The following is a 115,343-nucleotide window of genomic DNA, read 5'->3' on the forward strand; positions in this document are numbered from 1 at the left end:
GACCACGCCCGCCTTGGAGGCGCCGTAAGCCGCTTGGCCGATCTGGCCGTCATAGGCGGCGACCGAAGCCGTATTGATCAGCACACCACGTTCGCCCGATGCTTCAGGCGTGTTGTTGCTCATGGCAGCGGCGGCCAGACGACACATATTGAAGGTGCCGACCAGGTTGATCATGACGGTTTTTTGAAATAGGTCCAGCGTGTGTGGGCCGTTGCGTCCCACGGTGCGCGAGGCAGGCGCCACACCGGCACAGTTGATCAATCCGAACAGAGGGCGGGCGCTGTCCTGGCACGCCAGATCCACGACGGCCTGGGCATCGTGCTCGGAAGTCACATCGCAGCGCTGATAGTGTTGGCCCAGCTCTTTGGCCAAAGCCTGGCCGGCCTCGTCCTGAATGTCGGCAATCACCACGCGGGCGCCGTTTTGAACCAGCATACGTACGGTGCCTGCGCCCAGACCCGATGCGCCGCCGGTGACAATAAAAGTCTTGTTATTGATTTGCATGAGCTTGTCTCCCTTGAATAATAAACAACCGGCCCTTTTGGGGCCGGCTGAATTTTGATTTGCTTAGCTTGCCAGGGCGTCCACAATGCGCTGGCGGATTTCATCGACGCTGCCCACGCCGGAAATCTTGCGATAGGCCGGAGCTTGCGGGTCGCCGGTGGCTGACCATTGCGAGTAGTAATCGACCAGAGGGCGGGTCTGCTCGCGATAGACAGACAAGCGGTGGCGGACGGTTTCCTCGCGGTCATCGTCGCGCTGGAGCAAGGGTTCGCCAGTTACATCGTCCACACCGGGGGTTTGGGGTGGGTTGAACGTGACGTGGTAGCTGCGACCGCTGGCAGCGTGAATACGGCGGCCGCTCATGCGTTCGATAATGCTTTCTTCCGGTACGTCGATTTCGATCACGAAGTCCAGTTTGACCTGAGCATCCTTCAAGGCGTCGGCCTGGGGAATCGTGCGCGGGAAACCGTCGAACAGGTAGCCGGGCTCACAGTCTGCTTCTTTCAGACGGTCGCGAACCAGACCGATGATGATGTCATCGGAGACCAGGCCACCGGCGTCCATGATTTTTTTGGCTTCTACACCCAACGGGGACTGGGCTTTGACAGCGGCACGCAACATATCGCCCGTGGAAATTTGTGGAATACCAAATTTCTCGGTGATGAAAGCAGCCTGAGTGCCTTTGCCGGCACCAGGGGGCCCGAGCAGTATAAGTCGCATGAATTCCTCCAGGAAATGCGTCGATCCGATTCTCGCTTCAGTATGATGCGTTGCAGCATAATGAGCGCATTTTTTATTCGGATGGAGCAGAAAAAAGATCTTTTATAACCGATTTGCGAAGTGAGCGCGTACTCTTTCCAGGTCTTGTTCGGTGTCTACCCCCGCTGCAGGAATCTCCTGGAGGCGGTGAACCATAATCTGGAAGCCGTTTTCCATGGCTCGCAACTGCTCCAGAGACTCAAAGTGCTCCAGCGGCCCACGTGGTAGCTGGGCGTACTGCTGCAGGAAGCGATTTCGGTACGCATAAAGGCCAATATGGTGCAATGCGGGAAGTCCGTCGGCCAGTACCCGCTCTCCCTGGGCCAGTGCGTCGCGGGCCCAGGGCATGGGCGCGCGCGAAAAGTACAGGGCGCGGCCTTGCAGGTCGCAGACCACTTTCACAGCATTGGGATTGAACAGGGTCTCGACACTCTTGATGGGCGCGGCCAGCGTGGCGATATCGGCCTGCTCGCTGCGAGCTAGCAGTTCGGCGGCGGCATGGATGTGTTCGGGCTGAATCAGGGGTTCGTCACCCTGCACATTGACCACGATCTCGTCCTCGGACAGCTGCAGCAGACGGGCGGCCTGTGCTAGACGGTCGGTGCCGGTCGGATGTTCGGCATCGGTCAGCAAGGCCCTGAAACCGTGCGCCTGCACGGCTTCGAGCACGCGGGTCGAGTCCGTCGCCACCCAAACCTGACGCGCTCCACTGAGCGCCGCTTGCTGGGCGCAGCGCACGATCATGGGTTGGCCAGCGATGTCGGCCAGCGGCTTGTTGGGTAGACGAGTGGAACCCAGGCGTGCGGGGATGATGACGGAAAAAGTCATATCAGTTGCTGGCGGGGTCCTGCGCGTTCAGTTGGCGCGCTTCGTTGACCAGCATGGTGGGGATGCCGTCCACAATAGGGAAGGCCAGTTTGTCGGCCTTGCAGACCAGTTCTTCTTGTTCGCGGTCGTGGCGCAGAGGGCCCTTGCACAGGGGGCAGACCAGTACGTCGAGTAGGCGAGTTTCCATTATTGAACTCCGGGTAAAGAGGGGGAGGTTAAGCGCCGCTTGCGCAACAGGCCATCCAGTTCAGCAATCCAGTCCGGACGTGAAAACATGGGCTGGACATCCACAACCCACAGACGTGGGTCGTTAAGGTGCTGGCATTTTACGGCGTCTTTACGGGTAATGAGTACCAACCCATCATGCAGGGCCTGAAAGTCCTGGGCTTGCAAGGCAGCATGGTCGGGCAGGGGGAAAGTTTGGTTCAGATGCAGACCACAAGTGCGCAGCATCGAAAAAAAACGGTCGGGCTGGCCAATGGCGGCCAGAGCTTGCAGTTCTTGTTGACCGTATTCCTGCTGCCAGTCTGACCAGTTCAGGCGGCGGCCCGAGCTCAAGTGCTCCAGCTGATGCGGGCGCAGGTTCATGGTCAGGGTGCGGCCAGGTTCGGCGGGTTGAGGGGTGGATGGAGCCGTTTGATCGGCCACCACTTGACTGATCAGCCAGTCCACGCTGCGCAGGCGTTCGGGGCCTTCACGCAATGGGCCGGCTGGCAGCAGCAAGCCGTTGCCCACGCCACGGGCATCTTGAACTACGACTTCCATATCGCGTTGCAGGGCCAGGTGCTGAAGGCCGTCATCTGAAATAATCAGGTCGACTGCTGGAAAGTTAGTGAGCAAAGCCTGGGCAGCCAGCGCACGGCGGGGGTGGACGGCAATGGGGGCCTGGGTTTGGGCGGCAATGAGTGCGGGTTCGTCGCCAAACTGTTCAGCGGCTAGCTGACCTTGACCTACGCGAGGGCTGGGGCCGATTTTTACGCCATACCCACGGCTGATAATGCCGGGAGTCCACCCCAACGCGCGCAATTGCTCGGTCAGCGCCAGGACGATGGGGGTCTTGCCTGCGCCACCCACAATAATATTTCCCACCACAATGACCGGCACCGGGCTGCGGTAGGACGCGCTGGGATCTTGCTCGTAGCGTCGTTGTTTGCGCTGTACGAAAAGCGCAGCCAGCGTTGAAAGAGGGCGCATCAAGAGACTGAACCAGCCTTTTTTCTGCCACTGTTGGTGAAGCCAATCAGTCAGGCGGACACGCACACTCATGGGGCCTGGGTCGCAAAGTGAACGCGGTGGATGCCTACCTGACGGGCGGCTTCCATAGCCTGAACGACGGCAAAGTGAGGGGCTTGGGCATCGGCCAGAATCAGCAGGCTAATGTTCTCGTCGGTTTTCTCAGTCGACAAGGCTTGACTAAGGGGGGAGGCGCTACTGGCGTCCAGCCACATGCCGTTCAAGGCATAGCGCCCATCCTGGCTGATGGCCAATAACAGTTCAGCCGCTTGGGCAGCTTGGGCCTGAGCCTGGGGCAAGGACACATCCAGCTGGCGATAGCGCACGAAGGTGCTACTGGCAGCCAGAAAAATCAGCACGACCAGCAAGACATCAATCAAGGGCACCAGGTTCAGTTCCAGCGTGTCTGGGTCTTGGGCTCGGCGAAAGCGCATCAGGCAGCCCTCTGAGCCAGCAGACGATCCAGGGCACCGGCTTCTGTTTCCAGGCAGTGCAGCAGATAGTCGGCACGGCTGCGAAAGTAACGGTGAAAGATCATGGCCGGGACGGCAATCAGAATCCCCAGGGCGGTGTTGTAAAGGGCAACGGAAATGCCACGGGCAATCAGGCTGGGGTCACCCCCAGCGGGGTCGTAGGCGGCAAAAATGTCGATCATGCCAATGACTGTACCGAACAGGCCCAGCAAGGGGGCGATCACGGCAATGGTGCCCAGTGCCGGAATATATTTGTTCAATTGGTAGCTGATGTCTTTGCCTTCTGCTTCCACAGCAGCCTCACGCAAGGCGGGGGACAGGTGGCGGTTCTTCAGTACAGTGGCTAACACTCGACCCAAGGGGGAGTTGTCGTACAGGCGAGGCAGGGAGTCGTCCTGAACACGGTTCTGGCTTGTCAGTTCGCTGATCTGGCGTGCCAGTCCAGCCGGTAAGATCCGTTTACTGCGCAGGGCCAGAAGGCGCTCCAGGATCAAACCCAGGGCAAGAATGGAGCAGGCCAGCAGAAACCAGACAGGCCAGCCAGCGGCATGGATCAAAGTAAGCACGAGTCGATTATCCGGTCAGGAAATAAATCAGCACTTATTGTAGAGCCCCTGTCTGCATTGCGGGAATGTTCCGGCGCTGGCGCGGTACACTTTAACGTCTTTTCCACGCAAAATGACGCCAAACCCCTGATGTATTTGAAGTAATAAGTGTAGTGCTAAAACTATCCACAAAAACTGTGGATAATTCTGTGCATAAAACATCCCATAGTGGCTCGGGTGGTGGTTTAGAGGTTCTCTGGCTAATTTTCGACCATTTTTGTGTTTTATTAAATATCGTGTAATTTCAAATACTTAATGAATTTATGTGATGTGAACTATCAGGTGTTGGGCGGAAACCATTGTCTTGGCGTCTATTTGACAAAAGCATGACAGTTGTGGATACGGAGCGGTGGAAAACTAGCTCGTGGCGAGTCAAAAACAAAGAATATGATGCATTATCAAGAATCTAGAGCACCCGCAGTATGGACCGTGGCGCAGTTGAACCGCCGTGTCAGCCAATTGCTGGACGAGCACATGCCGGTAGTTTGGGTCAGCGGCGAAGTATCCAACTTTACCCAGGCCGCTTCCGGGCATTGGTACTTTTCCATCAAGGACGACAAGGCGGCGGTGCGTGCCGTGATGTTCCGGGGGCGCGCCCAAACCGTGGGCTTTGTGCCGCGTGCAGGCGAGCGCTTCGAGTTTCGCTGCTCGGTGACCTTGTACGAGGCACGTGGGGATTTTCAAGTTCAGGTTGAGGGCATGCGCCGCGCGGGCCTGGGGGATTTGCATGAAGCATTTTTGCGACTGAAAAGTCAGTTGCAAAGCGAAGGACTGTTCGAGCCGGAACGCAAACGCCCCATTGCCACCTTGCCGCGTAGCATAGGCATCATCACCTCCTTGGCTGCTGCGGCCTTGCGAGATGTGCTGACGGCGATGGAGCGTCGCGCTCCGCATGTGCGCATTATTGTTTACCCCGCCCCGGTCCAGGGTGCTGAAGCGCCACCGCGATTGCGACAAGCGCTGGAAACCGCGATTGAGCGAGCCGAGGTTGATACGCTCTTGCTGGTACGCGGGGGCGGCAGCTTGGAAGATCTCTGGGCGTTTAACGATGAGGGGCTGGCGCGCCTGATCGCCTCCAGTCCTATTCCTATTATTAGTGGGGTGGGGCATGAGACGGATTTCACCATTGCCGATTTCGTGGCCGACTTGCGTGCACCTACACCCACGGCAGCAGCCGAACTGGCTTGCCTGGGACGTGATCAATTGCTGGAGCAGGTCTTTGCACGTATAGGGGCTTTGAGCCACGGCGTGCAGCGCCATGTGGACCGGGCCTCTTTGCGTCTGGATCGAGCGGTGGCCAAACTGGTTTCCCCACATCAACGCCTGGCCCAGCAGCAGCAAGGCCTGGATCATCTGACCCAAAGACTGCAACGCGTGGCCCGCAGCGTGCCCGATGCTGCCGCTTTGCGCTTGGCCACATTGCAGGCACGTTTGGAGCGCAACATTCCGCAGCTGACGTCAAGACAGCAAAATCTGAATATGCTTTTCCAGCGGCTGGAAAAAGGTCTGGACCATGCGCTGGTTTTGCGCCGTCAACGCCTGGCTGCGGCTCAGCAAACACTGCAAGCCCTGTCCCCGCGCCTTATCATCAATCGTGGATATGCCATAGTCAGGGATAGCGAGGGGAAAGTTGTAAAAAATGCGTTAGACTTAAAGATTGGTGAACGACTCGATGTCGAGTTGAGTCGCGGTCATGTGACGGTGGATGTGGTGCGCACGCACGATCTGCTTTAGGCTGCGTCGTCCTTGTTGGATACCAAACCCGGTTTTTTTTTAGAAGGAATTGAAATGGCATTCACTCTTCCAGCTCTTCCATACGAACTCAACGCCCTTGAGCCACACATCTCCAAAGAGACTTTGGAGTTTCACTACGGTAAGCACCATCAGGCTTACGTCACCAACCTGAACAACCTGGTTGCTGGCACCGAATTTGAAAATGCTTCCCTGGAAGATGTGGTCAAGAAATCCTCCGGTGGCGTGTTCAATAACGCTGCTCAGGTTTGGAACCACACTTTCTACTGGAACAGCCTGTCCCCTAACGGTGGCGGCGCTCCTACTGGCAAACTGGCCGATGCCATCAATGCCAAATGGGGCAGCTTTGATGCCTTCAAAGAAGCCTTCACCAAGTCTGCTGTTGGCAACTTTGGTTCGGGCTGGACCTGGTTGGTCAAAAAGGCCGACGGTTCCCTGGATATCGTCAACACCAGCAACGCTGGCACGACCTTGACTTCCGATGACGTTGCCCTGATCACCTGTGATGTGTGGGAACACGCCTACTACATCGACTACCGCAATGCCCGTCCCAAGTACCTGGAAATTTTCTGGAACCTGGTGAACTGGGATTTTGCCGCCAAAAACCTGGGTTAATCGCTCAGGTCGTGGGTAGCGCTCATTGGAGTGCTGCCCGGCAAGAAAAAACCGCCATGCGCATGCTGGCGGTTTTTTTTATGGCTTCAATGAAAACAAGGCATAGGGCAGAGGCCGCCATACCTTGTTGTCGAAAGCGTTACATTTGGGATTGCTGGTAATTTTCCAGACCCACTTTCTCGATCAGACCTAATTGTTTTTCCAACCAGTAGGTATGGTCTTCTTCCGTATCGCGCAACTGGGCCAGAATAATGTCGCGGGTGACAAAGTCGCTGGCGGATTCGGCCAGTTCAATGCCCTTTTGCAAAGCAGCGCGAACCTCATATTCCAGCTCCAGGTCCTTGCGCAACATGCCGACTACGTCTTTGCCGGGCTCAAACGCATTGGGGCGCATGTCGGGAATACCGTCGAGCATCAGGATGCGACGGATCAGGGCGTCAGCGTGCTGGGTTTCTTCTTCCATTTCGTGGTTCATGCGCTCGTAAAGCTGCGTGAAACCCAGATGCTCATAAAAGCGGGAATGAATAAAGTACTGGTCACGCGCTGCGAGTTCGCCGCGCAGCAATTGATTCAGATAGTCGAGGACTTCGGGATTACCTTGCATGATGATGAGCCTGTAGAGAATGCCAACGGTGAAAGTATGCCATGGGGCTACGCGTCATGGGGTTTACACTGGGACGATGAGAGGGGGGCGAGGTTGAGGTTCGAGAGAGCTGCCGGATAGTTGGACGGCAAACGGTGGATTTCGTCTATCCGTATTTTCTTTCGAGCTGGCTGTTGGGGGGCTGAGAAATTGACCGCGCAGCGGACGGCCTCCGTAACGATAAAAATCCTGCCAGCTCTCAAGCGCTACTATCAAAACAGTAGATTTCGAGCGCTCTCTATAGCGCTCTCGCGTGATTTTATTCAAGTTATCAGGGTGATTTTCATGAGTCAGGACGCCTTTATTTGTGACGCAATTCGTACGCCTTTCGGACGTTATGGCGGTTCGCTGTCCGCTGTGAGGGCGGATGACTTGGGTGCAGTGCCTATCGCCGCGTTGATCAAGCGCAATCCGCAAGTCGATTGGTCCAAGTTGGACGATGTAATGTACGGTTGCGCCAACCAGGCGGGTGAGGACAACCGTAACGTGGCACGCATGTCCGCGCTGCTGGCCGGTCTGCCCGTGGACGTACCTGGTGTGACTTTGAACCGGTTGTGCGGCTCCGGCCTGGACGCGATTGGTTCGGCTGCTCGCGCGATTCGCGCTGGCGATGCCTCCTTCATCCTGGCTGGTGGTGTGGAAAGCATGAGCCGCGCTCCCTTCGTGATGGGCAAGGCTGAATCGGCGTTCTCCCGTAGCGCCAACATTTATGACACCACGATTGGCTGGCGTTTCATCAACAAAGCCATGAAAGAGCAGTACGGTGTGGATTCCATGCCTGAAACGGCTGAAAACGTCGCCCAGCAGTTCAATGTGTCCCGTGCAGACCAGGACGTCTTTGCCCTGAACAGCCAACTGCGTGCGGCTGCGGCCCAGGAAGCGGGCATTCTGGCTGAAGAAATCACCCCCGTGATCATTGCCCAGCGCAAGGGCGATCCCATTGTGGTGGACAAGGACGAGCATCCACGTGCCACGACCTTGGAGTCCCTGACTCGTCTGAAGCCTGTCGTGCGTACCGATGGCACCGTGACGGCCGGTAATGCCTCGGGTGTGAACGACGGCGCTTGCGCGCTGCTGGTCGCCGACAAGGCAACGGTTCAAGCTCAGGGTCTGACTCCACGCGCTCGTGTGGTGGCCATGGCCTTTGCGGGTGTCGAGCCTCGTATCATGGGTATTGGGCCAGCACCGGCCAGCCAGAAAGTCCTGGCCTTGGCCGGCCTGACACTGGATCAAATGGATGTGATCGAGCTGAACGAAGCCTTTGCCGCTCAAGGCTTGGCGGTAACTCGTATGTTGGGTCTGGCTGATAACGATCCGCGTGTGAACCCGAACGGGGGCGCAATTGCTCTGGGTCATCCTTTGGGTGCCAGTGGTGCGCGTCTGGCAATTGCAGCCATCAACCAATTGCACCGCACAGGCGGTCGCTACGCCCTGTGCACCATGTGTATTGGCGTCGGACAGGGCGTGGCTTTGATTCTTGAGCGCGTCTAACTACGGTTTCAGAGCAGGCAGGCCGGTGATTTTCTCACCGGCCTTTTTATCTGCTTGCTTGAACCAGCCTTGTTCCATTTCCAAGGCGTAGCGCACAGGTCGCACCGGGCAGTGGGATTGAAGATCAAAGGGTTGCATGGCTTCGATATTGGTAATCGTGCCTTCATCGGTAATAAAGGCAATATCCAGCGGCAAGGGCGTATTCTTCATCCAGAAGCAAGGCATTCCGGTTTGCTCGAATACAAATAACATGCCGTGATTGGGGGCCAGGCTTTCTCGATGCATCAAACCTTGAGCACGAGTCTCGTCGCGATCGGCCACTTCAGCCTGAATTTGTTTGGAACCCAGGCTCAGGGTCAGGGTGGGAAGAGTCTCTTTGGCCTGGGCCGGGGCGCTGATACAAAACGCGGCCAGAAGACAGGCAAAAAAAACAGGGCGCGCAGGCCCCGTAGTCGTCGTGCGATACTGCATGTGTGTTGCGAACCTGCTTTTGTTAGAATCGAGAGCGCAAGAGATCTTAAGGCGAAGTAATATTAAGTGCCTGCTTGCCTTTAGGGCCTTGGGCAACTTCATACAGAACTTTCTGGCCTTCTTTCAAAGTCTTGAACCCGTTCATCTGAATGGATGAAAAATGAGCGAAGAGATCTTCGCCGCCGTTATCGGGTGTAATAAACCCAAAGCCTTTGGCATCATTGAACCACTTAACGGTCCCGGATAGTTTTTGATTGTCTCCAGTGCCTGCGGTGGTGGTAGTTTCCGACATGCTTGCTGCCTCTCAACTTAGTGTATGGTTGATACTTTTTTCGGCCCCTCCCTGGGCCTGTGATCGCGGCACACCACTTTTTATTGTGAAGTTGACACGATCAGTCGGATGATGCTGAATTTTGTTCCCCCCAGTCAACCTATGGAAAGCACCTAGTTCTGTATTATGGCCATTGAGATCGATAAGCAAGGCGCCACAACGGTAGAGCGCCAATCCGCGCGGCTTGCCCCACCACCCATGTATCAGGTCATCTTGCTCAATGATGACTACACGCCCATGGAATTTGTGGTGAATATACTGGAGCGGGTATTTGCCAAGACCCCGGAGCAGGCCGAACAGCTTATGCTTAAAGTACATTACGAGGGTCGGGCTGTCTGTGGTGTGTATCCGCGCGATATCGCGGCCACCAAGGTGGAAATTGTGCGACAACTGGCGCAGTCGCGACAGCATCCTTTGCAGTGTGTGATGGAGCCGGTGCCTGATGCTTGACCATTTAGTGGTTTACCGTATTGTTCAGATCAGGCAAATTAGTCATAGAATAGCTTTAACCCCTAGTTTTACTCTTGCCGTGTAGGAGGAAGCATGATCTCCGAAGAACTTGAAGTCAGTCTACACATGGCCTTTGTCGAGGCTCGTGCCGCGCGCCATGAATTCATCACGGTAGAGCATCTGCTGTTGTCCCTGCTCGATAACGCCTCCACGCTGGAAGTGTTGAAAGCATGTGCTGCCGATATTGATGCACTGCGCCAGAATCTGCGTAAATTCATTAGCGAAAATACGCCCACTTTCCCTGGTGAAGGCGAGGTTGACACCCAACCCACGCTGGGATTTCAGCGAGTGATACAACGTGCCATCATGCACGTATCGTCCAGCAACTCCGGTAAAAACGTGGTTTCCGGCGCGAATGTGCTGGTGGCGATGTACGGGGAAAAAGACTCTCATGCGGTGTATTACCTGCAGCAACAAGGTGTCTCGCGCCTGGATGTCGTCAATTTTCTCTCGCACGGCATCACCAAGGCCAATCCGGAGCCCGCCGCTCCCGAGCCTCCCAAGGCCGCTGCGGCGGCGGAAGCGGATACCCGCTCGGACGCCCAGAAATCGCCACTGGATCTGTACGCCACGGACCTGAACACTGAAGCCAGCCTGGGTCGTATTGACCCCTTGATTGGCCGTGAAAAGGAAGTGGAGCGCGTCATCCAAGTTCTGTGCCGTCGCCGCAAGAACAATCCCTTGCTGGTGGGGGAGGCTGGCGTGGGTAAAACCGCGATTGCTGAAGGCCTGGCCCTACGCATTCAGCGTGGTGATGTGCCGGACATTCTTAGCGAAGCGCGCGTTTATGCGCTGGACATGGGGGCCTTGCTGGCCGGTACCAAGTATCGGGGCGACTTCGAGCAACGCTTGAAAGCGGTGCTCAAGCAGCTCAAGGAAACAGCGCAGTCCATTTTGTTTATCGACGAGATCCACACCCTGATCGGAGCCGGTTCGGCTTCGGGCGGTACGCTGGATGCGTCCAATCTGCTCAAACCTGCGCTGTCCTCCGGTCAGCTCAAGTGTCTTGGAGCAACCACGTACTCGGAATACCGGGGGATTTTCGAGAAAGACCACGCCTTGTCGCGTCGTTTCCAGAAAATTGATGTGGCCGAGCCCACGGTGGAACAGACCATCCAGATTTTGCGTGGTTTGAAGTCCAGTTTTGAAGAGCACCACGGGGTGCGTTATTCGGCGGCTGCCCTGACCGCGGCGGCGGAGTTGTCTGCCCGTTACATTAACGATCGCTTTTTGCCTGATAAGGCTATCGATGTAATCGACGAGGCCGGTGCGGCGCAGCGTCTGCTGCCACGCTCCAAGCAGAAAAAAGTTATCGGCAAGGCGGACATCCAGGCGACGGTATCGCGTATTGCTCGCATTCCTCCCCAGACCGTTTCCAGCGACGATCGCAATAAGTTGGCAACCTTGGCACGCGATCTGAAATCGGTGGTGTTTGGTCAGGATGTGGCGATTGACGCCCTGGCAGCGGCCATCAAGATGGCGCGCTCCGGCTTGGGTCTACCCGACAAACCCATCGGTTCCTTCTTATTCTCCGGCCCGACCGGCGTGGGTAAAACCGAAGTGGCGCGTCAGTTGGCCTTCGTGCTGGGGGTAGAGCTACTGCGCTTTGATATGTCCGAGTACATGGAGCGTCACACCGTGTCGCGCCTGATCGGTGCGCCTCCCGGCTATGTGGGCTTTGACCAGGGCGGTTTGCTGACCGAAGCGGTTACCAAACAGCCGCACTGCGTACTGTTGTTGGACGAGATCGAGAAAGCGCACCCGGACGTCTACAACATCCTGCTGCAGGTGATGGATCATGGCACGCTGACGGATAACAATGGCCGCAAGGCAGATTTCCGTAACGTCATCCTGATCATGACCACCAACGCGGGTGCCGAAGCGCTGAACAAAACCAGCATTGGCTTTACCCAGCCGCAGCGCTCGGGTGATGAAATGCAGGACATCAAGCGTCACTTCTCGCCAGAGTTCCGCAACCGTCTGGATGCGATTATTGGCTTCAAGCCTTTGTCGCGCGACATTATCCTGCGCGTGGTGGACAAGTTCCTGATGCAGCTGGAAAACCAGTTGCACGAGAAGCGCGTCGAAGTGTCCTTCTCGGACGCCTTGCGCGAGCATCTGGCGGCCAAGGGTTTCGATCCCGCCATGGGTGCCCGCCCCATGCACAGACTTATCCAGGACACCATTCGCCGTGCTCTGGCTGACGAGCTGCTGTTTGGCCGCCTGGTCGATGGTGGTCAGGTCGAGGTTGATCTGGACGAGAATGGCGAGGTGGTACTGGAATATCCTTCTTCGGGACCCGACGAACCCGGCAGCAAGACCTCCTCGCGTCCCGAGCCGGAATTAGTCGACTAAGCCGTGAGGGCATCGCGCCCCTTAATCGTCTGTACGCACTGTGACGCCGTACACGAGCGAGTCCCCGTTCCAGGAGCGGGGCTCGCGCGTTGTGTACGTTGCGATACCGAACTTTACCGCCACAGCCGCTTTTCGCCACGTGAATGGCAAGCGCTGGTTCTGGCGGTTTTCATCCTTTTCCTGATTGCCAATCTGTTTCCCGTTGTCTATCTAAGCATGGCGGGTAAAACAGTATCGCCCACGTTTCCCAAAGCCTTGTTGCTGATCTGGCAGCAGGGGTACTGGGGCCTGTCCGTGATGGCGGGTTTAGTCGGTTTCTGGCTGCCGCTGTTCCAACTGATTTTCCAGTTCTGGGCCTTGGGTTTGATTGCCCGTGAAAAGCCCTTGCCGGGCGATTTTGGCATCGGTCTGCGTGTTCTGAGTCATCTGGAGCATTGGTCCATGACGGCCGTACTGTTTCTGGGCTTGATTGTGGCGATTGTGAAGTTTGCCGGAATCGGGCATTTGACTGTGGCACCAGGGTTGTACGCATTTTTTGCGCTGACGTTCCTGTTGACGGGCCTGAGCCGTATTACCGCAGCTCGTCTTTGGCGCTGGGCAGAGGATCGTGAGCTGGTTCCAGTTGCGACGCGCCAGGTCTTGAGCGCGCATCCGGACTGGAGCGCCTGCACCCATTGCGGCTTTGTTCAAGCCAGCCAGAATACACGCTGTCATCGCTGTGCAGCCCCTGTCCACAAACGCAAACCCAATAGCCGCACGCGGGTTACCGCCCTGGTGCTGACGGCCTGTGTCTTTTATATTCCCGCCAATGTCTTGCCGGTGATGGAGCTGCGCAGCATTATGGGTACGAGTGCCCATACGATTTTGGGTGGGGTGATTCAGCTTTGGCAACTGGGCTCCTGGGACCTGGCCTTGATCGTGTTTATCGCCAGTATTGTCGTCCCCATTACCAAGCTCCTGGCTTTGGTGGTTCTGCTGGTGGGGCGTCGTTGGCGGGGCAATGGTGTACAGCGTCAACGTAACCGTATTTACGATATGGTCGAGCTGATTGGGCAATGGTCCATGCTGGACGTATTCGTGGTGGTCCTGATGGCAGCGCTGGCCAACTTCCCCGGACTGTCACAAATTATTCCTGGGGCAGGGGCCTTGAGCTTTGGCATGGTCGTGGTCTTGACCATGCTGGCCGCACTTAGCTACGACCCGCGTCAGGGCTGGGACCAGGACACCGACGAAGAACAAACAATAGAACCGCAAACCAAGCTGTCTTCGCCTGCATCACAGGCGACTTCCTGAAGGAAACAAGGTGCACGATCCCACAACTAATCAGCCTGACGGTCAAACCGAGCCCGCGCAGCCAAGACTGATTCCCGCGCAGCGATCCCGATTCTCCTGGATCTGGATTTTGCCTATCGCCGCTGCTTTGGTGGGGGCGTCGTTGGTACTGCGAAACTGGATGTTGACCGGGCCGCGTATCACGATCAGCTTCGACTCGGCCGAAGGCTTGGCGGTAGACCAGACCAAGCTACGTTACCGCGAAGTGGATGTGGGCACGATTTCCGACATTCAGGTGGCCCCGGACCGTAAGGGAGTCTTGGTGACCGCACAGTTAGAGCGCGATGGCTCTGAATTCATCACACAAAAAGACACGCGCTTTTGGGTGGTGCGTCCACGTTTGGGCTTAAGTGGTGTGTCGGGATTGGGGACCTTGCTCTCGGGTGTGTATATCGGTGTAGACGCGCCTTTTGAAGTGGACAAAAAGGCGCAGAAAATGAACTTTGTGGGTCTGGAAAGCCCACCCGAAGTGATTAGTGGCCGTGCGGGCAAACGCTATGTGCTGACCGCATCGGAACTGGGTTCGCTGGATCTGGGCTCCCCCCTGTACTACAAAGGTATTCAGGTTGGGCAGGTCAGCAGCTACGAGCTGAACGAAGAAGGTGATGGGGTGCGTGTACAGGTGTTTGTGGATGCACCCAATGATAAATTCGTGACCCAGGGTTCGCGCTTTTGGAACGTCAGTGGTGTAAATATGTCTCTGGATTCCACGGGTTTCAATGTCCGTACGCACTCCTTGGTTTCTGCTTTGGCAGGCGGTCTGGCTTTTGATCAGATGGAAGGCGAGCCTACGGAAGTAGCAGCAGCAGATACCCAATACGAGCTCTTCCCTACACAAGATCGTGCCATGGCCGAGCCGGACGGCCCGGCGGTGGAGCTGCGCTTTCATTTCCATCAGTCTGTACGCGGTTTGAGGCCGGGTTCCAAGGTTGAATTCCGGGGCCTGGAACTGGGCCAGGTCTACGACGTGGATCTGGAATTCGACTTTGAGCGCAAACGCTTTTTCGCTTTAGTAAAAGCGCGTATTTATCCGCAACGCTTCGGTCACCTGTACGAGCGGATTGTAGAAACTCGACCAGACGAAAAAGACCCGATAAGTGCTTTGTTTAAACCGATGGTTGAACGTGGGTTGCGGGGCCAGTTGCGTCCTGCCAGCCTGATTACCGGTCAGCAGTATATTGCCCTGGAGTTTTTCGATAAGGCCGATGAGGTCGAGTTCGATGAGACGGCCAAACCCTTGGTGGTGCCCGTGATCGCCGGTGATTTTGATCGCTTGCAAGAGCAGGTCAGCGACATTGTCACGAAGATTTCAGCGATTCCGTTCGATCAGATTGGCAAGAATCTGCAAAGCGGGCTGACGGAGTTGAGCCAGGTGCTCAAGCAACTGGACAAGACGACGGTGCCGCAATTGAATGGGGCTCTCAAATCCATGGATGCAGCAGTTCAGAAACTGGGCGCCATGCTGGACTCGGACTCTTCCTTCAATACCTCGGTGGATCAAACCTTGAACGAGCTGAAACGCTCCTTGCGATCCCTGCGTGATTTAAGTGATACCTTGCAAAGCCAGCCCTCGGCAATATTGCGAGGTCGTTCTCCTGACGTACTGCCGGAGCCTGCGCCATGATGTCCCGTTTTCTGATTTCCGTGGCGTTTGCCGGTTTGCTGACGGCTTGCGCCTCGACCACGCCTACTTACTACACCTTGCAAACCGCCCATGCCGCTCCGGCGGCTGCAGCCTCATCCACACAAGCATGGAAGGGCTTTCAGTTGCGGCGTATGGATATGCCCGCCCAGTTGGATCGCCGAGCCTTTGTGCTGACGCAGGCGGCCGGTGGACAGGTTAATTTGCTGAACGATAGCCAGTGGGCATCGCCTTTGCCCGATGAAATGTCCCTGGCCTTGGTGTCCGGTTTGCAGGATCGCCTGAGTGTTCCTCAGTTGGCCAGTACCGCCGCGAGAACACCCCACTGGCAGATTGATGTGTTGGTGCAGCGCTTTGAGTCTGTCTATGGCGAACGTGCCACCCTGGAATTGAGCTGGACCTTGACGCCAATTGGTTTTGAGGGGAAAACCCAACAGTGCCGCTGGCTGGACTCCGAGCCGGCGTCTACTGTTCCAGAACTGGTGCAGGCACATCGTCAATTGCAGCAGCGCTGGGCCGATGCGCTGGCCGCTCAAATGCAAGGCAAATCTGTTCCTGCGATGTTGGGCAAGGCCATGATCTGTGTGAGTTAAATGCTAGGGTTAACTTTTTCTTGCACGGGTTAACCTGAATACGAAATTGGGTTAACCGTCAGTATTATTTCGGCATATCGCAGTCAAAAAAGCGTAACCGGGATAAGAAGCATGGCGAGCACAACCTTAGGGATCAAAGTCGATATAGAGCTGCGCGAACGTTTGCGGCGTGCGGCTGATCAGTTGCAGTGCACCCCACATTGGCTGCATAAGCAGGCTTTGCTGTCCTATATCGAAGGGATAGAGCGTGGTGTGTTGCCCAGCGAGTTGGCTCTGCGTAGTGGAGGCGATGCCGAGGCGCTTGAGGACGGTGTGTTGATGCCGTCGATCCCGTTTTATGGCTTTGCCCAAGATGTGCAACCGCAAAGCGTGTTGCGTGCTGCCATTACGGCCGCCTATCGCCGTCCCGAAACTGATTGCCTGCCTTTGCTGCTGAGCGCCGCACGTGCGTCCCAAAGCGCGCGTGCCCAGGAACTGGCCGCTCGTTTGGTCAAAGCCCTGCGCGCCAAGCGCCGTGGTGGTGGGGTCGAGGGTTTGATTCAGGAGTTTTCCCTGTCCAGCCAGGAAGGTGTGGCCTTGATGTGTCTGGCCGAAGCCTTGCTGCGCATCCCTGATCGCGCCACGCGTGATGCCTTGATTCGCGACAAGATCAGTCACGGTGATTGGCGCGCGCATATGGGCGAGTCTCCCTCGCTGTTTGTGAACGCCGCGACCTGGGGGTTGATGCTGACAGGTCGTTTGGTCAGCGTAAACAGCGAAAAGAATTTATCCTCTGCCTTAACCCGCATGATTGGTAAGGGTGGCGAACCCCTGATTCGTAAAGGCGTGGACGTTGCCATGCGCATGATGGGCGAGCAGTTCGTCACCGGGCAGACCATTGCTTCGGCACTGGCTAATAGCCGCAAATTTGAAGAGCAGGGCTTCCGTTACTCCTACGACATGTTGGGTGAGGCCGCCACGACAGCGGAAGATGCCCAGCGCTACTACCAGGCTTATGAGCAGGCCATTCACGCGATTGGTCGTGCCAGCCAGGGCCGCGGTATTTACGAAGGCCCCGGCATTTCCGTCAAACTGTCTGCTCTGCACCCGCGCTACAGCCGTGCCCAGCGCGATCGTGTTATGCATGAGCTCTTCCCGCGCCTGCTGTCCTTGGCGCAACTGGCTCACCACTACGATGTGGGCCTGAATATTGATGCAGAAGAAGCGGACCGTCTGGAAGTGTCCTTGGACTTGCTGGACAAGCTGTGTTTTGACCCGTCTTTGGCAGGTTGGAACGGCATTGGTTTTGTGGTGCAGGCGTATCAAAAACGCGCACCTTTTGTCATCGATTACTTGATTGACCTGGCCCGCCGTAGCGGACACCGCTTGATGCTTCGCTTGGTGAAAGGCGCGTACTGGGATTCGGAAATCAAACGTGCCCAGGTTGATGGCCTGGAAGACTACCCCGTCTACACCCGCAAGGTGCATACAGACGTGTCTTACCTGGCCTGCGCTCGCAAACTCCTGCAGGCCCCCGAAGCCGTGTATCCGCAGTTTGCGACACACAATGCCCAAACTCTGGCCGCCATTTACGTGATGGCCGGTCAGAACTACTACACCGGCCAGTATGAATTCCAGTGCCTGCACGGCATGGGTGAGGACTTGTACGACGAAGTGGTCGGCCCGACCAAGGACGGCAAGTTGAATCGTCCTTGCCGTATCTACGCACCTGTGGGTTCGCATGAAACCTTGCTGGCTTACCTGGTGCGTCGCTTGCTGGAAAACGGTGCCAATACCTCCTTCGTGAATCAGATTGGTGATGCCGATGTGAACATGGAGCAACTGATTGCCGATCCCGTCGCCCAGGCCTTGAGCCTGCAACCCTTGGGTCGCCCACATGACAAGATTCCTCTACCGCGACAGTTGTACTGGGATGCCGAGCAGCGCTTGAACTCGGCTGGTCTGGATTTAAGCAATGAGCATCGCCTGGGTTCCTTGGCCGCGACCTTGATGCAAACCGCCGCCTTGCCACGTCAGGCTCAGCCCATCCTGGGGCAGGGCAATCCGGTCTGGGATGAGTCCAAGGCAACGATGGTGCGTAATCCAGCCAATCATCAGGATGTGGTGGGGCAGGTCATGTTTGCTACGGCGCAGGATGTGGAGCAGGCCTTGGAAGCCGCTAGCCACTATGCGCCTATCTGGCAGGCCACGCCGGTACAAGAGCGTGCCGCCGCCTTGCAGCAAGCCGCCCAACTGCTGGAAGATCATATGCAAGATCTGATGGGCCTGCTGGTGCGTGAAGCCGGCAAGTCCTATGCGAATGCGATTGCTGAAGTGCGAGAAGCCGTGGACTTCCTGCGCTACTACGCGGGACAAGTCTTGCGTGACTTTGATAATGACGAATACCGTCCTGTGGGCGTGGTGCTGTGCATCAGCCCCTGGAACTTTCCCCTGGCTATTTTTCTGGGTCAAGTCTCGGCGGCTTTGGCGGCAGGCAACGTCGTCCTGGCCAAGCCCGCTGAGCAAACCTGCCTGATTGCGGCGGCGGCGGTCGAGTTGTTGCACAAAGCCGGGGTTGCTCCTGGTGCCTTGCAGCTTCTGCCTGGCGATGGCCCTTCCGTAGGAGCCCCTTTGGCTGCCAGTGAGCAGGTCAATGCCGTTATGTTTACCGGCTCGACCGCCGTGGCCCAGGGCTTGAACCGTCAATTGGCCACACGCCTGACGGCAGACGGTCAGGCCGTGCCGCTGATTGCTGAAACCGGTGGCTTGAACGCCATGGTGGTTGACAGCTCGGCCTTGCCTGAACAGGTGGTGTTTGATGTCTTGAACTCGGCCTTTGACTCGGCCGGTCAGCGTTGTTCCGCTTTGCGTTTGCTGTGTATTCAGGAGGATGTGGCCGAACGCGTGCTGAGCATGCTCAACGGTGCCATGCAGGAGCTGAGTGTGGGCAATCCCGATCTGCTCAGTACCGATGTAGGCCCGGTGATTGATGAAGAAGCCCGCTCCGGTATTGAAGAGCACATCAGCGCCATGCGCGAGGCGGGTTTCCGCATTACCCAAAGCGAGCAAAACCGTATCCAGACAGGGACGTTTGTCTTGCCGACCATTATTGAGATCGAACAGGTCAAGGATCTGGAACGTGAAATTTTTGGCCCCGTATTGCATGTGATGCGCTTCAAGCGCAGCGAACTGGACAGCCTGATCAATCAGATCAACGAACGTGGTTACGGCCTGACCTTTGGCGTTCACACTCGTTTGGACGAAACCGTGGATCGTGTCGTTTCGCGCATTCACGCCGGTAACGTTTATGTGAACCGCAATATGGTAGGCGCGGTGGTAGGCGTACAGCCTTTTGGTGGTGAAGGCTTGTCGGGTACGGGGCCCAAAGCGGGCGGCCCCTTGTACCTGCGCCGACTGCTTAGCCGTTGTCCGCAGAATCTGCCCTTGCAAGCTTGGCAGGAACAGGGCGTGGTCTTGCCCGGCCCGACAGGTGAATCCAATATGTATCGGCTGTACCCACGGGGGCGCGTTCTGTGCATGCCCGTTAGCGTACCTGGCTGGCGCGCCCAGCGTGAGGCCTGCGCACAAAGCGGCAACCAGGCCATCTTGCTGGACCGTTTGGGTCTGGGCAATTGGCACGATGCCCCTGCCGAGCAAATCACCATGTCCGATTTGGGTGAGGCAGATTATGATGCTGTTTTATTTGAAGGCGACAGCGATGAACTCCGGCACGTGCTGGGCCAGGTGGCTGAACGCCCTGGTCCCATTGTTGGGGTTCAGGGGCTGTTGACACAGGAATTGGAGGAGGGCGCAGCGTACGTGATCGAGCGTTTGCTGCGTGAAGTCTCAGTTAGTACCAATACAGCGGCAGCTGGAGGCAATGCCAGTTTGATGATGGTTGGTTGATCTTGGCGGGCACTCATTTCTATGCACACGTTTGGTCGCACATTTCACCTGGAGCGGCGGCCCGGCGTCTATTCTCACGGCACGGGCCGGCTTGTAGCGCGGCTATATTAAAAACGAAGGAGAACAATATGCAGTCCATCACGACCTTTAAATTGGCCTTGGTTTCGACAGCGGTTTTCGGTGCATTGGCGGCTAGCCCCGCCTTGGCCGCTGACAAAGTTATCAAGCTGGGTTTTGCGGCTCCCCTGACCGGCCCGCAAGCTCACTACGGTGAAGATATGCGCAACGGTCTGGTGCTGGCGCTGGAAGAGGCCAACGCCCAGAAGATTGAGATTGACGGTGCAACCGCCCGCTTTGAGCTGGTCGCCAAGGATGATCAGGCTGACCCGCGTACCGCCGTTCAGGTGGCTCAGCAAATTGTGGACGATGAGGTGGATGGCGTATTGGGTCATTTCAACTCGGGCACCACCATTCCCGCCTCGCGTGTTTACAATGACGCGGGTATCCCCCAGATCGCCATGGCAACCTCGCCTGAGTACACCCAGCAAGGGTACGACAATACCTTTCGCATGATGACCAGTGACACCCAGCAAGGTGCGGCGGTGGGCCAGTTCATCGTCAAGGATCTGGCTGCCAAGAAAGTGGCTTTGATCGATGACCGGACCGCCTACGGTCAAGGTCTGACAGATCAGGTGGCCCGTGCGGTAGAAAAAGCCGGTGGCCAGATCGTCGCCCGTGAATACACCACGGACAAAGCCAACGACTTCACCTCCATTCTGACCAACATCAAATCCAAACAGCCCGATGCCATCTTCTTTGGCGGTCTGGATGCGCAGTCCGGCCCCATGAAGCGCCAGATGCAGACTCTGGACATTCAGGCACCGCTGGTTTCGGGCGAAATGACCCGCAGCGACACCTTCCTGCGCTTGGCTGGCAATGCGGCTGACGGCACCTACGCGTCCCTGGCCGGTGTGCCGCTGTCCACCATGGCCGCTGGTGAGAAGTTCGCCAAGGACTACCAGGCCCGCTTCAAGGCTGATCCTGGTGTTTACGCGCCTTACGCGTATGACGGTGCCTGGAACATGATCACCGCCATGAAAGAAGCGGGTTCCTCCAAAGCAGAAGACTATCTGCCCAAGCTGGCCGCCTTGAAACGCAACGGCGCTACCAGCAACAACATTGCCTATGACCAGAACGGCGACTTGAAAGAAATTGCCGTCACCATCTATGAAGTGAAAGATGGTAAGTGGACGATGGTAAAAACCATGGTCAGTCAGGCTAACTAAGCGCGTTTGATCCTGCAGTTTGAGCCCTATGGGGCTCATCTTTACCGTGGCCTGTGTTCGGCAGGCCCACGCTCCCTGTTCTATCGCCATGCGCTAGGGCAGGGAGCAATGACCACGAGTCCCAATCTATGGAAATCCTGATACAACAACTAATAAATGGCCTGACCGTGGGCAGTGTCTACGCCCTGGTGGCGCTGGGCTACACCATGGTGTATGGAATTATTGGCCTGATTAATTTTGCACACGGTGATGTCGTCATGGTTGGGGCGATGCTGGCTACGACAGTGGTGTTGTCGTTGGTCGGCGCGGACCCGGCAGGGCTGTCCGCCTGGCTGATGGTGGGACTGGCCCTTCTGGCCGCGATTCCGGTCTGCATGGGCATAGGCTGGACGGCAGAGCGTTATGCCTATCGTCCCTTGCGTCGTGCTCCCCGTCTGGCGGCATTGATCACGGCTATCGGTGTGTCCTTTATTGTGCAGAATCTGGCCATGATGATCTGGGGGCGCAATTATTTGAGCTTCCCGCACATTATTGAGCCGATGGTGTTCCAACTGGGCGAAGCGCGCATCAGCTTGCTGCAAATTCTGATTATTGTTGGTGCCGCTGCGATCATGTCCGGCCTGATGGTGCTGGTGCACCGTACCCGTCTGGGCACGGCCATGCGTGCCACCGCCCAGAACCGGGAAGTGGCCGGTTTGATGGGGGTGAACATCAATACGGTGATCTCCGCAGCCTTTGTGATTGGCTCGGCCTTGGCGGCTGTCGCAGGCGTCATGATCGTGACCTACTACGGTGTTGCCCAATACACCATGGGCTTCATGCTGGGCCTGAAAGCCTTTACCGCCGCTGTTTTGGGTGGCATTGGCAATTTGGGCGGCGCCATGCTGGGGGGCTTGCTGCTGGGCCTGATCGAAGCTCTGGGTGCAGGCTATATCGGCGACCTGACCAATGGGGTCTTTGGCAGTAACTATCAGGATGTGTTCTCTTTTATCGTACTGATCCTGGTGCTGATTTTCCGTCCCTCGGGCTTATTGGGTGAACGTGTGGGAGATCGCGCATGAGTCTGAATCAAACCCTAAGTGGCGCTGGCTCCAAACAGCGTCCCGCAACACCCGCTAAAGTCTGGGTCGGTGCGCTTCTTATCGGTGTGGTGCTGGCCATTCTGCCGTTTGTTTTGGGGATGGCCGGTCAAAGCTGGGTCCGCACGCTGAACTTTGCCCTGCTGTACGTGATGCTGGCCCTGGGCCTGAACATTGTGGTGGGCTTTGCGGGTTTGCTGGATTTGGGCTATATCGCCTTCTATGCCGTTGGGGCCTATGTCTGGGCCATGTTGGCCTCACCACATTTTGGTCTGCACTTGCCGTTCTGGATGGTGCTGCCAGCCGGGATCGCCTTGGCGGCCGTATTCGGTGTGCTGCTGGGCTTTCCGGTGCTGCGCTTGCGAGGCGACTATCTGGCCATTGTGACGCTGGGATTCGGAGAAATTATCCGTATCTTCATGAATAACCTGGATGCGCCCGTCAATATCACCAACGGCCCGCAAGGGATCAACCGGGTCGATACCTTCAAGATTGGCGACTTCATTTTCGGCAAGGCGGAAACCCTGTTTGGCATACGGATTACCGGGCCAGAGAAATACTATTACCTGCTCCTGCTGATCACGCTACTGATTGTGTTTATCTGCGTACGCTTGCAGCACTCTCGTATTGGCCGTGCCTGGGAAGCCATTCGTGAAGACGAAATCGCGGCCAAGGCCATGGGGATCAATACCCGTAACGTCAAACTGCTGGCCTTTGCGATGGGTGCAACGTTTGGTGGCGTGGCAGGGGGCTTGTTTGCTTCCATGCAAGGCTTCGTCAGCCCAGAGAGTTTCAGCCTGACAGAATCCATTTCCGTGCTGTGTATGGTGGTGCTGGGCGGCATGGGCCATATCCCCGGTGTGATCGTGGGAGCCTTGCTGCTCTCCGTATTCCCGGAGCTGTTGCGCTCGGTTGTGGTTCCGCTGCAGCAAAGCGTGTTTGGTGATGTGATTCTGGATCCGGACGGCATTCGTATGCTGCTGTTTGGCTTTGCCCTGGTACTAGTCATGATCTATCGCCCTGAAGGCCTGTGGCCCTCTGCGGTGCGCCGTCGTGAGCGCAAAATGAAGCAGGTGCAAGCATGAGTCTGACCATGAACCAACACGTAAAAGACGGTGAGGTGCTGCTGCAGGCAGAAGGCTTGTCCAAACGCTTCGGTGGTTTGCAGGCCTTGTCCGACGTCAGTTTCAGCATTCGCAAGGGCGATATCTATGGTCTGATCGGTCCGAACGGAGCGGGTAAAACCACGCTGTTCAATGTGATGACGGGCTTGTACATCCCCGAGTCGGGCCGCTGTGCCTTTGCCGGTCGCAACCTGACCGACTGCAAACCCCATCAAATCGCTGAGTCCGGTTTTGCGCGTACCTTCCAGAACATCCGCTTGTTCGGCAGCCTGTCTGCCCTGGAAAACGTCATGATCGGCCGCCACGTCCGCACTCGTGCAGGCGTGTTGGGCGCGGTATTGCGTAATCGCGCTACCCGTCAGGAAGAAGAACAGATCGAGGCCCGTGCCTACGAGCTGCTGGATTACGTCGGCATTGCCCAGCACGCCAACGAGATTGCACGCTCCCTGTCCTATGGCGACCAACGTCGCCTGGAAATTGCCCGTGCATTGGCAACGGATCCTATGCTGTTGGCACTGGACGAACCCGCTGCCGGCATGAACCCGTCCGAGACTGTCGTCCTGCGCCAATTGATTGAAAAAATCCGTGGTGACGGCATTACCGTCCTGCTGATCGAACATGATATGAAGCTGGTGATGGGCCTGTGCGACCGGGTTTTAGTGCTGGAATACGGCAAAGTACTGGCCGAAGGCAAACCCGCCCAAGTCCAACACAACCCGCGTGTGATTGAAGCCTATCTGGGCGCAGGTGCCGCCAAAGACATGGGTATTACCGTTGAAGAGGAAAAGTCATGAGCACAGAACCGTTAATGCTGGATATTCGGGGTCTGGATGTGGCTTATGGCGGCATTCGGGCGGTACGCGGCCTGGACCTGCGAGTGGGCAAGGGTGAACTGGTTTGCTTGATTGGTGCCAACGGCGCCGGTAAAAGCACCACGCTGCGAGCGATCACAGGTCTGGTGCCTGCGGCCGCAGGACAGATCGAACATCAAGGTGAAAGCATCATCGGCCTGCCATCGCACCAACTGGTGCGCCGTGGCGTGGTCATGGTGCCGGAAGGGCGGGGGATTTTTCCGCAACTGACGATCGAAGAAAACCTGGCCATGGGGGCGTATACCCGTAAGGACCACCACGAAGTCCGCCAGGATATCGAGCGTATCTATACCTTGTTCCCGCGCCTGGCCGAGCGTAAGAAACAATCGGCAGGGACTTTGTCCGGTGGGGAGCAGCAGATGGTGGCCATGGGACGAGCCATGATATCCCGGCCTTCATTGCTGCTGCTGGATGAGCCGTCCATGGGCTTGGCGCCGATCATGGTTGAACGGATTTTTGAACTGATCCAGACGATTGCTAAAGAAGGTGTGACGATTTTGCTGATCGAGCAGAATGCGCGACTGGCTTTAGAGTTGGGGGATAGGGGATATGTGATGGAATCAGGCCAGATTATCCTGGAAGGCCCGGCTGCGCAGTTGCTGCATGATCCGAAAGTGAGGGCGGCTTATTTGGGGGAAGAGGATTTTGCGGCGTAGGTAGTACGATATCTAAAGAAAAGCCAATCAACCTTTAGGTTGATTGGCTTTTTTTGTGCTGGGTTTTATAAGTAGCGCCGAGTCATGTACGGCTGTCTGCTTTCGGCCCATAGCTGCCACTGGTGGGATCAAGAAGTAGACATTCAATGCTTGATGAATTAAGTCGCACCACGAAGTGGCGTCGGCTTGAATGAATCTTTAGGCCTAAACCGAGTAATTGAAGTGTGTGCCATGTCCATAATCGTACAGTGCGGTTGAGTGACCGTTAACCGTGCCACTGAAGTGACTGCTGGAGCCATAGTCATACCCTTTATACTGATTGCCGTTGATCTCAAGACTTACATGGTGTGAGTGGCCATAGTCGTAGAGGTTGAAGCGACCGCCAGAGCCGCTGCCGCCAAAATGAGCAGAACGACTGTAGTCATAAACATTGATGTTTGACTCGGAGATGGTGCCTCCGATGCTGACATGCCTACCTTGAGAGTAGTCGTACACCGAGCTTGATTGCTTGCCTGAGATCAGCCGCAGGGCTACATAAGCAGCGCATGCTCTTGTATCAGCTTCCATAATGCTCCCCTGTAGGCCTAACGTAATGTAGAACGCACCAAGCCGCAGGCCAGATCTGGCGCTTGCTGTCTAAATCGGCACGAAAAAAATGCAGAAAGGGGGGTAACCTAGCTTGACGGCGCGTATTCTGTATGGGAATACACTGACAAATTCAGCTATGAAACCCACCTCCCCCCTGTGTTGCGCGCCACACGGCTGCTAGAGCAAGTCCGTGAGCGAATTCGTTATAAACACTATAACCTATGAACTGAGCAGGCCTACGTGCAGTGGTTACGCATGTTTGTGAAATGGCATGGTTTTCGGCATCTGCGAGACATGGTGCAAGTGCAAAACGAGCGTTTTTTGGGCGTGTTGCCCAGGCACTTGCGGCCCGGCTGAATGACGGCTTTTGAGCGCTCATCTGTAGGACTGCTTAGGGCCGATTTGTGACTGTCGCTGAGTGGCCATGAACGGAAATTCAAGGGATGCAATTGAATATCTGTTTTACTGCCGGGGCGGGGCGCTCTGCATTTTGCTAGGCGTGGAAACAAGGTCGAAAACCTTGTGATGTCGTAAGCCCTTCTCTGTAAGGACTTCATCGACGTTGCAGAACCAGCCGCCTCTTACATTCTTCCAGCCGTATCTCTGCATCAATTGCAGCGTCTTGATGTTTTCCGCTGCGTCTGCTTCCTCCTTGTTCTTGACTACCCGCCTGTTGCATTCCACCAGTACCGCCCCTCCATGAAGGCGTGTCCAGACAGCGCCTTCACCTTTTTCATGCTGTGCATACCGCTTGTAAGGGCTTGCCGTCTGGCCAACGTAATAGCAGTCGTTGTTGAGTTTGTATACGTAGATGTAAGTGACCATCATCTTCGATAGAACAAAAAATGACTTAACAATAAATATCACGAGACAAGTGATACTGCTAGCTCCCCGAAACTGAGCTGCCCAAGTCAGCCGGTTGCTGCCCATCGCCAAGGGCCGTTTCAGGTCGATTGGAGCCGGTCACGACGGTCTGCTACCGACCCTATGCTGTCCTTGAGTTTTTGGTAAAGCGGACCGTTAACTTCAAGCGAACAGGCCGGCGAAGGTAAGTGCCGTAGCTGATCGGATTGGTCGAAGGCTTCGAGGCCTCTGTGTTCACAACATCGGAGCTTGTATCCGCTGCAAAATGAATTCGGACAATTTCTCTGGAGAGAGAGTTCTGGCATCGACATACCCATCAATCGATAGAAGGCCATCGACGGGAGCGTCATCAAACCTAATAAACATAATCTGATCGTCCTTCTTATGCTTGATGAGGTCTCGGATTGCTCGCCACTCAAGACCACACCATTGCTTCTCCGCGTACTCTTCGCACAAAAAGATAACTATGAGATCGGCTTTATTTCGGTATACATCTTGCAATAATATGTCTAAATTGGGCTTAGCAAGCTGAGCTTGATAATCGTAATCATAGAAGATGGAGTCTGGCGGCAGGTGCGGCCGAAGGGCGGCGACCGTGGCGGAGACATACTGTCGTCGTTCGCCTGGAAATGACATCGCCACTTTAAATTGGAGTGCTGACAGCGGCTTCGCCGACATATCCACCTTTTCAATTGAGCGCGCTGAGTAGAGCCTTTCCAACGCGAGCAGGGAGAGAGTAAACGGATCGGGATCGATGCGCTGAGCCCGATCCCTACCAGGATTAGTCAATGAGAGATGGAATAACAGGTAGTTCAGCCAAAGTGCAAGCGGATTGTCATTCGATACTGCGGCTGGTTTGGCTTGCGCGCATCTCTTCAATTCGGCATCAAGTAGCTCCCGAACCATCTGCGATTTAAGCGAGCGCGCTTCATCCTTGTCGAATAGAGCCCCCGCGCGCTGCGCCATGCGGACAAACAATTCGCAACCCTCACCCTCGAGTAAGCCGAAGCAAGAAAGCTCGGCACCTCGAACTCCCCATGTCAGGTCGCTATTCTCCAAGTTTTTGGCGAATTCTCCAGCGTCAGTGTCGCATTGGATCGCACCGTAGTACTGCCATAGCATGATCGCATGATGTGGCTTCGCGATTGGGCGATTGAAACTGGGGCCATCCTGCGTTACATACATTAATGAAAGCGTCAGCGGATAGAAATTCGCAGCTTCCGCCTCAAAGGCTCGGATCAATCGATTCAGTTCATCCGTTTTCTCAACGAGAGCCATGATATTTCCATTGAAAGGGAGCAAGACGCTCAATTTCGTTTTAACAACCAACTATTCGCTATAGACCAACAACCGCTTCTTAGCTTCGAACTATTAAGTTCCCCCGAAACAGCTATAGCGACTGGAGTCCTGAGAAGCAGGCTTGGGCACAATGCCTATTAAGCAGGTGAGAATAGCAGCGTTTAACAACGTCATCATAATAAAGACTTCGAACAGCTGCTACAGGCAAGCAAGGCCAATGTCTTGTTGTGGCCGAAAGCAGACCGCATAGTAACTGACAAAAAGTAACGCGTCTCTACGTTTGATAAATAGCGAACGGCTCCGTTCGTTAAATATTTTTATCTAGTAGGTAATTAAGTGACGTGAGAATTTTAAAGGTCTTTAAAGCGCAGAATGCCGATGAGGGTAAAGCATTAGTATGCTTAGGTGATGTTTTGTTTTTTTTGTGTAGAAAAGTTATGCCAGCCCGTGATTGGGTAGATATATGTGCTGCAAATAATAATTAGCGGTTTTGGGTGGGCTCTGGGTGGCTGTAAATCTTTACCATAGCAACTCTGGATATCACCGACAGGTTGTGATGTGGATATAGCTAGCTTCAGCTATCCAAAAAGACAATGGGTCGAGCATGCCCCCCATGCGAATGACTCCGTTGTAAAGACCCGCCAAGGAGAATAAAGAATGGATTTAGGAATTACCGGACAACGTGCTCTGATCTGTGGGGCATCGAGTGGTTTGAGGCTGGCGTGTACCCAGGCTCTCGCCGCTGAAGGTGTAAATGTCACCCTAGCATCCCGCAGTGAGCACAAGCTACAAGAAGCCGCCAAGCAGATTGAGACATCGACTGGTGTTGCAGCTAAATGGATTGCCGCCGATCTTTCTCAGGCGGCCGACAGACAAGCCGTAGCTGCCGCGTGTTCGGATATCGACATCCTGGTGACCAACGCGGGCGGGCCTCCGTCTATGCCTTTTGCTCAGTTAGAGGCCACTCACTGGCAAGCCGCGCTGGAGCAAAACTTCCTGGCAGCGGTGGAGCTAATTCAGGCTGTGTTGCCAGGCATGGTAAGCCGCCGCTTTGGCCGCATCGTCAATATCACCTCAGTGTCCGTCCGTTCGCCTGTGACCAACCTGGAGTTGCCCACTGCCGCCCGTATGGCCTTGACCGGTTTTGTTGCCAGCGTGTCTCGCGAAGTAGCCCAGCATAACGTAGCGATCAACAACCTGTTGCCCGGCACCATCATGACGGATCGCTTGCGAGAGTTGGGTACTGTTGCAGAGAAAATGATTGCGTCTGTACCAGCAGGATGAGCTGGAACACCGAGTGAATTTGGTGCTGCATGTGCTTTCTTGTGCAGCGAGGCCGCAGGTTTTATCGTGGGCCAGAATTTGGCTATTGATGGCGGTTTGGTACGAGCTACGATCTGAGTTATTGAGTTTCAACCATGAAGGGGCACACCATGAGCGGTAAGACAGCATCGCCTACATCCACCAGCACAACAGGGAACACAGCAAAAAAACAAATCGGCATTGTGCTGTTTGATCAGTTTGAAACTCTCGATGTATTCGGGCCGGTGGAGATGTGGGGTGGGATGCCGGATTACGAGATGGTTATGGTGTCTCAGCAGGGTGGGCTGGTGCGTTCGTCTCAAGGGATAGAAACCCAGACTTCCTATAGTTTCGAGACGGCTCCGCAGTTTGACATTCTGATGGTTCCCGGCGGTATGGGAACGCGTAGCGAAATCAATAACGCTGCCATGTTGGCCTTCATTCAGAAGCAGGACAAGGCAACGCAGTGGACGGTGTCGGTTTGCACGGGGGCGGCCTTATTAGCCAAAGCCGGTGTTCTGAAGCAGCGGCGGGCTACGTCCAACAAGCTGGCGTTTGATTTTGCGGTGGCTCAGGATGGGGATGTGCTTTGGCAGAAGCAGGCCCGCTGGGTGTTTGATGGCAAGTACGTCACATCCTCGGGTGTGTCAGCGGGGACGGATATGGCCTTGGCCCTGGTCGAGAAGCTGTATAACCGTGAGCAAGCTGAAAGCATCGCGCATTGGACCGAGTATGTCTGGAACAGTGATCCGACGATTGATCCGTTTGCGCGCTAAGGCCGGTGTTTGTTGGGCGAAAGGTTTAGGAGTCGTGGGTCTTAGCGTGGGTAGCTGAGAGAGTGTCGAGAGTGTCGGAAATTTTGTGTTCGGGCCTATGATTGCCAAAGAACGACTTGCAATTAAGCAGCAACGCCAAACAAGGCACCGACGCCAGCCGTCAGTCCCATCGCCAATGCCCCCCAGAAGGTCACGCGGGCGGTCGAGACAAATAGAGGAGCGCCGCCTGCCTTGGCAGCGATCAAGCCTAACAGTGCCAGAAAAAGCAGTGAGCTGCCTGCGACATACCACATGAGTGTAGCCGTTGGCAGCAGCAGAACCACAAGCAAAGGAAGCAGGGCGCCTGCTGCAAACGTCGTAGCGGAGGCCAGTGCAGCCTGTACCGGTTTGGCCGCCAAGGTCTCGGATATGCCAAGCTCGTCTCGTGCATGGGCCCCGAGTGCGTCGTGAGCCATGAGCTGGGTCGCTACATTTGAAGCCAGGTTTTCATCCAAGCCCCGATTGACATAAATAGCAGTGAGCTCTGCATGTTCTTGTTCGGGGTCCTTAGCCAACTCTGCCTTCTCGCGGGCCAGATCCGCATTCTCTGTATCGGCTTGGGAGCTGACCGACACATACTCACCCGCCGCCATAGACATGGCCCCAGCGACCAGGCTGGCAACGCCGGCCACAAGAATGCTCTTTGCGCTTGCTCCTGTGGCGGCCACACCCAAGACCAAGCTTGCTGTAGAGACAATCCCGTCATTCGCACCAAGAACCGCAGCACGAAGCCATCCTGTCCGGTGCGTCTTGTGTCTTTCTGTATGTCTCATGGGTAGCCCCAGGTTGATGTGTGATTACGTACTGAACCGGTGGTGTGACGAATGACCCGCTTACGTTAAGCACGCGCTTTCAGTCTCGGCATGTAATTAGAAAGTATTTGGATCAATAGTAATTCGATGTTGACGCTAACAGTCTCTTCAGTACCTTGTTTTCAGCAGGAAACGGCGGTGAATCCATATACAAAATCCTTCCTTTGTTCCTGACTGACGTTAGCCAGACTGGCAATGTTAAATTCGCCGTCTGTCTGTTTGAGTAAAGCTTGGGTTCAAGCAAGCCTGGAACGGACGACCTAGCAATGTGGGTGCCGCAACGTGATCATTTTAAGTGGCTGCGGGAAGGCATGGTTCTGTCTCGCAACGGCATGGACGACGATCTCGGCAGCCGTCGCAGGCCTTGATCGGCATACTTACCAGCAGCCGTTTGGTAAGCTGGTGATTGGCATCGTTAGCGAGTAAGACCTCGTTGGCGTGACTGCTTGCTTTCCTATCCTCCATTCAAAGAAGGTGCTCCATGAAGATTTTGATGATTCTTACTTCGCACGATCAACTGGGCAACACTGGCCAAAAAACGGGTTTCTGGCTGGAGGAGTTCGCCGCGCCTTACTACGTCTTTAAGGACGCGGGCGCGCAGATCACGGTCGCCTCGCCGCAGGGTGGACAAGTGCCACTGGACCCAAAGAGCGATGATCCAGCGGCGCAAACCGATGACACCCGCCGTTTCAAGGATGATCCGGCGGCTCAGTCTGTATTGGCCGAGACGCAAAAGCTCATGGACGTTGTGGCCACCGATTTTGATGCCGTGTTCTATCCGGGCGGCCATGGGCCTTTGTGGGATCTGGCCGAAGATCCCACATCGATCGCATTGATCGAAACCATGCTGGCCGCAGGCAAGCCGGTTGCTGCCGTCTGCCACGCTCCAGGCGTGTTGCGCCATGTGAAATCGGCTGACGGCACACCGCTGGTTCGAGGCAAGTTGGTTACAGGTTTTGCCAACAGCGAGGAAGAGGCTGTCGGTCTGACCGACGTCGTGCCATTTCTGGTGGAAGATATGTTGAAAGGAAATGGTGGCAATTACAGCAAAGGCAGTGACTGGCAACCTCATGTGGTCAGCGATGGCCTGCTGATCTCCGGTCAGAATCCGGCGTCATCCAGACCCGCCGCCGAGGCCTTGCTGAAGATGTTGGGGTGAACCCGCCTAGCCAACGATGCTGTGAGCAGCATCGTTGGTGCAGTGATTCTTTTTGCTTGGTTAGCCGATAGCCGTCTTTAGTGAGCGACTGTGATCGATCCGAAGCAGCCAGTCACGTCGCAACGGGTCAGACGACATGTATTGGAGTGAAATGGTTAGAACCTTATCCTTAGCCCATCATCGGCTTTCGCTGCTTCGCGCATCTCTCCGACCACAACATAGACTGATAACGTTGACCACTGCCTGGTGCTTTGGTGCACTGTGCTTTCCCTGTATGGCTTCGCTTCCTGGCATGTAAAACGAGGCTTTTTCAGTTGCACATGAGCGAAACAGCAGTTGTGATCAAGAATGGGCATTGCCGCTCAATGGTCATCGAAACGCTCAATCAATTCCGTGAGGGTCAATCTGGCAGTTAATCGAACTGTTAAATTACGCCATTGTTTTTTCATCCTCATCCTCCGATTCAGCCTGGAAGACCTCAATCAGCTTCTGATTGTAATCATCCAGATAGGTCTGCAAGCCTTCACGATCGATGAGGCGAACACCAGCCGTGTAAGCAAGCTCTTTGGCCGATTTCGTGTAATAGGAATTGGTCACGACCATGGCTTCGTCGCAACCGTAGAATGCCTTGGCCGAGATCGCTTGTTGAACGGCGGCATTCCCAACGGAGCCAGTGTAATTTTTTGCTTGGATCACCATATTCTTGCCGAACCGACTCACAAACAAATCGGCACCCTGGTCAGCGGTCTTCTTCGTTTCTTTCACGTCGAAACCGATGGTTTGGAAAACTTCCATCAAAAAGGCCTCGAACTGGAACCCGTCCATTGCGTCCACCAGATACATCGTGATGAACCGGTTCGGATTGAAGTGTTCAAGCTGATTTCCCAGCCGCTCGACGAGAACGTCGAAGTAGACCTGCTCACAATGGTTCAGCCCTGATAGGAAGGCGGACAAGGAAATCAGAGGAATATTCACCGTTGCGTTCGCTTGAGCGTTGAATTGAATATCCGGGTAGGAAATATCATTTTCCCAGAGGTAGTAATAAAACAGAGCAAGATCGGATCTGAACGTCGTTCCAGCCTCGTCGATCCATGATCGAAGAGTCTCGGTCAGGTCGGCTTTTATGTGACGGCTGAGCTCTCTGGAGAAGCCAAGGTAAGTTGAGTTGAACGAAGTCGTCAGAAGCAGCTTGTCCAGCAGTGAGGGCAAGCCTTCAAGCTCATCAAACCCCTTACGAATCAGCACCTCTCTGAAGAGCTCACGTTCAGTGTAGACACCTTCGGGCCTAGGCCCCGGCATCCCGACGTCGTTGGACGTTGACGCAGTTTCCCGGGTGGTATGGATGAAATTTGTGAAATAAGGCTGCTTAAGCTGCGCGTATTTTCTCAGTACATTGTTAAGCAAATCGTTCAACTGTGCTTGCTCTTTCTTCTTACCCAGAAAATCTTTGATAAGTCCTTTGGACTGATACTGAAAGTCAGGGTAGAAAGAGGGGTCAAGCGGGGTCAACTGCTGAGTTGACAGCGCAGCAGACGGTGATGTGTCGGAGCTGTTGCACCAAGGGCAGGCCGTCTCAAAAGTTGTTCTGTTGCATCCGTGGCATTGGTAAATCATGCATATCCTTCCCGCGCTGAAGACAGATCTGAGGTGCAAGACTTTATCTATCAGTTTCGATCAGTGGCCACTGGATATGAATCTGACGCCCTGAAAAGCCTCTGCATTTGATCAAAGACGGTAGCCTATTGTTACCTTTCCGTCTACGGGGGTCTTCCACCCTCAGGTGCTGTGTAGTGCCCATAGCCATCTTGAGATGGCTGCTTCTAGCCGTGAGCCGACATCTTCAGCGATTTACACCCGTCAAACCTGTTTTTACTCATCACCTTTAGCGCGGAAAGAGCTATTTATGAGCCTTATGTTTCGCTAAACATTTGAGGTAAGTCTACTTCCAATGCTCCTTGCGCCAAGCCTCTTGCTCTCCAGCATCAAGAAAAGTCCAGGCCACGAAACGGCTCTGTTTTTGTCCTTGCGTCATTTCTACGGTTTTGACCTTAACCGCCTTGGCCTTCTTTAAGGCATTCAACACACTGGGTACATTCGATGCTTTGGACACCAAGGTGCTGAACCAAAGCACTTGCCCGCCTACGGTCACGCTTTCTTCTATCATGCGGCGGATGAAAAGCGCCTCGCCGCCTTCGCACCATAGCTCCGTATTCTGCCCACCAAAGTTCAATACAGGAGCATTGTGCTTAGGTGCAGCCTTGCCTAAGCCACGCCATTTACGTTGACTGCTGCTTACCGCTTCTTCCTGCGAGGAATGGAAGGGTGGATTGCACAGCGCCAGGTCAAAGTAATCGTTTGTGCCCAGCAAGCCCTTGAAAATATGTCTGGGCGATTTTTGTTGGCGTAGCTTGATTGCAGCCGATAAACCAGGATTCCCATGAATAATGCTTCGTGCTGATGTCAGTGCATCAGCCGAGATGTCCGAGCCTAGAAACTGCCAGCCATATTCGGCATGGCCGATCAACGGGTAGATGGCATTTGCACCTACGCCAATATCCAGGACACGTACCGCCTCACCATTAGGAATGGCCCCCTTATTGCTGTTAGCCAGCAGATCGGCCAGGTAGTGTACGTAATCGGCTCGACCCGGAATGGGAGGGCACAGGTAATTGGCAGGAATATCCCAATGCGCTATGCCGTAAAAGCTCTTGAGCAGGGCGCGATTCAGAGTTTTGACGGCATTCGGATCAGCGAAGTTGATACTCTGATCACCGTACGGATTCAAGAAAACGAAAGCGGCCAGTTCGGGCGTTTCTTTGATCAGAGCGTCAAAGTCGTAACGGCCCTGATGGCGGTTGTGCGGGTGGAGCTGGGCCGCTGTTTTGTTGGAAGTGGGTAATTCAGCCTTGGAATTACCTGTTTTTGAAGAGCGCATTGAAGTCCGAAATTGGCCTGGGTAAGTCTGAGTCGTGGCACTAGTACGTTGTTAAAGCAAAGTGCCAGGACTAAGGAAGGAGCGATGCTTGCTGTACTACGTCGCTCTGCATCGCATCCTTCCCTAGTTTTAATGCTTAGTTCTTGCCTGTGCTGCCGAACCCACCCGTACCACGCTCGGTCTCGGTAGAGAACTCATTCACAAATTGCAGTGCTACTTGCACCACGGGTTGGAACATCAGTTGGGCGATACGCTCGCCGGGCTGGATCACATAATCCTGGTCGCTGTCGTTGGCCAGAATCACGCCGATTTCGCCGTGGTAGTCGGCATCAATGACACCAATGCCTTGGGCAACACGCACGCCGTGCTTCAGGGACAGGCCCGAGCGCGAGGCGACGATGGCCACCAGGCCAGGGTCCATCATATTGATGGCCAGGCCGGTTCTAACTAGCGTACGGCCGCCTGCGGGCAGGGTAACGGCTTCGCTCAGGCAGGCGCGCAGGTCCATGGCGGCCGAGCCGTCCGTGGCATAGCTGGGGGCTTCAATAGTGGTGCCCAACAAGTCATTGACGATGCGAGCTTCAATACGGCGATGCATAGACGGTATCCTGAAAAAAAAGAGGCAGCGCACCTGCTTTAGCGCTGCCCGTCATCATAAAAGAGAAAAGGGTTTAAAGCCGCTGGGCGATATCTTGAACCAGTTGGCGCGCCGCCAGCAGTTTATCCTGGGCAGGCCAGTGCATATGGCCTTGCTCGTCAAACAGCACCAGTTCGGTGTCGTCGGCGTTCATGGCGCGCTGTGCCAGGTTGGCAACCAGCAAAGGCACATTCTTACGCTGGCGCTTGGCCTGGGCGTGCTCGATCAGGTTGTCGGTCTCGGCGGCAAAGCCGACACAGAAAGGACCGTTTTTCAGTGCGGCAACTTCGGCCAAAATGTCGGGGTTGGGGCTGAATTGCAGGTCCGGCGTGGCTTGTTCGGAGGTCTTTTTGATCTTGATGTCGCTGGCATTGCTGACGTACCAGTCTGCTACCGCTGCAACGCTGATGAAGATATCGGCATCATCCACTTGGGACATGACAGTGGCGTGCATTTGCCGGGCCGTTTCCACATTGATGCGGCGTACCTGGTAGGGCGTTTCCAGTGCAACAGGGCCGGAGACCAGCGTGACTTGTGCACCCGCTTCCTGGGCTGCACGGGCAATGGCGTAACCCATCTTGCCGGAGGAGCGGTTGCTGATGACGCGCACTGGGTCAATCGGCTCGCTGGTCGGGCCAGCGGTGATCAGAACTCGTTTACCGGCCAGCAGCTTGGGCTGGAAGAAGGCGGTCAGTTCAGCCAGCAGTTGGGCCGGTTCCAGCATGCGACCGTCGCCGGTTTCACCACAGGCCTGGTCGCCGCTGCCGGGGCCCAGAATATGCACGCCGTCGCGGCGCAGTTGTTCGACATTGCGCTGAGTGGCCGGGTGCAGCCACATTTCCCGATTCATGGCCGGGGCGATCAGCAGGGGGCAGTGTCCACGGGCCACGCATAAGGTGCTGAGCAAGTCGTCGGCCAGACCGTTGGCCAGCTTGGCCATGAAGTTGGTGCTGGCGGGGGCGATCAGAATGGCGTCGGCATCCCGGCTAAGCTGGATGTGCGCCATATTGTTGGGAACACGCGCATCCCACAGGTCGGTGTAGACAGTACGGCCCGACAAGGCCTGAAAGGTGACCGGGCTGATGAAGCGTGTGGCCGATTCGGTCATGACTACATCAATCCGGGCACCCAGGTCCTGGCTGCGACGCAAAAGCTCGGCAGTTTTATAGGCAGCGATGCCGCCGGTGATGCCAAACACCAGTTTTTTATTGCTAAGCATAGGACATGATCCTTACAGACTCAGGAGCGCTGTCGTTTGTTGCGGCGCATGCGCATGAACTCGTCCAGCACTAACAAGGCAGCGCCGCAACTGATGGCGACGTCAGCAATATTGAAAGCCGGAAAGTAGGATTGATTCCAGTAGAACAGCAAAAAATCCACCACGTGGCCGTGCATCAGGCGATCGACCACGTTGCCAATGGCACCGCCCAGAATCAGGCTAAGTGACAGGCAAAACAAGGGCTGTTTGGCCGAGCGGCGCAGCATGGTCACGATAAAGACGGTCGCGACAGCGGCAATGCCGACAAAGAACCAGCGTTGCCAACCCTGGCCACCGGCCAGGAAGCTGAAAGCGGCGCCGGGATTGTAGACCAGGGTGAAATCAAAAAAGGGCAGGATATTCCAACGTTCCTGATAGAACAGGTTGGTGTCGAAATACTGTTTGGTCCATTGGTCCAGACCGACAATAAAGGCGGCCAGACCAATCCAGGCCCAGAACTGCCGCGAGGGCAGTCGGGCCTGGCCGGGAGAAGGGGCCATGTCCTTATCAGGCATGGTGACGCACTTCGCCTTGGCCAAACAGATTGTCCTCGCAACGACCACATAGGGTGGGGTGCGCGGCGCTCTGGCCCACATCTGGGCGGTGGTGCCAGCAACGCTCGCACTTGGCCTGTTCGGTAGGCGTAACGTCGATGCGCACATCGCCTTCGCCAGCGTGCACGTCGGCACGCGAGACGATCAGCATGAAGCGCAGATCTTCGCCCAGGGACTGCAGGAATTCCAGATCCTGGCCCTTGGCGTAGATGTCGATCTCGGCAGCCAGGGACGAACCGATGGCGCCGGTGCTACGGACATCTTCAATGCGGCGCATCACGTCGGCACGGATGGCGCGCAAGCGTTGCCACTTGGCGCTCAGTGCCGACTGTTCGCCTTGCTCGGGCAGGGTATGGAACAGTTCAGTGAAGATGGTACCGCTAGGAACCGAACCTCCGTGCATGTCGCGCCAGGCTTCTTCTGCCGTGAAGGACAGGATAGGAGCCATCAGCTTGAGCAGGGTCTGCGTCAGGTGATACAGCGCTGTTTGAGCCGAGCGACGAGGCAGGCCATCTTTGGCGGTGGTGTAGAGACGGTCTTTCAGAATATCCAGGTAGAACGCGCCCAGGTCTTCGGAGCAGAAGGTCTGCAAGCGAGCCACGATGGGGTGGAACTCGTAGCGCTTGTAGTTCTCCAGCAACTCGGCCTGCATGTCGGCGGTCATTTGCAGGGCGTAGCGGTCGATCTCGGTCAGTTGATCAACAGGTACAGCATGTTGGGTGACGTCGAAGTCGGCCAGGTTGCCCAGCAGGAACTTCAAGGTATTGCGGATACGGCGGTAGCCTTCCACAACACGCTTCAGAATTTCGTCGGAGATGGACAGCTCGCCCGAGTAATCAGTAGAGGCGGCCCACAGGCGCATGATCTCGGCACCCATCTTGTCGGCAATTTCTTGCGGCTTGATGATGTTGCCTAGCGATTTGCTCATCTTGCGGCCATTGCCGTCCACCACGAAGCCGTGGGTCAGCAGGGCTTTGTAGGGTGCGCGGCCATACAGCATGCAGCCAGTCAGCAGAGACGAGTGGAACCAGCCACGGTGCTGGTCCGAGCCTTCCAGGTACAGGTCGGCAGGCCATTGCAGTTTGTCAGCGTGCGAGCCGTGGGTAGTGTGATCCTTGCCGCCCAGCACGGTGGCGTGCGTGGTACCCGAGTCAAACCATACGTCCAGTGTGTCGCGGTTTTTCTCGTACAGATCGGCCTCGTCACCCAGCAGGTCGCGTGGGTCCAGGTTTTGCCAGGCTTCGATACCGCTCTTTTCGATGCGCTCGGCCACTTGCTCCATCAGCTCGGGCGTGCGGGGATGCAGTTCGCCGGTTTCCTTGTGCACAAAGAAAGCCATGGGCACACCCCATTGACGCTGACGCGACAAGGTCCAGTCAGGGCGGTTGGCGATCATGGCGTGCAGGCGGGCACGACCCCAGGAGGGGTAGAACTCGGTGTTATCAATGGCTTCCAGCGCCATTTCACGCAAGGTACGACCGCTGCTGTTTTCCTTGTCCATGCCGGCAAACCATTGGCTGGTGGCACGGTAGATGATGGGCGTCTTGTGACGCCAGCAGTGCATGTAGCTGTGCGGGTGCTGTTCGGTTTTCAGCAAGGTGCCGGCGTTCTGCAGGGCTTCCACGATTTGCGGGTTGGCCTTCCAGATCATCTGGCCGCCAAACAGGGGCAGATTCTCGGCGTAATGCCCATTGCCCATCACGGGCGTGAGCATATCGTCGTCCTTCATGCCGTGGGCTTTGCAGGAGATAAAGTCTTCAATACCGTAGGCAGGGGCGGAGTGCACCACACCGGTACCGCTGTCCAGGGTGACGTAGTCGCCCAGATACACAGGGGAGCGGCGTTGGTAGCCTGCGTCCACGTGGGCCAGAGGGTGATTGAATTCGATCAGGTTCAGGGCTTCACCAGTGGCGGTGGCTACAACCTGGCCGCTCAGGCCCCATTGTTCCAGGCAGGACTTCACCAGATCTTCGGCCACGATCAGCATGGAGCCGGTAGCACGTGGGCTGTCCAGTTTGACCAGAGCGTAGCTGATTTCAGGGTGTACGTTCAGCGCCTGGTTGGCAGGAATGGTCCAGGGGGTGGTGGTCCAGATGACGATGGCGCCATCGTCCACGCTGTCCACGCCAAAGGCGGCAGCCAGCTTGTCTTTTTGCGCGAAGGGGAAGGCCACGTGCACGGACGGGTCGGTGCGATCCGCGTATTCAACCTCGGCTTCTGCCAGGGCGGAACCACAGTCAAAACACCAGTTCACGGGTTTCAGGCCACGGAACACAAACCCTTTTTGCATGATCTTGGACAGCACGCGCAGCTCGTCGGCTTCGTTGCTGAAGTTCATGGTCAGGTAAGGCAGGTCCCAGTCGGCCAGCACGCCCAGACGCTTGAAGTCCTTGCGTTGGCTGTCGATCTGTTCCAGAGCGTAGGCGCGCGCCTTGGCCTGAACTTCAGCCACAGGCAGGTTCTTGCCGTATTTCTTTTCGATCTGGACTTCAATGGGCATGCCGTGGCAGTCCCAGCCGGGCACGTACTGCGCGTCAAAGCCGGCCATATTGCGGCTTTTGACAATGATGTCTTTCAGAACCTTGTTGACCGCGTGACCAATGTGAATGTCGCCGTTCGCATAGGGAGGGCCGTCGTGCAAAATAAATTTGGGACGACCGGCACTGGCTTGCCGAATTGCTGCATAGACTTTGTTTTCTTCCCACTGGCTAATCCAGCCCGGCTCACGTTTGGCGAGGTCACCACGCATGGGAAAGGGAGTGTCGGGCAAATTGAGAGAGTTTTTATAGTCCATTTGAAGCAAAGTAGTCGCGAGCGCGTTGTGCATCGTTGTCGATGGCGGCGATCATTGTGATGAGGTCCGGGAATTTTTCTTCGTCCCTGACAAATTCCAGAAATTCTATACGGGCAAGTTTACCGTAAGCATCCAGGCGTTGGTCCAGTAAATGCACCTCTAACAGCAGCCGTCCCTGGTCGATGACGGTTGGGCGTACCCCCAAGGAGGCAATGCCGGGCAGAGCCTGTCCGGTCAGTCCGTGAACCCGGACCACGTACACGCCGGAGCGGGCGGCACAGTGTTCGGGAACGCGCACGTTCAAGGTCGGGTAGCCAATGTCCCGGCCCAGCTTCTGGCCATGAATGACATGACCACTAATATGAAAGGGTTTGCCCAGCAGAGCACGGGCGCGGTCCAGTTGGCCCACGGCCAGGGCGGTGCGCACTTCTGAGCTGGAGATGCGGCGGCCATCGGCATCGGCCACATCGTGCAGGGTCTCGACGCTAAAGCCATGGCGTTTGCCCGCTTGGCGCAACATTTCAATGTCGCCGGCACGTTTGTGGCCGTAGCGGAAATCCTCGCCCACCAGCAACCAGCCGGTGTTCAGGCCCTGGACCAGAATCTCGTCAATGAAGGTGGCGGCCGACATATCGGCCATGGCCTGATTGAAGCGGGCCAGATAAATTTGTTCAATGCCGCATTGGTGCAGGGCTTCGACCTTGTCGCGCAGGCCGCTGATCTGCGTGGGGATCAGTTCGGGCCGTTGGCCACGCTGCGCAAAAAAGGCACGCGGGTGGGGCGTAAAGGTCATCACACAGGAGCTCAGGTCCTGCTGGCGCGCCACTTCATTGACGCGGTGCAAGATGGCCTGATGGCCCAGATGGACCCCGTCAAAATTGCCAATGGTGACAGCGCTGCGGGCCGTGCTGTTGCGCCGTGGCAGAGAGCGATAGAGTTTTAGATCAGATTTCACAAGCGAGAGTTTACAATTTTGGATTCGTTATTTCTCGGGAAACAGGATTTTGACCGATTCCACCCTACCTTGTCGCCTTGTTGTGCTTATTTCAGGCCGGGGCTCCAACTTGCAGGCCATTGGCGAACTGATCAAGACAGCGGGCTTAAATGGCCGTATTGAGGCGGTCATCTCTAACAAGGGCGATGCGCCCGGACTGGAATGGGCGCAGCGTCAAGGGCTGCCTACCGAGACGGTTTCGCATCGCGAATTTGCAACACGTGAAGCCTTTGATCAGGCTTTGGCACGCGTGATTGACCGCTACCAGCCAGATTATGTTCTACTTGCGGGATTCATGCGCATCCTGAGCACCGATTTTGTTCAGCACTATGCAGGCAAGCTCATCAATATACACCCATCCTTGCTTCCTAGCTTTCCCGGTTTGAATACCCATCAACAGGCACTTGACGCGGGCGTGCAGTTTCATGGCTGCTCGGTGCACTTTGTGACCCCTGTGCTCGATGATGGTCCCATCCTTGCCCAAAGTATCGTGCCCGTCCTGCACGACGATGATGCACAAACCCTGGCAGAGCGCGTTTTGGCAACCGAACACCACGTCTATACCCAGGCCGTCCGCTGGCTGATCGAGGGGCGAGTGCGTTTACAGGCTGATGGCCGTGTCGAGGTTGCCGGACTTGCGCATCGCGGCTTTTATTTTCCCGCCTGATTGAGCGGGCTATTTGGAATTTTTGAATATTCATGTCTGATCACCAACAATCCCGCGGCCGCTCGGACCGCAAGCGCCCGTCCTCGTCTACCCAACGTAACGAGTCCGGAGCGCGTGGTCGCCCTTATGCAGCACGCCGCGACAAGCCCTCGGGTCCACCCGAGCCGGGAGCGATGGCACAGCGCCGTCTGGAGCAGGTCTCCAGCGCCCTGGGTGAAGTTTTGCAGTGGAAGCACCCCGCCGACCTGGCCTTGACACGCTGGGCGCGTACCCGCCCCAAAATGGGCTCGCGTGACCGTGCCGAGATTCGCGAAGCTGTGTTCGATGTGCTGCGCCACTTGCGTCAGTACCGTAACTGGGCGGAAAGCGGCGTAGGCCCATCCACCCGTCGTCTGGCCATTCTGGGCCTGTCTACCGCAATCGGTCAGGAATCCCTGTCTTTGGGGTTGACGGAAGAAGAGCGCCAGTGGCTGGGCCATATCCGTGCCCTGAACGTGGACGGTCTGCCGGTTGGCGTACGCCTGAGTCTGCCCGAGTGGCTGGAAGAGCGTCTGAAAGAGATCCCGGATTCCTACAAGCTGATGGCCGCCATGAACGAGCAGGCCTTGCTGGATCTGCGCGTCAACCCCATGAAAGCCGAGCGCGATACGGTATTGCGCCAGTTGCAAAATGGCCCCATGGCCCGCTTCAAACCGGTTGCCATGCCGTTTTCACCCTGGGGTATCCGTATTGAAGGCCGCCCATCTGTCGCAGTATGGCCACAGTATGAGAAAGGCGAGCTGGAAATTCAGGAAGAGGGCAGCCAATTGCTGACCGCCTTGCTGGAGCCTCGTCGTGGCGAGATGGTTATTGACTACTGCGCTGGTGCCGGCGGCAAGTCCTTGCTGCTGGGCGCCTTGATGCGCTCTACAGGCCGTTTGTACGCCTTTGACGTATCGGCAAGCCGTTTGAACAAGGCCAAGCCGCGCTTTGCACGTGCCGGCCTGTCCAATGTGGTGCCTGTTGTCATACAGGAATCGGGCGACCAGCGTGTTCGCCGCCTGCATGGCAAGGCACAGCGTGTATTGGTGGACGCGCCTTGCAGCGGATTGGGAACTTTACGTCGAAATCCTGATCTTAAGTGGCGTCAACACCCACAAGCTCTGGAGCAGTACACTCAGATGCAGGCCGACATTCTGGAGCAGGCTGCGGCGTGTGTCGCACCAGGAGGTCGTTTGGTTTATGCAACATGTAGCTTTTTACCCGAAGAAAACGAGCAACAAGTGCAGGCATTCTTGGACAAACACCCCGAGTTCCGACTGCTGGATGCCCGGGAAATCTTGAAGGACAAATGTCCAGCCCTTGCGCTAGAGGGGCCTTATTTGAATCTGCGCACGGACCGTCACCAGACAGACTGTTTCTTTGGTGCGGCACTTGAACGAATCACGGAAAGTGCTTGATTTAAAGCAAGTTCGTCCTTAAATAATGTTATTGTTAACTGGTTAGGTGGGCTACACTTTTCCGGTTTCCCTTAACAAAGATCAGGTCTAAAAGGGTCTATGCAATCGTTTCTTTCTTTTCTTGCTGACGGATGGCTGCAACTGTCTTGGTGGCAGCTTACTCTTGTCATTCTGGCGGTGACTCATGTCACTATTGTGTCAGTTACCGTATTTCTTCACCGTAGTCAGGCGCACCGCGGGCTAGACCTGCACCCGGCGCTGATGCATTTCTTCCGTTTCTGGCTCTGGATGACCACCGGTATGGTCACCAAAGAATGGGTTGCGATTCACCGCAAGCACCACGCCAAATGTGAACGCGAAGGCGATCCCCATTCCCCCGTGGTCTTTGGTCTGGGCCAGGTGTTCTTCCGTGGTGCAGAACTGTACCGCCAGGAAGCCACTAACCCCGAAACTTTGAAGCGTTTCGGTCACGGTACTCCCGATGACTGGCTCGAGCGCAACCTGTACACCAAGTACAGCATGTTGGGTATTACCATCATGCTGGGTATTGATCTGTTCCTGTTCGGTCTGCTGGGCCTGACGGTCTGGGCTATCCAGATGGCCTGGATTCCTTTCTGGGCCGCCGGTGTGGTCAACGGTCTGGGTCATGCGATCGGTTACCGCAACTTTGCCAGCCCTGATACCAGCACCAACGTATTCCCTTGGGGCATCATCATTGGTGGTGAGGAGCTGCACAACAACCACCACGCTTACGGTACGTCCGCCAAGTTCTCCAGCAAATGGTACGAATTTGACTTGGGCTGGTGCTATATCTCGGTGTTCAAGGCATTGGGTCTGGCCAAGGTCAAGAAGGTTGCTCCCAAGCTGCGTCTGGAACCTAGTGTGCCTTCTAATGCCCCAATCGACGGCATCAGTTTGGCAACCTTGCAAGGCGTCATTACGCACCGCTACGAAATTCTGGCCCGCTATGCGGACATCATCAAAACCACGGCTTCGGAAGAAATTGCTCGTTTGAAGCCACAGGTGAACAAAGACAACCCAAATTGCTCCTGGTCCCTGTTGGAGAGCTGCAACGACTGGATTGGCCGTGGCGACGACGTTCTGGCTCCCGAGCAGCGTGCTGAACTGGAAACCGTGGCGGCTGGCGATTCCCGCCTGTCCATTCTGGTTCGCATGCAGCGTGAACTGGCCGGTATCTGGGAAAGTTCCAGCGCCTCCAGCGAGCAGTTGCTGTCTGACCTGCGCACCTGGTGCCAGCGCGCTCAGCAAAGTGGTATTGAAAGTCTTGAGCAGTTCGCCTTGCGTCTGCGCCGCTACGCGGCATGATGGATCGCTTAAACCCGGAACAGCGAGCCGCCGTTACTCTCCCCTCTGGCCATGCCCTGGTGCTGGCCGGAGCGGGTAGCGGAAAAACCAGTGTCCTGACCTCCCGAATGGCCTGGTTAATCCAGACTGGGCAGGTCAGCCCTCACGGACTGGCCGCTGTTACCTTCACCAACAAAGCCGCGCGCGAAATGCTGACGCGGCTTACTTCTTTATTGCCTATCGATACTCGCGGAATGTGGGTCGGGACCTTTCACGGCCTGTGTAATCGCTTGCTGCGCATGCATTACCGCGATGCCGGTCTGGTACAGACGTTCCAGATTCTGGATACGGCAGATCAGTTGGCCTCCATCAAGCGCATGGTCAAGGCCAACAATGTGGATGATGAGAAATTTCCGCCCAAGGAAATTCAGAAGTTCATCAACGCCTGTAAAGAAGACGGCCAACGTCCTGGCGACCTGGAAGCTCATGACCCTCACCGCCGCCGCCTGATCGAGCTTTACCAGCTTTATCAAGAGCAGTGCGAACGTGAAGGTGTGGTGGACTTTGGCGAGCTACTGCTGCGCGCTTACGAGCTGCTGTCTCGCAATGCACCAATCCGCGAGCATTATCAGCGCCGCTTCAAACACATTCTGGTGGACGAGTTCCAGGACACCAACGTGCTGCAGTATCGCTGGTTGCGTCTTTTGGCCGGTGATCAGGCCTGCATGTTTGCCGTGGGCGACGATGACCAGTCGATCTATGCTTTCCGTGGCGCGAACGTGGGCAATATGGCCGACTTCGAGCGCGACTATGCCCGTGGCAATGTGATCCGCCTGGAGCAGAATTATCGTTCCTGCGGTCATATTCTGGATTCCGCCAACGCGCTGATCGAGAACAATAGTGGTCGCCTGGGCAAGAATCTGTGGACCGATAGCGGCGAAGGCGAGCTGGTACGCATCAGCGAACTGGCTTCGGATGCCCTGGAAGCACAGTGGATTGTGGATGAAGTCCGCGCCCTGATTGCTGAAGGCAAGCCACGTCGTGAAATTGCCATTCTGTATCGCAGCAACGCCCAGTCCCGAGTGATTGAGCACAGGCTGTTTTCCCAAGGTTTGCCCTACAAAGTGTATGGCGGCCACCGTTTCTTCGAGCGTCAGGAAATCAAGCACGTGCTGGCTTACTTGCGCCTGATGGATAACGCGGATGATGACACCGCTTTTCTGCGCGTCGTGAATTTCCCGACTCGCGGAATTGGTGCCCGTTCGGTAGAGCAACTGGCCGATTTGGCGCGCGAGCGCGGTACCAGTTTGCTGCGTGCCATCCCTTATCTGCAAGGACGTGCGGCTGCCAGCTTGATGCGTTTCTCGAACCTGATTCAGGATATGGCCAGCCAGGCGCAGATCTTGTCTTTGCCCGAGCTGATTGAACACGTTGTTCACGACAGTACCTTGCTGGCCCATTATCAGGCCGACCGCGAAGGTGCCGAGCGGCTGGAAAACTTGCAGGAATTGGTCAACGCGGCTACGGTTTTTGTGGGTGAAGAAGGCTTTGCCGAGCTGCCTGCAGGTCGAGTGCCTGAAGCCGTGGCGGGCGAGTCCGAGCAGGCCATGCAAAATCCAGATCAGCCGGCTGCCTCTGTGCTGGCCCCCATGTCGCCGTTGGGCTCCTTCCTGACCCATGCTTCTTTGGAAGCAGGGGACAATCAGGCCCAGGCAGGCCAGGATGCCATTCAACTGATGACGATCCATGCCGCCAAAGGTCTGGAGTTCGATGCGGTTTTCATTACTGGCCTGGAAGAGGGGTTGTTCCCGCATGAGAACAGCTTGTTCGATCCGGGCGGTATCGAGGAAGAGCGTCGCTTGATGTACGTGGCGATTACGCGGGCGCGTCAGCGTCTATACATCACCTTGGCGCAAAGCCGCATGTTGCACGGCCAGACGCGTTACGCCATGCGTTCGCGCTTTCTGGAAGAGTTGCCGGAGCAACATATCAAGTGGTTGTCGGCCCGCTACACTAGCCCGCCCATGCAATCCGAGGCTAGCTCGGGGGCATTTCGTCGCGGTCAAAGCTGGGAGTCCAAAGACAAGAGCTATTCGGCCCAGCCTTACGGCGGTCGTAGCCACACCAGTGTGCTGGAAGTGAATGGGCAGACGTTCCGTGTGGGGCAGGGAGTGCATCACAACCGTTTTGGTGACGGCACCATCGTTAATCTGACGGGGCAGGGTGACGACGCCCAGGCCTTGATTCAGTTCCGTGAAGTTGGTAGCAAGACTCTGGCCTTGGCCATTGCCAAGCTGGATCCTGTTAGCTGAAGACGAAACAAAGACTGAGTCAATCAATTGCAGTTTGAAGGCCCCCGGGACCCCCCGGGGGCTTTTTTTATGGTCTGCCCAATGCCGTGGGAAGTTTTAGACGGCTGCAGTTTTTCTTACGCGTCTTCTTTCACACTGTCTATTTTTTGTAGTCCGTCTTGCCTGTCGCTGCCACCTTTCAAGAAAAAACGACGCCTGATTTCACCGTTCAGGCAAAAGGCGATCTTGCATGGAAACCGCATGTTTAATCAGGCGTTCTTGTTTTCAGGATTTGTCGCTAAACCTCTATATGAGCGTTATATATAAGGGTTATGGATTCTAGTTATAAAGATGGTGCCGCCATAAAATCGAAGCCTAAATTAATTACAAATACCAAATACACATGGAGGCGATCATGGAACCTAGCAATCTTTCACGCCGGCGCATGCTGTTGTCCACGGGCGGGATGATGGCCCTGGCCGGAACGGCAAGCCTGACTCCCTTGTCAGCCGCACTGGCGCAGGAAAAGGCAAAAACGCAGGCTAAAGCCTTGCCCGCCTATGCATCTTGGAAACATGCCGACAGCTTGATCGTGCACAGTGCCAATACCATTGAAACCAAGCGCAGCGCATTTGGTTCGGGGCTGATCACACCGTTGGACCGCTTGTTCGTACGCAATAACGTGACTCCCCCGTCTGAACAAATCGTGGCCGATCCGGACGCATGGGTACTGTCGATCAAGGGTGTCAAAAATCCTAAAGACATGACCGTAGCCGAGCTGAAACGATTGGGCTTGGTGGCTGTGCCTATGGTGCTGCAGTGCTCGGGCAATGGCCGTGCCTTTTTCCCCGAGAAACCCAGCGGTACACAGTGGACGGTTGGCGCAGCAGGCTGTGTGGTCTTTACCGGCGTGCCGATCAAGGCTGTGCTGGAGGCTGTCGGTGGGATGGACGAGGGTGCCAAGTACATGACAGGGCAAGGTGGCGAGGAAATTCCTCAGGGACTGGACCCGAACACCATCATGGTGGAGCGTTCGCTTCCTTTGGATGCCATTGATGACGCGATTCTGGCCTGGGAAATTAATGGCCAGCCTATCCCATTGGCTCACGGTGGTCCCTTGCGCTTAGTTGTGCCTGGTTACACCGGCGTCAACAACGTCAAGTACATCAAGCAGTTGGCGTTTACCAAGGAACAGTCTGCCGCCAACATTCAGCAAAACAGCTATCGTCTGGCGCCGGTTGGTGAAAAATCCAACCCGAATCAGGAGTCGGTATGGGAAATGCCCGTCAAGTCCTGGGTGACCAGCCCTAGTGGTGAGCCTGGCGAAGAACTCAAGGCGGGCAAGGTACAGATTCAAGGCTTGGCTTTTGGGGGCATGTCGGCCGCCAAAGAGGTTGAGGTGTCCGTCGATGGTGGCAAGAACTGGGTGAAAGCAAGCTTTGTAGGCCCTGATCTGGGCAAATATGCGTGGCGCCAGTTCGTGGTGGGCGTGGATTTGAAACCTGGCAAGTATGAAATTACTAGTCGGGCGACCAGCGAAGCAGGCACGGTCCAGCCTGAAGAACGCGTACCTAATAACCGTGGCTATTTGAACAATAGCTGGCGTGACCACATGCTGGCTGTCACTGTTGTTTAAGTTTTGAATGTTGTATCCGCCCCGTCCGTTCGGGGCGGCTATGGAAGCGAATCATGAAGAAATATCTCGTTGCTGCAGTATCTGTCGTTGTTTTTAGTACCCAGGCTTATGCTCAGGAGCCAGGCAAGGAACTGTTTTTAACGGGCGCCAAGCCCATTGCCTGTGCGGTCTGTCATACCTTGGCTGACGCTGGTTCAGCCGGGGCAATCGGTCCGGATCTGGATGAGCTCAAGCCAGGCAAGGAGCAGATCCTGAAAGTCATGAAAGAAGGCATGGGTGCCATGCCGTCCTTTGCCCAGACCCTGAGTGACCAAGAGCGTGATGCTATCGCCACCTACGTCAGCTCTGTAGCGGGTCAATAAGTTATACCTGTAGTAGCCAGACGCTAGCCGCCTTACCCTTTCTTCTCCTGATCTGGAGGTAGAAATTCGGTAGGCGGCTTTTTGTTGGCGTTGTGATGCAGGATGCGGGCAGGGCGGCCCTTCTCATCCAGCCAGATCTGCCCAATGCCGGAGCCATTCCAGACGCGCTCCCCGTGTTTGCGCTGATTTGGCAGACGTGGACTGATGCTTAAGTCACGGCGTTGCGTAAACCAGTTCAGGGGGGATCGTGGAGAATAGAGCCAGCGATTCAGCCGATCCAGCCAGTTCAGCAAACTTTCCGGAAATTCGTTCTTGATGCCGCTGCTGGTGACTTGCCAGATATGTGGAATATGTTTGCTATGACGCACTTGTACATCGTAGACAAAGGAGTAGTGCACATCGCCGGACAAAATGACATAGTTACCGGGAGTGCGTGAATGTCTGAAGATGTTCAGCATGGTGTTGGCGGCACCTCGGTGGGCCATCCAGTTTTCTGCATCCACCGTCAGGGCAAAGCCCGCGTAGGTACAGATGCTTTGAATGACTTCGATCAGCTTGACGCCGAACATGGGCGTGGCAGACACAATGACTGCGGCACGCTCGTCCAGCAACTCGTGTTGCAGCTCGGTCAGGGACTCCCAGTCCATCAGTCCAGAAGGTCGGCTGGGTAGGCGGCGGTTATGCCAGCGGCGCGTGCGTGTATCCAGCACAATCAACGTAGGCTGGGTGCGCAGGACATAGTCCCACTGCCGAAACTCCAGCAGCTCCTTGATGATTGCATCCTGTGTCTGATGTTCAAGGCGTTGATGCTCATCGGGCGAGCGGGTCCAGGCGGTGACCGTGTCCAGTACAGACTCAAAGACCTCGGGGCGGTTACCCCAGGCCTGACATAATAGATAGGCGATCAGGGCATTGCCCACGATCTGCCGTGAAAAAGGATGGCCGTAGGCAACGCTTTCCCATTTGGCCGACAGATTCCAGTCATCAGTGATGTCATGGTCGTCAAAAATCATCAAGGTTTGCACGTGCGCCAACAAACGGGCTGCCTGGGGCAGATCCTGACGAAACCCCTGCAGAGCAGTGGCTTCACGCTCCCAACGTTGCTGATGTTTGGGTTCCAGGCAAGGGGGCGCTGGCTCGGCAATGATCTGCCAGGGGGTGGGGGACCAGACCAGCAAGTACATGGCAAAGACTTCAGCCAGTGTCACCAAGTGGTTGTGTGCGTTCGCGGTGGTGAAAATTGGTTTTTCTACCCCACCAAAAAAACGCTCACGCAGATCGTCGTTGGATTTGAACGCTGGCAGCAAATCCGCGCGCCGGTAATAGCTGGCGGGATGCTGGTAAAGGGCTTCGCTATCCGAGACGACAGCGCCTTCCAGATACTCTCCATACAAGCCTAAGCGCGCTATCAGAGAATGAATGGCCGCCAGCATGGGGCCTGCCACATCGTCGGCGTAGACTTGATCGCCGGACAGCATGAGCAAGGCGGGTCGGGCTTTGGCCTCGGTGATGTGTTCACTCAGGACCCTGTCGGCCTGCGCCAGGCCATCGCGTGAGGCGTGATGAGGTTTGCGGCAGGAGCCAAACATCAGATTATCAGCGCGGCTGGCCAATACAAAGTTGGGTTTGGTCTGATCTTGATGCAATAGATGTGGCGCCCAATCCGCAATCCCTTGTCCCGCTCCATGGCCGGCCGAGAGGATCAGATCGTAGTGCACCAGCGTGTCCAGGGGTAGCTCGGCAGTGAGTTCTATATCCAGGAAATGAATAAAGGCGTGTGTGCCAAGCGGCACGATGCGGCACTGATCCGCATCTAGGGAGATACGTTGAGCGGGGTGACCTTCTGGCTCCAGGATCAGATCCAGTGACAGGCTTGAACTGCCGACCAACCACAGGACTAAACGCTGGGAATCCAGGCGACGCAAAATAGGGCCAGCTAGTACTGGAGGCAAGTTCGATGAAAGTTGGGAGAGACTCAAACGGGTAACAGCCAGAATCAGAAAAGACAATGGACAGTGTAGAGTGTAGAAAGTTGCAGTGCCAGCTCTGTCTATCGGTACGCCTGCATTGCCGCTGCATGTGGAGATAAAGTGCTTAATGCGTGAAATACCAACAAGAAGGGTCGCCTGTCAAAAAGCGAGCCCTTCGTGTCCGGCTGATAAGCACTTGTCCGTGAGAGCATGCCGCTTAGCTGTTTTCCATTTCCGGCTTGGCTTGCAGAAACGCAGTCACTTGTGCGTCCAGATCGTCCTCATGCACCACACGTACCGGAAAGCCGAGTTTTTCGCTCAAGGGGGCGACAAAGGCATTCAGGGAAAAGGCCATCAAGGCATTGTCCACGACCACCAGGCTGGCGGCACAGGAAACGCTTAAACGGCTGCGGTTGTCCTTGATCCATTGCGAGAACGCCTCCTTGTCCGCACCTTCCTCTGCACCGGGCAGCTCGCGGGTCAGCAAGACAAAGCGTTGTCCTTGATTCAGCAAGGCTTCCAGTTCTGCTTTCCAGTTGGATGGAGAGCTGTTCGAGATCCAGATACGGGGGAATTCCTGTGTAGCAAGGTGCATGTGCGGGTCCTGAGTAAGCCGATTAATGATTCAAAGTGAATGCGCTGCTTTGTACCATTAATCCGCCTGCTCGGGCAGTTCTTTCGCCGTGTGTGCTTTATTCGCCGGAATAGTTGAAAGACTCCCTTGTGGGTCTGCTGTGCGCTTAGTGGGGCTGTGCCAACTTCGGGAAGAAGTGATCAGGACGCTGAGTTGTCGATTCAATTTTCGAGAGGAGCTTGGCTGATATGAGCTTGTTGCTGTTTAGCGGTCGGAATCGCCTTAGCTAAACGCAGGCAGTGAATGACGTACTGCAGCAAAACGCAGGACGTGGGGTGTCATAGCCAGGTTGCGAGTACCTGTGCCATAGCCCTGTCTCAGCCCCAAGGTGTCAGCAATCTCGTAAAGCCTCAATGCGTGTTTTACAGACCATCAAGAGCTAAAAAAGGCGCCAATCCTGGTGGATACGGCGCCTTCTTTTTCAGGAGTTCATGAGCAGAACGGAATTGATGGGCCTAAACCTGCCGCCCAATTTCTTCCATCGCTTCCTGAATTTCCAGCCATTCTTCTTCCAGCGTTTGATGTGTTTTGGTGAGTTCACCATGCTCAGTCATCAAGGCGGGCCGTTGGTCTTTGTAGCTGTCCGAATAAAAGTCGGGGTCCTGCATCAAGGTATCCAGCTCCTGCAAACGTAGCTGAGCTTTCTCCATGGCCGACTCCACTTTCTTCAAGCGGCTTTCCAGGGGCTTGCGTTGCTGGGCCTGACGTTGGCGCAGCTCGGCTTCCTGACGGCGTTGCGTCTTGCGGTCTGTGCCTTCATTGCCCGTATCAGCACGCGCTTCCTGGCGAGCTTCCGAGCGTGATTGTGCGCTGCGGGCCAGTAGCCAGTCGCGGTAGTCTTCCAGGTCGCCGTCAAACTCCTGAACCTGACCATCGGCCACGATCCAGAACGAATCAACGGTAGAACGCAGCAAGTGGCGATCGTGAGATACCAGCAGTACGCTGCCACCGTAGTCAGCCAAAGCAGCCGCCAGGGCTTCGCGGGTATCCACGTCCAAGTGGTTGGTTGGTTCGTCCAGCAAGAGCAGATTGGGCTTTTGCCAGACAATCAGGGATAGGGCCAGACGCGCCTTTTCACCCCCGGAGAAGGGGGCAGTCAGGCTGGTGACCATATCACCGCTAAAACCGAAAGAGCCCAGGTAATTGCGCAGTTCCTGCTCGCGCACATCCGGAGCCAGACGCGCCAGATGTTGCAGGGGTGTGGAGTCCGGGTCAATGGAGTCCAACTGGTGCTGGGCAAAGTAGCCAATTACCAGGCCCTTGGATTCCAGGCGTTCGCCCTTGATAGGTTCCAGCTTGCCAGCCAGGGTTTTGACCAGCGTGGATTTACCTGCGCCGTTCATCCCCAAAATCCCCACACGGGCACCACCGCGCACCATCAGACGGACCTGGCTCAAAATCGCTTTGTCCTGACCGGGGTAACCCAGATCGGCCTGATCCAATGTCAGCAAGGGATCGGGGGTGTACTCGGGCGAGGGCAGGCGAATGGAAACGCTTGAGTCGTCGCGCAAGAGCGTTACGGTCTGCATGCGGGCCAAAGCCTTGACGCGGCTTTGTGCCTGCTTGGCCTTGGTGGCCTGGGCCTTGAAGCGGTCAATAAAACTTTGCAGACGCGCGGCTTCACGGGTTTGGCGCTCGTAGGCGATCTGGCTTTGTTGGACGCGCTCGGCACGTTGCACCAGAAAGTCGTTGTAGCCGCCTTTGTAGCGAACCAACTTTCCTTGGTCTACGTGCAGAATCGAACGGGCCACCGCATCGAGAAACTCGGTGTCGTGCGAAATCAGCAGGACCGTGCCGGGGTAGGAACCCAACCAGCGCTCCAGCCAGAGCATGGCGTCCAAGTCCAGGTGGTTGGTGGGTTCGTCCAGCAAGAGCAGGTCAGAAGGGGCCATCAGGGCGCGGGCCAGGGACAGGCGCATTTGCCAGCCACCGGAGAACTCGCGCACGGGCAGCATCCACTGATCGGGGCGGAAACCCAGGCCGGCCAACAGTTGCTCGGCACGCGAAGGGGCGGACCAGGCATCGGCTTCGATCAGGGCGTTTTCCAGCTCGGCAATGGCCTGGCCATCGCTATCGGGCGTGTTGGCGCGTTTTTCCTGCAAGGCACGCAGACGCTCGTCGCCGTCGATAACAAATTCGCGGGCAGGGCGGTCACGATCTGGAATGGTTTGGCGTACACTGGCCACTTCCCAGACTTCGGGGATGCTCAGGTCACCCCCGTCCAGATCCAGCTCGCCTTGCAGCAGAGCAAACAGCGAGGACTTGCCCGCACCGTTCTTGCCCACAATGCCCAGGCGCTCACCCGGATTGACGATAAAATCCGCATTGTCCAGCAGGACTTTGACGCCGCGACGCAGCGTAATTCCAGTTGCGCGTATCACAGAGCCAGTTGCTCCCGGCTTAACAAGAGCACCTGGTCTTCAGCGGTTTCCGTACTTAGCCAGATAGGCTCCAGCTCCGGGAAAGCGGCGATGAAATTGTCGTACTCATTGCCAATTTCTAATACCAGTACGCCTTCAGGCGACAGGAAATTGGGGGCTGCTTCCAGAATGCGACGTACCAGGTCCATGCCGTCGTCACCGCCAGCCAAAGCCAGTTGTGGCTCGTGCTGGTATTCCTGGGGCAGGTTCTGCATGGACTGCTCATTTACATACGGTGGGTTGCAAATGATCAGGTCGTAGGCGGTTTGTGGCAATTGATCCAGCAGATCGCTCTTGTATAGGCTCATGCGATCGTTCAGCTCAAAAGCATCGATATTCGACTGCGCCACTTCTAGCGCGGCATCGGACAGATCCACCGCATCGACTTGCGCTTGTGGGAAAGCCAGCGCCGTCAAAATAGCCAGGCAGCCTGAGCCGGTACACAAATCCAAGGCGTTGTAGATGGCGTCTGGGTCGGCAATCCAGGGCTGGAGCTGCTCTGCCAGCAATTCCGCGATCGGAGAGCGCGGCACGATGGTGTCGGTGGTGACGCGGAAGCGATGGCCTTGCAGCCAGGCTTCGCCGGTCAGGTAGGCGGCGGGCACGCGCTCGTTGCAGCGGCGGGCAACCAGAGCCAGATAGGCGGCGCGCTCGGACTCCAGCATGATGGCGTCCAGATACGGGTCCAGCGTGTCCAGTGGCAGATGCAGGGTGTGCAGCAGCAGGTAGGCGGCCTCGTCCCAGGCATTGTCACTGCCGTGGCCAAAGGCCAACTGACAGCGGTTGAACTGGCTGACAGACCAGCGCAACACGTCGCGCACGGTGCGCAGTTCCTGCTGGGCTTGAAGCAGGGAGGAATGATCGATGCAAGGGCTTAACAAAGCAGGGATTCCAATGTACGGCGATAAATGTTTTTAAGAGGCTCAAGGTCAGCAACCGCAACGTGCTCGTTGATTTGATGAATGCTGGCGTTGAGCGGGCCAAATTCGACCACTTGAGGGCAGATTTTAGCGATAAAGCGACCATCGGAGGTGCCGCCTGTCGTGGACAGATCGGTTTGTACGCCGGTTTCGGTTTCGATGGCCTTGGCAAGGGCCTGGCTCAGCGGGCCAGCCTCGGTCAGGAAGGGCTCGCCACTTACTGTCCATTCCAGTTGGAAGTCCACACCATGACGGCGCAAAATGGACTCCACTTCGGCTTGTAGGCCGGCAGGGGTTTGCTCGGTGGAAAAACGGAAGTTGAAATGCACATCCAACTGACCGGGGATCACATTACCCGCGCCAGTACCGGCATGGATATTCGAGATCTGAAAGCTGGTAGGTGGGAAGTCGATATTGCCGGCGTCCCACATGCGGTCTGTCAGCTCGTGCAGCGCAGGCGCGAATATATGCAGTGGGTTGATCGCTAACTGCGGGTAGGCCACGTGGCCCTGGCGACCCTTTACGATCAGATGCCCGGACATGGAGCCACGACGGCCATTTTTAATGGTGTCACCCAGTTGGCGTGAACAAGTGGGTTCGCCCACAATGCAATAGTCCAGTTGTTCGCCACGTTCTTTCAGGACCCGGCAAACATGCACGGTGCCGTCGGTTGCCGGGCCTTCTTCATCCGAAGTCAGTAGCAGGGCAATCGAACCTTTGTGCTCAGGATGGGCCTGGGTAAATTCTTCAACTGCGTGGATGAAGGCCGCAATCGAGGCCTTCATATCCGCAGCGCCACGGCCATAGAGCTGTCCATCGCGCACGGTAGGTTCAAACGGGGGCGAGTCCCAGGCGGCTTCTGGCCCGGCAGGGACCACATCTGTGTGACCTGCAAAAATAAACAAGGGCGCTTCGGTGCCACGGCGGGCCCACAGGTTGGACACCGGCCCGCTGGGCAGATGTTCCAGGCTAAAGCCCGCTTGCTCCAGCCTGGCGCCCAGCCATTGCTGGCAGTGGGCGTCCTCGGGGGTCACCGAGGGGCGGGCAATCAGGGCTTTAAGGGTATCTAGTACGGAAAAGTCAGTGCTCATGTTCAGGCGCGAAGTAAATCATTAATACTGGTCTTGGCGCGGGTACGGGCATCCACACGCTTGACGATGATGGCGCAGGCCAGGCTGTACAGCCCATCGGCCGAAGGCAGGGAACCAGGGACCACCACCGAACCTGCAGGGACGCGGCCTTGATAAATCTTGCCCGTTTCGCGCTCGTAAATTTTGGTGCTCTGCGATAGGAACACGCCCATGGCCAGCACCGAGTTCTCTTCCACGATGACCCCTTCCACTACTTCGGAGCGGGCACCGATAAAGCAGTTGTCCTCAATGATAGTGGGGTTGGCCTGCAGAGGTTCTAATACCCCGCCAATACCGACGCCGCCCGATAGATGAACATGCTTGCCGATCTGGGCGCAGGAACCCACGGTGGCCCAGGTATCGACCATGGTGCCTTCACCGACATAAGCGCCGATGTTCACAAACGAGGGCATCAGCACGACATCCGGAGCGACGTAGGCACCTTGGCGCACCACCGCACCGGGGACGGCGCGAAAACCGGCCTGGGCAAAAGCGGCCTGATCATGCTGTTCGAACTTCAGTGGCACTTTGTCGTAGAAGGGAGCGGGCTCGCTGGCCATCACACGGTTCTCGTTGATCCTGAAGGACAGGAGGATCGCTTTCTTGACCCAGTCGTTGACCTGCCACTGTCCGTCGATTTTTTCCGCCACGCGCAGGGAGCCGTAATCCAGCTTTTCAATCACGGTGTGGATGGCCGTGCGCAGTTCAATGCTGTGTTCTTGGGGGCTGAGGGAAGCTCGTTGTTCCCACGCTGACTCGATCAGACTTTGGAGGTCGCTCATAGGCTAGGCTCTGTGAATGCAGGCCGTCATGGGCAGTACCGGAATAAAGGCGCATGATGCGCGGTTAACTACCGCAGCGGCCGTGCTTGAATGGAGGCAACAGAATAACCGAGTCTGCCCCATCCATGCACGGTTTTATGGCTTTCTTTGTCGCTTTTGAGAGCAGATGAGTGTGGGATGAGGGTGGGTGAAGGGGGACGGTTGTGGTTTCTGGACCAGGATTGAGCCGTGAAACCGTACGAGCAGCATGGCTGGACGTGCATGTTTGCGCTGTTTCTTTTTCTTTTAAGGCGGTTTTTCTGAATTCTTGTTTTTTGATAAAAATTTATTTTTTTTATATGACTATTTTTTTATTGTTTATTGCGTTTATTTTATTAAGTCGTCTACGTAATTAATTATTTCAAAATAATAAAAAATAAGCGCCAATTACTGTGGTGATCGTATGCAGTGTTCTTGATCAGGCTTGGCTTGGCGTTTGTGTCGGATTGTTTTCCAGCTTGAAAACTTCTGCTCTTCCTCTGTGAGCGCTAAGTAAAACGCGGTTGACCGTTTTCTCCCTAGGCATGTTTCCGTGTTGGTGTGAAGAAAAAGGGGTCGTCATTATGCTCAATAATTCAGTAGTGTTTTTTACATTTTTTAAAATTCATTCGATTTTTATCTGCCTAGAATGATTGTGCTGTTTTTGTTTTAGCCAGATTTTGCTCTTGTTTCTTCATTTTAATGGAGGGGTTATGAGATCGATTCTTTTATGGCTTTTAGGTGTCCCTATTCCTATCATCATTTTGCTGGCCTTGTTTTGGCACTAAGGTATTTGCGATCACAATCTTGAGTAAGGAGTCATCATGGCTACGACACAATTGGGTTCGGAGACAGCTTTGGGTACGCACGCCGGCGCAGAGTCATCGCATTCCGCGGTGTCTTGGGGAGCTATCATCGGGGGCGCGGTGATCGCCGCAGCCTTGACGGCTACCTTGCTGGTAGGCGGGACGGGGCTGGGTTTCATGGCGATCTCTCCCTGGGGCAATGACGGGGCCTCGGGCACCACCATGGCTATCGGCACGATTGTTTGGTTGTTTGTCACACAGATCGTCGCTTATGGCATTGCGGGTTATGTCACTGGCCGTTTGCGTACTAACTGGGCCGGTGTGCATGGCGACGAAGTTCATTTCCGCGATACGGCGCATGGCTTTCTTGTGTGGGCTGTCAGTGTGGTTGTCAGCGTTTTCTTGCTGGGCTCGGGCGTTGCCTCCGTGGTGTCAGGTACGGCACAGGCAGGGGCGAATCTGGCTGGGGCCGGAGTGGGTGCCGCGTCGGCGGTTGTGGGCCAGGCAGGAAAAGATCATGCTCAAGGTCCAGGTCTGAGCTATTTCACCGACGCCTTGTTGCGTCCGGCTGACCCTGCCAACGCATCGGCACACACGGGCAACCCTGAGCGTGAAGTCAGCCGCATTCTGGCGCGCAGCCTGAAAGAAGGTGAGGTGTCCCAGCAGGATCAGGATTACTTGCTGCGCCTGGTGGCCAATCGCACCGGTCTGACGCCTGAACAGGCCAAGGAACGTCTGGACTCAGTTCAAATGCAAGCCAAGGAAACAGCCGAGAAGTTGGAGCAGCAAGCACGCGAAGCAGCAGATACCGCTCGCAAGGCTGCTGCTGCTTTCGCGCTGTGGGCATTTGCATCCTTGTTGGTCGGTGCCTTTGTGGCCAGTCTGGCGGCCACGATTGGTGGACGGGCGCGTATCACGCGTTAAGCCTTTTGTACGACGATGAACCGCTTATCCCTTGAAGCGAGCGGTGCAAGGCCCCCGAATTTCAGAGCTTCGGGGGCCTTTTTGTATCCGCTTCGATCAAGCTGCTGCCTGGCCCGACGCGTCAGGGAACACGAATAAAGTTGCTGGGAGCTTGCCCTAAACGGCGACGGAACATGGTGGAAAAGGCACTGGCACTGTCATAGCCCAGGTCCAGCGCAATCTGGGTGACTGATTGGCCGGCAGACAGCTTGGTCAAGGCTGTCAACAGGCAGGCTTGTTGCCGCCATTCGCTAAAGCTCATGCCGGTTTGCTGCCGGAACAGACGTGTGAAGCTGCGCAGGCTTTTGTTCAATTGCTTGGCCCATTGTTCTGGCGTGCTTTGGATATTAGGCTGGCCCAGGAATGCTTTGCACAGAGCGGCCAAGGAGCAATCTTGGGGGATGGGCGCAAAGAGCGGCATGGTGTGTGCCAGGCCAACTTCATGCAAGAGAAGCTGAGCCAAGGCACCGTCGCGGCCATTTTCCTCGTACAAGGCGGGCAAGGCCAGGGAGGCCAGCAGCAAGTGATGCAGCAAGGGCGTAATCACCAGCACTTCGCAATGTGTGCTGCGGCGGGGGGCGGCCTCGGGTTCTATATATAGACTGCGCGTACTGGCGCTTTGCATGCGCACGCGATGGCGCTTGCCGGCCGGAATCCAGACGCCACTGTAGGGTGGAATGACCCAGGCGCCATCGTCCGTTTCTACTTCCATCAAGCCTGTCATGGCATAGAGCATTTGCGCCCGCCGGTGTACATGAAAGTCCAGCAGAGTGCCCGGGGCGTAGTCCGTGCCAATCGCCAGCAAGGGGCGGGGGGTGGCATCCACGCTATCCAGTCGTACATTGTGCATCAGCAAGCCTCTGGCCGAAACGAAAGTATTATTGACTGGTTTTAGCATGTCAGCCAAAGCGGGGCGGCCTATTCTTGGGCTTTAGCATCTCTTTTGATCGGTGGCTATGTATTTGCTATTGCTGTTTTTTGGTTTGCTGGCCGGAATGACCACCGTGTTATTTGGCTTCGGTGGCGGTTTTGTAGTGGTTCCCGTGTTGTATTCGGTGCTGATTGGTATGTATGGCCTGGACAGTCCGATGGGTCAGGCTGCTATGCATATTGCCGTGGCCACGTCCACCTGCGTCATGATTTTTGGGGCTGGCCTGTCCAGTTGGCGCCATCACAAGGCTGGCACCGTGCCTTGGGGGCAGGTGCGTCCTTTGCTTTGGTTTATCGCCCTGGGGGCGATTCCTGGTGCGGTAGCGGCCATGGCCTTGAGCGGGGCCTGGGTGCGTTGGGTTTTTGTGGTGTATCTGGGCCTGACGATTCTTGATAGCCTGTTTCGAGCGGGTTTTACCCAGGAAGCAAGCACTATCATTCGCCCTTTAAGCAAGGCCAGCAGCGCCGGGGCAGGCGTTCTTATTGGTGGGATGGCCGCCTTTTTGGGCGTGGGCGGGAGCGTGATTACGGTACCTTTGATGCGTCGACGCGGTGCCAGCATGACGGCTGCCACAGCGGCAGCAAATCCCTTGTCTTTGCCGATGGCGGTGGTGGGAAGTCTGAGCTACGCCATGCTGGCCTGGAATGCAGATTCATTGGGGCCTTGGCATGTGGGTTATATCGACTTGCGCGCATGTCTGGTGCTGGTGATTGGCTCCTGGCTGGGGATTCGCTTTAGCTCACGCTGGATCGGCAAGATCCCCGACCGTATTCATGCCAAAGCCTATATCGCCTTGTTGGCAGGGGTGTTCCTGGTGATGCTGCTGGTCTAGATCTGGCCAGGGTGATGCGGTATCAGCATCTACCTGATGCAGCGGGTTTCGCTTTGCCTGTTTTGAAAAACTTGTGTTTTTTTGTTTAGTACGGCGAAATGCAGCGCTTGGAGTGCTGCATTTTTACCTATACTTGGCAGCACAGAACAAACAGGAGTGGGGCAACATGACAACCGAAATTGCAGTGGTTTTGGGCTTGGCTTTAGTTGCGATTGTCTTGTTTGCCACAGAGAAACTCCGAATCGATGCGATTGCTTTATTGGTGCTTAGCACCTTGGCTGTTCTGGGCTTGGTGACTCCTGAACAGGCCGTAGGCGGCTTCAGTAATCCGGCCACAGTCACCGTCGCTGCGATGTTTGTGTTGGCCGCCGGCCTGCAAAACAGCGGAGCCCTGTCAGGGATTGGGGATTTGCTGGGCAAGGCCCGCTCCCCACTTCAGTTTCTGGTGCTTTTGTTCCTGGTCCTGGCGGTGATCGCCCCCTTTGTCAATAACACGGCAGTGGTGGCGGTGTTCATTCCTATCGTGATGGCCGCCAGCGCACGGATAAGCATGTCAGCCTCCAAAGCGCTGATTCCCTTGTCGTATGTCTCGCAAATGGCCGGGGTCTGTACCTTGGTCGGGACCTCTACCAACCTGCTGGTCAATGCCATTGCTCGCGACATGGGGCATCCCGGCTTCACCATGTTTGAATTCACTAAGCTGGGTGTCATTTGCATGGCAGTCGGTTGTATTTACCTGCTGACAGTAGGGCGCTGGCTATTGCCTGCTGCGCGTGGTGGCGAGTTGGTCGAACAATATGAGTTGGGCAAGTACATCACCGAACTGCGGGTCATGCCGGACTCGTCCTTGATCGGTCAGTCTGTGGGCGACGCAAAGTTGGGTGAGCAGTATGGCGTATTTGTTCTGGAGTTGTTGCGCGGTGATATCAAAGTGTGGGGGCCGCGAGAGCAGAAGATTGAGCAGGATGATGTGTTGTTGGCGCGTGGAGATTGGACCAAGCTGGATGAATTGCGCAAAGAAGCTGGCCTGGAAGTAGACCCGCAGTTCAAGTTGGAACAACGATCTTTTGAACAAGTCGATCAGGTTTTGACGGAGGTCATGATTGCGCCGCGTTCGCGTATCAGTGGGCGTACCTTGGGCAGCTTGAGGGCGGGTTGGCAAAGGAATGCCACCGTGTTGGGGATTCACCGCCGTGGTCAGGTCTTACGCGAGCAATTGCGTGCTGTACGCTTGCAGGTAGGCGATATTTTGCTGATGTTGACCCCGGCTTCCGAGGCGGCCGATTTGCGGGCTGATAGCAATATTATTGTGCTGTCCGAGCGTGAGGCTGAAAAAGAAATGGGCTGGCGCGCACCTTTTTCCCTGGTCACCATGGCTTTGGTGATTGTGGTGCCTGCCTTGGGCTGGGTGCCCATCAGTATTACCTCATTAGTGGGCGCCGTGGCGATGACGCTAGCCGGTTGCCTGAAGGCGGACGATGTTTACGACGCCATTGATTGGCGCATCATTATCTTGATGGCAGGTCTGTTGCCCTTGGGATTGGCCATGAGCGAGACGGGGGCCGCCCAGTTTCTGGTGGAAAACACGGTTGGTCTGGTTGAGTCTTTTGGGCCGTTGACGGTGCTGGCTGTGGTTTATCTGATGGCCTTGGTCTTGACAGAGTTTATGAGCAATGCCGCCGCCGCGGTGCTGCTGGCACCGATAGGGATGTCCACTGCCAAAATGATGGGGGTTGATCCCACGCCTTTTTTGATCGCGGTGACGTTTGCCGCCTCCACCAGTTTTGCAACACCTGTGGGCTACCAAACCAATACGATGGTTTACGGCGCGGGTGGTTATCGGTTTGCTGATTTTCTGAAAGTCGGTTTGCCCTTGAACTTGATTTTCTGGGTCTTGGGCGTGATGTTGATTCCCGTTTTCTGGCCTTTCAATCCAGTTTGACACTGCTGTGTCCACGATAACAATAAAGGAGACCCCAGTTATGAATTCAGCCCTCGCTTCTGCCAATCCCGCATTGGATCCGCAAGTGCTTCAAGCCGTGCAAGATAGTTTTTCGCGCCAGCAGGCCATGGGTCTGATTCGCGCCACTATGCCGCTTGTTGAGGCAGGTTTGGTTGAGATTCATCTGCCGCATTGGGAGGGTGTGCAGCAACAGCATGGCTTTGTGCACGGCGGCGTTGTGGGCATGATTGCCGACTCGGCCGGGGGATATGCCGCCATGACCTGTACGCCTTTGGGCGCCAGCGTGCTCAGTGTGGAATATAAGCTGAATTTTCTGGCGCCGGCCAAAGGGGAGTCTTTGCTGGCCCGAGGTTGCGTGGTTCGTCACGGCCGCAGTTTGATCGTGACACAGGCCGAGGTATTGGCCGTGGAAAAAGGCAAGCAGACTTTATGTGCGCTGATGCAGCAAACGATTATGGTGATGCAGGGGCGGGCGGAGAAGTCTTGAGGCCGGGGGGCAGGGCTATCTCAGGAGCCGTGCCGCTCTTTAGGACTTTTCCAGCGATAGATAAGCAGCAGCACCCACAGCGTTGCCATGCCCAGTCCATACAGGATGGCTCCGTAGGAAACAGAAACATCAATACCGCATACGTGCGAGAAACGGTCGGCGGTATCACAGATGTTTTTGATCGCCAGTAAAAACAAGGCGGTATTGACGGCCATCGCCAGGCAGGCGGACACCGCTTTGTCTGCCCAGATCAAGCTGGCAACGGCCAGGATTGACAACGGCATCAAGGAGTTGAGCACACTAGTGTGCCAGGCTGAATAAGCCTGGGAGGAGTTGAGCAAACTTTCGTTGATGTGCGCAAAGGGAAAGAGCCACAAAACAATCAAAGCAGCGCACAGGAAAAAAATCCATTTCCTGATGGTGATGTTGGACACGATTAAAAGTAAAAGTTTGCTTTATGAGGATTTCGAGTGTAACTGAACTGTTTTATGCTTAAAGACACGTTGTGTAAGTTCTTTGCCACAATTTGCGACAATTCTGTTACTTAAGCATGGCATAAACGAAGGAATATCCGAATTTAATCACGCTTTCGTCACAAACCGACGAAGTTTGTTTTAAGAGTCCATTCCGGGTAAATAGAGCATGCGCTGGTAGGATGGAAGTCCGGATGAACACAGCAGGAGTAATCATGATGCAAAGCTCTGTATGGTGCTTGAGCGCCGTTTTAGGTGTGATGGCTTTGCCCGCCTGGGCGGATAACCCAGCTTGCCAGTATCGGGCTGCTGAGATCCAGAACCAGATCGACTATGCGCGCCAGCACGGGAATGTGCACCGCGAGCGTGGTCTGCAGCGCGCATTGGCCAATGTGCAAATGCATTGTCGAGATGCTGACTTGCTGCGCGATGTGCAGGATGATATCCGCGAGCAAGAAGAGGACATTCAGGATCGTATTGACGAAATCGCCGAAAAGCGTGCTGAAGGGCGGCAAGACAAGGTGCAGGAGCTGGAGAAAAAGCTGGAGCGCGATCGCGCCAAGCTGGAGCAGTTGCAAGAGGAATTGAAAGAGCTGCAGGCCTTGAGCGCAAAGTAAGAAGCGCGCTCCAGCTTTTGAATCCGCTTCTGCTAGGCTCGTCAAATGGACTGAAAAAGGCAGGAGTCAGAAGGAAATACGTGCTCCCGGTGGGGGCACGTTCCTTTTATATAGAAAGGACTGCTTATAATCACAGGTGCAGTCGGCGCAATGATGTAGGCCGACCAAGCATAAAACAAGAGTGGTATGAGCAGAAAAAGCACAGGTCGTCGCGTTAAAAAAACCAGTAGTAGAAAGAAAACAAGGCAGAGCAGCCCGTCCCGATTTTTGAAATCAGTCATTGCAGCGGCCTTGACCAGTTTCGGGCTTGCGACTGCCTGGCTTCATCCCCAGGGGCTGAACTGGCAAAGTCTTGAGCCGTTTCTGGTGTCTTTGGGTTGGCCCACGGTCGTTCAGCAAGACAGTGCGCCCGTCCCTGCTGCCATTGATGGGTATGTCCAGACCTCTTTTGCGCAATGCCCCCAGTTCTTTCCCGGTTCACGGCCTGTTGTGCCCATGGCTTATGCGCAACGGGAGTTATGCTTTAGCGCTTTTGCGATTTTGCATAGCGGCCAAACCAAAACCCCGGTGTTTGTTGTGCAGCGTTTGAATCGGCAACAGATTCAGTCGGCCAAGGGCGTCAAGCGTACGGATCGTTTTTATGCCGAAGGCCGTTTGCCTCAGGCCGAACGCGCCGAACTGAATGACTACCGGGGCTCGGGATTTTCACGTGGACACATGGCTCCGGCAGGGGACATGGCCTCTGAACAGAGTATGGCCCAAAGCTTTTCTTTGGCTAATATGGTGCCGCAAAACCAGACTCATAATGCCGGTCCCTGGAACAAGATTGAAGCGGATACTCGTAAATACGTCGCCCGTGCTGCCGGTAATGTCTATGTCTTTACCGGGCCAGTGTATGCGCGCCGTGCGGCAAGCATTGGCTCTAGTCAGGTTGCCGTTCCCAGTCATTTATTCAAGTTGGTGTACGACGCAAGCACTCGACGCTCCTGGGTACATTGGCAGGCGAATCAGGCGTCCACTCGCGTTAGCCCACCCATCAGCTACGAAGAGTTTGTCCGTCGGACTGGGCTGCATTTGTTGCCCGATTCCAGCCTGAAAACCTTGGGATAGAGGCGGGACCCGGGATCAGGGATGTCGCCCGGCCGACGGCTTGAGGACAGCGTGCACTTGGTCTTCAGAAAAATACACGTTGTCCCCGACTTCAAATAGCGTGTAGCCGGTGTTTTGCTCCGTGACCATCCCTCGGAAATAGGCCTTGGGTGTAGAGGGAACTTCGGTGATGCGAACGTTGATGTAGCGTTCACTGATGTAGGAGACAAGTTGGACGCGCATGCCCTGCTTTAGGTCCAGCGCGCCAGGGAATCGATCCAGATCGTCATGGCTGACCACAACCCGAAACGCGGTGGGCCGGTGAATAACATAGGCCTGCTTGAGTTGATGATGTAGAGCCAGGATTTGTTGTGCCTCTGGGCTAAGGGACCCGTCTGGACGTTGCGTCTCGTGCCCAAGCTCCGGGCTGGGTGATAAGTGCAAAATTTGGGCCAATAGCAGAAATTGTTCTTGAGTCATAAATTGCAAATTAACAGGAAAGGGAATCGACGAGCTTTTAGGCCTCGGGGTACAGTGTTCGTATTGTCCGCGATTGGCTGTCGTTTCGATTTGCGGTAAGAAAAGATTTTTTGTAGGGAAGACGAAATGATGCTTCGACGACTGATCCAAGGTGCTGCGGTCATTGGTTTGACTGCCTTGATGGCGGCGTGTTCTTCGGCCAAACCAGGCGGTGGCCCCGTCTCCAAACTCTTCAATGAATGTACCTGGGATCGTGAGTCCTGCATGCATGAAGGTCGCTACGAAGCTGGTGAAAGCGAATATGCCGAGCGTGAGGCTCGGGACTTGAATCGTCAGTCGGCCGCCCGTTTGCGTCGTAGCGGTCTGTAAGGTTTTTTCACGGCAGTGCTGCGGGTTTGCTGCCAAGCGAGGTGCTGACCGTGATTCGTGAAGCGTTGGAAAGTCGGCAAATCGCCATTTATTGTGTGGCGATGTTGCTGGCCGGTTTGATGTCCAGTGTCTGGGTGATGCCGGCCAGTTTGGTCGACTGGATCAATCCGGCACTGGCTTTCATGTTGTATGTCACCTTTTTGCAGGTGCCTGTTTCTCAACTGGGTAAGGCGCTGACGCAACTGCGCTTTTTGGCCGTGCTGCTCGTGGCCAATTTTTGTCTGATTCCTCTCTTTGTCTTTGCGCTGCTGCCCTTGCTGCCAGACCATACCATGCTGCGTCTGGGTGTGTTGCTGGTGCTGCTGGCCCCTTGCATTGACTACGTTGTCACGTTTGCTCAATTAGGCCGTGCAGATGCGCGAAGCTTGCTAGCGGCTACGCCGGTGCTGCTTGTGGTGCAAATGCTGCTTTTACCCTTGTTCCTGAAGTTGGCATTGGGAGAACAGTTTGGCCTGTACATCAAGGCCGGGCCTTTTCTGGACGCCTTCTTTTTTCTGATTTTGACTCCACTGCTATTGGCGGGGGCGACTCAGTATCTTGCTGGGAAAAGTCGCGTCTGGGCGCAGATCCAGACGGGTTTAGGCCTGGCGCCTGTCCCGGCTACCGCCCTGGTGCTGTTTATTGTGGTAGCCGCCGTTTTGAGGCAATTGGAGCCGGCGCTGGATGTGTTGTGGCGCGTCTTGCCAGTGTATGTTCTGTTTGCCGTCCTGGCTCCTGTCATTGGCTGGGTGCTGGCGCAACAAGTACGTCTGGAAGTCCCTTTGCGACGAGCAGTGGCCTTTAGCAGCGCGACTCGTAACTCCCTGGTTGTTCTGCCTTTGGCCCTGGCTATTCCAGGTGCCTTGCCCTTGTTGCCCGCTATCATTTTGACCCAGACCTTGGTGGAGTTGCTGGCGCAACTGGTCTATGTGCGCGTATTGGCTCGCGGAGGCTAAAACGAACAGGCTTGAGTGGTTTCTTGTGTAAGCCGTTTGTTGGCTGGCAAATATCATTTGCAGCACGCTTGTCCTGAGTTCGATGGGATTTTCCACGTATTGATGGAGAACGTTTGTTCTGTTTTCGGCTAGGTTTCGTTCTCAAAATGGGTAAGGGCTGATCTGACCTGTTCAAGCCCGTGCAAAATCTTTGCTTTTTAGGATGATTACTCACTGGAAAACCGCCGTAAAAATGCGCGGTTTTTTCTTATAGAGCTTATAAAAAAACATACATGGCGATTGGGCTACCAGGCTCTATGATCTGCTCCGCCTCGGCTCTGAGTGCAACATCATGTTGCGGGCATGTTCTGTGTCCGCTTTCTATTACTTAGGAAATCTTCAAAATGCTAGTTGCCGCTTTTCTGGCGTTTGCAGGCCTGTGCCTGTTCGTGAATGGTGTTCGTCTCTACTATTCTGAAGGTCACCACGCGGGCAGGCTGGTGGATGCCAAAGATGCTGCCATTGTTAATTTGTTCACCGCCGTGTTGGGATTCATCTGCATGTCTCACATCCTGAATCCGGCCAACAGCGTGGTGTACTCCCCCTTGTCCGCCATTTACCTGGGCCTGTTTGCCCTGACCTATTTCTGGGTCGGGGTGAACGCCTTTACTGGCAGTGACGGCCGTGCGCTGGGTTGGTACTCCCTGGCGGTGGCCTGCATTGCCGTTCCTGCCGCGATCACCAACCTGAGTCTTGCCGAGCGGATTTTTGATTATTGGCAAGTGCTAAGCTGGCTGTCTTGGGCCGTCCTCTGGTTCCTGTTCTTCTTGCTGCTGGTCCTGAATAAACCCATTGCCCGCTTGACAGGCATGGTGTCCGCCGTACAGGGAGTGTTGACGGCGCTGCTGCCTGCCTTGCTGTATTTCTGGGGCGTGATTTAAAGCGGCTTAGTATTCGCTTGATAAAAATCCCCATAAGAACAGGCCCGGCATCCCGACCGGGCCCTCAGGGCGGCATTGAAGGCTCTTTGCCTAATTGAGCAGATCCTGCTGGTGAATGCCTTAAATGGTGCTCTTCTGCTTCAGTAGCACAGCCCCATCTCCCACCAATGACAATTGATCCCCCGGGTTTCGTAACGGGCAATTCGTCATGGACAAGCATCCACAGCCTATGCAGCCATCCAGCTCATCACGAAGTTGGGTCAGGCTGCGGATCCGATCATTGAGCATGTCGCGCCAGCGGGTCGAGAGCAGCGCCCAGTCCTTGGCCTGTAGTGGCTTGCCGGATGGCAGCTCATCCAAGGCCTCCTTGATTGTTGCCAGCGGAATACCGGCTCTTTGGGCAATTTTGATTACCGCGATCTTCCGCAAAACCTCGCGGTGATACCGTCGCTGATTGCCATCGCTGCGCCAGCCTTGAATCAAGCCTTTGGCCTCATAGTGATGCACGGTGGCAATGGTTACTCCGCTGCGGCGTGCAACTTCGCCTACCGATAGCGGGATAGTAATGTCGATTTTCATGGTGACTGATTCTCTTGACCTCATCTATGCATGAGGTTTTATAAAAGACGACTCTTGCCCCTGCAAGCTCCTTGAGCAGCGGGGCGTCTTATTGTGAACGAGTCGAGATCTTATGAAGAATCAGCAAGCCCCTGCGGGCGAGGTGCCAGCGGCACAAGACCAGTTGGCCGCGAATGGGGGGCAGGGGGCGCCCAGCCAGTCAGCCTGGGGGGATTTATTGTCTGGCGCCAATGCCATGCGTGCACTGGTGCTGGCGGGCGGCGTGGTGCTGCATGCCGTCAATGTTTATATTGCGACCACCATTTTGCCTACGGTTGTGCAGGATATCGGCGGACTGGATCTCTATGCCTGGAACACGACCTTGTTTGTGGTGGCATCCATCCTGGGTTCGGCCTTGTCCCCCAAGTTGCTGGCCATGACAGGCCCTAAAGGAAGCTACGGCTTGGCCGCCGTGACCTTTGCGGTGGGGGCGGTGATTTGTGCGGGGGCACCCAGCATGTCCATTTTGCTGTTCGGTCGCTTTGTTCAGGGCATAGGTGGGGGTTTGCTCTTTGCATTGGCCTACGCCATGATTCGCGTGGTTTTTGCCGAGCAGTTATGGCCCCGTGCGATGGCTTTGGTGTCGGGCATGTGGGGTGTGGCCACCCTTGCTGGCCCGGCGATCGGCGGCCTGTTTGCGCAGTGGGGCATGTGGCGGGCTGCTTTTGGATCCGTTGCCCTGATCGCAGTTCTTTTTGCTGTAGTGGCTTCTGGTGTCTTGCCTAAACGGGAGCCTCAATCCGGCACTGAGGCAAAGGCATCTATCCCGTTGATTCAGCTGATTTTATTGACGCTGGCTGTGCTGGCTATTTCTGCGGGTAGCACCTCGGTAGAGCTGGTGCACAATGTCCTGGGCCTGGCGCTGGCGTTTGTGTTGGGTGCCGCCTTGATTGCCGTCGAAAAACGTTCGCCAAGCCGCTTGTTGCCGTCGGGGACCTTTCAGTTTCGTTCCGAGATTGCCGGTTTGTATGCCTTGATGTCCTTGTTGGTGTTGACTGTCACTAGCGGAGAGGTTTTCGCACCGCTTTTTCTGCAAGTTTTGCATCAGCAGTCTCCTTTGGTGGCGGGCTACCTGGCCGCCTTGATGGGAGCGGGTTGGACGGTAGGTGCTGTCATCAGCTCGGGGCTGAGCGGACGGGCGATTGAGCGGGCGATTCTGGTCGGGCCGGTTTGCGGCTTGCTGGGCATGCTAGGGCTCACCTTTCTGGTACCGGAGACCAGCACGGGCCTGTTTCTGGACCTGGTTCCGATTTGTTTGGCACTGGCGCTGATCGGCTTGGGAGTAGGACTGGCCTGGCCCCACCTGCTGATACGGGTGTTAAAAGCCGCTTCTGTTCAGGAGCAAGAACTGGCCGGGGCATCCATCACCACCATTCAGCTCTTCGCAACGGCCAGCGGAGCGGCTTTGGCGGGGATGGTTGCCAATGCAGGTGGACTTATTGATCCGGGTGGAGTGGCGGGGACGCGTCAGGCTGCTTATTATCTATTTGGCGTATTTGCCGTCGCGCCATTGTTTGGGATCATAGTCGCACGGAACTGCAAGGCTAAAAAACAGTCTGATTAAAAGGAAGTGCAAGTCTGCTTTCGTGTCCGTACTACGTTTCCCGGAGAACGCTTAATCTGAGGACGTGGTGCCATGTTGCACTGGGGTAAATACTAGAAGGCTGGTGATTTTCCACCATTGGTATAGTATTTAGTGCAATTAATGCGTGGCCTTGCACACTTTTGATTGTTATGTGAAGGAGGTTCGGACGTGAATGGTATCCCTTCTCCCAATCCAGCCCCCAGGCCCGATCCGGAACCTAAGCCCATGCGTTGGCCTAGTGACTTTCCCGGCAAGCATGATAGGCAGTAATAGTCCTCAAACCCAAATAAAAAGGCCGTTCACCAAGAGCGGCTTTTTTGTGTCTGAAGCTTGTGTTTGAGCAAGCGCAGCGACCCTCATTGCAGACTTGTGTGGGCTCTGAGAAATGACTGGGTCGATTGCACATTTTGCTACTTTTGAGTTGGCCAGGCGTGCGGCTTTGATGCCAACAATGAGCGTGTCATCTTATGCGGATTCAAGGCGAGCGGTCTCAAACGTAGGGGAGAGAAGGTAAAGCGCGCGTTGCATCGCCCAGGTCTGCGTTTCCTGTTTGGTCGAAAAGACCCGGCTTTCCCGATAAGGGGGCTGATTGCGCAGCAGGGGGCAGTTTTATCCGGGTTCGATACCCAGAAGTGTGTTTGTTGATGCTGGCTATAAGCTGTTTTCGTGGGGCTTTTATGGGGCCTACGATGTTGAATACTTGAAAACAGGCTATCAAAAGCCATTAGAGAAGAAGCTAAGCTGTTGATTTTACTTAAAATTGATTTTTTTTGAATCAACGGTTTTCATGCTTTGGTGCGAACGGAGAGACTCGAACTCTCACACCTCTCGGCGCCAGAACCTAAATCTGGTGCGTCTACCAATTCCGCCACGTTCGCAACACGAAAGAAGTAGATTCTAGCGTGGATTTTCACCCTAGGCAAGTAGTCCGCCCTATGGGGAAGTAAATTGATTAGGGGCCATCTTGATGCGGCCCTCAAACGTTTTTGTACCGCTTTGTTTTATCGGCGTTTTGGGCTTTTTGCGATCAATCCACGAGCTTGCCAGTCGGCCTGTTGCTCGGCGCTGATGCCCAGCTGATTCAGGATTTCTTCGGTGTCCTGGCCCAGATGGGGAGCAAGGCGGTAAATACCGCCGGGAGTGTCACTAAGCTTGGGAACAATGCCCGGCACTTTAAGCGGTGTGCCATCCGGCAAATTACTGTCAAGCAGCATGTCGCGGGCCTGGTAGTGGGGGTCGGTCGCAATATCGGCGATGTCATACACGCGGCCTGCCGGAACGCCGGCCTGGTCAAGAATCTCCAGTACCTTGTCCAGCTCCAGGGCGCTGGCCCAGTGACCGATAGCGGCATCAATCACGCCTGCATGCCGTGCGCGACCATCGTTGTGAGCATAGTCGGGATTTTCTGCCATATCGGCGCGGCCAATGGCGTTCATCAAACGCTTGAAAATGCTGTCACCATTACCGGCAATCAGGGCATATTTGCCGTCTTTGCAGACATAGGCATTGCTGGGGGTGATACCGGGCAGGCTGCTGCCGGCCGGTTCTCGTATTGCGCCAAAAGCCGAGTATTCCGGCAGCAGGCTCTCCATCATGTTGAAAACGGATTCATACAGGGCCACGTCAATATATTGACCTACACCCTGGTTTTGCTCGCGTTGGCGCAGGGCCATCATGATGCCGATGACACCGTGCAAGGCCGCCAGAGAGTCTCCAATGGAGACGCCAACCCGTACCGGTGGGCGTCCGGCTTCACCGCTAAGGTGACGCAAACCACCCATGGCTTCGCCAATCACGCCAAAACCAGGTTTGTCCTTGTAAGGGCCTGTCTGGCCGTAGCCCGACACGCGCAGCATGATCAAGCCTGGGTTGATGGCTTTCAGGGCTTCCCAACCCAACCCCCATTCTTCCAGGGCGCCGGGACGGAAATTTTCGATCAGGATGTCACACTCTTTTACCAATGCCCGGATCACGTCCTGGCACTGCGCTTGGCGCAGGTCCAAGGCCAGCGATTTTTTGTTACGTGATTGCACCTCCCACCAGACCGAGTTACCGTCATGCAGCAAACGCCATTTACGCAAGGGGTCGCCGCCTTTAGGGGATTCAACCTTGATCACGTCCGCGCCAAATTCGCCCAGGATCTTGGCAGCAAAGGGGCCGGCGATCAATTGGCCCAGTTCCAGGACCCGGATGCCGCCCAAAGGGGTAGTCATGTGCATATCAGTCTTGCGTAGGGAAGGTAAAGTAAGGGATCATAGTCCGGCACGGCTGTATTGTCTTGACAGGAAATTATGATTCAAAATACGTTTGTTTGGATTTACCGTGCCAGTTTCCGGTAAAATGCCGGATTACTCTTATCAATTACTCAATTTAATATAGGTCTTCAATGCAGCCCGAGGTTGAAATTCTGTCCGGCTTGGAGCGCCGAGTCGATGTGGTCGTTTCGGTGGCCGACGTAGAAAAACAAGTCCAGGCCCAGCTCAAGCGTGTGGCTCGCACGGCCAAGGTACAGGGCTTCCGTCCCGGTAAAGCGCCTTTGTCCGTTGTCGAGCGCAGCCACGGCCCTGGTATTCGTTACGACGCCATCAACGAAGAAATCGGCAAAGCCCTGGATAAAGTGATCCAGGACTCCAAATTGCGCGTAGCCGGCACTCCTAATCTGGAAGCCAAAGAAGGCGAGCCTGCTGAAGGCACGATGGCCTTTACCGCGACCTTCGAAGTTTATCCGGAAGTGGCCTTGCCCGATCTGTCCAAGCTGGAAATCAAGCGTGCCACTACGCCTGTGACCGACGAAGACATCCAGCGCACCGTAGACGTGTTGCGCAAGCAACGCGCCAACTACGAGTCCAGCGCTGATCGCGAAGCCCAGGAAGATGATCGCATCACTCTGGACTTTGTGGGCACCATTGACGGCGTTCCTTTCGAAGGTGGTAGCGCTGAAGGTTTCCAATACCTGCAAGGTCGTGGCCGCATGCTGCCCGAGTTTGAAACTGCCGTTGCCGGCATGAAAGCAGGCGAAACCAAAACATTCCCCCTGGAATTTCCGGCCGATTACACCGGCAAGGAAGTGGCTGGCAAAACCGCTGAATTCAAGATCACCGTGACAGACGTGGCCCAGCCCGTTCTGCCCGAGCTGGATGCTGAATTTGCCAAGTCCCTGGGTCAGGCCGAAGGTGATGTAGCCGCTTTGCTGGCAGACATCCGTGCCAACATCGAGCGCGAAATCAAGGCTCGTGTGCATGCTCGCAATAAATCCGCCGTGATGGATGCTTTGTTGTCCGCCAGCGAATTTGAGGTGCCCAAGGCTCTGGTAGACAACGATGTCCAAGGCCGTATCGCTTCGGCTCGTGCTGAACTGAAAGACCGTGGCGTGCCCGACGCAGACAAGATGCCTATCCCTGCCGAGGCTTTCCAGGAAGAATCCACACGCCGTGTGCGTCTGGGTCTGCTGGTCTCCGAGCTGGTCAAGGCTGCTGAACTGCAAGCCAAGCCCGAGCAGGTTCGTACCCGCATCGAAGAGTTTGCCCAGAACTATGAACAGCCCGCCCAAGTGGTGGCCTACTACTTGTCCGATCGCCAGCGTCGCGCCGAGATTGAGGCAGTGGTACTCGAAGACAACGTCGTCGAGCACGTACTGTCCCAGGCCAAGGTGTCCGACGAGGAGGTGGCGTTCGACCAAATCATGGGAACCAACTAATGTCGTCAACCTTTGTCGACTTCTACGCTTCAATGCATGGGGGGCAGTCCGTTGCCCCTACGGGTCTGGGCTACGTGCCCATCGTGATTGAGCAGTCTGGTCGTGGAGAGCGGTCTTACGACATCTACTCCCGCCTGCTGCGCGAGCGCATCATCTTTCTGGTGGGCCCGGTTCATGACAACTCGGCCAACCTGATTGTGGCCCAGCTGCTGTTTTTGGAGTCGGAAAATCCCGAGAAAGATATTTCGCTCTACATCAATTCGCCCGGTGGTTCGGTCTACGCAGGCCTGGCCATCTACGACACGATGCAGTTCGTCAAGCCGGAAGTCTCGACATTGTGTACCGGCATGGCTGCCAGCATGGGTGCTTTCTTGTTGTCTTCGGGCGTCAAGGGCAAGCGCCTTGCCTTGCCTAACTCGCGCATCATGATTCATCAGCCTTCAGGCGGTGCGCGTGGTCAGGCTTCCGATATCCAGATTCAGGCCAAGGAAATCCTGAGTCTGCGTGAACGCTTGAACAAGATTCTGGCCGAGAACTGCGGCCAGCCTGTCGAGCGTATCGAGCTCGATACCGAGCGTGATAACTTCATGGCAGCTGAAGACGCTGTGGCCTATGGCCTGATCGACAAGGTGATGAATACGCGTGACGAGTAATCATCCGTCCCAACAGGGATCGATCTGAAGCAGTACTATGGCTGTTCGGGGGCGGGACTTGTTCCCGTCCTTTTACCATCCTGAAGTGAAATTTAAATTTATGTCCGAAAAGAAATCGGCCGACGAGAAAGTTCTGCATTGCTCGTTTTGCAATAAAAGCCAGCATGAGGTCAAGAAACTGATCGCTGGACCTTCGTCGGTGTTCATCTGCGACGAATGTATTGATCTGTGTACCGATATCATTCGTGACGAAGCTGCGGGCGCCACTCCTGATGGTGAACGTAAAGAATTGCCCACCCCCCAGGAAATCAAAGAGTTTCTGGACGGTTATGTCATTGGCCAGGAGACGCCCAAGCGCACCTTGGCCGTAGCGGTATATAACCACTACAAACGGATTCGTGGCGGCAAGGCAGGCCGTGACGATGTGGAACTGTCCAAAAGTAATATTTTGCTGATCGGGCCTACCGGTTCGGGCAAAACGCTGTTGGCTCAAACGCTGGCCCGCATGCTGGATGTGCCTTTTGTGATGGCCGATGCGACCACCCTGACCGAAGCCGGTTACGTGGGTGAGGATGTCGAGAACATCGTTCAGAAGCTGCTGCAAAACTGCGATTACGATGTGGAAAAAGCGCAGCGTGCCATTATTTATATCGATGAAATCGACAAGATTTCCCGCAAGTCGGATAACCCGTCGATCACCCGCGACGTATCGGGTGAGGGCGTGCAACAGGCACTGCTCAAGCTGATCGAGGGTACCGTGGCTTCGGTGCCTCCACAAGGTGGTCGCAAACACCCTAACCAGGACTTTGTACAGGTTGACACCACCAATATCCTGTTTATCGTAGGCGGCGCCTTTGATGGCCTGGAAAAGGTGATTCGTGACCGTACAGAAAAATCCGGCATCGGTTTTTCCGCTTCGGTGAAAGCCAAATCCGAGCGTGGCGTAGGTGAGCTGTTTGCAGAGGCCGAGCCCGAGGATCTGATCAAATTCGGTCTGATTCCTGAGCTGGTAGGACGATTGCCTGTGGTCGCCACACTGGAAGAGCTGCACGAAGATGCCTTGATCCGCATTTTGACCGAGCCACGCAATGCCTTGGTCAAGCAGTTCCAGAAACTGCTGAGCATGGAGGGTGTGGAGCTGGAAGTTCAACCTGCCGCGCTACGTGCTGTGGCCCAGCGTGCCATCAAACGTCGTACAGGCGCCCGCGGCTTGCGCAGCATTGTCGAGCAAGCGCTGCTAGACACGATGTACGAGTTGCCGTCGCGCAAGGATGTCAGCAAAGTGGTGCTGACCGAGGACGCCGTTGCCGGAAAGAGTAAACCCGAATTGATTTTGGGTCGCACTTTGTCCGATAGTGAAGCCAGTGACACTGAGTCGCCCTTGAAGAACGCAGTAGCTTAGAGATATCTCCTTGTTTGTGCTCTGTCTGGCTCTGACCGGAAGGGCACAGGCAAGACCGGGCGACAGGCGAAGGTAAAGAGAAAAGAGTGGGTGTTCATGATGGCCACCAGACATAAAAATTTGTCTCTCTTTAACTCTGTGAAGTTCTGTTCTAATGTTCGTACGGCCTACTTGAAATATCAAAATTCGCCACAATCTGAGCTACAACAGGTTAAACCGTGAAAGGGAAGCCCAGGCTTCCCTTTTGCGTCTAAGGACATTTATAGGAAATGACTATGTCTGCGAGCCAGATTCTTTCTACGGAACCTATTGAGCTGCCGCTGCTTCCCTTGCGCGATGTAGTGGTGTTCCCTCACATGGTGATTCCGCTTTTTGTTGGTCGGCCTCGCTCGATAAAAGCCCTTGAGCTGGCGATGGAGTCCGGCAATAACATTATGTTGGTGGCGCAAAAGTCCGCAGGCAAGGACGATCCCGCTCCTGAGGATCTCTACGAAATTGCGTGTGCGGCCAGTATTTTGCAAATGCTCAAGTTGCCTGATGGCACCGTAAAAGTGCTGGTAGAGGGCTTGCAACGCGCTCGTATCACCCAGGTTCAGGATGCTGACACCCACTTTATGGCCTCGGTGGTTGAAGTGCCTGGCGATGCCGGTGATGCGGCTGAAACCGAAGCCTTGCGCCGCGCTGTGCTGGGTCAGTTCGAACAGTACGTCAAACTGAATAAAAAGATCCCTCAGGAAATTCTGACTTCCCTGACCGGGATCGATGACGCTGGCCGGCTGGCCGATACCATTGCTGCTCACTTGCCGTTGAAGCTGGAGCAAAAGCAGGGCATGCTGGAAACGCCCAAGGCCATGGAGCGTCTGGAAGGCTTGCTGTCGCAATTGGAAGGTGAAATCGACATTTTGCAGGTCGAAAAACGCATTCGCGGCCGTGTGAAAAAGCAGATGGAAAAGAGCCAGCGCGACTACTACCTGAACGAGCAGGTCAAGGCGATTCAGAAAGAGTTGGGCGAAGGCGAGGACGGTGCCGATGTCGAGGAACTGGAAAAGCGCATCGAGCAGGCTCAGCTAAGCAAAGAGGCGCTCAAGAAAGCTGAAGCTGAAATGAAGAAGCTCAAGCTGATGTCGCCCATGTCAGCTGAAGCCACGGTGGTGCGCAACTACATTGAAACGCTGGTTGGTCTGCCTTGGCGCAAAAAGAGCCGTATCAATAATTCCTTGAGCAATGCACAGGAAGTATTGGATGCGGACCATTTTGGTCTGGAGAAAGTCAAAGAGCGGATTGTTGAGTACCTGGCAGTTCAGCAACGTGTGGACAAATTGAAGGCTCCGATCCTGTGTTTGGTTGGCCCTCCAGGCGTGGGTAAAACTTCGCTGGGTCAGTCCATTGCCAAGGCAACGAACCGCAAGTTCATTCGCATGGCTTTGGGTGGCGTACGTGACGAGGCCGAGATCCGTGGTCACCGTCGTACCTATATTGGCTCTATGCCCGGCAAGGTTGTTCAGAACATGAGCAAGGTGGGTGTACGTAATCCGCTGTTCTTGCTGGACGAGATCGATAAGATGGGCGCGGATTTCCGTGGCGATCCTTCCTCGGCATTGCTGGAAGTTCTGGACCCTGAACAAAACCACACTTTCCAGGATCACTACCTGGAAGTGGACTACGACTTGTCCGACGTGATGTTCGTGGCAACCAGTAACACCCTGAATATTCCACCGGCCTTGCTCGATCGTATGGAAGTGATTCGTTTGTCTGGCTACACCGAAGACGAAAAAGTACGCATTGCTTTTGATTACCTCTTGCCCAAGCTGATGAAGAACAACGGTGTGCGTGCTGGTGAGCTGGAAGTCACCGAAGATGCTGTACGCGACATCGTGCGTTACTACACGCGTGAGGCGGGTGTACGCTCGCTGGAGCGTGAAATCAGCAAGATCTGCCGCAAGGTGGTTCGCAAGCTGCTGGTGGCCAATCCACAGGCTGGTACGCGTGCTGCCCGTAACAAGGCCCTGACACAGGAAACTCTGGTGGTCAATTCGGAGAACCTGAACGAGTACCTGGGTGTGCGTCGCTACTCCTTCGGCCTGGCCGAGAAGGAGAACAAGATTGGACAGGTGACCGGCCTGGCATGGACCGAGGTGGGTGGCGATCTGCTGACCATTGAAGTGGCCGATATGCCCGGTAAAGGCAATGTGTTACGCACCGGTTCGATTGGCGATGTGATGAAAGAGTCCGTTGAGGCGGCCCGCACAGTGGTGCGTTCGCGTGCCCAGAAATGGGGCATCCCCAACACGGTGTTCGAGAAGCGCGACCTGCATGTGCACTTTCCTGAAGGCGCTACGCCCAAGGATGGTCCATCGGCTGGTATCGCCATCACCACGGCTATTGTGTCCAGTCTGACGGGTATTCCGGTTCGCTCTGATGTGGCCATGACGGGTGAAATCACCTTGCGCGGCGAAGTTTTGCCTATTGGCGGCTTGAAAGAGAAGCTGTTGGCAGCGCAGCGCGGTGGCATCAAAACGGTGATGATTCCGGAGGAAAACGTCAAAGACTTGGCCGACATTCCAGATAACGTGAAGAACACGCTGGAGATCATTCCAGTGCGTTGGATTGATCGTGTATTAGAAGTGGCCCTGCAAGACGCCGTCACGCCTCTGAGCGACGAAGAGGTGGCTCGCCTGGCTGCTGAGGCTTTGGCCGCCACTCGTGCCGCAGGCACGGGCTCGGAGTCCTTCAAGCACTAAGCATCAGCAGTAGTAAGCAAGCAGTGAAACAGGCTACCTTGAACCCAAGGTAGCCTGTTTGCATTTTGGTCAGACTGATCGTGGCTTTGAGGTTAGCCATGTTGACAGCAGTGGGAGCCAGATCTTTGGGCAATGATATGAGGAAGGTGAGGGTCGCAAGCTTGCGCGAGAGGTTTACGGCTGCTCAACTCTTGCTGTAGGCATGTAGGCATGTAGGCATGTAGGCATGTGGGGGGGCCAGGTATGGCTGCCCCCACGATTGCAGCCATGACTGCAACTGCAGACATACCGTGATGGCCATAGTCAAAGCGCTTGTCGCCGTTAATCTGCTCAAACTTGTATAGCGGCATGCACTTTGACCAGTAAAAAAACCCCATGCACCAAACGGTATATGGGGTTTTTCTCTTATCAGGTGCACCAAGCTCATAAAACAGGCCTGATAGCCTAGAGAGACAAGGTTTAATGCAGCGGGCTGGTACGAATCAGGCCTACAGCAATACCTTCCAGGGACAGAGAGTCCGGGTCGGTAACGATGATGGGTTCAAAGTCCGCGTTCTCAGGTAAAAGGATGACCTGATTGCTGGAGCGCGACAGGCGCTTGACGGTGACATCATCACCAATGCGGACCACCACGATCTGCCCATTACGCGCTTCGCTAGCTTTTTTGACGGCCAGCAGATCGCCGTCAAAAATTCCGGCGTCTTTCATGCTCAGGCCGCGCACACGTAGCAGGTAATCAGGCGTTTGGGTGAACAGGGTAGGGGCAACACCAATTTCGCGCTCGATATGCTCAGTAGCCAGAATAGGGCTACCGGCAGCAACGCGGCCAATAATGGGCAGTAAGAGGGCGTCAGTCAGATTGGCCAATGGGCTGCTATTGGGCGCAGCATGGTCGCGTGTATCCGTGCCAAGCAGGCGTATGCCGCGCGAGGCACCGGCGGTTAGCTCGATCGCGCCTTTGCGGGCCAGAGCTTTCAAATGATCTTCGGCCGCATTGGCGGATTTGAAACCCAGCACTTGAGCAATTTCTGCGCGAGTGGGGGGGAAACCCGTCCGTTCGATTTCAGAACGGATAATGTCCAGCACTTGTTGCTGGCGTGCAGTGAGCTTGGCGGTCATAGTATTGTCTGCTGAATATATATACAGTAAAGATTGTGCGTTACAGTTGCCGTTTTTGCAAGCTTTGGGGACCTTAAAGGCTTAATTTTCGACCCTTCGAGGTCTGTTCAGGCAGATGGAGACCAGTCTTTGCGATCCTGCGTGTACAGCACGTGAGGGACAAGCTGGTGGCCCACAGGTACGCCAGGATGAGCAAAGGTGCCGGCTTGTTTTGTCATGCCCAGGCGTTGCATGACGGTTTGCGAAGGCCGGTTCAACTGAGCGGTGTACGCCACAATTTGCTCCAGGTCCAGTTCGTTAAAGGCAAAATCCATGCAGGCTCGGGCGGCTTCGGTGGCGTAGCCTTTGCCCCAGTATTCAGGCAGAAGACGCCAGAGCAGTTCTACGCAAGGCTGAAAGTAGAGCTCAGCAGTTGGGCGGTTCAAGCCGACCATACCGATGAAGGCCCCTTTTTCCTTCAGCTCCACAGCCCAGGGCCCCCAGCCATGTTCTTCGATCAGGCTTTGGCTGCGGTGGGCGATAGCATCGCTTTGTTCGCGGTCCAGGGTGGCCGGATAAAAGCGCAGCGCGTGGGGGTCGCTATTTAATCGGTAAAAGGGCTCGAGGTCGGTCGGTTTCCAGGGGCGCAGGATCAGGCGTTCGGTGTGCAGGGAAATAGCGTCTGTCATGGGGTACTCCAAGGTCCGGAACGACAACGCCCTTCCGAAGAAGGGCGTTGGAGGCGGTAAGGACGGCCAGCTTATTTCAGGACTTGAGCGATGGCTTTGGCCACGACATCAATGTTCTGGCTGTTGAGCGCAGCAACGCAGATACGGCCACTGCTGACGGCGTAAATGCCGTGTTCCTGGCGCAGGCGTTCTACTTGCTCGGCCGTCAGGCCGGAGTAGGAGAACATACCGCGCTGTTGCAGTACGAAGTCAAAGTTCTGGGTGGCACCATGTTCTTTCAGCTTGGCAACCAGTTGTGCACGCATGTCACGGATGCGATCACGCATGCCAGCCAGTTCGGTAGCCCAAGTCTGGAACAGCTCGGGTGAGCTCAGGACAGTGGCTACAACCTTGCCGCCGTGTGTTGGCGGGTTGGAATAGTTGGTGCGAATCACGCGCTTGACCTGGCTCAGCACGCGGGACGTTTCGTCCTTGCTGGACGTGACCAGTGTCAGGGCGCCGACGCGTTCGCCGTATAGCGAGAAGGATTTGGAGAAAGAAGAGCTGATGAACATGGACAGGCCCAGCTTGGCAAACAGGCGTACCACGCTGGCGTCTTCCTCCAGACCGGCACCAAAGCCTTGATAGGCGATGTCCAGGAAAGGAACCAGTTGACGCTCTTTGATCAGTTCGGCGATCTGGGCCCATTGTTCCATGCTGGGGTCCACGCCGGTGGGGTTGTGGCAGCACGCGTGCAAGACCACGATGGACTGGGCAGGCATGGCACGCAACGAAGCGATCATGCCCTCAAAGTTCAGGCCATGAGTGGTGGCATCGTAGTACGCGTAGGTGTTGACCTTGAAGCCGGCGCGCTCGAACAGAGCACGGTGGTTTTCCCAGCTTGGATCGCTGATGTAAACCTCGGACTGTGGCAGCAGTTGGTGCAGAAAGTCAGCACCGATTTTCAGTGCGCCGGTACCGCCCAGGGATTGCACCGTCAAGGCACGGCCTTCGGCAATAACGGGGGAGTCGGCGCCTAGCAACAGGGTTTGAGCACCCAGGTTGTAGGTATTGATACCTTCGATAGGCAGGTAGCTGCGTGCAGCGGCCTTGCTCATCAAGGCGTCTTCAGCTTGTTGAACAGCCTGCAAAATCGGGATACGCCCTTGATCGTCGTAATAAACACCGACTCCCAAATTAACTTTGCCGTTGCGTTCGTCGGCATTGTATTGTTCATTCAAACCCAAAATAGGGTCGCGTGGAGCCAGTTCGACGGTTTCGAAGAGCGATGTCATGATGATATGGGGGCGTTAGCGCAGAAAGGTAGAAAAACAAAGCATTAATGTGATAATACGGGCTTACCCTAAAGTGTGTCTAGCATGAAATTTGAGCCTGCCTTTCAAGAGTTTCCAGGGAGTTCCTTCAAGCTTTTCCAACCTTATTTGCCTGCTGGTGACCAGCCAGCGGCAATTGAGCAGTTGGTCGAGGGGATTGATGACGGCTTGATGTGCCAGACCCTGTTGGGGGTAACGGGCTCGGGCAAGACCTATACCATGGCGAACATTATTGCTCGGACAGGGCGTCCGGCCATTGTTCTGGCACCCAATAAAACCCTGGCCGCGCAACTGTACGCAGAGATGCGCGAGTTCTTCCCACGCAATGCCGTGGAATACTTCGTCTCTTATTACGATTACTACCAGCCCGAGGCCTATGTGCCATCGCGCGATCTGTTTATTGAAAAAGACTCGTCCATCAATGAACACATCGAGCAGATGCGTTTGTCGGCCACCAAAAGCCTGTTGGAGCGACCGGACACCATTATTGTGGGCACGGTCTCTTGCATCTACGGTATTGGTAATCCTGGCGACTACCATGCGATGGTGCTGACGCTACGCAAGGGCGACCGAATCGCTCGGCAGGAGCTGCTGGCCCGGCTGGTTGCCATGCAGTACGAGCGCAACGACCTGGACTTCCAGCGTGGTGTGTTTCGGGCCCGTGGCGAAGTGGTCGATATTTTCCCGGCGGAAAATGCCGAGCTGGCCTTGCGGGTCAGTCTGTTTGATGACGAACTGGAAGAGCTGGAACTGTTTGATCCGCTAACTGGCAAAGTGGTGCAGAAGCTGAACCGTTTTACTGTGTTCCCCAGTTCGCACTATGTGACCCCCCGTGAAACGGTGTTGCGGGCAATTGAAACCATCAAGCTGGAACTGCGTGAGCGTCTGGAATTTTTGACGCGGGAAGGGCATTTGGTCGAGGCCCAACGCCTGGAACAGCGCACTCGTTTTGATCTGGAAATGCTGCAGGAGCTGGGTTTTTGCAAAGGCATCGAGAACTATTCCCGCCACTTGTCAGGGGCGGCGCCCGGCGATCCGCCACCAACGCTGATTGATTACCTGCCGCGTAACTCCCTGATGTTTATTGATGAAAGCCACGTCACGATCGGGCAGTTGGGAGCGATGTACCGTGGTGACCGCTCGCGTAAAGAAACGCTGGTGCAATTCGGTTTCCGCCTGCCGTCGGCCATGGATAACCGGCCCTTGAAGCTGGAAGAGTTCGAGCGTCGCATGCCGCAAACCGTGTTCGTGTCGGCCACACCGGCTGCTTACGAGCAAGAACATGCCGACAACGTGGTCGAGCAAGTGGTGCGGCCTACCGGCCTGGTGGATCCCGAAATTGAAGTTCGTCCTGCCACCACCCAAGTCGATGATTTGCTGGGTGAAATCAAGTTGCGTACGGCGCAGCAAGATCGTGTGCTGGTGACAACGCTTACCAAGCGTATGTCCGAAGACTTGACGGATTACTTGTCCGAGAATGGCATCCGGGTGCGTTACTTGCATTCGGACATTGATACCGTGGAACGGGCCGAGATTATCCGTGATTTGCGCTTGGGCGTATTCGATGTGCTGGTCGGGATCAACTTGTTGCGCGAGGGCCTGGACTTGCCTGAAGTGTCTTTGGTGGCCATTCTCGATGCGGACAAGGAAGGCTTCCTGCGCTCCGAGCGCAGCCTGATTCAAACCATAGGTCGGGCAGCGCGTAATCTGAACGGTAAGGCCATTTTGTATGCCGACAGAATGACAGACTCCATGCGTCGCGCTATCGAGGAAACCGAGCGTCGTCGTGCCAAGCAGATCGCCTTTAACGAAGAGCATGGCATTACGCCGCGCGGCGTGAACAAGGCGGTACGCGAATTGATTGACGGCGTTGTGGCTTCGGATCCTACCGCCAGCTTGCGCGAGGACGTGCCAGAAGCCTTGATTCGCGACGAGAAGGCGGCAGCACGTGAGATCAAGCGTCTGGAAAAAGAGATGATGGATCACGCCCGTAACCTGGAGTTCGAACAAGCTGCGGCTGCGCGCGACAAGTTGCAAAGGCTCAAGGCCAAGTTGCTGATGGCGTGACGGCCCTTGGCCTAATGGCATCAGGCAAGGGCTTGCCCCTTGCAGTGTGCCTTGGGCAGGAGCGCAAACCTTCGCTTGGACCAGATGGGGCGTGTGTGTGTCGGTATCAGGCTTAACCCCTTCCTGGGAACGTGGAGCTTTTTCATCTTTGCTTGTTGCTGTTGTGTATTCGCAACTAGGCTTGGACGAAAAGACAGTAAAAGCACGGTTCCGCTACCGGCTTTCATCGCTCAGGTGTATTGCTTGATTTATCTCATCTCGTGAAGGCGCAGTATCCGCTAAGCAAAGGGTGCCGCGCCTTTGGTTTATTCCAAACTTCAAGCACCGGCGTACTGTTCTTATTTGCAGCCCCCAAACGATCCGGGTTTGCTGTCTTCAAAGCCGTTTCGGGAACCTGTTTGGGTCCTTGTTCTGTCTTGCCTTATTTGGGGTTTTCCCGCAGACTTTGACGCATTATGAGTAAGGTTCTGTTTGTCTGTACAGGGAATATTTGCCGCTCCCCCAGCGCCGAAGGTGTCTTGCGCCAACTGGTTGATCAAGCCAGTTTGTCGGAGGCTATTTTGGTGGATTCAGCTGCCACGCATGGCTTTCATGTTGGCGAGCATCCTGACACACGCGCACAGATAGCCGCTCGTAAACGCGGTTATGACATCTCTACCTATCAGGCCCGACAGGTCCAGCGCGACGACTTTCGCAACTTCGACCTTATCTTGAGTATGGACTGGGAAAACCACGCTGCCTTGCAGCAAATGTGTCCTCCCATGTACCGTCACAAGCTCATGTTGCTGATGCGCTTTGCCACTGATTACGAAGCGGCTACCGTGCCTGATCCTTATTATGGTGGCCAGGATGGCTTCAATAAGGTCATGGACTATATTGAGGATGCCTGCCAGGGCGTGTTCGAGTTGGTTCGCAAGCGCGTACCCAATTACCGTGCTGCCTGAGCGATTAAAATAACACTGCAGTATAAGTGTAAAAACACACGCTCAAGCACGGTAGTTTCCCCTGTATTTGCTATACTGGACCAAATTGGTCGGATTTGCCCTTGGCAATCCGGCCGCTTTCGCCTTTGGCAAGGAAACTATCATGCGTTTGACGACAAAAGGGCGTTTCGCCGTAACCGCGATGATCGATCTTGCGCTGCGCCAGCAAAGTGGACCGGTGACGCTCGCAGGCATCAGCCAGCGACAGGGTATCTCGCTTTCCTATCTTGAACAGTTGTTTGGCAAGTTGCGCCGTCACGAACTGGTCGATAGCGTGCGAGGTCCGGGTGGTGGTTATACGCTTGCGCGTCTGGCCCGCCATATCACCGTTGCTGACATTGTGTTTGCGGTCGATGAGCCCGTTGATGCTACCCAGTGTGGTGGCAAGGGTAATTGCAAGCAGGGCACAAATGGGCAGAAAGGCGAGTGCATGACTCACGAGCTTTGGGCGACGCTTAGTCGTAAAATGGTGGATTATCTGGACTCTGTCTCGCTACAGGACTTGGTTGATCAGCAGCGCCTGCGTCAGCTCAAGTTGGCCGCTCAGGAAGCTGGTCAGCCAGAAGAATGTACTTTGTAGTGGGCAGTCGCCGCTACTGACTCCGGAGTTTTGTATGAGTCGCGCTCAGCGTATTTATATGGATTATGCCGCCACCACACCGGTAGACCCGCGTGTGGCTGACAGCATGATTCCCTGGTTGACGGAACGATTTGGCAATCCCGCTTCCAGCAGTCATCCCTACGGGTGGGATGCGGAAGAGGCTGTGGATCAGGCGCGTCGTCAGGTTGCCTCGCTGATAGGGGCGGAGCCGCGTGAAATTGTCTGGACTTCCGGTGCGACCGAAGCCATCAATCTGGCCTTGAAGGGTGCCGCGCAGTTTTATCAGGCCAGGGGCCGCCATATTATTACCGTCCGTACGGAACATAAGGCTGTGCTCGATACCTGTCTGGCCTTGCAGGACGAGGGGTTTGAAGTCACCTTTCTGGATGTCCTGCCCAGTGGTCTGATCGATCCGCAGGTGTTTGAGCAAGCCATTCGTCCCGACACTATCCTGGCCTCGGTCATGCTGGTGAACAACGAAATTGGCGTGATTCAGGATGTTCAGGCTCTGGGTGCAATTTGTCGGGAGCACAAGGTGTTGTTCCATGTGGACGCCGCCCAGGCCACTGGCAAGGTGGCGATCAATCTGCAGGAATGGCCAGTCGATTTGATGTCCATGTCGGCGCACAAGACCTACGGGCCCAAAGGGCTAGGTGCCTTGTATATCCGTCGTAAACCGGCGGTGCGTCTGAAGGCGCAGATTCACGGCGGTGGCCACGAGCGCGGTTTTCGTTCCGGCACCTTGGCCACCCATCAAATCGTGGGCATGGGACGTGCGTTTGAATTGGCCGCCCAGGAAATGGACGCTGACAATCAGCGCATTGCCGCGCTGCGTGACCGACTGTGGGCTGGTTTGCAACAAATCCCAGATCTGTACTTGAACGGCACCTTGGATCAGCGTGTGCCACATAACCTGAACATCAGTGTGGATCACATCGAGGGGGAAGCCCTGATGATGGCTCTGACGGATCTGGCGGTGTCCAGTGGCTCGGCCTGTACCTCGGCCAGCCTGGAGCCGTCTTATGTATTGACGGCCCTGGGTCGCAGCGATCAGCTGGCACACAGTTCCTTGCGCTTGAGTCTGGGCCGTTTCACGACCGAGCAGGACATTGATGACACGATTGCCGCCATCTGTCGTGTGGTTGAACAATTGCGGGCCATCTCTCCCTTGTGGAGCGAGCCTGCTTCGGAGCAGTTCGCGCAATGATATATAGTGACGCTGTCATGGAAAATTTCCTGCGCCCGCGTCATGTGGGTGTCATGAACAGCAGTGATGCTGATGTAGGTACGGGAGAAGCAGGAAGTCACGAAACCGGGGCATTGATTCGTATCCAGCTCAAGGTATCGGAGCAGGGCCAGATTCAGGATAGCTGTTTCAAGGCTTATGGCTGTGGCTGTACCATCGCTGCCGCCTCATTTGCGGCGCAATGGCTGCAGGATCGCACTCTGGAGCAAGCGGCTCAGTTCTCGTCCACGGATGTGCAGCAAGCACTGGATTTGCCACCGGTCAAAGTGCATTGTGCTTTGTTGGCCCAGGAGGCGGTTCAGGCTGCCATTGCCTCGGTACAGAACAAAGGCGCGTTTTAGTTGTCCAAGCCTGAAGGCTAAATCTCCTTCAGGTTTATAGAAAGGAAAAGATCATGTCTATTTCTCTTACTCAGCCCGCCGCAGAACATATCCAGCGTCATTTAAAAAAACGCGGGGGCGGTTTGGGGCTACGTTTAGGTGTACGTCTGACCGGTTGCTCGGGTCTGGCTTACAAGCTGGATTTTGTTGATGAGCCGGTTCAAGGCGATCAGTTGTTTGAAGAGCACGGCGTTAAACTGTTTGTGGATCCCAAGAGCCTGCCCTTTATTGATGGCACGCGTCTGGATTATGGCCGCGATGGCCTCAATGAAGGTTTCAAATTCATCAATCCAAACGAGAAAGCCTCCTGCGGGTGTGGCGAATCGTTTACCGTGTAGGAACTCATGTCATTACGTTTCGGTTTGGCGGCCAATCAATTGCACCATGATTCGGCAGATGCGGCTTTGTTTCAGTGGTTGCGGCGCTCAGCCAGCGGTATTCGCGAGTTGGAAGTTGAGCTTTACACGGTGGGTCGTACCTGTAACGCCATTGAGCGTTCGGGCTTGTTGGAGGGGTATGGCGGCTTGGTTCGCTATCCCTATGGCCGTGATGGCGGTTTGATGAAGCTGGTAGCCCGAGTTACACAAAGTCCGGATGGCACGCCGCCTTTTGATGGGGCTATATACCTGATTGACCCGGTAGATCCTTCCTCCATTTTTCCGGAAGCATTGGCGCTCAAGCGTCAGTGCATTACGCATGGTCGTCCTTTTATCTCGACTCTGATGGGTGCGATTGAATGGATTGAAGTGGAGCGAGTCAGCCGTGGGCTGTGGCCCGATTCCAGCTGCAAACGTATTTTTGACTTTCCGAATCAAACCCTGGCCTTGATTGCGCACGATGCGCTCAAGGAGAAAATGGTTGAGTTCGTTGACCAGCATTTTGATTTGCTGTCCCGCTTTGGCCAACGCGTTGGAACAGGTACGACCAGTCGCTTGTTGAACGAACTGGCCTGGTCCAAAGGTTGGCCCAAGGAAACACCCTGGATTCAGTCTTATCTAAGCGGTCCTTTGGGCGGCGATGCGCAAATTGCCGAGCTGGTCCTTGAAAACCGTTGCCAGCGTGTGATCTTCTTCGAGGACCCGCATGTCGCACGCCAACACGAGGCCGATATCCAATTGCTGGAACGCGCGGTGCGTGTGGTGGCGGACAAGGCTTCGTGTTTTTCTTCGCCCGAAGTGGCCCATAAATGGGCGCAGGCGGTGATGCGCTTGCCGGTGGATTGATCGCACAGGGGCGTATTAGCGAGAACGAACCAGTAAGTTCGCACTATCAGCATAGGCGCTGCAAGATGGGTATAGTGCCTTGTACGGCAATTAAAAAGGACGCTTTTAAGCGTCCTTTTTGGTTTCTGCGTGATGTTTGCTGGACAAGTCTCCAGGCTATGTAAAAGTTGCTTGTAGTGGCTTGATTTATCGCGTGGACGAGATCAGCTTGATTAGCAGATGTGGGTTTCTTAGACTACGAGTCATGCTTTGCAAGCACCGCAATACAAGGTCGTCCGATGACGTGCTTGCAAGCCTGAATCACGATATTACAGCTGTGCTTCGTTCCCGCGAATTTGCTGCACCTGTATGCGCAGAATAGCTGCACAAAAGTGGTAGTAGGGATTCAGAACGAAAAACGCGCAGCTGAGGCCGCGCGTTTTTCTGTCTTGAGACTGATTAGTCTTCGCGACGCAGGTGCGGAAACAGGATCACGTCACGGATAGCCGGGCTATCAGTCAGCAACATGACCAGACGGTCGATACCAATACCACAGCCGCCAGTAGGGGGCATACCGTATTCCAGCGCACGGATATAGTCGGCGTCGTAGAACATGGCTTCTTCGTCACCAGCGTCCTTGGCTTGAACCTGAGCCTGGAAGCGAGCAGCTTGGTCTTCAGGGTCGTTCAGCTCCGAGAAGCCATTGGCAATTTCGCGGCCAGTGATGAACAGCTCAAAGCGCTCGGTAATGCCTTCCTGGGTGTCCGAGGCACGTGCCAGCGGCGACACTTCTACGGGGTAGTCCACGATGAAAGTGGGGTGCCACAGCTTGGACTCGGCAGTTTCTTCAAATAGAGCCAGTTGCAAGGCTCCCAGGCCGGCATCACGCAGTGGGGGCGAGTTCACGTCCACTTTCAGGCGAGCCAGTTCGGTACGCAGGAATTGGATGTCCTGCAGTTGTTCGATCTGATAGGACGGAGCGTACTTCATGATGGCGCCAGTAATGGTCAGGCGATCAAAAGGCAGGCTCAGATCCAGCTCGCGTTCCTGGTATTGCAAAGTAGCGGTACCTCGGGCGCTGATGGCGGCTTCGCGTATCAGGTTTTCCGTGAAGTCCATCAGCCACTGGTAATCCGTGTAGGCCGCGTAGAACTCCATCATGGTGAATTCAGGGTTGTGACGAGGACTGACGCCTTCGTTACGGAAGTTGCGGTTGATTTCGAACACGCGCTCGAAACCGCCCACGATCAAACGCTTCAGGTACAGCTCGGGAGCAATACGCAGGTACATTTCCATGTCCAGCGCATTGTGGTGCGTGATAAAGGGCTTGGCCGATGCGCCACCCGGGATGGGGTGCAGCATGGGCGTTTCCACTTCCAGGAAATCCGCCTGGGCCATGTGCTGACGCAGACTGCTCATGACCTTGCTGCGGGCCAGGAAGGTTTGTCGGGTGTCTTCACCCATGATCAGGTCTACGTAGCGTTGACGGTACTTTAATTCCTGGTCGGCCAGGCCGTGGAATTTATCGGGTAGGGGACGCAGGGACTTGGCCAGCAGGCGCACGCTGGAGGCGTGTACGGATAGCTCGCCCTTATTGGTTTTGAAGACCGTGCCTTCCACAGCCAGGATGTCACCGATATCCCAACCCTTGAATTCCGCGTAGCTGTCTTCGCCCAGTGCGGCCTTGTCCAGGTAGATCTGGATACGGCCGGACGTATCTTGCAGCGTGGCAAAGCTGGCTTTGCCCATGACACGCTTGAGCATCATGCGGCCAGCCACTTTCACGACTTTATGGCTTGCAGCCAGTGCCTCTTTGTCCTGCTCGCCGTATTGCTTGTGTAGCTCGGCAGCGTGGGCATCAGGGCGGAAATCGTTGGGGTAGGCGATGCCATTTTCGCGCAGGCGGTCCAGCTTGGAACGACGCTCGGCGATCAGGCGGTTTTCGTCTACGACGGGTGCGGAAGTGTCTAGCGATTCAGTCATTGTGTCAGTACTTATTCGTAGTGGCGGATGTCGTCCAGGACGTGCTGGCCAAACTCCGGGCTGTTCAGGTGGCGCAAAATTCGCTCGGCCGTATCGTCTGGGCTGCTTAGCTGACCTTGCTGGTGCAGGTCGATAAAGCGGCTCAGGTTCGGGAACTGATCGCGGGACTGGCTACGGATATGGCCTTGCATATCGGTATCGACCACGCCCGGAGCCAGAGAGCAAACGTCCAGCTCGGGATTTTCCAGTTTCAGGGTTTGCGTATAGAAGTCCAGTGCTGCCTTGCTGGAGCCATACACGGCCCAGCCCGAGACGGGCTTGCGGCCAGCACCCGAGGAGATATTGAGCACCTGGCGCTGGGCATCCTTGGGGGCGCCTTGCAAAAAGGCGGCGGTCAGGCTCATGACACTGGCGAGGTTCAATTGCAGCGCCTGTGTAATGGCCTGGGCATCGAGCAGGTGGCTGGCCTGCCCAACGGGATCAACCGTGCCCGCATTATTAATGAGGACGTAGCGTTGAGCCTGTGTTTGGCTGATCAAGGCCTGCAGAGCCTTGGCAGCCTGTTGTGCGCCTTCCGCGCTGGCCAGATCCACTTGCAGATGCTGATGTGCCCCTTGGGGCGCATCCAGTTGCAGTTCGCTGCGGGCCAGAGTGATCAACTGATGGCCAGCAGCCAGCGCCTGACGCGCCAGGGACAAGCCCAGACCGCGAGAGGCACCGCTTAGAACAGTCAGCGTGGAAGTGTGCATATTAAATCCCTTGTTTCAGGCTGGCTTGAATAAAGGCATCCAGGTCGCCATCCAGAATCTTCTGGGTATTGGAGCTTTCGTAGTTGGTACGCAAGTCCTTGATGCGGCTTTGGTCCAGCACGTAGGAACGGATCTGGTGGCCCCAACCCACATCGCTCTTGGAGTCTTCCAGCTTCTGCTGCTCGGCCATGCGGTTGCGCATTTCCAGCTCGTACAGACGCGACTTCAGCATTTGCATGGCTTCAGCACGGTTACGGTGCTGCGAGCGGTCGTTCTGACACTGCACCACAATGCCGCTGGGTTCGTGCGTAATACGAACGGCCGAGTCGGTTTTGTTAATGTGCTGACCACCGGCACCACTGGCGCGGTAGGTGTCGATACGCAAGTCGGCCGGATTGATTTCCACTTCAAAGGAATCATCGATTTCCGGGTAGACGAATACGCTGGTGAAAGACGTGTGGCGGCCATTGGAGGAGTCAAAGGGGCTTTTGCGAACCAGACGATGTACGCCGGTTTCAGTGCGCAAAAAGCCGTAGGCGTAATCGCCTTCAATCTTGATGGTGGCCGATTTGATACCGGCAACGTCACCGTCAGACTGTTCCAGGATTTCAGCCTTGAAGCCTTTGTGTTCGGCATAGCGCACATACATGCGCAGCAGCATGGAGGCCCAGTCCTGGGCTTCGGTACCACCCGCACCAGCCTGAATATCCATAAAGCAATTGAGCGGATCGGCAGGGTTGGAGAACATGCGGCGAAATTCCAGCTCTTCAATACGGCTGGCCATGGCGGCACAATCTTCTTCGATGGCGGCGATAGTGGCATCGTCATCGTCCATCGCGGCAAGCTCGAACAGGTCCTGCGAATCTTTCAAACCCGTGTGCAAGGCGTCCAGCACATGCACCACGTTTTCCAGACTTTTCTTTTCGCGGCCCAGATCCTGAGCGTGTTGAGGATCGTTCCAGACGTTGGGGTCCTCGAGTTCGGCATTGACTACGTGCAAACGATGCGCTTTGTCATCGTAGTCAAAGATACCTCCGTAAGGCATTTTCCCGCTCCGAATAATCGGCAAGGCGGGCTTCCAGTTGATTAAGTCGTTCCGATTCCATGATTCAGCGGCTTTCCTATATTTGAGGTGCCATCCGCGCCAGCCAGCAGGGCGGCGCGCGGCAAACTTCCGATTTTACCCTTATCGGAGGTCTATGGCACGTATTGGCCGCTCAGGAACTGGACATTGTGCAAGCAGCGGTGCGATAGGCGGACGCAGATCGATAGGAAGGTTGGTGTGAGACGGTGGGCAACGTGGGGGAAGAGGGCTCGGCAAGATCGCTATCCAGGCTGAAATGAGCCACCACCTGAGCCAGAAACGTCGTTTGTTCCAGTTGCTCCTGGGCCGTGTGGGCGCTGTGTTCAAGCAGTTGGCGGTTGGACTGACCTTGCTGGTCCAGACGCGTCATGGCCTGGTTTACGTATTCGATATGTGTCGCCTGATCCTGAGAGGCCTGGGCAATATCGGCCACAATACTGCGCATTTCATTGACTTTGTCTTGTGTGCTGGCCATGACCTGCGCCATTCCGCGTGCGGCCGCCGAGCTTTGTTCGGTTTGTTCGACCGAGCTGGATATCAAGGTGGAAATCTGTTGTAAAGCATCGGTGGAGCGCAAAGCCAGATTACGCACTTCAGCGGCAACCACCGCAAAGCCATGACCGTGCACGCCAGCACGGGCCGCTTCCACCGCCGCATTCAAGGCCAGGATATTGGTCTGGAAGGCAATGCTGCGGATCAGCTTGGTGATCTCGCTCATTTGGTTCGAGCTGTCGGCAATGGCGTTGATGGTATCGAGCAAGTTTTGGGCGGCCTGATTGCCCTGTGCGACCTGACTGGACGTGTCTTGAGCCAGATGGTCTGCCGTTTGGGCCTGTTTGGCGTTTTGTCTTACGGTATCGGCCAGTTGGTTCATGGTTTTGACAGTCTGGTTCAGCTCGGTGGACTGCTCCAAAATCTGTTCGCTCAGGTTTTGGCTGTCCAGCACAATCGTGTGCGAACCGTCGCGGATCAAGCCGGTTTGTTCGCGGATCTGATGTACGACGGTTTGCACTCCCTGCCCAATCCCGTTCAGGGCGCTTAGCAAGGTTCCGAACTCGTCGTGACGACGTACGTTGAGCTGGGCATTGAGTTTGCCCTGGGCCAGTTCCTTGGCCAGATTCGCCCCTTGATCCAAAGGTTGCTTGATAGAGCGATACAAGAGGCGCAGGGCAACGGTGCTGGCGATGAAGAACAAGGCCAGGGCCGCCAGTGCCAAGCTGAATGCCCGGTCGCTGCTGCGGCCTGCTAGATCCAGAGAGCTGTCCAGGCGCTCACTGAATTGGTGCTCGAACTGATCCAGCGTATTCGTGATTTGGGTAGAGGCTTGAATATACTGCTGGCTAAATACCAGCACTTTAGCCATCAAGGCATTGGGCAGAGCGATACGGATCGCGCCGTCGCCGTCTTCAAATTGGCCGCTGGCCGTTTGAATGGCTTCGGACTGAACCTGACTCAGGGCCAGAGTTTGTTCATAGGCAGAGCGCAGCAAATCCTGTTCAGCCGGTTCCAGTTCCAGATTCCCGAAACGGTCCAGCATTGCCAAGCTGACGCCGTCCTGATCCGGCTGGGCACCGGTAAACATCGCCAGCAGACGGCGGAAGTTATCCTGAAATTCAATTTGCTCGCTGGAGACAAAGGCGATGGCCTGACGGCTGAGCAATTCGCTGATGCGTTTGAAGTCTTTGCTAAGCGCCGTAGTTTGGTGGCGCTGGGCTTCCAGGTGCTTGCGTTGATCGATGCTGTTGCTCAGGTGCTGCAGGGCAATCAGCATCAGGACTAAAAACAGGCTCAGGGTTGCAAAGTAGGCGATAAAGCCGGTTTTGAGCGTCAGTAGTTTTTTCAAGGCGACTCCCACAAAGAGTGGGGCGCGTCCGAGCGCTGCTGGCTCTTGTCGCACCCCTGTCAGGCGCACCTATCTTTGCATCTGATTGTGACAGGGGTGTGGCGCTATGTCTTAACGACGATGGGGGGTACGGCGAGGGGCAGAGCTCGGGGCGCCAACACGTTTGGGCAAGTGGCGGAAAATGATGCGACCTTTGCTCAGGTCGTAGGGCGACATTTCCAGGGTGACGCTGTCGCCAGCCAGAATACGGATGTGGTGCTTGCGCATTTTGCCGCCCGTGTAGGCGATAACGGCGTGACCGTTGTCCAGGGTGACACGAAAGCGTGAGTCAGGCAGGATTTCGGTGACGGAACCTTGCATTTCAAGTAGCTCTTCTTTGGCCATAAATCGGGACTCCTTTAAAAATAATGATTCCCGTCTGGCCCTGCTGGGCGGGACGGGGACGGGCTTAGCAACCAGGCAGACCGACAAACCGTACAAGCGGTGTCTGGAGTCCAGCCTTGCACTAGGCCCATAAAAATTGGGGTGAATCTGTGTCTGTCAGAACGGTTGGGTTCCAGACAGGGTCGGGTTGATCAAATTGAAAACACGCCCGCCGTTCGTGGGAAGAACCGGCCAGGGCAGACAAGGTCTGCCTACCTGAAAAACGGGCAAAAACACGAGTACTTGCCAGGAACGTAGACCTGCATAACGACGCGCGGGACAGTCCCTTGCGGTTAAGAGTGCGGGTTGTGGTGCCAAGTAATGCACTTGGGGCGCTTGATCGGGTCAAGCTTTATTCCCAAAAGTGGGGGTGTTTCAAGGTCGATTTACCCTGGGTAGCTGCATCTGATGTTGTCAAAGCCAGACGAGCGTGGATGGGATGGGCCAATAAAACTCAATCAGCGCCATGACGTGACAATTGTATGATTATAAATAATATTTATGGATTGGTCAAAGATTGACCAGCCTACGTGGTCACAAGCAGGCGGGTAAAGGCGTAGAGGGCAGGGCATGCTTGCCTATATACTAGCCCCATCGTAGCGGCGCCGTGTTGACCTGAGCAGGGATCACACGCGCCGTTGCCGTTTTTTAGGACATGCTTGTGAGCACTCAGAAACTGACCCCTGGCACGACGGCTCTACTGGTTTTACCTACGATTTTGTGGGCCAGTAACGCCATCGTCGGACGCTTGATTCATGATCAGGTGCCGCCTATTACCCTGAATTTTTTTCGTTGGTTGGTGGCGTTCACCATCTTGCTTTTTGTGGGACGGCAAGTGCTGCGACGCGGCAGCAATTTGTGGGCCAACTGGAAACGCTACTCCATTTTGGGTTTGCTGGGCATAGGGATCTATAACGCTTTGCAATATCTGGCACTGCAAAGTTCCTCCCCCATTAACGTGACGCTGGTCAATGCCAGCTTGCCGTTCTGGATGCTGGTGATCGGCCGCCTGTTTTTCAAATCTACAGTCAATGGGCGGCAACTGGTCGGTGGTTTGATGTCTTTGCTGGGTGTGGTTCTGGTATTGACTCGCGCGGATTGGCAAGAGCTGATGGCCTTCCGTTTTGTGCCGGGCGATGTCTATATGGTGATCGCCACCATTGCCTGGGCGATCTATAGCTGGATGCTCAGTACGCGTCGCCATGAGGGTGTCATCGCACAGACATGGGCCACCGTCGTGATGGCGCAGGTGTTTTTTGGCTTGATCTGGTCCGGTGCATTTGCCGCCATGGAGTGGACATTCACGGACTGGCATATCGATTGGTCTTGGGGCTTACTGCTGGCTATTTTGTATGTGGGCACCGGTCCCGCCTTGATTGCCTTGCGCTGCTGGGGGGTGGCTGTCCAACGAGTCGGTGCCGCAACCGCCGGTTTTTTCGTGAACCTGATGCCGGTATTTGCGGCCTTGATGTCCGTTTTTATTCTGGGCGATACCCCCAAGCTTTACCACGGCGCGGCGTTCCTTCTGATTGTGGGCGGAATTTATGTATCGTCACGTAAAAGCTAAGGCCTGAGAGCACCTGGTATTGGGGGGCTCCAGCGAAAAAAGGACGCCCGGTAGAGCGTCCTTTTTTACTTTGTAGGCTCGGGTTCAAGTTCTTGAACGTGCCAGCAGAGGGTTACTTGCCATTACCCATGCGGCGGAAAATCGTCGCGACCAAAGGACCGGAAATATTGTGCCAGACACTGAAAATGGCGCTGGGCACGGCGGCCAGAGGCGAGAAGTGGGCACTGGCTAGAGCTACGCCTAGACCGGAATTTTGCATGCCTACTTCAATTGCCAGGGTTTTGCGTTGTGGCAACGGCATGCCGCTCAGGCGGGCCAGTACATAGCCCAGTATGTAGCCTAGGGTGTTATGCACGACAACGACCGAAAATACCAGCAGGCCGCTGGTCGCAATCTTGGCCTGGTTGCCGGCTACAACCGCAGCTACGATAGCCACAATTGCCACGACAGAGACCAGGGGCAGAGCAGCCACGCCCGCTTTGATTTTTTCGCCCAGCAGGGACTGCACAATAACACCCAGGGCAATGGGCAGAATCACGACCTGAACAATGGACCAGAACATGGCCGAGGCGCTGACCTCCAGCCATTGGCTGGCCAGCATGTAAATCAGGGCGGGGGTGACGATAGGCGCCAGCAAAGTGGAGACCGAGGTAATGGCAACCGACAGGGCCAGGTCACCACGTGCCAGGAAGGTCATTACGTTAGATGAGGTCCCGCCAGGGCAGCAGCCAACCAGAATGACGCCAATCGCTAATTCGGGCGGCAAGGAAAACGCATAGGCCAGGGACCAGGCCAAGACGGGCATGATGAGGAATTGACCCAGAACACCCACAGCCACTCGGCCCGGGCGTACGAACACCTCAGCGAAGTCCTGGCGCGATAAAGTCAGCCCCATACCGAACATGATGATGCCCAGAAGTGGAACAATATAAGCGCCTAACCAGCGGTAGTGGTCGGGAAAGTAAAAGGCCAAAATGGCAAACAGTAGAACCCAGATGGCAAAGGTATTGCCAACAAAACGGCTCAGGCGGGCGATAGCCTGCATGATGAAATATCCTTCAAGGAGCACGGCAGGCCGGTAGGCCGGCGTGGTGCGGATTAGTCTGTTATGGGGAGCAGCATGGGGCGGGCCAGGTGTAGACCGTCCATCGCAGACCTGCTTAAGGACTGGCGATACGACTTTCCGGTAGGGTGGGATAAAGCGCTGGCAGCACGGGGCTGTACGGGCAGATCTGGGTAAGGTCAGTTGTACAGGGGGTGGTGGGCGAAACGGGCAACATGGCAGGCCATGTTTTTTTATCCTGGAAGGCCGGGCTCGAGCGTATTGTAGACCCTGGTCACCAGGGTATTTTGATTAGCTTGCTTGCAAATGTGTGTATTGGGAGAAGGTGGGTGAATAGAGCGGGATCACGTCTGGCGGCTTACGCCTGTTTGGCCTTGTCCATGTCTTTGGTAGGCAGTTATATCGCCTTGACTCGGCCCTTGGTGACGGCACTGCCGGTGTTCTTGTTGGCTTGGTTGCGCTTTGGGATTGGTGGGTTAGCGATGCTGCGCTGGCTACGTAAACCCGCGAATGAACCCACGTTGGATTTGCGCACCCGTGGCTTGATCTTTCTGGAGTCTTTCCTGGGCAATTTTCTGTTCACCCTGTGCATGGTGACGGGTATCAGCATGACCAGCGCGGTGTCGGCAGGCGTGATCTTGTCAGCTATCCCCGGCATGGTGGCCTTGTTTAGTTGGTATTTTCTGAAAGAAAGCATAGGCCCGCGTACGTGGGCATCGCTGGCCCTGGGTATGGGCGGTATTGCCTTGCTCGCTTTGGTGCAGGCTGATGACCACGGTGTGGATCAACTGGATCCGGGGAAAATGTGGTTGGGTAATGCACTGATTTTTTGTGCTGTCTTGTGCGAATCAGCCTATGCCGTCATTGGCAAGCGTTTGACCGCTGTGCTTAGCCCCAAGCGTATCAGCGCCATTATCAATCTGTGCAGTCTGGCCCTGATTACGCCGCTAGGCTTATACGCCGCCTGGGATTTTGATTTCACAGCACCGGCAGGCTGGATCTGGCCTTTGCTGGTGTTTTATTCCCTGGCCGCCAGTGTCTGGACGGTGTGGCTGTGGATGACGGGTGTGCGTTCCGTGCCTGCTTCGCAAGCCGCCGTATTTATGGTTTTGATGCCTTTAGGCACGGCGGCAGTGGGTGTGCTGGTGCTGGGCGAGAGCTTTACCACCGTGCATGTATACGCTTTCATCCTGGCTTTGGCGGGCTTGGTGCTCGCGACTTTGCCGCAGCGTTCAGAAGCCAGATTGGCCTGATGGCTAGCCACTCAAATTGTCCTTATTCGTAAGTATTTCTACAGGGTATTACTGTCGCGCCCATCATTTGTTTACTTGGGTATCATTAGCCCCGCCAGTTTCCTGGTATTAGAAAAAAATATTGATGCTTACGAAAAGGGATATGGGTGATGAGGGGCACGGTTTGGCCCAAGAGGTGGCCTTTGCTGGTTTTGTTTGCGCCGTTTGTTCCTGCATTGGCGCAGACACAAAATGGAATGGCGCAAGAGTTGTTGCGACAGCAGGAACGGGAACGTGTCCTGCGTGAGCAGCAAGAAAGCGTGCCCGATATACGTTTGCCGCCTGTGCAAATTCCCGCTCCTGAGCAATTGCCTGACAAGGAAAGTCCTTGTTTTCCTATTTCACAGATCTGGCTGGAGGGGGATCAGTCCCAGCGTTTTACCTGGGCATTGAGGGCAGCCGACCCTGCTCATGATCCGGCTACAGGGCGGTGCCTGGGCACGGACGGGATCAACGTCGTTATGTCCCGTATCCAGAATGCGATTATCGCACGTGGGTATGTCACAACGCGTGTGTTGGCGCCTGCACAAGATTTGCGCACGGGCCAGCTTCGCTTAACGCTGGTGTCTGGTCGTGTGCGTGACGTGCATTTTACCGAAGAAACATCCTTGAAAGCGACGGCCTGGAACGCGGTTCCTATCCGACGGGGCGATTTGCTCAATTTGCGTGATATCGAACAGGCTTTGGAGAATTTCAAGCGTGTTCCGACCGTAGAGGCAGATATTCAAATTGTTCCCGCTGAAGGCGATGATGCCCGGCCGGGCGATAGTGATTTGGTCATCGCCTGGCAGCAACGCTCGCCGCCAATCCGCTTATCGGCCCATTTAGATGACTCGGGCAGTAAGGCAACGGGCAAGCTGCAAGGGGGGGTGACGGTCTCGCTGGATGATTTGTTGATGTTAAACGATTTGTTTTACGTCAACCTTAACTACGATCTGTTCAGCAGTCGGGGCAAAGGTAACCGGGCACAGACGCTTCATTACAGTGTGCCCTATGGCTACTGGACGCTGGGCGCGACCGTAAGCAGCTATAACTATCATCAAACGATTGCGGGCTACAACCAAGGCTACGTGTATAGCGGTACCAGTGACAATGCAGAGCTGCGTTTGTCACGTTTGGTTTACCGGGACGCGACACGAAAAACAGCCCTTTTCGGCCGAGCCTGGACGCGTCGCTCGAGTAACTTTATTGACGATGTGGAGATCGAGGTTCAGAACCGTCGCACGGGTGGCTGGGAGCTGGGGGTGACCCATCGTGAGTATCTGGGTAACAGTACCTTGGATGCGAGTGTGGCTTATCGCCGTGGCACGGGAGCCTTTAAAGCGAAAAGTGCGCCTGAGGAGCCCTTTGGAGAAGGCACTTCACGGATGAAGTTGATTACTGCCGATGTGCAGTTGATGGTGCCGTTCTCGCTGGGGACTGAGCGCGCCCGCTACATCAGTAGTTGGCGAGCGCAATGGAATCGTACGCCTCTGGTCCCGCAGGATCGCTTCTCTATTGGTGGCCGTTACTCGGTGCGTGGCTTTGATGGTGAGCTGATGCTCATGGGTGAGCGTGGCTGGGTCTGGCGCAATGAAATCGGTGTATCAGTGGGGGCAGGCCAGGAACTGTACCTGGGTGCCGATTATGGTCATGTGGGTGGGCCGTCCACGCGCTGGCTTCAGGGGCGCAACTTAGTGGGTTCGGTGATTGGGCTGCGAGGAGGGGCCAAGGGGTTTTACTGGGATCTGTATGCCGGTGTGCCTCTTTATAAGCCCGAAGGATTTAAGACCGATTCGGTCACGACGGGCTTTACCCTGAGCTGGTCCTACTGAACTGAACCTCTCTTCCTTATTCCGCGCCAGATCAAGAGTGTGATGATATGAACAAGAATTTATATCGTATTGTTTTTAACCGTACGTTGGGCTTATTCCAGGTGGTAGCGGAAATTGTGCGCCGCAATGGACCCGGTGGGCGTGCTGGTGTGAGCACGACCGCGCACAGTCGCTTCCTGGCCATTGTCAACCCTGTCTACTTCGCCCTGGCGATGGCGCTCGGCCAGGTCTTTATGGTGCCGACCGCACATGCTCAGATTGTGGCCGATCCCAGTGCCCCGGGCAATCAGCAGCCAACAGTGCTGGAAGCCGCTAATGGGGTGCCGCTGGTTAACATCCAAACGCCCAGCGCGGCGGGTGTCTCGCGCAATACTTATCAGCAGTTCGATGTCGACCCCCAAGGGGCGATTCTCAACAATGCTCGTACCAGTGTGCAGTCCCAATTGGGTGGCTGGGTGCAAGGTAACCCCTGGCTGGCGCAAGGTACGGCACGCGTTATCTTAAATGAGGTCAACTCCAATGATCCCAGCCTGTTACGGGGCTATGTGGAAGTGGCGGGTGATCGTGCACAACTGATCATTGCCAACCCGGCGGGTATCTCGTGTGATGGTTGTGGTTTTATCAATGCTGACCGTAGCACTTTGACCACTGGCAAACCGATTATCAATGGGGGGGCGCTGGAGGGCTACCGCGTGCAAGGCGGCACCATTTCGGTTTTGGGCAAAGGTTTGGATGCCAGTGCCACTCACTATACGGATTTGATTGCCCGCTCGGTGGAAGTGAATGCGGGCATCTGGGCCCAGCAATTACAGGTCACTACAGGGGTGAATGAGGTCAGTGCCGACCACAGCAAGGTACAAGCCGTGAAGGCCCGTAGTCAGGCGCCCGCGTTTGCCTTGGATGTCGGTGCCTTGGGTGGTATGTACAGCCAGAAAATTGTTCTTGTGGGGACCGAGCGCGGGGTCGGAGTGCGTAATGCGGGCGCTATTGGTGCTCATGTGGGGCAGGTGGTGGTGACTGCCGATGGCCGTTTGGAAAACAGTGGCACGATACAGGCCAAGGCAGATACGCAGATACAGGCCAATGATGGCCTGGCAAACACCGGCGTCATTAGTGCGGGCCGTGAGCTGTCCATAGGCAGTGTCAAGGATATTGATAACCGCAAGGGGACGTTGAACGCGCGGCGGGTGGCGATTCAAGCCCAGTCTTTGGATAATCAGGCAGGCACCATTGAGCAGGCTGGAACCCAGAGTTTGTCATTGTCTGCTGCGCAAATCAGCAACCGGGAGGGGGGGCGTATTGGTTTGATCGCTCAGGGCCCATCGTCAGGACAGACGCCTTCCCCGGGGAGCGGTGCGGATGGGGAAACGGGCGGTACGGGTGCTAATCCGGCGCCTCAGGGGCCGGGCACCGGCCAGGAAGGCCCAGACGGTGGTAGTGTTGCGCCGCTGGAGCCGGGGCAGCTTGATATTGCGACCAGCTTGGACAATACGGGTGGCCGGATTGTGGCTGGTGGCAATATCAATATGCTTGCCAAAGCGGGGCTGAATAATGATGGGGGATACCTGGGCCTAGGGCGGCTTGAGGTGAGCGGCGGTGACTTGAGTAACCGTCAGGGGGAAATCAAACTTGCCGATCAGGCCCAGATTGCCGTCGGACAGTTCAGTAATGACAAGGGCCTGCTGCAATCGGCCGGTTCGCTTGATCTGAGCGCACAGGAACTGTCCAATCGTGGCGGCCAGCTTGTCGCTACAGGCGATCAAGCTACTCGTGTACAGGTGGTGGGCACGCTTGATAACCGTGACGGGGGGAAACTGGCCAGTAATGCTGATCTGAACATTCGAGCCGGTGTCTTGGAAAACAAGGAAGGTGAGGTTTTGCACGCAGGCAGTGGGCACCTTGACCTGGATGCCGCCAACTTGCAGGGGCAGCAAGGCCATATTGCTAGTAATGGCACCTTGAATCTTCGCGGTACAACGACAGACTTGCAACAGGCCACGACGCAGGCACAGACAATAATCGTTGAGACTGGCACGCTCAATACCGCCAGAGGCACTTTGCTGGCCACGGGTGGGGATGCCTTGGTACTGAAGGTGCAAGGCTCGAGCGATAACCGTGACGGAATGATCATCGGCAATGGTCATGTGCAAGTGCAAGCGGGTGCTCTTTATAACCAGGGCGGTACGGTATCGTCCGCACAGACACTGGGCATGGAGGTTCAAGAGCAGCTCAATAATCAAGGTGGCAAGGTATTGGGTGTGGCCGATGTGTTTATTGGCGCCGGAACCGTTGATAACCGTGAAGGCGGTCTGCTTGTGTCCACGGACGGTGGCATGGAGGTACGGACACAGGGCCGTACCGAGAACGCCAACGGCATAGTACAAGGTGCTGCGGCTACCCGCCTGATGAATGCTGGCTTGGGCAATGCGGGGGGCATCGTGTTGGGCTCCCAAGTTGATGTTCATACCCAAGGGGCCTTGCTGGACAATGCTGGCGGCACTATTGCCAGCACGGATGGCACGCTGAATCTGGACAGTGGAGCATTGAATAATGCCGGCGGCTTGCTGCAATCGACCCAAGCGTTGCGTCTGGATACCCATGGGCAGGAACTGATCAACACAGGCTCGGGCAGTGCGGGCGGGATCGTGAGCGGCCAGGCCCTGACGCTGACCAGTGCGAACGTGGATAACCGTGAAGGGGTGATCTACAGCCAAGGTGATGCCAATCTGGAGCTGTCGGGCGTAGCGAACAATACGGCTGGGCTGATAGCGGCAGGTAAGGCACTACACCTTCAGGCGGAGCAGATTCTTAATCAGCATACCCGAGGCACCGATGCCAGCCCTTCTCGGGGCATACAAGGCAAACAGGTCACTTTGACGGCTGACCATGTCGATAACACCGATGGCGATTTGGCCGCGGATGATTCCCTGCTTATTCGTGGTAACGGCATGGCCAGTGTGGTGGATAACACGGCAGGTCAGTTGTATTCGGACGGCCATATTGAACTGGCTGCCCATCGGGTGCATAACCAGTCCGGTACGATGCTGGCTGGCCAATCCTTAGCGCTTGCTGCGGATACGCTGGGTGGGGATGGCAGTCTGCATTCAAAAGGCGATTTGAGTCTGTCTGTTCAGCAGGATTTCACTAATCTGAATGATATTCGAGCTAACGGTCAGGCTGTGATTCGTACGGCTGCCCAATTGAACAATCAGGGCGTGATTCAGGCAGGCACACTAGAAGTGCGGGGCGAACACGTCAATAACACGGCTACGGGGCAGATCAGCGGGGGGCGCACGACCGTTGTTGCCAATGGAACGTTAAGTAATCGTGGCCTTATCGATGGCGCTCGAACTCATATTGATGTGGGCACACTGGATAATGCAGGTACGGGGCGCCTATATGGGGATCATTTAAGCATTCAGGCCGATACCCTCAATAACCGGGAAGAGGGTGATCGTGCTGCTGTCATCGCCGCACGAGAGCGCCTGGATATCGGTGCCAAGCTTATTAATAACCGGGAGCAAGCGCTGATATTCAGTGCTGGCCCAGGTGCTGATGCTCTTAATATCGGTGGTGCGCTGGATGGGCAGGGGCAGGCGAGCGGTCGCGCGGACCTGGTTCTGAATGACAGCGCCGTTATTGAATCTTTGGGTGGCATGAGCATCGATGCCAACCGTTTGCTCAATCGCAACCTGCATTTCAATACCGAATTGGTCCGGGTAGGCGAGCCGACACAGCATACCTATATTCAGCCCTCGGGAGATCCGAATAAGCACGATATCAGTGAGTATCGGTGGGAAGGCTGGAGCCGTGCTGGACGCTATCGTCACCGGGAAACGGGTGCTGAGGTGCGCAAATGGACTCAGTATGAGATTACCCGCAGCGAATATGAAACCCAGGTGACCGAAAGTGCTCCATCCCTGATTCGCGCCGGTGGCAATCTGATTTTACGTGGTAACGAGCTATTGAACGACAAGAGCCAGATCATCGCAGGTGGCGTCCTGCAAGGTGATCTGGATAAGTTAAAGAATGAAGCGGTCTTTGGGCAGCATGTCATTCGTCAGGCTGGAACCAGCCAATACACCTACAGTCGGTGGCGGGGTGGTTTCAAGCGTTATCACCAGCGCAAATGGCAGTCAAAAATTGCCTACAACCCGGCCGATATCGTCACGACATTCAGTCTGGATGTCTCTAAAGTGATCGAGCATGCCGCCGGACAGGGCAGCGGTTTTGCCATTGATGATCGACAGACGGCTCAGGTGGGAGGCCAACTGGAGCGCAAGGGTGCCGTCGAGCGCAAGCCAATAAGTGACGTTCAGGCTCAGGCCCCTGGCGTCAAGGGTGATACGCTCGATCACATCCGGATGGTCCAGATCGACACCGAGATCCCCACTAACAGTTTGTTCCGCACCAGTCCCGATGCCGGTACGTATCTGGTTGAGGCCGACCCGCGCTTTACCGACTATCGCCAATGGCTCAGCTCAGACTATATGTTGACCCGACTTGGCTATGATCCAGTCACCATGCTCAAGCGCCTGGGTGACGGGTTTTATGAGCAAAAGCTGGTGCGTGACCAGATCAATCAATTGACAGGACGCCGTTTCCTGGAGGGCTACGTGAGCGATGAGGAGCAGTATCGCGCTTTGCTGGAAGCAGGCAGCTCCTATGCCAAGAAATGGAATTTGCGTCCCGGGGTGGCGCTCAGTGCTGAGCAAATGGCCCAACTGACTAACGATATGGTGTGGCTGGTCGAGCAGGATGTCACCTTACCGGATGGCAGCACGGCGCGTGCGCTAGTGCCGCAAGTCTATGTTCGCGTAAGACCGGATGATCTCGATGGACGTGGCACCTTAGTGGCGGCCAACGCGATCGATCTGGCCATCAAGGATGATGTGCTCAATTCTGGCACGATAGCTGGGCGCACAGCGGTCCGGATCACAGGACAGAACCTGCGTAACCTGGGCGGGCGTATTGACAGTGACGCGCTTGTCCTTAACGCCCGTGGGGATATTGACCATGTGGGTGGCACGATCCAGGCCAAGAGCGCCTTGTTGCTTGATGCCGGACGCGACCTTAACGTGGCCAGTACGACCCACAGTGATGCCAAGCAGGCAGGAAAAAGTGACTTTAGCCGGACCAATCTGGACCGTGTAGCCGGCCTTTACGTGACTAATTCTGATGGCATTCTGTTGGCGGCAGCCGGTGGTGACCTCACATTGAATGCAGCACAAGTGATCAATAGTGGCAAGGACGGCCAGACCGCGCTGGTGGCCGGTCGTGATGTCAGTCTGGGGACAGTCACCCTTGCAGAACAAGAGAATAATGTTCTTGATACCAACAACTACCTGAAGCAAGGGTATGAGCGGGAGGTAGGCACCGGTATTACGGCCCCGGGCGACGTACGAGTACAAGCAGGTCGAGACTTGACCGCGCGTGCTGCGACCGTGACCAGTGAGCAAGGCGCTGTGGTCGCTGTTGCGCAAGGCCAGGCCCAGATTCTGGCCGGACAAGATAGTCGTAACTGGAGTGAAGGCCGGCAAATCAAAAGTCGTGGTCTGCTCAGTTCCAAGAAAACGACCACCCGTGACAGTCTGGAGGAAACAACGGCCTTATCCAGTATCTTCAGTGGTAAGACTGTGGCTGTGCAAGGGGGAAATGTCACGGTCACTGGCAGTAATGTGGTGTCTGATGCGGGTACCGTTATTGCGGCCCGCAATGATCTGACCATTCAGGCTGCAACAGATACCAAGCAGGAAAGCCATTTCAAGCGGGTCGACAAATCTGGTTTCATGACCGGTGGCGGTTTGAGTTTCACGATTGGCAAGCAGATGCAAAGTGCTGATCAACAGGATGCCAGCACACGGGCAGCGGCCTCGACAATCGGCTCGACGGATGGGGATGTCATGTTGGCAGCGGGTAGTCGCTATCAACAGACAGGTAGTCATGTCCTGGCACCCAAAGGCGATATCGACATTCATGCTAAGCAGGTGGATATTGTTGAAGCTCGTGAAACCGGCATAAACACTCAAGAAAGTAAGTTTCGTCAGTCGGGCCTGACAGTGGCTTTGACCTCGCCGGTCATCTCCGCTATTGAGACGGGTCAGCAGATGAAGCGGGCCTCCAGCGATACCTCTGATACCCGAATGAAAGCCTTAGCCGCCGCGACGACGGGGCTGGCGGCCGTCAATGCCTATGATGCGGTTAGCGCTGATCCTACAACGGGCGGGGGGATCAACCTCTCGATTACGGTTGGTTCTAGTAAAAGTGACAGCAAGTCCACGACCACCTACGACACGGCAGTCGGCTCCACCGTGGCAGCCGGTGGCAATGTGCGTATCAGCGCAACAGGTGCGGGTCAGGATTCTGACCTGACGGTGCGCGGCAGTAACGTTAGTGCAGGGGGCGATGTTCACCTGAAGGCAGATGGTGATATCAACTTGTTGGCAGCAGAAAACACCGTCCAGACGGATCGTCGCAGCAGTAGTTCCAGTGCTGGCGTAGGGGTTGCTGTTTCTTTGGGGTCCAATGGGATTGGCTTTGGTCTCACGGCAAACGCCAGTCGTGGCAAGGGCAAGGGCGAGGGTAGCGATCTGACCTGGAGCCATAGCTATGTCACGGCGGGAGATCGTCTTGTTTTGGAATCTGGCGGCGATACCAATCTGCGTGGCACGGTAGCCAGTGGCCAGCAAGTGGTGGCCGATGTGGGCGGTGATCTCACTATAGAGAGTCTGCAAGATACGAGCCGCTTTACCAGCAACGAGAGTCAGGTGGGCGGTAGCGTGATGGTCGGGGTCGGTTTTTCGGCCAGTGCCAACGTCGGCAAGCAAAAGATCAATAGTGATTACGCCAGCGTTCATGAGCAGTCCCGTATTGAAGCCGGGGATGGCGGTTTTCAAATCGAGGTCAAAGGGAATACGGACCTGAAAGGGGCCGTTATCACCTCTTCCGAGCAAGCCGTCAAGGATGGCCTGAACACCTTGAGCACCGGTACGCTCACTACGAGCGACATCGACAATTACGCCCATTACAAAGCCAGTAGTATGAGCCTGGGTGTTGGGTATAGTTCAGGTGGTAGTGATACCGCATCGGGTGTAGGTACGGACCAGCAAGGCCAAGCTGCCACGGGCGAGCAGGTGCCTGGCACCACTTTGCCTAAGCAGGGCGGCTTTAGCGCCAGCCCGCCGATTGTCATGGCGGCCAGCGGCAAGAGTGGCAGCACCACGTCTAGCGGTATTAGTGGCGCCCAAATCACCATTACAGATCAAGCTAAGCAACAGCTTCTGACAGGGGAAACACTGGATGAGCGTCTGGCCAGTTTGAACCGTGAGGTATTGACGGGCCAGGACGGTAGCAATGCTCTTAAGCCGATTTTCAACGAGCAGGAAATCCAGGCGGGTTTTGAGATTGTCGGGGCTTTGCAACGTGAGACCGGCGTATTCCTGAACAATCGGGCCAAAGAAGCCACAGCCGCCCAGAATGCATGGGATCGTGAGCGGAGCAAGCCGGAAGGTGAGCGTGATCCTGCTCGTTTGGCGGCGCTTGAACAACAGCTAAAAGCCACGGCAATCTGGGCCCCGGGTGGTGCAGGCCGTCAGGTGCTGACAGCCTTGGCGGCGGCCGCTGGGGGTAATGTGACGGGCGCCTCCTCCCAGTTTGCTCAGAATCTGGTGGTCAATTACCTGCAGCAGCAAGGTGCCGGGTTGATCGGAGGCTTAGTTAAAGATGGCACATTGACCGAAGGCAGCGCCTTGCATGCCGCCTTGCACGGGGTGCTGGCGTGTGCGGGAGCGGCGGCCAGCGATCAAGGTTGTGCTGGCGGGGCACTAGGCGCTGCCACCAGTAGCTTGTTGACCAATCTGTTCTTGGATCAACCGGGAGAGACGGCGCAGGCAAAAGAAGCGAAGCGCAATCTGATTGCAACGCTGGTGGCCGGTATCAGTGCAACCGGTGGTCTGGAGGCGGCTACTGCCACCAACAGTGCCATTGCTGCTCTTGATAACAACTATCTGACGCAATCTGCGGTCGATAAAGTGAAAGCCTGCCTGAGCGGCAAGACATGTTCCTCCGAGGAGCAAAAGAAGGCCAGCAAGGAAGAGGCTGAACGGCTCAGTCAGTTTCTAGATAAAGAAATGAATGCGCTTTGCGCGGCCAATCCGGTTGGCGATGCATGTCGTACGGCGGTCAATACGGCCACGCAGTACATTGCCATGCAAGATGCCTGGGCCTTATTGAACGGGGATGTGAATCGTTCGTCCAAAAACACCTTTGATTATGTCTACAACAGCCTTGGAGCAGAAGCGCGCTTTGCGTTGTACTACAACACCATTGATAACCGCGCGGATTTCTTTGGGGCATCGGACCGTTATGAGCAGAACATTGGTTCGGGGGCGAAATGGTATGGGGGGGCGGAATTTGTTTCCAGGGCACCATTAACGGGCTTGGGGGCAGATGGAAGTGGGTCTGGTTATACGTTTCTGCTTGGGTCTACTTTAGCTGGAATAAACGCAGATACTATTTATGATTGGCGATCTGAAGCAGGTAAAGCGTTAATGAGTGCAGGTTTTAGTAATTTTAGTGCACTGTATAACCATGGAGGCGACCCGGTGCGGTGGGATATTAATCAGTTAATAAGTGAACAGCAGACACTTCAGCCTATTCATGAGAAATATCTTAAGAATAGGGTTGTATTTAGGTTTATATCAGAGTTCATGACTGATACTGATTTTATCCTTGGTGCTGGAAATAACTTTGTTACTTCTGATAAGCAAGGTCAGCCCGGAGGGGTTGATATCCTGGATTATCAGTCTCGTGTTAGATACGGATGTAGGCTTCTAGCTTATTCTGAACAGCAAGGTTGCACGCCATGAAGGGTTATCCATATTGGAAGGTTGGATTAGGGTTCTCATTATGTCCTGGCATTGCTGGAATAATTATGGCGCTAGTACTTACATACTATGCTGTGTTAGACCCGAAAGTAGATGGTATCTCGGTTCTTGGAGTTGCTGTTGGATCTTCATTTGTAATGGCTTTGACAGCTATTGTGATTAATATCCCGCCTGCGATTGCTCTAGCAGTGATTTATTTGGCCCTACGCCTATATCGTTCATGGCAAAGCTATTTGCTGGTCGCTTTTTTGGGTGGTTGTGGGGCTTTTTTCTGGGGTGCGTACATATCGCCGATAAACAGGGGGAAGGGCTACTGGCAGGCAATTGCTGAGAGCTGGCTATCTACGCCCTTCGCCAGCGCATTCGTGCTTGGCGCTATTTCTTCATTTGTGATGGCTTTATGGGTTTTACCTAAACGGCCGGAAGTCTATGGGACAGAATGAAATCGTCGGAAGGAGTCCGATCATGAATTGCGATAAGTTAATGTAAATGGGCGCTATTAAATATTTAGTCGATGAATCGATCATTTTTTAGCACCTTTTTTACTTGGCGCGGGAAAACGAAGAGCATAAAGGTGCGAGTGGTCACAGTAACCAACAGCGCCATTGTTGCCCTTGATAACAACCATCTGACGCGATCCTCCATCGATAAAGTGAAAGCCTGCCTGAGCGGCAAGACATGTTCCTCCGAGGAGCAAAAGAAGGCCAGCAAGCAAGAGGCTGAACGGCTCAGTCAGTTCCTGGATCAAGAAATGAATGCGATATGTGCGGCCAATCCGATTGGCGATGCATGTCGTACTGCGGTCAATACAGCCACGCAGTACATTGCCATGCAAGCTGCTTGGATATAACGAAGCGCAGGGATGTAAACCATGAATAAGTATCCTGTATTGAGGGTTATATTGGCTTTCTCTCTCGTTCCTATGTGGGGAGGGTTGTGTATGGGATTGGTAATTCTATTCACGATGCCTGCCTCCGATACCGTAGGACTTTTGTTGAATGTGTGGCTTCAATTCGTAATGTTGTTGCTCCCTATGGCTGTTGCCTTGTTCTTTGAAGTGGTTCTCGCAGCTATTTTGGGGGCACTTTATGCCTGGATAAAGCTAAAAAGAGGAACATTGAGTTACTTGCTTGTCTTTATATGTGGAGGTGCCACAGCCTATGTTTGGACAGCGTATGTTTTTGGGCTGGGCGGAAATGATCTATCAGCTAGATTTCAACATGCCTATCCTTTCATTTTGCAGAACAGACAGTCAAAGGCATTCGTATTAGGGGCGATATTTTCGCTGATAACGGCGATGGTTGTTTTGCCTCCATCTAGGGGAGAGCAAAGCTTCAGGTCGTGAAAACCATTTCAAGCGGGTCGACAAATCTGGTCTCATGGGCAGTGGCTTGGATGCGGCTACCGGCACCAACAGTGCCATTGCTGCTCTTGATGGTATTAAGGGATTTGTTTAAGTACCCTAGCGTCGAATAATTTAACTCATCTTGTGAGAAGGGTTTAGGTTTGTTTATGTTTCAATTTCTGAGGTATAGCCAGAAACAGGGATGCAAACCATGAGTCCGTACCCACGCTGGCGTGTATTTTTGAGTTTCTTGCTGTGTCCCGTGCTGGCCGGCCCATTTATTGGGGTATGGCTGGCGTTGGCGGGGCCACAGTCCGGGGATCAGGCATGGGTGGTGCTGGTAGGCAGTATGGCAGGTGGTTTGCTGGCCGCACTCAATGCGCTTATTTTCTATGGTGTTCCAGCGCTGCTATTAGCCTTGCTCTATAGCGTAGTGAAACCTACAAAAACAGGGCTTAGTGTCTTATTGATTACCCTTCTGGGGGCGCTGACTGCCTTGTTTTGGAATATGTTTGTGTTTCCCGGTCTAAAGGATTGGGCGAGTGCGTTGTTAGGAGGCGGCACCTCATTGTTCATGGCCCTATGGGCCTTACCTGAGCAGTCTCCAAATTCGCATTTGAAAGGCACGATGTCAGACAAGTAGAACGAAATCGACTATGAATGTTGATGGGGGATGTAAATAGGTTCTAACAAAAATTAAAGCAAAGGGCCGATCATTTTTTGCACCTTGTCTCAGTAGCGGGGAGTGTGAGCAAAGAGCACTAAGGGACAAGCGGTCATGGCAATCAATAGCGTCCATAGGCCTGCCAAGCTCGGTTGAATCACACTTTTATTTATGTTGCACTAGGGATGAAGCCGCAGCGTCGCCGTACCACTTGGTGACAGCGGCACGCTTTATGTTCTGAACGAGATTTCCTGGTCGTGGTGGCGATGAAAAACAGTAGACAGAGCCTGGTGAATAATCGGATTGGTGCAGAGCAGACAGCCAGCGACTTTACGCGTAGGTCTGGTTCGCGGATCAGGAACTTGGTTGCAGCGGCCTTGGTTTTTGTGCTGGGCGGGACCATGCTGGGAGTGGCACGGGGAGAACCGGTGCAGCCCGAGCAGCTTAGTTTTCCTAGCCTTGATACGTGGAAGGGAGATCAGGCTTTAATGCTGGACGGATACCTGTTCAAGCCGGCAGGCCAGGCGCCTTTTCCTGCTGTTGTTATGTTTCATGGCTGCGCCGGAGCATTATCTGCCAAGACCGGGCGCATCACCTCGCGATTTATCAATATGGCGCAGTTGCTCAACGAGATGGGCTATGCGGTGTTGATGGTGGACAGCTTTAATCCACGCGATGTGTCACAGATATGCACGACTCCTCTTGCGGATCGGGATATCAAGAACAGACACCGGATCTTGGATGCTTATGGGGCCTTGCAATACCTGAATTCGCGCTCCGACATTGTTAGGGACAAGATCGGCGCCATCGGATTTTCGCATGGGGGGAGCGGTGCATTGTCGGCAATGGATGCGACAAGTGAAGGGTATAAGCGTTCGGGACAGAAATTTGTAGCAGCGGTGGCCTTATATCCAGGTTGTGGCTGGCAGTCGCGCAAGCGTCCCGAGTTTTCTGCGTATGGCCCCTTGCTGATTTTAGCGGGCGAGAAAGACGATTGGACGCCAGTAGAGCCTTGCAAGGAGTTGGCTACCCGTAGTCAGCAGCGCAACGAGCCCGTTGAACTGCTTGTGTATGAGGGTGCCTATCACGCTTTTGACAGCGAAAATGAGGTCTATGTCCGTAAAAATGTCCCCAACGGTGTTAATGGCGAGGCGGGGGTGCATGTAGGAGCTAATCCGGCCGCCCGCGAAGCGGCCTATAAACGCATTCGCAAATTCTTTCGTGAGCATTTGAGTTAACGCATCCTAAGTGCGCTATCCCTGTTTGTGTGGTTATGAACAAGGGATAGCGGACGTAGATGTATGGTCGCGAAAGAAGTGATTGGGTACGGTCAGCAAGGTGGATCGATGGGACAGTCCTGAGCAAATTCAATAATGAATTGCACGCTGACGTTTCCATTCCATTCGTTCTGATCCAGACGATAAGCCGCCTCGATATGCTCGGGCAGCAAGGTATCGCGATTGAACCAAATGGCATCGAAGTATTCGCCGTTACGCTCCAGGCTCAGTTTCAAATGCTTGTTTTTCAGCAGGCGCTGCTGGCGCACAAAGAACCGGTCACGGAATACTGGCGCTGGAAAACCTGCACCCCAGACTTGTTTTTGCAATATGCCCGCCACCGTAATATTGATGTGTTCAGGTTCCAGCGAACCGTCGGTTTCGATGATAGGGTCAAATTGAAAGCGGCCTGTCAGTTCCTGCACCGCTTCTTCAAAAGCCTGCACGAATACATCGTAATTGTCCTCTTCAATGGTCAGGCCGGCTGCCATGGCGTGACCACCAAACTTCAGAATCAGACCGGGATAGCGTTTGGAGACCAAGTCCAGCGCATCGCGCAGATGCACGTCGGGAATAGAACGGCCCGAACCTTTGATCTCGCCTTCGTCACCTTGGGCAAAGGCCAGGGTAGGGCGCCAATACTTTTCTTTCAGACGTGAGGCGACCAGTCCGACGATGCCTTGGTGCCATTCCGGGTGAAACACGCACACCGTGGCACTGGTGTCCGGTTCAGCCAGCTCGGCCGCGCGTAGCGCCTCTTCGCGCATGGACTGCTCAATCGAGCGGCGATCCTGGTTCATTTCTTCCAGTTCGCGGGCCAGATTGGCGGCTTCATCCTCGTCGTCCGTGATCAGGCAGCGTATGCCCAAGGCCATATCGGCCAGTCGACCAGCGGCGTTGATGCGTGGGCCCAAGGCAAAACCCAGATCAAAGGCACTGGCCTGACGCGGATCGCGGCCTGCAACCTGGAACAGGGCGCGCAGTCCGGCTTGCATCTGGCCCTTGCGCATGCGCTCCAGCCCTTGAGTGACGATCAGGCGGTTGTTGGCATCCAGGCTGACCACGTCGGCCACAGTACCCAGGGCGACCAGATCAGCCAGCTCGTTCAGGCGTGGGCCGGCGTTGGCTTCATACACTCCGCGCTGGCGCAGCTCGGCACGCAAAGCCAGCATCAGGTAAAAAATAACGCCCACACCGGCCAGGTTCTTGGAGGGGAATTCACAGCCGGGCTGATTGGGGTTCACAATCGCCAGAGCATCGGGCAATTCATCACCAGGCAAGTGATGGTCTGTGACCAGAACTTTCATACCCGCCATATGGGCGGCTTGCACGCCATCAATACTGGCAATGCCGTTATCCACCGTAATCAGCAGATCTGGCTTGCCCGAGGGGTGTTGCTCAGCCAGTTCCACCACGGCGGGTGATAAGCCATAGCCGGTTTCAAAGCGGTTTGGCACCAGAAAGTCCACGACAGCGCCCATGCTGCGAAGTGCACGCAGGCCCACGGCACAGGCGGTAGCGCCGTCACAGTCGTAGTCGGCAATGATCAGCATGCGATCCCGACGGGCAATGGTATCGGCCAGCAAGACGGCGGCTTCACGCGCCTGGGTCAGCATATTGGGCGGAATCATGTTGCGCCAGGCCGGATCGATCTGGGCGGCATCGGTCACACCTCGAGAGGCCAGCAAGCGGGCCATTAAATCGTGAATCCCGGCCTGCTTCAGGGCTTGGCTGGCGGCTTCTTGGGCGGGACGGTTTTTCAGGATAGGGGTGACCACCACTGACTCCAGTTAGAGGTTTGTTTGAACAGGGACAGAGGCCAGAGACGGCGCGAGGCAGGACCGACGTGAGCGTAGCGGTCCAGTCCGGTCAGCACCAGCTCAGGCATGGGCCCTGCCGTGAGGGGGGCGAGCACGGTACGATCCAGCTCGGCCAGTTGTTGCAGCCAAAGCCCCCAGTCTTGTCGTATCAGGCTGTCTTGCAAATCATCAATAATGCGCAGCCCGGCAGGCTCGGGGCCTAGCTGTTGAGAGGTGGCTCCGCCAAACAGCCACAAGCTGTTCACATTGGGCAGGCCCGCCTGTTCGCGTTCCTGATTGTCCGGGAGCGCAAAGGTCAGCATCTGGAACTCATTGATCAGGCGACGCCAGGGGCGGGTTTGCACATCCTGTGTCCACCAATTATTCAAATTGCTTTGGCTGACCAATTCTGTAGAGGCCGCATGCACCGTAAAATCAGCCGGTGGAGTGACGCGCCATAACTCGGGGCTAACGTACTCGAACTGAAAGCCGGTGTCCTCAAGATAGGGGCCAATAGCCGCCAGCAGGGCCCGACTATAGGACTCGGACAAGGTCAGCTGTGGCGCCGGTATCAGCATGGCGCCCTCGCGAGAAGGGGCGATGTGAACCAGCTCTGCCAGCCAGACCGCTTGGTCCGGTGCCACTGAGTGGATTTGTTTCAACTGGCGTAGCCGCAAAGGGGCCAGACCTGCGCTAAGATGCTGGGCTTGGTGCGCCGTAAAGTGATGGGCGTGCAAAAGCCAGGATTGTGCTGGCGTGCACAGGTCCTCGGACGGATCACGTACCGACAGCGTCCCCTTGCCCTGAGTGAGTAACTGAACCAGTGAAGGGGCCGTCTGGGGCAAGTGTTTGATGAGTTCGCGCGCGATGGCCGGTTCCGGCAGCGCACCGTTGATTACGATCTGCATGATAGCGATTGTAGTGTTTTCTTTGAGGCGATAGCAGCTCGCATGGGATACGAATTTTGGATTGGGGCGCGGTATGCCGGCCTGGCTAAGGGTCGCAAACGGCGTGGGGGACGAAAAGACCGTTTCGTCTCCTTTATTGCGGGCAGCTCAATGGCGGGGATTGCCTTAGGTGTTGCCGCGCTGATTGTGGTGCTGTCTGTCATGAACGGTTTTCAGACTCAGGTGCGCGATCGCATGCTGTCGGTCTTGCCGCATATTGAATTGATTGTGCGCAATGCAGACCATCAACAAGTGTTGAATGAATGGAAAACGCTGGCCCAAAACGCCCAGACCAATCCGGCGGTGGTGGGCTCGGCGCCTTATGTGGCCGGGCAGGGCATGCTGGTGCGCAGCAATCAATTGATGGGTGTGCAGGTCCGTGGCATTGAGCCTGACCAGGAAAGCAAGGTGTCCGAGCTGGCCCAGCAAATGGTGGTGGGCAGACTTGAAAGTCTGCAGCCAGGCACGTTCGGCATTGTGTTGGGAGAGCAGTTGGCCAATCAGTTGCGTGTCAACACGGGCGATACGGTCATGCTGATGGCTCCGCAAGGATCGATCTCACCGGCCGGTTTTTCGCCCCGCATGCGCCAGTTCACGGTAAGCGGCGTGTTTTCTTCCGGCTATTACGAATACGATGCCAGCCTGGCTTTTGTAAACGTGGAAGACGCTTCCAAGATTTTCCGCGACAGCGGCAATAGCGGCGTGCGTCTGCGTATCAAAGACATGCAGCAGGCGCCGATGGTGGCTCAGGAGTTGGCCAGCAAAATGCCGCGTAACGTGCTGG

General features: G+C 55.5%; 96 protein-coding genes, 1 tRNA gene and 1 pseudogene (2 of these 98 running past the window's edge). 54 read left to right on the top strand and 44 right to left on the bottom strand.

Annotated elements, in window-relative coordinates; all coding sequences use genetic code 11:
- From OKX01_RS07110 to OKX01_RS07140, 7 genes are all read right to left on the bottom strand, one after another.
- Positions 1-504, bottom strand: partial view of a 3-hydroxyacyl-CoA dehydrogenase gene (locus OKX01_RS07110; protein WP_108727303.1) — the 5' portion only. 261 nt of this gene lie to the left of the window's left edge; 504 of the gene's 765 nt are visible here — the first part of the coding sequence; its start codon is at positions 502-504; the stop codon falls past the left edge of the window.
- 63 nt (positions 505-567) lie between these two features.
- Positions 568-1,224 carry an adenylate kinase gene (gene adk / locus OKX01_RS07115; protein ID WP_094196372.1) on the bottom strand — a complete coding sequence of 219 codons (657 nt, stop codon included), beginning with the start codon at positions 1,222-1,224 and terminating at the stop codon, positions 568-570.
- A gap of 102 nt (positions 1,225-1,326) precedes the next feature.
- Complete coding sequence (gene kdsB, locus OKX01_RS07120; protein ID WP_249462089.1) at positions 1,327-2,091, bottom strand: 3-deoxy-manno-octulosonate cytidylyltransferase; 765 nt, start codon at positions 2,089-2,091, stop codon at positions 1,327-1,329.
- Position 2,092: 1 nt separating this feature from the next.
- Positions 2,093-2,278 (bottom strand): Trm112 family protein, encoded by a 186-nt coding sequence (locus tag OKX01_RS07125; RefSeq protein WP_094196374.1) that lies wholly within the window; start codon positions 2,276-2,278, stop codon positions 2,093-2,095.
- Complete coding sequence (lpxK, locus tag OKX01_RS07130; protein WP_264672689.1) at positions 2,278-3,357, bottom strand: tetraacyldisaccharide 4'-kinase; 1,080 nt, start codon at positions 3,355-3,357, stop codon at positions 2,278-2,280. Before lpxK ends, OKX01_RS07125 begins: the two co-directional genes overlap by 1 nt.
- Positions 3,354-3,758, bottom strand: a complete 405-nt coding sequence (locus OKX01_RS07135) for an ExbD/TolR family protein (protein WP_264672690.1) — start codon at positions 3,756-3,758, stop codon at positions 3,354-3,356. The genes lpxK and OKX01_RS07135 overlap by 4 nt, the downstream gene beginning before the upstream one ends.
- Positions 3,758-4,363 (bottom strand): MotA/TolQ/ExbB proton channel family protein, encoded by a 606-nt coding sequence (locus OKX01_RS07140; RefSeq protein WP_094196377.1) that lies wholly within the window; start codon positions 4,361-4,363, stop codon positions 3,758-3,760. Before OKX01_RS07140 ends, OKX01_RS07135 begins: the two co-directional genes overlap by 1 nt.
- A 426-nt stretch (positions 4,364-4,789) precedes the next feature.
- Here OKX01_RS07140 and xseA point away from each other — a divergent pair, with 426 nt between their 5' ends.
- Complete coding sequence (xseA, locus tag OKX01_RS07145) at positions 4,790-6,136, top strand: exodeoxyribonuclease VII large subunit (RefSeq protein ID WP_108727306.1); 1,347 nt, start codon at positions 4,790-4,792, stop codon at positions 6,134-6,136.
- A gap of 54 nt (positions 6,137-6,190) precedes the next feature.
- Positions 6,191-6,769, top strand: coding sequence for a superoxide dismutase [Fe] (gene sodB, locus OKX01_RS07150; RefSeq protein ID WP_094196379.1), 579 nt, complete (start codon positions 6,191-6,193; stop codon positions 6,767-6,769).
- 139 nt (positions 6,770-6,908) lie between these two features.
- Here the strand turns inward: sodB and bfr are convergent, their stop codons facing one another.
- A complete protein-coding gene (gene bfr, locus OKX01_RS07155; RefSeq protein ID WP_042487888.1) occupies positions 6,909-7,373 on the bottom strand; it encodes a bacterioferritin in 465 nt (154 codons plus the stop codon).
- A 324-nt stretch (positions 7,374-7,697) separates the two neighbouring features.
- On the opposite strand from bfr, the gene pcaF reads away from it, so the two are divergent.
- Entirely contained in the window at positions 7,698-8,903 is a 1,206-nt protein-coding gene (gene pcaF, locus OKX01_RS07160; RefSeq protein WP_125277495.1) for a 3-oxoadipyl-CoA thiolase, read from the top strand.
- Here pcaF and OKX01_RS07165 read toward each other — a convergent pair whose 3' ends face one another.
- Positions 8,904-9,374, bottom strand: a complete 471-nt coding sequence (locus OKX01_RS07165) for a DUF192 domain-containing protein (protein WP_094196381.1) — start codon at positions 9,372-9,374, stop codon at positions 8,904-8,906.
- A 46-nt stretch (positions 9,375-9,420) separates the two neighbouring features.
- The gene (locus tag OKX01_RS07170; RefSeq protein ID WP_003801483.1) at positions 9,421-9,666 is read right to left on the bottom strand and encodes a cold-shock protein; all 246 of its coding nucleotides are present in this window, start codon (positions 9,664-9,666) and stop codon (positions 9,421-9,423) included.
- 165 nt (positions 9,667-9,831) lie between these two features.
- Here OKX01_RS07170 and clpS point away from each other — a divergent pair, with 165 nt between their 5' ends.
- From clpS to OKX01_RS07225, 11 genes are all read left to right on the top strand, one after another.
- Positions 9,832-10,155, top strand: coding sequence for an ATP-dependent Clp protease adapter ClpS (gene clpS / locus OKX01_RS07175; protein ID WP_026482895.1), 324 nt, complete (start codon positions 9,832-9,834; stop codon positions 10,153-10,155).
- A 93-nt stretch (positions 10,156-10,248) separates the two neighbouring features.
- Positions 10,249-12,570: an ATP-dependent Clp protease ATP-binding subunit ClpA gene (clpA, locus tag OKX01_RS07180; protein ID WP_094196382.1), complete on the top strand. Its 2,322-nt coding sequence runs from the start codon at positions 10,249-10,251 to the stop codon at positions 12,568-12,570.
- A gap of 3 nt (positions 12,571-12,573) precedes the next feature.
- Complete coding sequence (locus OKX01_RS07185) at positions 12,574-13,863, top strand: paraquat-inducible protein A (RefSeq protein ID WP_264672691.1); 1,290 nt, start codon at positions 12,574-12,576, stop codon at positions 13,861-13,863.
- A 10-nt stretch (positions 13,864-13,873) separates the two neighbouring features.
- Positions 13,874-15,526 carry an intermembrane transport protein PqiB gene (locus tag OKX01_RS07190; RefSeq protein WP_108727308.1) on the top strand — a complete coding sequence of 551 codons (1,653 nt, stop codon included), beginning with the start codon at positions 13,874-13,876 and terminating at the stop codon, positions 15,524-15,526.
- Positions 15,523-16,137, top strand: a complete 615-nt coding sequence (locus tag OKX01_RS07195; protein ID WP_264672692.1) for a membrane integrity-associated transporter subunit PqiC — start codon at positions 15,523-15,525, stop codon at positions 16,135-16,137. The genes OKX01_RS07190 and OKX01_RS07195 overlap by 4 nt, the downstream gene beginning before the upstream one ends.
- 111 nt (positions 16,138-16,248) lie before the next feature.
- A complete protein-coding gene (putA, locus tag OKX01_RS07200) occupies positions 16,249-20,022 on the top strand; it encodes a trifunctional transcriptional regulator/proline dehydrogenase/L-glutamate gamma-semialdehyde dehydrogenase (protein ID WP_264672693.1) in 3,774 nt (1,257 codons plus the stop codon).
- A gap of 128 nt (positions 20,023-20,150) precedes the next feature.
- A complete protein-coding gene (locus OKX01_RS07205; protein WP_094196386.1) occupies positions 20,151-21,308 on the top strand; it encodes a branched-chain amino acid ABC transporter substrate-binding protein in 1,158 nt (385 codons plus the stop codon).
- Positions 21,309-21,436: 128 nt separating this feature from the next.
- Positions 21,437-22,369 carry a branched-chain amino acid ABC transporter permease gene (locus OKX01_RS07210; protein ID WP_094196387.1) on the top strand — a complete coding sequence of 311 codons (933 nt, stop codon included), beginning with the start codon at positions 21,437-21,439 and terminating at the stop codon, positions 22,367-22,369.
- A complete protein-coding gene (locus OKX01_RS07215; RefSeq protein ID WP_376912741.1) occupies positions 22,366-23,472 on the top strand; it encodes an ABC transporter permease subunit in 1,107 nt (368 codons plus the stop codon). The genes OKX01_RS07210 and OKX01_RS07215 overlap by 4 nt, the downstream gene beginning before the upstream one ends.
- Positions 23,469-24,305: an ABC transporter ATP-binding protein gene (locus tag OKX01_RS07220; RefSeq protein WP_162988132.1), complete on the top strand. Its 837-nt coding sequence runs from the start codon at positions 23,469-23,471 to the stop codon at positions 24,303-24,305. Before OKX01_RS07215 ends, OKX01_RS07220 begins: the two co-directional genes overlap by 4 nt.
- A complete protein-coding gene (locus OKX01_RS07225; protein ID WP_108727311.1) occupies positions 24,302-25,039 on the top strand; it encodes an ABC transporter ATP-binding protein in 738 nt (245 codons plus the stop codon). The genes OKX01_RS07220 and OKX01_RS07225 overlap by 4 nt, the downstream gene beginning before the upstream one ends.
- 204 nt (positions 25,040-25,243) lie before the next feature.
- Here the strand turns inward: OKX01_RS07225 and OKX01_RS07230 are convergent, their stop codons facing one another.
- The 3 genes from OKX01_RS07230 to OKX01_RS07245 all read right to left on the bottom strand — a co-directional run bounded on the left by OKX01_RS07230 (position 25,244) and on the right by OKX01_RS07245 (position 27,769).
- The gene (locus OKX01_RS07230; protein ID WP_264672694.1) at positions 25,244-25,606 is read right to left on the bottom strand and encodes a hypothetical protein; all 363 of its coding nucleotides are present in this window, start codon (positions 25,604-25,606) and stop codon (positions 25,244-25,246) included.
- 483 nt (positions 25,607-26,089) lie between these two features.
- Entirely contained in the window at positions 26,090-26,455 is a 366-nt protein-coding gene (locus OKX01_RS07240; RefSeq protein ID WP_264672695.1) for a GIY-YIG nuclease family protein, read from the bottom strand.
- A 270-nt stretch (positions 26,456-26,725) separates the two neighbouring features.
- The gene (locus tag OKX01_RS07245; RefSeq protein ID WP_264672696.1) at positions 26,726-27,769 is read right to left on the bottom strand and encodes a TIR domain-containing protein; all 1,044 of its coding nucleotides are present in this window, start codon (positions 27,767-27,769) and stop codon (positions 26,726-26,728) included.
- 678 nt (positions 27,770-28,447) lie between these two features.
- Here OKX01_RS07245 and OKX01_RS07250 point away from each other — a divergent pair.
- Positions 28,448-29,191: pseudogene (locus OKX01_RS07250) on the top strand (SDR family oxidoreductase).
- A 32-nt stretch (positions 29,192-29,223) separates the two neighbouring features.
- Positions 29,224-29,868, top strand: coding sequence for a DJ-1/PfpI family protein (locus OKX01_RS07255; protein ID WP_264672697.1), 645 nt, complete (start codon positions 29,224-29,226; stop codon positions 29,866-29,868).
- Between the two features lie 122 nt (positions 29,869-29,990).
- On the opposite strand, the gene OKX01_RS07260 is transcribed toward OKX01_RS07255, so the two are convergent.
- Positions 29,991-30,680 carry a VIT family protein gene (locus OKX01_RS07260; RefSeq protein ID WP_108727312.1) on the bottom strand — a complete coding sequence of 230 codons (690 nt, stop codon included), beginning with the start codon at positions 30,678-30,680 and terminating at the stop codon, positions 29,991-29,993.
- A gap of 520 nt (positions 30,681-31,200) precedes the next feature.
- Between OKX01_RS07260 and OKX01_RS07265 the strand changes: the two genes are divergently transcribed.
- Complete coding sequence (locus tag OKX01_RS07265) at positions 31,201-31,878, top strand: type 1 glutamine amidotransferase domain-containing protein (RefSeq protein WP_264672698.1); 678 nt, start codon at positions 31,201-31,203, stop codon at positions 31,876-31,878.
- A gap of 429 nt (positions 31,879-32,307) precedes the next feature.
- On the opposite strand, the gene OKX01_RS07270 is transcribed toward OKX01_RS07265, so the two are convergent.
- The 7 genes from OKX01_RS07270 to OKX01_RS07300 all read right to left on the bottom strand — a co-directional run bounded on the left by OKX01_RS07270 (position 32,308) and on the right by OKX01_RS07300 (position 41,011).
- Positions 32,308-33,492 (bottom strand): restriction endonuclease, encoded by a 1,185-nt coding sequence (locus tag OKX01_RS07270; protein WP_264672699.1) that lies wholly within the window; start codon positions 33,490-33,492, stop codon positions 32,308-32,310.
- A 325-nt stretch (positions 33,493-33,817) separates the two neighbouring features.
- A complete protein-coding gene (gene rlmF, locus OKX01_RS07275) occupies positions 33,818-34,813 on the bottom strand; it encodes a 23S rRNA (adenine(1618)-N(6))-methyltransferase RlmF (protein ID WP_264672700.1) in 996 nt (331 codons plus the stop codon).
- 136 nt (positions 34,814-34,949) lie between these two features.
- Positions 34,950-35,411: a dUTP diphosphatase gene (gene dut, locus OKX01_RS07280; RefSeq protein ID WP_264672701.1), complete on the bottom strand. Its 462-nt coding sequence runs from the start codon at positions 35,409-35,411 to the stop codon at positions 34,950-34,952.
- A gap of 73 nt (positions 35,412-35,484) precedes the next feature.
- On the bottom strand, positions 35,485-36,669 hold the full coding sequence (gene coaBC, locus OKX01_RS07285) for a bifunctional phosphopantothenoylcysteine decarboxylase/phosphopantothenate--cysteine ligase CoaBC (RefSeq protein WP_249462112.1): 1,185 nt from the start codon (positions 36,667-36,669) through the stop codon (positions 35,485-35,487).
- Between the two features lie 20 nt (positions 36,670-36,689).
- Positions 36,690-37,223, bottom strand: coding sequence for a signal peptidase II (gene lspA, locus OKX01_RS07290; protein WP_094196395.1), 534 nt, complete (start codon positions 37,221-37,223; stop codon positions 36,690-36,692).
- Positions 37,216-40,056, bottom strand: a complete 2,841-nt coding sequence (ileS, locus tag OKX01_RS07295) for an isoleucine--tRNA ligase (protein ID WP_264672702.1) — start codon at positions 40,054-40,056, stop codon at positions 37,216-37,218. The genes lspA and ileS overlap by 8 nt, the downstream gene beginning before the upstream one ends.
- The gene (locus OKX01_RS07300; protein ID WP_094196397.1) at positions 40,046-41,011 is read right to left on the bottom strand and encodes a bifunctional riboflavin kinase/FAD synthetase; all 966 of its coding nucleotides are present in this window, start codon (positions 41,009-41,011) and stop codon (positions 40,046-40,048) included. The genes ileS and OKX01_RS07300 overlap by 11 nt, the downstream gene beginning before the upstream one ends.
- Positions 41,012-41,060: 49 nt before the next feature.
- Between OKX01_RS07300 and purN the strand changes: the two genes are divergently transcribed.
- The 6 genes from purN to OKX01_RS07330 all read left to right on the top strand — a co-directional run bounded on the left by purN (position 41,061) and on the right by OKX01_RS07330 (position 48,750).
- Complete coding sequence (purN, locus tag OKX01_RS07305; protein WP_121738711.1) at positions 41,061-41,717, top strand: phosphoribosylglycinamide formyltransferase; 657 nt, start codon at positions 41,061-41,063, stop codon at positions 41,715-41,717.
- A 173-nt stretch (positions 41,718-41,890) separates the two neighbouring features.
- The gene (locus OKX01_RS07310) at positions 41,891-43,156 is read left to right on the top strand and encodes an RsmB/NOP family class I SAM-dependent RNA methyltransferase (RefSeq protein ID WP_230018809.1); all 1,266 of its coding nucleotides are present in this window, start codon (positions 41,891-41,893) and stop codon (positions 43,154-43,156) included.
- A gap of 99 nt (positions 43,157-43,255) precedes the next feature.
- Complete coding sequence (locus OKX01_RS07315) at positions 43,256-44,482, top strand: fatty acid desaturase (RefSeq protein WP_094196400.1); 1,227 nt, start codon at positions 43,256-43,258, stop codon at positions 44,480-44,482.
- Positions 44,479-46,773, top strand: coding sequence for a UvrD-helicase domain-containing protein (locus OKX01_RS07320; protein ID WP_094196401.1), 2,295 nt, complete (start codon positions 44,479-44,481; stop codon positions 46,771-46,773). Before OKX01_RS07315 ends, OKX01_RS07320 begins: the two co-directional genes overlap by 4 nt.
- Before the next feature lie 394 nt (positions 46,774-47,167).
- Positions 47,168-48,388, top strand: a complete 1,221-nt coding sequence (locus tag OKX01_RS07325) for a sulfite oxidase (RefSeq protein WP_094196402.1) — start codon at positions 47,168-47,170, stop codon at positions 48,386-48,388.
- A 53-nt stretch (positions 48,389-48,441) separates the two neighbouring features.
- Positions 48,442-48,750 (top strand): c-type cytochrome, encoded by a 309-nt coding sequence (locus OKX01_RS07330; RefSeq protein WP_094196403.1) that lies wholly within the window; start codon positions 48,442-48,444, stop codon positions 48,748-48,750.
- 32 nt (positions 48,751-48,782) lie between these two features.
- Here the strand turns inward: OKX01_RS07330 and OKX01_RS07335 are convergent, their stop codons facing one another.
- The 6 genes from OKX01_RS07335 to dapD form a co-directional block, all read right to left on the bottom strand.
- The gene (locus OKX01_RS07335; protein ID WP_264672703.1) at positions 48,783-50,702 is read right to left on the bottom strand and encodes an alkaline phosphatase D family protein; all 1,920 of its coding nucleotides are present in this window, start codon (positions 50,700-50,702) and stop codon (positions 48,783-48,785) included.
- Positions 50,703-50,937: 235 nt separating this feature from the next.
- Positions 50,938-51,315, bottom strand: a complete 378-nt coding sequence (locus OKX01_RS07340; RefSeq protein ID WP_230018577.1) for a hypothetical protein — start codon at positions 51,313-51,315, stop codon at positions 50,938-50,940.
- Between the two features lie 494 nt (positions 51,316-51,809).
- On the bottom strand, positions 51,810-53,735 hold the full coding sequence (locus tag OKX01_RS07345; protein ID WP_094196405.1) for an ABC-F family ATP-binding cassette domain-containing protein: 1,926 nt from the start codon (positions 53,733-53,735) through the stop codon (positions 51,810-51,812).
- On the bottom strand, positions 53,732-54,655 hold the full coding sequence (prmB, locus tag OKX01_RS07350; protein WP_094196406.1) for a 50S ribosomal protein L3 N(5)-glutamine methyltransferase: 924 nt from the start codon (positions 54,653-54,655) through the stop codon (positions 53,732-53,734). The genes OKX01_RS07345 and prmB overlap by 4 nt, the downstream gene beginning before the upstream one ends.
- Positions 54,649-55,785 carry a succinyl-diaminopimelate desuccinylase gene (gene dapE, locus OKX01_RS07355; RefSeq protein WP_125277484.1) on the bottom strand — a complete coding sequence of 379 codons (1,137 nt, stop codon included), beginning with the start codon at positions 55,783-55,785 and terminating at the stop codon, positions 54,649-54,651. Before dapE ends, prmB begins: the two co-directional genes overlap by 7 nt.
- 2 nt (positions 55,786-55,787) lie before the next feature.
- Positions 55,788-56,606, bottom strand: coding sequence for a 2,3,4,5-tetrahydropyridine-2,6-dicarboxylate N-succinyltransferase (gene dapD, locus OKX01_RS07360; protein WP_026482863.1), 819 nt, complete (start codon positions 56,604-56,606; stop codon positions 55,788-55,790).
- An 842-nt stretch (positions 56,607-57,448) separates the two neighbouring features.
- Between dapD and OKX01_RS07365 the strand changes: the two genes are divergently transcribed.
- Positions 57,449-58,354, top strand: coding sequence for a hypothetical protein (locus tag OKX01_RS07365; RefSeq protein WP_249462124.1), 906 nt, complete (start codon positions 57,449-57,451; stop codon positions 58,352-58,354).
- Between the two features lie 121 nt (positions 58,355-58,475).
- Here the strand turns inward: OKX01_RS07365 and OKX01_RS07370 are convergent, their stop codons facing one another.
- The gene (locus OKX01_RS07370; protein WP_121740096.1) at positions 58,476-59,243 is read right to left on the bottom strand and encodes an AraC family transcriptional regulator; all 768 of its coding nucleotides are present in this window, start codon (positions 59,241-59,243) and stop codon (positions 58,476-58,478) included.
- A 106-nt stretch (positions 59,244-59,349) separates the two neighbouring features.
- On the opposite strand from OKX01_RS07370, the gene OKX01_RS07375 reads away from it, so the two are divergent.
- The 3 genes from OKX01_RS07375 to OKX01_RS07385 all read left to right on the top strand — a co-directional run bounded on the left by OKX01_RS07375 (position 59,350) and on the right by OKX01_RS07385 (position 62,606).
- On the top strand, positions 59,350-60,156 hold the full coding sequence (locus OKX01_RS07375; protein WP_264672704.1) for a sulfite exporter TauE/SafE family protein: 807 nt from the start codon (positions 59,350-59,352) through the stop codon (positions 60,154-60,156).
- Between the two features lie 112 nt (positions 60,157-60,268).
- Positions 60,269-62,098, top strand: a complete 1,830-nt coding sequence (locus OKX01_RS07380) for an SLC13 family permease (protein ID WP_264672705.1) — start codon at positions 60,269-60,271, stop codon at positions 62,096-62,098.
- A gap of 40 nt (positions 62,099-62,138) precedes the next feature.
- Positions 62,139-62,606, top strand: coding sequence for a PaaI family thioesterase (locus tag OKX01_RS07385; protein ID WP_264672706.1), 468 nt, complete (start codon positions 62,139-62,141; stop codon positions 62,604-62,606).
- A gap of 20 nt (positions 62,607-62,626) precedes the next feature.
- Here OKX01_RS07385 and OKX01_RS07390 read toward each other — a convergent pair whose 3' ends face one another.
- Positions 62,627-62,947, bottom strand: coding sequence for a DUF202 domain-containing protein (locus OKX01_RS07390; RefSeq protein ID WP_264672707.1), 321 nt, complete (start codon positions 62,945-62,947; stop codon positions 62,627-62,629).
- 347 nt (positions 62,948-63,294) lie between these two features.
- Between OKX01_RS07390 and OKX01_RS07395 the strand changes: the two genes are divergently transcribed.
- Positions 63,295-63,696, top strand: a complete 402-nt coding sequence (locus OKX01_RS07395; RefSeq protein ID WP_264672708.1) for a DUF1090 domain-containing protein — start codon at positions 63,295-63,297, stop codon at positions 63,694-63,696.
- Positions 63,697-63,882: 186 nt separating this feature from the next.
- Positions 63,883-64,806, top strand: a complete 924-nt coding sequence (locus tag OKX01_RS07400; RefSeq protein ID WP_413544463.1) for a DNA/RNA non-specific endonuclease — start codon at positions 63,883-63,885, stop codon at positions 64,804-64,806.
- 15 nt (positions 64,807-64,821) lie between these two features.
- On the opposite strand, the gene OKX01_RS07405 is transcribed toward OKX01_RS07400, so the two are convergent.
- On the bottom strand, positions 64,822-65,265 hold the full coding sequence (locus OKX01_RS07405; RefSeq protein WP_264672709.1) for a hypothetical protein: 444 nt from the start codon (positions 65,263-65,265) through the stop codon (positions 64,822-64,824).
- Between the two features lie 126 nt (positions 65,266-65,391).
- Between OKX01_RS07405 and OKX01_RS07410 the strand changes: the two genes are divergently transcribed.
- From OKX01_RS07410 to OKX01_RS07420, 3 genes are all read left to right on the top strand, one after another.
- Complete coding sequence (locus tag OKX01_RS07410; protein WP_094196415.1) at positions 65,392-65,634, top strand: hypothetical protein; 243 nt, start codon at positions 65,392-65,394, stop codon at positions 65,632-65,634.
- A gap of 101 nt (positions 65,635-65,735) precedes the next feature.
- Positions 65,736-66,629, top strand: a complete 894-nt coding sequence (locus OKX01_RS07415; protein WP_413544472.1) for an arsenic resistance protein — start codon at positions 65,736-65,738, stop codon at positions 66,627-66,629.
- A 383-nt stretch (positions 66,630-67,012) separates the two neighbouring features.
- Positions 67,013-67,549, top strand: coding sequence for an AmiS/UreI family transporter (locus OKX01_RS07420; RefSeq protein ID WP_094196416.1), 537 nt, complete (start codon positions 67,013-67,015; stop codon positions 67,547-67,549).
- A 120-nt stretch (positions 67,550-67,669) separates the two neighbouring features.
- On the opposite strand, the gene soxR is transcribed toward OKX01_RS07420, so the two are convergent.
- Positions 67,670-68,128, bottom strand: coding sequence for a redox-sensitive transcriptional activator SoxR (soxR, locus tag OKX01_RS07425; RefSeq protein ID WP_230018564.1), 459 nt, complete (start codon positions 68,126-68,128; stop codon positions 67,670-67,672).
- Between the two features lie 112 nt (positions 68,129-68,240).
- On the opposite strand from soxR, the gene OKX01_RS07430 reads away from it, so the two are divergent.
- Positions 68,241-69,731: an MFS transporter gene (locus tag OKX01_RS07430; RefSeq protein WP_406846441.1), complete on the top strand. Its 1,491-nt coding sequence runs from the start codon at positions 68,241-68,243 to the stop codon at positions 69,729-69,731.
- Positions 69,732-70,545: 814 nt separating this feature from the next.
- Here the strand turns inward: OKX01_RS07430 and OKX01_RS07435 are convergent.
- Positions 70,546-70,630, bottom strand: a tRNA-Leu gene (locus tag OKX01_RS07435).
- 123 nt (positions 70,631-70,753) lie between these two features.
- The gene (locus OKX01_RS07440) at positions 70,754-71,965 is read right to left on the bottom strand and encodes a CaiB/BaiF CoA transferase family protein (RefSeq protein ID WP_249462139.1); all 1,212 of its coding nucleotides are present in this window, start codon (positions 71,963-71,965) and stop codon (positions 70,754-70,756) included.
- A 173-nt stretch (positions 71,966-72,138) separates the two neighbouring features.
- Between OKX01_RS07440 and tig the strand changes: the two genes are divergently transcribed.
- From tig to lon, 4 genes are all read left to right on the top strand, one after another.
- Positions 72,139-73,449, top strand: coding sequence for a trigger factor (gene tig / locus OKX01_RS07445; protein ID WP_108727325.1), 1,311 nt, complete (start codon positions 72,139-72,141; stop codon positions 73,447-73,449).
- Positions 73,449-74,102, top strand: a complete 654-nt coding sequence (gene clpP / locus OKX01_RS07450; RefSeq protein ID WP_021446711.1) for an ATP-dependent Clp endopeptidase proteolytic subunit ClpP — start codon at positions 73,449-73,451, stop codon at positions 74,100-74,102. The genes tig and clpP overlap by 1 nt, the downstream gene beginning before the upstream one ends.
- Before the next feature lie 100 nt (positions 74,103-74,202).
- Entirely contained in the window at positions 74,203-75,504 is a 1,302-nt protein-coding gene (clpX, locus tag OKX01_RS07455; RefSeq protein WP_094198325.1) for an ATP-dependent Clp protease ATP-binding subunit ClpX, read from the top strand.
- A 275-nt stretch (positions 75,505-75,779) separates the two neighbouring features.
- Positions 75,780-78,245, top strand: coding sequence for an endopeptidase La (gene lon, locus OKX01_RS07460; protein WP_094196421.1), 2,466 nt, complete (start codon positions 75,780-75,782; stop codon positions 78,243-78,245).
- Between the two features lie 459 nt (positions 78,246-78,704).
- Here the strand turns inward: lon and lexA are convergent, their stop codons facing one another.
- The 3 genes from lexA to OKX01_RS07475 all read right to left on the bottom strand — a co-directional run bounded on the left by lexA (position 78,705) and on the right by OKX01_RS07475 (position 81,306).
- The gene (gene lexA, locus OKX01_RS07465) at positions 78,705-79,364 is read right to left on the bottom strand and encodes a transcriptional repressor LexA (RefSeq protein WP_108727327.1); all 660 of its coding nucleotides are present in this window, start codon (positions 79,362-79,364) and stop codon (positions 78,705-78,707) included.
- A 107-nt stretch (positions 79,365-79,471) separates the two neighbouring features.
- A complete protein-coding gene (locus tag OKX01_RS07470; protein WP_094196423.1) occupies positions 79,472-80,032 on the bottom strand; it encodes a GNAT family N-acetyltransferase in 561 nt (186 codons plus the stop codon).
- 71 nt (positions 80,033-80,103) lie between these two features.
- On the bottom strand, positions 80,104-81,306 hold the full coding sequence (locus OKX01_RS07475) for an aromatic amino acid transaminase (RefSeq protein WP_094196424.1): 1,203 nt from the start codon (positions 81,304-81,306) through the stop codon (positions 80,104-80,106).
- An 84-nt stretch (positions 81,307-81,390) separates the two neighbouring features.
- Between OKX01_RS07475 and uvrB the strand changes: the two genes are divergently transcribed.
- The 7 genes from uvrB to OKX01_RS07510 all read left to right on the top strand — a co-directional run bounded on the left by uvrB (position 81,391) and on the right by OKX01_RS07510 (position 87,845).
- Complete coding sequence (gene uvrB, locus OKX01_RS07480) at positions 81,391-83,412, top strand: excinuclease ABC subunit UvrB (RefSeq protein WP_264672710.1); 2,022 nt, start codon at positions 81,391-81,393, stop codon at positions 83,410-83,412.
- Positions 83,413-83,864: 452 nt separating this feature from the next.
- Positions 83,865-84,356 (top strand): low molecular weight protein-tyrosine-phosphatase, encoded by a 492-nt coding sequence (locus tag OKX01_RS07485; protein WP_264672869.1) that lies wholly within the window; start codon positions 83,865-83,867, stop codon positions 84,354-84,356.
- 142 nt (positions 84,357-84,498) lie between these two features.
- Positions 84,499-84,975, top strand: coding sequence for a Fe-S cluster assembly transcriptional regulator IscR (gene iscR, locus OKX01_RS07490; protein WP_021446710.1), 477 nt, complete (start codon positions 84,499-84,501; stop codon positions 84,973-84,975).
- A gap of 34 nt (positions 84,976-85,009) precedes the next feature.
- Complete coding sequence (locus OKX01_RS07495; protein WP_264672711.1) at positions 85,010-86,203, top strand: IscS subfamily cysteine desulfurase; 1,194 nt, start codon at positions 85,010-85,012, stop codon at positions 86,201-86,203.
- Positions 86,200-86,583, top strand: a complete 384-nt coding sequence (locus OKX01_RS07500) for an iron-sulfur cluster assembly scaffold protein (RefSeq protein WP_264672712.1) — start codon at positions 86,200-86,202, stop codon at positions 86,581-86,583. The genes OKX01_RS07495 and OKX01_RS07500 overlap by 4 nt, the downstream gene beginning before the upstream one ends.
- 53 nt (positions 86,584-86,636) lie before the next feature.
- The gene (locus tag OKX01_RS07505) at positions 86,637-86,960 is read left to right on the top strand and encodes a HesB/IscA family protein (protein ID WP_094196429.1); all 324 of its coding nucleotides are present in this window, start codon (positions 86,637-86,639) and stop codon (positions 86,958-86,960) included.
- 6 nt (positions 86,961-86,966) lie between these two features.
- Positions 86,967-87,845 (top strand): methylglyoxal synthase, encoded by an 879-nt coding sequence (locus tag OKX01_RS07510; RefSeq protein WP_264672713.1) that lies wholly within the window; start codon positions 86,967-86,969, stop codon positions 87,843-87,845.
- A gap of 438 nt (positions 87,846-88,283) precedes the next feature.
- Here OKX01_RS07510 and lysS read toward each other — a convergent pair whose 3' ends face one another.
- From lysS to infA, 5 genes are all read right to left on the bottom strand, one after another.
- Positions 88,284-89,807, bottom strand: a complete 1,524-nt coding sequence (gene lysS / locus OKX01_RS07515) for a lysine--tRNA ligase (protein WP_264672714.1) — start codon at positions 89,805-89,807, stop codon at positions 88,284-88,286.
- An 11-nt stretch (positions 89,808-89,818) separates the two neighbouring features.
- A complete protein-coding gene (locus OKX01_RS07520) occupies positions 89,819-90,556 on the bottom strand; it encodes an SDR family NAD(P)-dependent oxidoreductase (RefSeq protein WP_264672715.1) in 738 nt (245 codons plus the stop codon).
- Between the two features lies 1 nt (position 90,557).
- A protein-coding gene (gene prfB / locus OKX01_RS07525) for a peptide chain release factor 2 (protein WP_123049043.1) occupies positions 90,558-91,662 on the bottom strand; the annotation gives its coding sequence in 2 pieces (ribosomal slippage) (positions 90,558-91,580 and positions 91,582-91,662; 1,104 coding nt in all).
- A 111-nt stretch (positions 91,663-91,773) separates the two neighbouring features.
- Positions 91,774-93,483, bottom strand: a complete 1,710-nt coding sequence (locus tag OKX01_RS07530; protein ID WP_264672716.1) for a methyl-accepting chemotaxis protein — start codon at positions 93,481-93,483, stop codon at positions 91,774-91,776.
- A 111-nt stretch (positions 93,484-93,594) separates the two neighbouring features.
- A complete protein-coding gene (infA, locus tag OKX01_RS07535) occupies positions 93,595-93,867 on the bottom strand; it encodes a translation initiation factor IF-1 (RefSeq protein WP_264672717.1) in 273 nt (90 codons plus the stop codon).
- A 694-nt stretch (positions 93,868-94,561) separates the two neighbouring features.
- Between infA and OKX01_RS07540 the strand changes: the two genes are divergently transcribed.
- Positions 94,562-95,473: a DMT family transporter gene (locus OKX01_RS07540; protein ID WP_094196434.1), complete on the top strand. Its 912-nt coding sequence runs from the start codon at positions 94,562-94,564 to the stop codon at positions 95,471-95,473.
- A gap of 112 nt (positions 95,474-95,585) precedes the next feature.
- Here the strand turns inward: OKX01_RS07540 and OKX01_RS07545 are convergent, their stop codons facing one another.
- Positions 95,586-96,518: a bile acid:sodium symporter family protein gene (locus OKX01_RS07545; RefSeq protein WP_094196435.1), complete on the bottom strand. Its 933-nt coding sequence runs from the start codon at positions 96,516-96,518 to the stop codon at positions 95,586-95,588.
- A 347-nt stretch (positions 96,519-96,865) separates the two neighbouring features.
- Here OKX01_RS07545 and OKX01_RS07550 point away from each other — a divergent pair, with 347 nt between their 5' ends.
- The 8 genes from OKX01_RS07550 (at position 96,866) to OKX01_RS07585 (ending at position 111,774) form a co-directional block, all read left to right on the top strand.
- A complete protein-coding gene (locus tag OKX01_RS07550) occupies positions 96,866-97,789 on the top strand; it encodes a DMT family transporter (RefSeq protein WP_264672718.1) in 924 nt (307 codons plus the stop codon).
- Positions 97,790-97,938: 149 nt separating this feature from the next.
- On the top strand, positions 97,939-99,642 hold the full coding sequence (locus tag OKX01_RS07555; RefSeq protein WP_413544464.1) for a ShlB/FhaC/HecB family hemolysin secretion/activation protein: 1,704 nt from the start codon (positions 97,939-97,941) through the stop codon (positions 99,640-99,642).
- Between the two features lie 47 nt (positions 99,643-99,689).
- Complete coding sequence (locus tag OKX01_RS07560) at positions 99,690-108,509, top strand: hemagglutinin repeat-containing protein (RefSeq protein ID WP_264672719.1); 8,820 nt, start codon at positions 99,690-99,692, stop codon at positions 108,507-108,509.
- Positions 108,506-108,970, top strand: a complete 465-nt coding sequence (locus tag OKX01_RS07565; RefSeq protein ID WP_264672720.1) for a hypothetical protein — start codon at positions 108,506-108,508, stop codon at positions 108,968-108,970. Before OKX01_RS07560 ends, OKX01_RS07565 begins: the two co-directional genes overlap by 4 nt.
- A 137-nt stretch (positions 108,971-109,107) precedes the next feature.
- The gene (locus OKX01_RS07570; RefSeq protein WP_264672721.1) at positions 109,108-109,377 is read left to right on the top strand and encodes a hypothetical protein; all 270 of its coding nucleotides are present in this window, start codon (positions 109,108-109,110) and stop codon (positions 109,375-109,377) included.
- Positions 109,378-109,398: 21 nt separating this feature from the next.
- A complete protein-coding gene (locus OKX01_RS07575; RefSeq protein ID WP_264672722.1) occupies positions 109,399-109,872 on the top strand; it encodes a hypothetical protein in 474 nt (157 codons plus the stop codon).
- 211 nt (positions 109,873-110,083) lie between these two features.
- Positions 110,084-110,515 (top strand): hypothetical protein, encoded by a 432-nt coding sequence (locus OKX01_RS07580; protein WP_264672723.1) that lies wholly within the window; start codon positions 110,084-110,086, stop codon positions 110,513-110,515.
- A gap of 287 nt (positions 110,516-110,802) precedes the next feature.
- Positions 110,803-111,774 (top strand): dienelactone hydrolase family protein, encoded by a 972-nt coding sequence (locus tag OKX01_RS07585; RefSeq protein ID WP_264672871.1) that lies wholly within the window; start codon positions 110,803-110,805, stop codon positions 111,772-111,774.
- 92 nt (positions 111,775-111,866) lie between these two features.
- Here OKX01_RS07585 and recJ read toward each other — a convergent pair whose 3' ends face one another.
- Both recJ and OKX01_RS07595 read right to left on the bottom strand, forming a co-directional pair.
- Entirely contained in the window at positions 111,867-113,591 is a 1,725-nt protein-coding gene (gene recJ / locus OKX01_RS07590) for a single-stranded-DNA-specific exonuclease RecJ (RefSeq protein WP_264672724.1), read from the bottom strand.
- Complete coding sequence (locus tag OKX01_RS07595) at positions 113,573-114,520, bottom strand: hypothetical protein (protein WP_094196438.1); 948 nt, start codon at positions 114,518-114,520, stop codon at positions 113,573-113,575. The genes recJ and OKX01_RS07595 overlap by 19 nt, the downstream gene beginning before the upstream one ends.
- A 42-nt stretch (positions 114,521-114,562) precedes the next feature.
- Between OKX01_RS07595 and OKX01_RS07600 the strand changes: the two genes are divergently transcribed.
- Positions 114,563-115,343, top strand: the 5' portion of a protein-coding gene (locus OKX01_RS07600) for a lipoprotein-releasing ABC transporter permease subunit (RefSeq protein ID WP_094196439.1). 494 nt of this gene lie beyond the right edge of the window; only the first 781 of its 1,275 coding nucleotides appear in the window; its start codon is at positions 114,563-114,565; its stop codon lies beyond the right edge, outside the window.

This window comes from Alcaligenes sp. SMD-FA, from assembly GCF_025960365.1.
GTDB lineage: Bacteria > Pseudomonadota > Gammaproteobacteria > Burkholderiales > Burkholderiaceae_B > Alcaligenes > Alcaligenes aquatilis.

Coding starts and splice junctions, on each gene's coding strand:
- OKX01_RS07580 (WP_264672723.1), top strand. CDS start 110,084: ATGAGTCCGTACCCACGCTGGCGTGTATTTTTGAGTTTCTTGCTGTGT.
- OKX01_RS07385 (WP_264672706.1), top strand. CDS start 62,139: ATGAATTCAGCCCTCGCTTCTGCCAATCCCGCATTGGATCCGCAAGTG.
- lon (WP_094196421.1), top strand. CDS start 75,780: ATGTCTGCGAGCCAGATTCTTTCTACGGAACCTATTGAGCTGCCGCTG.
- OKX01_RS07195 (WP_264672692.1), top strand. CDS start 15,523: ATGATGTCCCGTTTTCTGATTTCCGTGGCGTTTGCCGGTTTGCTGACG.
- OKX01_RS07125 (WP_094196374.1), bottom strand. CDS start 2,278: ATGGAAACTCGCCTACTCGACGTACTGGTCTGCCCCCTGTGCAAGGGC.
- lysS (WP_264672714.1), bottom strand. CDS start 89,807: ATGACTGAATCGCTAGACACTTCCGCACCCGTCGTAGACGAAAACCGC.
- OKX01_RS07540 (WP_094196434.1), top strand. CDS start 94,562: ATGCTTGTGAGCACTCAGAAACTGACCCCTGGCACGACGGCTCTACTG.
- ileS (WP_264672702.1), bottom strand. CDS start 40,056: ATGGACTATAAAAACTCTCTCAATTTGCCCGACACTCCCTTTCCCATG.
- OKX01_RS07165 (WP_094196381.1), bottom strand. CDS start 9,374: ATGCAGTATCGCACGACGACTACGGGGCCTGCGCGCCCTGTTTTTTTT.
- OKX01_RS07395 (WP_264672708.1), top strand. CDS start 63,295: ATGATGCAAAGCTCTGTATGGTGCTTGAGCGCCGTTTTAGGTGTGATG.
- tig (WP_108727325.1), top strand. CDS start 72,139: ATGCAGCCCGAGGTTGAAATTCTGTCCGGCTTGGAGCGCCGAGTCGAT.
- clpP (WP_021446711.1), top strand. CDS start 73,449: ATGTCGTCAACCTTTGTCGACTTCTACGCTTCAATGCATGGGGGGCAG.
- lspA (WP_094196395.1), bottom strand. CDS start 37,223: ATGCCTGATAAGGACATGGCCCCTTCTCCCGGCCAGGCCCGACTGCCC.
- dapD (WP_026482863.1), bottom strand. CDS start 56,606: ATGAGCGACCTCCAAAGTCTGATCGAGTCAGCGTGGGAACAACGAGCT.
- OKX01_RS07135 (WP_264672690.1), bottom strand. CDS start 3,758: ATGCGCTTTCGCCGAGCCCAAGACCCAGACACGCTGGAACTGAACCTG.
- OKX01_RS07560 (WP_264672719.1), top strand. CDS start 99,690: ATGAACAAGAATTTATATCGTATTGTTTTTAACCGTACGTTGGGCTTA.
- OKX01_RS07340 (WP_230018577.1), bottom strand. CDS start 51,315: ATGCACCTTGCTACACAGGAATTCCCCCGTATCTGGATCTCGAACAGC.
- uvrB (WP_264672710.1), top strand. CDS start 81,391: ATGAAATTTGAGCCTGCCTTTCAAGAGTTTCCAGGGAGTTCCTTCAAG.
- OKX01_RS07555 (WP_413544464.1), top strand. CDS start 97,939: ATGAGGGGCACGGTTTGGCCCAAGAGGTGGCCTTTGCTGGTTTTGTTT.
- OKX01_RS07410 (WP_094196415.1), top strand. CDS start 65,392: ATGATGCTTCGACGACTGATCCAAGGTGCTGCGGTCATTGGTTTGACT.
- OKX01_RS07365 (WP_249462124.1), top strand. CDS start 57,449: ATGGCTACGACACAATTGGGTTCGGAGACAGCTTTGGGTACGCACGCC.
- OKX01_RS07505 (WP_094196429.1), top strand. CDS start 86,637: ATGTCTATTTCTCTTACTCAGCCCGCCGCAGAACATATCCAGCGTCAT.
- OKX01_RS07225 (WP_108727311.1), top strand. CDS start 24,302: ATGAGCACAGAACCGTTAATGCTGGATATTCGGGGTCTGGATGTGGCT.
- OKX01_RS07315 (WP_094196400.1), top strand. CDS start 43,256: ATGCAATCGTTTCTTTCTTTTCTTGCTGACGGATGGCTGCAACTGTCT.
- OKX01_RS07400 (WP_413544463.1), top strand. CDS start 63,883: ATGAGCAGAAAAAGCACAGGTCGTCGCGTTAAAAAAACCAGTAGTAGA.
- infA (WP_264672717.1), bottom strand. CDS start 93,867: ATGGCCAAAGAAGAGCTACTTGAAATGCAAGGTTCCGTCACCGAAATC.
- OKX01_RS07585 (WP_264672871.1), top strand. CDS start 110,803: ATGAAAAACAGTAGACAGAGCCTGGTGAATAATCGGATTGGTGCAGAG.
- OKX01_RS07420 (WP_094196416.1), top strand. CDS start 67,013: ATGCTAGTTGCCGCTTTTCTGGCGTTTGCAGGCCTGTGCCTGTTCGTG.
- kdsB (WP_249462089.1), bottom strand. CDS start 2,091: ATGACTTTTTCCGTCATCATCCCCGCACGCCTGGGTTCCACTCGTCTA.
- bfr (WP_042487888.1), bottom strand. CDS start 7,373: ATGCAAGGTAATCCCGAAGTCCTCGACTATCTGAATCAATTGCTGCGC.
- pcaF (WP_125277495.1), top strand. CDS start 7,698: ATGAGTCAGGACGCCTTTATTTGTGACGCAATTCGTACGCCTTTCGGA.
- OKX01_RS07230 (WP_264672694.1), bottom strand. CDS start 25,606: ATGGAAGCTGATACAAGAGCATGCGCTGCTTATGTAGCCCTGCGGCTG.
- OKX01_RS07370 (WP_121740096.1), bottom strand. CDS start 59,243: ATGCACAATGTACGACTGGATAGCGTGGATGCCACCCCCCGCCCCTTG.
- lpxK (WP_264672689.1), bottom strand. CDS start 3,357: ATGAGTGTGCGTGTCCGCCTGACTGATTGGCTTCACCAACAGTGGCAG.
- clpS (WP_026482895.1), top strand. CDS start 9,832: ATGGCCATTGAGATCGATAAGCAAGGCGCCACAACGGTAGAGCGCCAA.
- OKX01_RS07325 (WP_094196402.1), top strand. CDS start 47,168: ATGGAACCTAGCAATCTTTCACGCCGGCGCATGCTGTTGTCCACGGGC.
- OKX01_RS07330 (WP_094196403.1), top strand. CDS start 48,442: ATGAAGAAATATCTCGTTGCTGCAGTATCTGTCGTTGTTTTTAGTACC.
- OKX01_RS07240 (WP_264672695.1), bottom strand. CDS start 26,455: ATGATGGTCACTTACATCTACGTATACAAACTCAACAACGACTGCTAT.
- soxR (WP_230018564.1), bottom strand. CDS start 68,128: ATGAAAATCGACATTACTATCCCGCTATCGGTAGGCGAAGTTGCACGC.
- putA (WP_264672693.1), top strand. CDS start 16,249: ATGGCGAGCACAACCTTAGGGATCAAAGTCGATATAGAGCTGCGCGAA.
- OKX01_RS07260 (WP_108727312.1), bottom strand. CDS start 30,680: ATGAGACATACAGAAAGACACAAGACGCACCGGACAGGATGGCTTCGT.
- OKX01_RS07565 (WP_264672720.1), top strand. CDS start 108,506: ATGAAGGGTTATCCATATTGGAAGGTTGGATTAGGGTTCTCATTATGT.
- OKX01_RS07255 (WP_264672697.1), top strand. CDS start 29,224: ATGAGCGGTAAGACAGCATCGCCTACATCCACCAGCACAACAGGGAAC.
- OKX01_RS07220 (WP_162988132.1), top strand. CDS start 23,469: ATGAGTCTGACCATGAACCAACACGTAAAAGACGGTGAGGTGCTGCTG.
- OKX01_RS07405 (WP_264672709.1), bottom strand. CDS start 65,265: ATGACTCAAGAACAATTTCTGCTATTGGCCCAAATTTTGCACTTATCA.
- xseA (WP_108727306.1), top strand. CDS start 4,790: ATGATGCATTATCAAGAATCTAGAGCACCCGCAGTATGGACCGTGGCG.
- clpX (WP_094198325.1), top strand. CDS start 74,203: ATGTCCGAAAAGAAATCGGCCGACGAGAAAGTTCTGCATTGCTCGTTT.
- OKX01_RS07415 (WP_413544472.1), top strand. CDS start 65,736: ATGTTGCTGGCCGGTTTGATGTCCAGTGTCTGGGTGATGCCGGCCAGT.
- OKX01_RS07475 (WP_094196424.1), bottom strand. CDS start 81,306: ATGACATCGCTCTTCGAAACCGTCGAACTGGCTCCACGCGACCCTATT.
- OKX01_RS07265 (WP_264672698.1), top strand. CDS start 31,201: ATGAAGATTTTGATGATTCTTACTTCGCACGATCAACTGGGCAACACT.
- OKX01_RS07500 (WP_264672712.1), top strand. CDS start 86,200: ATGATATATAGTGACGCTGTCATGGAAAATTTCCTGCGCCCGCGTCAT.
- OKX01_RS07440 (WP_249462139.1), bottom strand. CDS start 71,965: ATGACTACCCCTTTGGGCGGCATCCGGGTCCTGGAACTGGGCCAATTG.
- OKX01_RS07310 (WP_230018809.1), top strand. CDS start 41,891: ATGGCACAGCGCCGTCTGGAGCAGGTCTCCAGCGCCCTGGGTGAAGTT.
- iscR (WP_021446710.1), top strand. CDS start 84,499: ATGCGTTTGACGACAAAAGGGCGTTTCGCCGTAACCGCGATGATCGAT.
- OKX01_RS07545 (WP_094196435.1), bottom strand. CDS start 96,518: ATGCAGGCTATCGCCCGCCTGAGCCGTTTTGTTGGCAATACCTTTGCC.
- OKX01_RS07595 (WP_094196438.1), bottom strand. CDS start 114,520: ATGCAGATCGTAATCAACGGTGCGCTGCCGGAACCGGCCATCGCGCGC.
- coaBC (WP_249462112.1), bottom strand. CDS start 36,669: ATGCTTAGCAATAAAAAACTGGTGTTTGGCATCACCGGCGGCATCGCT.
- OKX01_RS07470 (WP_094196423.1), bottom strand. CDS start 80,032: ATGACAGACGCTATTTCCCTGCACACCGAACGCCTGATCCTGCGCCCC.
- OKX01_RS07205 (WP_094196386.1), top strand. CDS start 20,151: ATGCAGTCCATCACGACCTTTAAATTGGCCTTGGTTTCGACAGCGGTT.
- OKX01_RS07210 (WP_094196387.1), top strand. CDS start 21,437: ATGGAAATCCTGATACAACAACTAATAAATGGCCTGACCGTGGGCAGT.
- OKX01_RS07215 (WP_376912741.1), top strand. CDS start 22,366: ATGAGTCTGAATCAAACCCTAAGTGGCGCTGGCTCCAAACAGCGTCCC.
- OKX01_RS07510 (WP_264672713.1), top strand. CDS start 86,967: ATGTCATTACGTTTCGGTTTGGCGGCCAATCAATTGCACCATGATTCG.
- clpA (WP_094196382.1), top strand. CDS start 10,249: ATGATCTCCGAAGAACTTGAAGTCAGTCTACACATGGCCTTTGTCGAG.
- OKX01_RS07170 (WP_003801483.1), bottom strand. CDS start 9,666: ATGTCGGAAACTACCACCACCGCAGGCACTGGAGACAATCAAAAACTA.
- adk (WP_094196372.1), bottom strand. CDS start 1,224: ATGCGACTTATACTGCTCGGGCCCCCTGGTGCCGGCAAAGGCACTCAG.
- OKX01_RS07495 (WP_264672711.1), top strand. CDS start 85,010: ATGAGTCGCGCTCAGCGTATTTATATGGATTATGCCGCCACCACACCG.
- OKX01_RS07520 (WP_264672715.1), bottom strand. CDS start 90,556: ATGCACACTTCCACGCTGACTGTTCTAAGCGGTGCCTCTCGCGGTCTG.
- lexA (WP_108727327.1), bottom strand. CDS start 79,364: ATGACCGCCAAGCTCACTGCACGCCAGCAACAAGTGCTGGACATTATC.
- OKX01_RS07320 (WP_094196401.1), top strand. CDS start 44,479: ATGATGGATCGCTTAAACCCGGAACAGCGAGCCGCCGTTACTCTCCCC.
- OKX01_RS07575 (WP_264672722.1), top strand. CDS start 109,399: ATGAATAAGTATCCTGTATTGAGGGTTATATTGGCTTTCTCTCTCGTT.
- OKX01_RS07245 (WP_264672696.1), bottom strand. CDS start 27,769: ATGGCTCTCGTTGAGAAAACGGATGAACTGAATCGATTGATCCGAGCC.
- OKX01_RS07270 (WP_264672699.1), bottom strand. CDS start 33,492: ATGATTTACCAATGCCACGGATGCAACAGAACAACTTTTGAGACGGCC.
- rlmF (WP_264672700.1), bottom strand. CDS start 34,813: ATGCGCTCTTCAAAAACAGGTAATTCCAAGGCTGAATTACCCACTTCC.
- dapE (WP_125277484.1), bottom strand. CDS start 55,785: ATGAGCACTGACTTTTCCGTACTAGATACCCTTAAAGCCCTGATTGCC.
- dut (WP_264672701.1), bottom strand. CDS start 35,411: ATGCATCGCCGTATTGAAGCTCGCATCGTCAATGACTTGTTGGGCACC.
- OKX01_RS07375 (WP_264672704.1), top strand. CDS start 59,350: ATGTATTTGCTATTGCTGTTTTTTGGTTTGCTGGCCGGAATGACCACC.
- OKX01_RS07430 (WP_406846441.1), top strand. CDS start 68,241: ATGAAGAATCAGCAAGCCCCTGCGGGCGAGGTGCCAGCGGCACAAGAC.
- sodB (WP_094196379.1), top strand. CDS start 6,191: ATGGCATTCACTCTTCCAGCTCTTCCATACGAACTCAACGCCCTTGAG.